Annotated in this window: 86 protein-coding genes and 1 tRNA gene (1 of these 87 cut by a window edge); 48 read left to right on the top strand and 39 right to left on the bottom strand. The window is 59.8% G+C overall.

From position 1 onward, the window contains the following. Positions 1 to 409: 409 nt before the first annotated feature. On the bottom strand, positions 410 to 1,609 hold the full coding sequence (gene tyrS, locus AAEZ09_RS08155) for a tyrosine--tRNA ligase (protein ID WP_045060002.1): 1,200 nt from the start codon (positions 1,607 to 1,609) through the stop codon (positions 410 to 412). 212 nt (positions 1,610 to 1,821) lie between these two features. On the opposite strand from tyrS, the gene AAEZ09_RS08150 reads away from it, so the two are divergent. Beyond that, positions 1,822 to 3,243 (top strand): peptidoglycan DD-metalloendopeptidase family protein, encoded by a 1,422-nt coding sequence (locus tag AAEZ09_RS08150; RefSeq protein ID WP_350598964.1) that lies wholly within the window; start codon positions 1,822 to 1,824, stop codon positions 3,241 to 3,243. 3 nt (positions 3,244 to 3,246) lie between these two features. Beyond that, positions 3,247 to 4,338 carry an anhydro-N-acetylmuramic acid kinase gene (locus AAEZ09_RS08145; RefSeq protein ID WP_205893511.1) on the top strand — a complete coding sequence of 364 codons (1,092 nt, stop codon included), beginning with the start codon at positions 3,247 to 3,249 and terminating at the stop codon, positions 4,336 to 4,338. Between the two features lie 80 nt (positions 4,339 to 4,418). Here AAEZ09_RS08145 and erpA read toward each other — a convergent pair whose 3' ends face one another. Then, positions 4,419 to 4,769 (bottom strand): iron-sulfur cluster insertion protein ErpA, encoded by a 351-nt coding sequence (gene erpA / locus AAEZ09_RS08140; RefSeq protein ID WP_007947969.1) that lies wholly within the window; start codon positions 4,767 to 4,769, stop codon positions 4,419 to 4,421. 168 nt (positions 4,770 to 4,937) lie between these two features. Beyond that, positions 4,938 to 5,972, bottom strand: coding sequence for an N-acetyl-gamma-glutamyl-phosphate reductase (gene argC / locus AAEZ09_RS08135; protein ID WP_205893512.1), 1,035 nt, complete (start codon positions 5,970 to 5,972; stop codon positions 4,938 to 4,940). Positions 5,973 to 6,106: 134 nt separating this feature from the next. Between argC and hemJ the strand changes: the two genes are divergently transcribed. The 6 genes from hemJ to coq7 all read left to right on the top strand — a co-directional run bounded on the left by hemJ (position 6,107) and on the right by coq7 (position 10,707). Continuing rightward, positions 6,107 to 6,535 (top strand): protoporphyrinogen oxidase HemJ, encoded by a 429-nt coding sequence (gene hemJ, locus AAEZ09_RS08130; protein WP_045059998.1) that lies wholly within the window; start codon positions 6,107 to 6,109, stop codon positions 6,533 to 6,535. A 33-nt stretch (positions 6,536 to 6,568) separates the two neighbouring features. Continuing rightward, positions 6,569 to 7,537, top strand: coding sequence for an NAD(P)H-dependent flavin oxidoreductase (locus AAEZ09_RS08125; RefSeq protein WP_045059997.1), 969 nt, complete (start codon positions 6,569 to 6,571; stop codon positions 7,535 to 7,537). 48 nt (positions 7,538 to 7,585) lie between these two features. Then, complete coding sequence (locus AAEZ09_RS08120; protein ID WP_350598960.1) at positions 7,586 to 8,557, top strand: DUF805 domain-containing protein; 972 nt, start codon at positions 7,586 to 7,588, stop codon at positions 8,555 to 8,557. A gap of 62 nt (positions 8,558 to 8,619) precedes the next feature. Beyond that, on the top strand, positions 8,620 to 9,408 hold the full coding sequence (locus AAEZ09_RS08115) for an SDR family NAD(P)-dependent oxidoreductase (RefSeq protein WP_045059995.1): 789 nt from the start codon (positions 8,620 to 8,622) through the stop codon (positions 9,406 to 9,408). Between the two features lie 80 nt (positions 9,409 to 9,488). Further along, entirely contained in the window at positions 9,489 to 9,827 is a 339-nt protein-coding gene (locus AAEZ09_RS08110; protein ID WP_045059994.1) for a histidine triad nucleotide-binding protein, read from the top strand. Positions 9,828 to 10,059: 232 nt separating this feature from the next. Then, the gene (gene coq7, locus AAEZ09_RS08105; RefSeq protein ID WP_045059993.1) at positions 10,060 to 10,707 is read left to right on the top strand and encodes a 2-polyprenyl-3-methyl-6-methoxy-1,4-benzoquinone monooxygenase; all 648 of its coding nucleotides are present in this window, start codon (positions 10,060 to 10,062) and stop codon (positions 10,705 to 10,707) included. Positions 10,708 to 10,872: 165 nt separating this feature from the next. On the opposite strand, the gene speD is transcribed toward coq7, so the two are convergent. Then, positions 10,873 to 11,667, bottom strand: coding sequence for an adenosylmethionine decarboxylase (gene speD, locus AAEZ09_RS08100; protein WP_045059992.1), 795 nt, complete (start codon positions 11,665 to 11,667; stop codon positions 10,873 to 10,875). Positions 11,668 to 11,906: 239 nt separating this feature from the next. After that, on the bottom strand, positions 11,907 to 12,329 hold the full coding sequence (locus AAEZ09_RS08095; protein ID WP_045059991.1) for an OsmC family protein: 423 nt from the start codon (positions 12,327 to 12,329) through the stop codon (positions 11,907 to 11,909). Positions 12,330 to 12,589: 260 nt separating this feature from the next. On the opposite strand from AAEZ09_RS08095, the gene crp reads away from it, so the two are divergent. Continuing rightward, on the top strand, positions 12,590 to 13,234 hold the full coding sequence (crp, locus tag AAEZ09_RS08090; RefSeq protein WP_045059990.1) for a cAMP-activated global transcriptional regulator CRP: 645 nt from the start codon (positions 12,590 to 12,592) through the stop codon (positions 13,232 to 13,234). Here crp and AAEZ09_RS08085 read toward each other — a convergent pair. The 4 genes from AAEZ09_RS08085 to AAEZ09_RS08070 form a co-directional block, all read right to left on the bottom strand. Further along, complete coding sequence (locus tag AAEZ09_RS08085; RefSeq protein ID WP_350598957.1) at positions 13,231 to 13,932, bottom strand: lipoate--protein ligase family protein; 702 nt, start codon at positions 13,930 to 13,932, stop codon at positions 13,231 to 13,233. The two genes, crp and AAEZ09_RS08085, sit on opposite strands and share 4 nt — an antisense overlap. A 97-nt stretch (positions 13,933 to 14,029) precedes the next feature. Beyond that, positions 14,030 to 14,866: an indole-3-glycerol phosphate synthase TrpC gene (gene trpC / locus AAEZ09_RS08080; RefSeq protein WP_045059988.1), complete on the bottom strand. Its 837-nt coding sequence runs from the start codon at positions 14,864 to 14,866 to the stop codon at positions 14,030 to 14,032. After that, positions 14,863 to 15,912: an anthranilate phosphoribosyltransferase gene (gene trpD / locus AAEZ09_RS08075; RefSeq protein ID WP_350598954.1), complete on the bottom strand. Its 1,050-nt coding sequence runs from the start codon at positions 15,910 to 15,912 to the stop codon at positions 14,863 to 14,865. The genes trpC and trpD overlap by 4 nt, the downstream gene beginning before the upstream one ends. 9 nt (positions 15,913 to 15,921) lie before the next feature. Then, positions 15,922 to 16,515: an aminodeoxychorismate/anthranilate synthase component II gene (locus tag AAEZ09_RS08070; protein ID WP_007980194.1), complete on the bottom strand. Its 594-nt coding sequence runs from the start codon at positions 16,513 to 16,515 to the stop codon at positions 15,922 to 15,924. Positions 16,516 to 16,922: 407 nt separating this feature from the next. On the opposite strand from AAEZ09_RS08070, the gene estP reads away from it, so the two are divergent. Further along, positions 16,923 to 18,830, top strand: coding sequence for an esterase EstP (gene estP, locus AAEZ09_RS08065; protein ID WP_350598953.1), 1,908 nt, complete (start codon positions 16,923 to 16,925; stop codon positions 18,828 to 18,830). A gap of 78 nt (positions 18,831 to 18,908) precedes the next feature. Here estP and trpE read toward each other — a convergent pair whose 3' ends face one another. The 10 genes from trpE to AAEZ09_RS08015 all read right to left on the bottom strand — a co-directional run bounded on the left by trpE (position 18,909) and on the right by AAEZ09_RS08015 (position 31,366). Continuing rightward, positions 18,909 to 20,390 (bottom strand): anthranilate synthase component I, encoded by a 1,482-nt coding sequence (trpE, locus tag AAEZ09_RS08060; RefSeq protein ID WP_350598951.1) that lies wholly within the window; start codon positions 20,388 to 20,390, stop codon positions 18,909 to 18,911. Positions 20,391 to 20,461: 71 nt separating this feature from the next. Continuing rightward, positions 20,462 to 21,280, bottom strand: coding sequence for a phosphoglycolate phosphatase (locus AAEZ09_RS08055; protein ID WP_045059984.1), 819 nt, complete (start codon positions 21,278 to 21,280; stop codon positions 20,462 to 20,464). Continuing rightward, positions 21,277 to 21,951, bottom strand: a complete 675-nt coding sequence (rpe, locus tag AAEZ09_RS08050; RefSeq protein WP_350598949.1) for a ribulose-phosphate 3-epimerase — start codon at positions 21,949 to 21,951, stop codon at positions 21,277 to 21,279. The genes AAEZ09_RS08055 and rpe overlap by 4 nt, the downstream gene beginning before the upstream one ends. 80 nt (positions 21,952 to 22,031) lie before the next feature. Then, positions 22,032 to 23,180 carry an iron-containing alcohol dehydrogenase gene (locus AAEZ09_RS08045; protein ID WP_122841264.1) on the bottom strand — a complete coding sequence of 383 codons (1,149 nt, stop codon included), beginning with the start codon at positions 23,178 to 23,180 and terminating at the stop codon, positions 22,032 to 22,034. A gap of 203 nt (positions 23,181 to 23,383) precedes the next feature. After that, positions 23,384 to 24,208, bottom strand: a complete 825-nt coding sequence (locus AAEZ09_RS08040; protein ID WP_045059981.1) for an ABC transporter permease — start codon at positions 24,206 to 24,208, stop codon at positions 23,384 to 23,386. Between the two features lie 12 nt (positions 24,209 to 24,220). Continuing rightward, positions 24,221 to 25,468, bottom strand: coding sequence for an ABC transporter permease (locus tag AAEZ09_RS08035; protein WP_045059980.1), 1,248 nt, complete (start codon positions 25,466 to 25,468; stop codon positions 24,221 to 24,223). A gap of 169 nt (positions 25,469 to 25,637) precedes the next feature. Next, entirely contained in the window at positions 25,638 to 26,681 is a 1,044-nt protein-coding gene (locus tag AAEZ09_RS08030) for an ABC transporter substrate-binding protein (RefSeq protein WP_045059979.1), read from the bottom strand. Between the two features lie 43 nt (positions 26,682 to 26,724). Then, positions 26,725 to 27,849 (bottom strand): ABC transporter ATP-binding protein, encoded by a 1,125-nt coding sequence (locus tag AAEZ09_RS08025; RefSeq protein ID WP_045059978.1) that lies wholly within the window; start codon positions 27,847 to 27,849, stop codon positions 26,725 to 26,727. 335 nt (positions 27,850 to 28,184) lie between these two features. Further along, positions 28,185 to 28,826, bottom strand: a complete 642-nt coding sequence (locus AAEZ09_RS08020) for a response regulator (protein ID WP_350598946.1) — start codon at positions 28,824 to 28,826, stop codon at positions 28,185 to 28,187. 143 nt (positions 28,827 to 28,969) lie between these two features. Next, positions 28,970 to 31,366, bottom strand: coding sequence for a PAS domain-containing sensor histidine kinase (locus AAEZ09_RS08015; protein ID WP_045059977.1), 2,397 nt, complete (start codon positions 31,364 to 31,366; stop codon positions 28,970 to 28,972). Positions 31,367 to 31,439: 73 nt separating this feature from the next. Between AAEZ09_RS08015 and AAEZ09_RS08010 the strand changes: the two genes are divergently transcribed. Further along, the gene (locus AAEZ09_RS08010; RefSeq protein ID WP_350598944.1) at positions 31,440 to 32,426 is read left to right on the top strand and encodes an alpha/beta hydrolase family protein; all 987 of its coding nucleotides are present in this window, start codon (positions 31,440 to 31,442) and stop codon (positions 32,424 to 32,426) included. A 5-nt stretch (positions 32,427 to 32,431) separates the two neighbouring features. Here AAEZ09_RS08010 and AAEZ09_RS08005 read toward each other — a convergent pair whose 3' ends face one another. The 3 genes from AAEZ09_RS08005 to AAEZ09_RS07995 are packed head-to-tail and all read right to left on the bottom strand — an operon-like array spanning position 32,432 to position 34,888. Beyond that, positions 32,432 to 33,199, bottom strand: coding sequence for a DnaJ domain-containing protein (locus tag AAEZ09_RS08005; RefSeq protein ID WP_045059975.1), 768 nt, complete (start codon positions 33,197 to 33,199; stop codon positions 32,432 to 32,434). A gap of 1 nt (position 33,200) precedes the next feature. Continuing rightward, a complete protein-coding gene (murU, locus tag AAEZ09_RS08000) occupies positions 33,201 to 33,872 on the bottom strand; it encodes an N-acetylmuramate alpha-1-phosphate uridylyltransferase MurU (RefSeq protein ID WP_205893518.1) in 672 nt (223 codons plus the stop codon). Beyond that, the gene (locus AAEZ09_RS07995) at positions 33,869 to 34,888 is read right to left on the bottom strand and encodes an aminoglycoside phosphotransferase family protein (RefSeq protein ID WP_350598941.1); all 1,020 of its coding nucleotides are present in this window, start codon (positions 34,886 to 34,888) and stop codon (positions 33,869 to 33,871) included. Before AAEZ09_RS07995 ends, murU begins: the two co-directional genes overlap by 4 nt. Before the next feature lie 130 nt (positions 34,889 to 35,018). Here AAEZ09_RS07995 and AAEZ09_RS07990 point away from each other — a divergent pair, with 130 nt between their 5' ends. The 11 genes from AAEZ09_RS07990 to AAEZ09_RS07940 all read left to right on the top strand — a co-directional run bounded on the left by AAEZ09_RS07990 (position 35,019) and on the right by AAEZ09_RS07940 (position 49,135). Continuing rightward, positions 35,019 to 37,817: an LPS-assembly protein LptD gene (locus AAEZ09_RS07990; RefSeq protein WP_045059972.1), complete on the top strand. Its 2,799-nt coding sequence runs from the start codon at positions 35,019 to 35,021 to the stop codon at positions 37,815 to 37,817. Next, a complete protein-coding gene (gene surA, locus AAEZ09_RS07985; protein WP_045059971.1) occupies positions 37,798 to 39,114 on the top strand; it encodes a peptidylprolyl isomerase SurA in 1,317 nt (438 codons plus the stop codon). The genes AAEZ09_RS07990 and surA overlap by 20 nt, the downstream gene beginning before the upstream one ends. Continuing rightward, complete coding sequence (gene pdxA / locus AAEZ09_RS07980; RefSeq protein ID WP_045059970.1) at positions 39,111 to 40,100, top strand: 4-hydroxythreonine-4-phosphate dehydrogenase PdxA; 990 nt, start codon at positions 39,111 to 39,113, stop codon at positions 40,098 to 40,100. Before surA ends, pdxA begins: the two co-directional genes overlap by 4 nt. Beyond that, a complete protein-coding gene (rsmA, locus tag AAEZ09_RS07975; protein ID WP_122841255.1) occupies positions 40,097 to 40,915 on the top strand; it encodes a 16S rRNA (adenine(1518)-N(6)/adenine(1519)-N(6))-dimethyltransferase RsmA in 819 nt (272 codons plus the stop codon). Before pdxA ends, rsmA begins: the two co-directional genes overlap by 4 nt. Positions 40,916 to 41,029: 114 nt before the next feature. Further along, positions 41,030 to 41,410 carry a Co2+/Mg2+ efflux facilitator ApaG/CorD gene (apaG, locus tag AAEZ09_RS07970; RefSeq protein ID WP_045059968.1) on the top strand — a complete coding sequence of 127 codons (381 nt, stop codon included), beginning with the start codon at positions 41,030 to 41,032 and terminating at the stop codon, positions 41,408 to 41,410. Continuing rightward, positions 41,410 to 42,294 carry a symmetrical bis(5'-nucleosyl)-tetraphosphatase gene (locus AAEZ09_RS07965; protein WP_045059967.1) on the top strand — a complete coding sequence of 295 codons (885 nt, stop codon included), beginning with the start codon at positions 41,410 to 41,412 and terminating at the stop codon, positions 42,292 to 42,294. Before apaG ends, AAEZ09_RS07965 begins: the two co-directional genes overlap by 1 nt. Before the next feature lie 33 nt (positions 42,295 to 42,327). Continuing rightward, positions 42,328 to 42,657, top strand: a complete 330-nt coding sequence (glpE, locus tag AAEZ09_RS07960) for a thiosulfate sulfurtransferase GlpE (protein ID WP_045059966.1) — start codon at positions 42,328 to 42,330, stop codon at positions 42,655 to 42,657. Positions 42,658 to 42,953: 296 nt separating this feature from the next. Then, positions 42,954 to 44,876, top strand: a complete 1,923-nt coding sequence (locus AAEZ09_RS07955; RefSeq protein ID WP_045059965.1) for a PrkA family serine protein kinase — start codon at positions 42,954 to 42,956, stop codon at positions 44,874 to 44,876. A gap of 141 nt (positions 44,877 to 45,017) precedes the next feature. Beyond that, positions 45,018 to 46,289 (top strand): YeaH/YhbH family protein, encoded by a 1,272-nt coding sequence (locus AAEZ09_RS07950; RefSeq protein ID WP_045059964.1) that lies wholly within the window; start codon positions 45,018 to 45,020, stop codon positions 46,287 to 46,289. Next, positions 46,286 to 47,848, top strand: coding sequence for a SpoVR family protein (locus AAEZ09_RS07945; protein ID WP_225570214.1), 1,563 nt, complete (start codon positions 46,286 to 46,288; stop codon positions 47,846 to 47,848). Before AAEZ09_RS07950 ends, AAEZ09_RS07945 begins: the two co-directional genes overlap by 4 nt. Before the next feature lie 63 nt (positions 47,849 to 47,911). Further along, positions 47,912 to 49,135, top strand: a complete 1,224-nt coding sequence (locus AAEZ09_RS07940) for a multifunctional CCA addition/repair protein (RefSeq protein WP_350598936.1) — start codon at positions 47,912 to 47,914, stop codon at positions 49,133 to 49,135. A gap of 89 nt (positions 49,136 to 49,224) precedes the next feature. On the opposite strand, the gene folK is transcribed toward AAEZ09_RS07940, so the two are convergent. Continuing rightward, positions 49,225 to 49,743, bottom strand: coding sequence for a 2-amino-4-hydroxy-6-hydroxymethyldihydropteridine diphosphokinase (folK, locus tag AAEZ09_RS07935; RefSeq protein WP_045059961.1), 519 nt, complete (start codon positions 49,741 to 49,743; stop codon positions 49,225 to 49,227). Continuing rightward, on the bottom strand, positions 49,734 to 50,090 hold the full coding sequence (gene folB / locus AAEZ09_RS07930) for a dihydroneopterin aldolase (protein ID WP_045059960.1): 357 nt from the start codon (positions 50,088 to 50,090) through the stop codon (positions 49,734 to 49,736). The genes folK and folB overlap by 10 nt, the downstream gene beginning before the upstream one ends. Positions 50,091 to 50,164: 74 nt before the next feature. Here folB and plsY point away from each other — a divergent pair, with 74 nt between their 5' ends. Next, positions 50,165 to 50,734, top strand: a complete 570-nt coding sequence (plsY, locus tag AAEZ09_RS07925; protein ID WP_045059959.1) for a glycerol-3-phosphate 1-O-acyltransferase PlsY — start codon at positions 50,165 to 50,167, stop codon at positions 50,732 to 50,734. A gap of 34 nt (positions 50,735 to 50,768) precedes the next feature. On the opposite strand, the gene tsaD is transcribed toward plsY, so the two are convergent. Next, positions 50,769 to 51,794, bottom strand: coding sequence for a tRNA (adenosine(37)-N6)-threonylcarbamoyltransferase complex transferase subunit TsaD (gene tsaD, locus AAEZ09_RS07920; protein WP_045059958.1), 1,026 nt, complete (start codon positions 51,792 to 51,794; stop codon positions 50,769 to 50,771). A gap of 199 nt (positions 51,795 to 51,993) precedes the next feature. Between tsaD and rpsU the strand changes: the two genes are divergently transcribed. The 8 genes from rpsU to AAEZ09_RS07880 all read left to right on the top strand — a co-directional run bounded on the left by rpsU (position 51,994) and on the right by AAEZ09_RS07880 (position 62,690). Further along, positions 51,994 to 52,209, top strand: coding sequence for a 30S ribosomal protein S21 (gene rpsU / locus AAEZ09_RS07915; protein ID WP_002551877.1), 216 nt, complete (start codon positions 51,994 to 51,996; stop codon positions 52,207 to 52,209). Between the two features lie 480 nt (positions 52,210 to 52,689). Then, the gene (dnaG, locus tag AAEZ09_RS07910; protein WP_205893523.1) at positions 52,690 to 54,669 is read left to right on the top strand and encodes a DNA primase; all 1,980 of its coding nucleotides are present in this window, start codon (positions 52,690 to 52,692) and stop codon (positions 54,667 to 54,669) included. 67 nt (positions 54,670 to 54,736) lie between these two features. Beyond that, entirely contained in the window at positions 54,737 to 56,584 is a 1,848-nt protein-coding gene (gene rpoD, locus AAEZ09_RS07905) for an RNA polymerase sigma factor RpoD (RefSeq protein WP_045059956.1), read from the top strand. A 122-nt stretch (positions 56,585 to 56,706) separates the two neighbouring features. Further along, the gene (locus tag AAEZ09_RS07900) at positions 56,707 to 60,453 is read left to right on the top strand and encodes an EAL domain-containing protein (RefSeq protein ID WP_350598933.1); all 3,747 of its coding nucleotides are present in this window, start codon (positions 56,707 to 56,709) and stop codon (positions 60,451 to 60,453) included. A gap of 15 nt (positions 60,454 to 60,468) precedes the next feature. Then, a tRNA-Ile gene (locus AAEZ09_RS07895) sits at positions 60,469 to 60,545 on the top strand. Between the two features lie 248 nt (positions 60,546 to 60,793). Then, positions 60,794 to 61,210 (top strand): hypothetical protein, encoded by a 417-nt coding sequence (locus AAEZ09_RS07890; protein WP_350598931.1) that lies wholly within the window; start codon positions 60,794 to 60,796, stop codon positions 61,208 to 61,210. A gap of 9 nt (positions 61,211 to 61,219) precedes the next feature. Continuing rightward, positions 61,220 to 61,738 carry a GNAT family N-acetyltransferase gene (locus AAEZ09_RS07885; protein WP_350598928.1) on the top strand — a complete coding sequence of 173 codons (519 nt, stop codon included), beginning with the start codon at positions 61,220 to 61,222 and terminating at the stop codon, positions 61,736 to 61,738. A 643-nt stretch (positions 61,739 to 62,381) separates the two neighbouring features. Beyond that, positions 62,382 to 62,690 (top strand): DUF3077 domain-containing protein, encoded by a 309-nt coding sequence (locus AAEZ09_RS07880; protein WP_350598927.1) that lies wholly within the window; start codon positions 62,382 to 62,384, stop codon positions 62,688 to 62,690. 53 nt (positions 62,691 to 62,743) lie between these two features. Here AAEZ09_RS07880 and AAEZ09_RS07875 read toward each other — a convergent pair whose 3' ends face one another. After that, a complete protein-coding gene (locus AAEZ09_RS07875; RefSeq protein ID WP_350598974.1) occupies positions 62,744 to 63,397 on the bottom strand; it encodes a peptidase M41 in 654 nt (217 codons plus the stop codon). 259 nt (positions 63,398 to 63,656) lie between these two features. Between AAEZ09_RS07875 and AAEZ09_RS07870 the strand changes: the two genes are divergently transcribed. The 10 genes from AAEZ09_RS07870 (at position 63,657) to AAEZ09_RS07825 (ending at position 74,598) form a co-directional block, all read left to right on the top strand. Continuing rightward, on the top strand, positions 63,657 to 64,118 hold the full coding sequence (locus tag AAEZ09_RS07870; protein WP_045059954.1) for an Lrp/AsnC family transcriptional regulator: 462 nt from the start codon (positions 63,657 to 63,659) through the stop codon (positions 64,116 to 64,118). A gap of 214 nt (positions 64,119 to 64,332) precedes the next feature. Then, positions 64,333 to 66,030 (top strand): flavin monoamine oxidase family protein, encoded by a 1,698-nt coding sequence (locus AAEZ09_RS07865; protein WP_350598924.1) that lies wholly within the window; start codon positions 64,333 to 64,335, stop codon positions 66,028 to 66,030. A gap of 11 nt (positions 66,031 to 66,041) precedes the next feature. Next, positions 66,042 to 66,836: a carbon-nitrogen hydrolase family protein gene (locus tag AAEZ09_RS07860; RefSeq protein WP_045059952.1), complete on the top strand. Its 795-nt coding sequence runs from the start codon at positions 66,042 to 66,044 to the stop codon at positions 66,834 to 66,836. Between the two features lie 48 nt (positions 66,837 to 66,884). Beyond that, positions 66,885 to 69,311, top strand: coding sequence for a pyrroloquinoline quinone biosynthesis protein PqqF (pqqF, locus tag AAEZ09_RS07855; RefSeq protein ID WP_350598922.1), 2,427 nt, complete (start codon positions 66,885 to 66,887; stop codon positions 69,309 to 69,311). Between the two features lie 156 nt (positions 69,312 to 69,467). Continuing rightward, complete coding sequence (gene pqqA, locus AAEZ09_RS07850; RefSeq protein ID WP_009045898.1) at positions 69,468 to 69,542, top strand: pyrroloquinoline quinone precursor peptide PqqA; 75 nt, start codon at positions 69,468 to 69,470, stop codon at positions 69,540 to 69,542. Positions 69,543 to 69,618: 76 nt separating this feature from the next. Continuing rightward, complete coding sequence (gene pqqB / locus AAEZ09_RS07845) at positions 69,619 to 70,530, top strand: pyrroloquinoline quinone biosynthesis protein PqqB (protein WP_045059950.1); 912 nt, start codon at positions 69,619 to 69,621, stop codon at positions 70,528 to 70,530. Positions 70,531 to 70,631: 101 nt separating this feature from the next. After that, positions 70,632 to 71,384, top strand: a complete 753-nt coding sequence (pqqC, locus tag AAEZ09_RS07840) for a pyrroloquinoline-quinone synthase PqqC (protein WP_045059949.1) — start codon at positions 70,632 to 70,634, stop codon at positions 71,382 to 71,384. Next, positions 71,381 to 71,656 carry a pyrroloquinoline quinone biosynthesis peptide chaperone PqqD gene (gene pqqD / locus AAEZ09_RS07835; RefSeq protein ID WP_045059948.1) on the top strand — a complete coding sequence of 92 codons (276 nt, stop codon included), beginning with the start codon at positions 71,381 to 71,383 and terminating at the stop codon, positions 71,654 to 71,656. Before pqqC ends, pqqD begins: the two co-directional genes overlap by 4 nt. A 4-nt stretch (positions 71,657 to 71,660) precedes the next feature. Further along, positions 71,661 to 72,803 carry a pyrroloquinoline quinone biosynthesis protein PqqE gene (gene pqqE, locus AAEZ09_RS07830; protein ID WP_163019526.1) on the top strand — a complete coding sequence of 381 codons (1,143 nt, stop codon included), beginning with the start codon at positions 71,661 to 71,663 and terminating at the stop codon, positions 72,801 to 72,803. After that, positions 72,769 to 74,598, top strand: a complete 1,830-nt coding sequence (locus AAEZ09_RS07825; protein ID WP_350598920.1) for a S9 family peptidase — start codon at positions 72,769 to 72,771, stop codon at positions 74,596 to 74,598. Before pqqE ends, AAEZ09_RS07825 begins: the two co-directional genes overlap by 35 nt. 90 nt (positions 74,599 to 74,688) lie before the next feature. Here AAEZ09_RS07825 and AAEZ09_RS07820 read toward each other — a convergent pair whose 3' ends face one another. Then, entirely contained in the window at positions 74,689 to 74,847 is a 159-nt protein-coding gene (locus tag AAEZ09_RS07820; RefSeq protein ID WP_033050408.1) for a YqaE/Pmp3 family membrane protein, read from the bottom strand. Positions 74,848 to 75,041: 194 nt separating this feature from the next. Further along, positions 75,042 to 76,325, bottom strand: a complete 1,284-nt coding sequence (locus AAEZ09_RS07815; protein ID WP_045059945.1) for an aspartate aminotransferase family protein — start codon at positions 76,323 to 76,325, stop codon at positions 75,042 to 75,044. A 169-nt stretch (positions 76,326 to 76,494) separates the two neighbouring features. Here AAEZ09_RS07815 and AAEZ09_RS07810 point away from each other — a divergent pair, with 169 nt between their 5' ends. Further along, complete coding sequence (locus AAEZ09_RS07810; protein ID WP_045059944.1) at positions 76,495 to 77,391, top strand: LysR family transcriptional regulator; 897 nt, start codon at positions 76,495 to 76,497, stop codon at positions 77,389 to 77,391. A 238-nt stretch (positions 77,392 to 77,629) separates the two neighbouring features. Here AAEZ09_RS07810 and AAEZ09_RS07805 read toward each other — a convergent pair whose 3' ends face one another. The 10 genes from AAEZ09_RS07805 to bioB all read right to left on the bottom strand — a co-directional run bounded on the left by AAEZ09_RS07805 (position 77,630) and on the right by bioB (position 90,100). Then, positions 77,630 to 79,408 (bottom strand): acyl-CoA dehydrogenase C-terminal domain-containing protein, encoded by a 1,779-nt coding sequence (locus tag AAEZ09_RS07805; protein ID WP_350598917.1) that lies wholly within the window; start codon positions 79,406 to 79,408, stop codon positions 77,630 to 77,632. A 188-nt stretch (positions 79,409 to 79,596) separates the two neighbouring features. Continuing rightward, a complete protein-coding gene (locus tag AAEZ09_RS07800; RefSeq protein ID WP_350598915.1) occupies positions 79,597 to 81,393 on the bottom strand; it encodes an acyl-CoA dehydrogenase C-terminal domain-containing protein in 1,797 nt (598 codons plus the stop codon). Positions 81,394 to 81,483: 90 nt separating this feature from the next. Then, a complete protein-coding gene (locus AAEZ09_RS07795; protein WP_350598912.1) occupies positions 81,484 to 82,773 on the bottom strand; it encodes a GGDEF domain-containing protein in 1,290 nt (429 codons plus the stop codon). A 231-nt stretch (positions 82,774 to 83,004) separates the two neighbouring features. Beyond that, positions 83,005 to 84,810 (bottom strand): phenylacyl-CoA dehydrogenase, encoded by a 1,806-nt coding sequence (locus AAEZ09_RS07790; protein WP_350598910.1) that lies wholly within the window; start codon positions 84,808 to 84,810, stop codon positions 83,005 to 83,007. Positions 84,811 to 85,086: 276 nt separating this feature from the next. Continuing rightward, entirely contained in the window at positions 85,087 to 85,383 is a 297-nt protein-coding gene (locus AAEZ09_RS07785) for a hypothetical protein (protein ID WP_045059939.1), read from the bottom strand. A gap of 107 nt (positions 85,384 to 85,490) precedes the next feature. Then, complete coding sequence (gene bioD, locus AAEZ09_RS07780) at positions 85,491 to 86,171, bottom strand: dethiobiotin synthase (RefSeq protein WP_045059938.1); 681 nt, start codon at positions 86,169 to 86,171, stop codon at positions 85,491 to 85,493. Continuing rightward, entirely contained in the window at positions 86,168 to 86,980 is an 813-nt protein-coding gene (bioC, locus tag AAEZ09_RS07775) for a malonyl-ACP O-methyltransferase BioC (protein ID WP_045059937.1), read from the bottom strand. Before bioC ends, bioD begins: the two co-directional genes overlap by 4 nt. Continuing rightward, positions 86,973 to 87,704 (bottom strand): alpha/beta fold hydrolase, encoded by a 732-nt coding sequence (locus AAEZ09_RS07770; protein WP_350598908.1) that lies wholly within the window; start codon positions 87,702 to 87,704, stop codon positions 86,973 to 86,975. Before AAEZ09_RS07770 ends, bioC begins: the two co-directional genes overlap by 8 nt. Continuing rightward, positions 87,697 to 88,875 carry an 8-amino-7-oxononanoate synthase gene (gene bioF, locus AAEZ09_RS07765; protein ID WP_350598905.1) on the bottom strand — a complete coding sequence of 393 codons (1,179 nt, stop codon included), beginning with the start codon at positions 88,873 to 88,875 and terminating at the stop codon, positions 87,697 to 87,699. The genes AAEZ09_RS07770 and bioF overlap by 8 nt, the downstream gene beginning before the upstream one ends. Before the next feature lie 169 nt (positions 88,876 to 89,044). Further along, positions 89,045 to 90,100, bottom strand: a complete 1,056-nt coding sequence (bioB, locus tag AAEZ09_RS07760; RefSeq protein WP_045059934.1) for a biotin synthase BioB — start codon at positions 90,098 to 90,100, stop codon at positions 89,045 to 89,047. Between the two features lie 89 nt (positions 90,101 to 90,189). Between bioB and AAEZ09_RS07755 the strand changes: the two genes are divergently transcribed. The 5 genes from AAEZ09_RS07755 to rarD all read left to right on the top strand — a co-directional run bounded on the left by AAEZ09_RS07755 (position 90,190) and on the right by rarD (position 96,002). Continuing rightward, positions 90,190 to 90,933 (top strand): ComF family protein, encoded by a 744-nt coding sequence (locus AAEZ09_RS07755; RefSeq protein ID WP_045059933.1) that lies wholly within the window; start codon positions 90,190 to 90,192, stop codon positions 90,931 to 90,933. 136 nt (positions 90,934 to 91,069) lie between these two features. Then, positions 91,070 to 91,834: a TOBE domain-containing protein gene (locus tag AAEZ09_RS07750; protein ID WP_045059932.1), complete on the top strand. Its 765-nt coding sequence runs from the start codon at positions 91,070 to 91,072 to the stop codon at positions 91,832 to 91,834. 58 nt (positions 91,835 to 91,892) lie between these two features. Continuing rightward, a complete protein-coding gene (locus AAEZ09_RS07745; protein ID WP_205892091.1) occupies positions 91,893 to 93,794 on the top strand; it encodes an alkaline phosphatase PhoX in 1,902 nt (633 codons plus the stop codon). Between the two features lie 213 nt (positions 93,795 to 94,007). Beyond that, positions 94,008 to 94,982: a serine/threonine protein kinase gene (locus AAEZ09_RS07740; protein WP_045059930.1), complete on the top strand. Its 975-nt coding sequence runs from the start codon at positions 94,008 to 94,010 to the stop codon at positions 94,980 to 94,982. Between the two features lie 132 nt (positions 94,983 to 95,114). After that, positions 95,115 to 96,002 carry an EamA family transporter RarD gene (rarD, locus tag AAEZ09_RS07735; RefSeq protein WP_045059929.1) on the top strand — a complete coding sequence of 296 codons (888 nt, stop codon included), beginning with the start codon at positions 95,115 to 95,117 and terminating at the stop codon, positions 96,000 to 96,002. A gap of 215 nt (positions 96,003 to 96,217) precedes the next feature. Here the strand turns inward: rarD and AAEZ09_RS07730 are convergent, their stop codons facing one another. Then, positions 96,218 to 96,736: a glycine cleavage system transcriptional repressor gene (locus tag AAEZ09_RS07730; protein ID WP_045059928.1), complete on the bottom strand. Its 519-nt coding sequence runs from the start codon at positions 96,734 to 96,736 to the stop codon at positions 96,218 to 96,220. 531 nt (positions 96,737 to 97,267) lie between these two features. On the opposite strand from AAEZ09_RS07730, the gene AAEZ09_RS07725 reads away from it, so the two are divergent. Next, positions 97,268 to 97,553: the 5' end (the start) of a malate synthase G gene (locus tag AAEZ09_RS07725; protein ID WP_045059927.1), read on the top strand. 1,892 nt of this gene lie beyond the right edge of the window; 286 of the gene's 2,178 nt are visible here — the first part of the coding sequence; its start codon is at positions 97,268 to 97,270; its stop codon lies off the right edge, out of view.

Here is a 97,553-nt window from a genome sequence, read left to right as displayed (position 1 = left end):
TGCTGATAATCTTGTTGACTATCAGTCTGACTCCACAAGCACCCACACGAATTGCTTGATTCAGTTGTTAAAGAGCGATTGGTTAAGATCTTTCGTCTCAACCGAGGCGCGCATTCTACAGCAGCCTCATTTGCTGTCAAGTGATTATTTTCAGAAGTTTTCCAAGTTTCCTTAGTAACTTCAACCACTTGCGCTTTCGATCTCTCGTTAGCGGGAGGCGAATTCTACAGCGTTACACGCTGCTGTCAACACCTCTTTTTCAACTTCTTTTGCGCTTCGATGACCTGAAGCAGCTGACCGTCAAAACTGCGTAACTCATTGTTTACCAAGGAGTTTTCCGTTTCGACTGCGCCGGAAGTGGGGCGAATTATAGACCGTTACAATTCGCCGTCAAGCGCTTATTTCAGCTTTACTCGGATTTGAGCGTAATGCGCGCAAATGCCTTCTTGCCAGCCTGGCAAACGTGGGTTGCGCCCAGTACGTATATAAAGGTGCGATCAACCACTTCACCATCTATACGCACACCACCAGAATTGAGCAGGTCACGCGCCACTGCCGAATTCTTCACCAGGCCTGCCTTATTAAGGACGGCTGCGATCGGCATGTCTTCAGCTGCGGTCAATTCGATTTCAGGCAGGTCATCGGGCAACTCGCCCTCTTTCATCCGGTTGCCTGCAGCACGATGGGCATTGGCCGCCGCTTCTTCGCCGTGGAAACGCGCAACGATCTCCTCGGCCAGCTTGATCTTGATGTCACGCGGATTAGCGCCCGCTTCGACGTCGGCACGCAAGGCATTGATCTCATCCATCGAGCGGAAGCTGAGCAATTCGAAGTAGCGCCACATCAGCGCATCAGGAATCGAAACCAGCTTGCTGTACATCACACCCGGTGCTTCCTGGATACCCACGTAGTTGCCCAACGACTTGGACATCTTCTTCACGCCATCCAGACCTTCCAACAGCGGCATGGTCAGGATGCACTGAGGCTCCTGCCCATAACCCCGCTGCAGCTCACGCCCCATCAGCAGGTTGAACTTCTGATCGGTGCCGCCCAACTCCACGTCTGCGCGCAAGGCAACGGAGTCATAGCCCTGGACCAGCGGGTACAGGAACTCATGGATAGCGATTGGCTGGTTGGTGGTATAGCGCTTGTCGAAGTCATCGCGCTCAAGCATGCGAGCGACAGTGTATTGCGACGTCAGGCGAATGAAGTCCGCCGGCCCCATCTGATCCATCCAGGTGGAGTTGAACGCCACTTCGGTCTTGGCCGGATCGAGGATCTTGAACACCTGGGTCTTGTAGGTCTCGGCGTTGTCGAGAACCTGCTCGCGCGTCAGCGGCGGACGCGTGGCGCTCTTGCCGCTCGGATCGCCGATCATCCCGGTGAAGTCACCTATAAGGAAGATCACCTGATGCCCCAGCTCCTGGAACTGGCGCAGCTTGTTGATAAGCACCGTGTGACCCAGGTGCAAATCCGGCGCCGTCGGATCGAAGCCGGCCTTAATACGTAGCGGTTGGCCACGCTTGAGCTTTTCGATCAGCTCGGACTCGACCAACAGTTCTTCCGCACCACGTTTGATCAGCGCTAGCTGCTCTTCAACCGACTTCATAACAGACCCGCAAGGCTCGAATTCAAAGGGAACCAACCATACAAGATCACGGGTCAAATACAAAGTTTGGCCGGCGCAATGACGCCAATCCGCCGGCAGAGTGACCGCGGACTTGCTTCAAGGATGATTTGGTTATATTTTATACAGTTATTTCATCTTCATCATGTCATTCATCTTTTCCAATTCATCTTTTTCAAAGTCAAAAATTACCCATGACCAAAGAATCGTCTAAAGCGCCACCGCTTTACCCGAAGACCCATCTGCTCGCTGCAAGCGGTATCGCCGCCCTGCTGAGCCTGGCACTTCTGGTATTCCCTTCCAGTGATGTAGAAGCCAAAAAGACAACCCTGAGCCTTGAACTGGAAAGCCCTGCTGAACAACTGACACAAGATCAAGACGCCGCAGAAGCCGTTCAAGCCACAAATGAAACCGCCGCTTCGCCTTTCGCACAGATCGACAACAGCGCTGAACAGCCCCAGGAAACCGCTCAGGCCGAGCCAGCGCCTACGCCAGTGGCTGAAGAAAAGAAAGCCCCAACCCATCGGGAAGTGATAGTTGCCAAAGGGGACACGCTGTCCACCCTGTTCGAGAAAGTCGGCCTGCCCGCCACTTCCGTGCACGATGTACTGGCCAGCGACAAACAAGCCAAGCAGTTCAGCCAGCTCAAGCGCGGCCAGAAACTCGAATTCGAACTGAACCCGGACGGCCAGCTGGCCACGCTGCACAGCAAGGTCAGCGATCTCGAAACCATCACCCTGACCAGGAACGACAAGGGCTATGCCTTCAACCGCGTAACCGCCAAGCCGAGTGTGCGCTCTGCCTACGCCCACGGCGTGATCAACAGCTCGCTGTCGCAGTCTGCCGCTCGCGCCGGCCTGTCCCACAGCCTGACCATGGACATGGCCAGCGTATTTGGCTACGACGTCGACTTCGCCCAGGATATTCGCCAGGGCGACGAGTTCGATGTGATCTACGAACAGAAAGTCGTCAACGGCAAGGCCGTGGGCAATGGCCCTATCCTCTCTGCGCGCTTCACCAACCGTGGCAAGACCTATACCGCTGTTCGCTACACCAACAAGCAAGGCAACAGCAGCTATTACACGGCTGACGGCAACAGCATGCGCAAGGCATTCATCCGTACACCGGTAGATTTCGCCCGCATCAGCTCCAAGTTTTCCATGGGCCGCAAGCACCCGATCCTGAACAAGATCCGTGCGCACAAGGGTGTCGACTACGCCGCCCCTCGCGGCACGCCGATCAAGGCCGCCGGTGACGGCAAGGTGTTGCTGGCCGGTCGTCGAGGCGGCTACGGCAACACGGTGATCATCCAGCACGGCAACACTTACCGTACGCTGTATGGCCACATGCAAGGCTTCGCCAAGGGCGTGAAGACCGGCGGTTCCGTCAAACAGGGCCAGGTCATCGGCTACATCGGCACCACCGGCCTCTCCACTGGCCCGCATTTGCACTACGAATTCCAGGTCAATGGCGTGCACGTCGATCCCCTGGGCCAGAAAGTCGCGATGGCAGACCCGATCTCCAAGGCCGAACGCGCACGCTTCCTGGCCCAGAGCCAGCCGCTGATGGCCCGCATGGACCAGGAAAAATCCACCATGCTGGCTTCGAAGCGCTAAGCCATGACGCTCTACATAGGCGTGATGTCTGGAACCAGCCTGGATGGCCTGGACATCGCGCTGGTGGAGCTGGACCCGGCGATCAATTTGATCGCCACCCACTACATCCCCATGCCCGACTCCTTGCGCTGTGAGCTGCTGGCATTGTGCGCCAGTGGCCCCGACGAAATAGCCCGCTCGGCAATTGCCCAGCAAAACTGGGTCAAGCTTGCGGCGCAGGGCATCGCCACCCTCCTCGCTGAACAGAACCTGCAGCCCGCAGATATCCGCGCGATCGGCAGTCACGGCCAGACCATTCGGCACGAACCGGCGCGGGGTTTCACGGTACAAATCGGCAACCCTGCCCTGCTCACCGAGCTGACCAACATCACCGTAGTCAGTGATTTCCGCAGCCGTGACGTAGCGGCTGGAGGTCAAGGTGCGCCGCTGGTTCCCGCTTTCCACGAAGCGCTGTTTGAAGAACAGCCTGGCAACCGCGCAGTCTTGAATGTCGGCGGCTTTAGTAATCTGAGCCTGATCGAACCCGGCAAAGCGGTATCGGGTTTCGATTGTGGCCCGGGAAATGTGCTGCTGGATGCCTGGATTCACCAGCAACGCGGCGATAATTACGATCGCGATGGCCAGTGGGCGGCCAGCGGCAAGGTTGAACCAGCGTTATTGCGGGCCTTGCTGAGCGATCCATTCTTCGTGACCCAAGGCCCGAAAAGTACCGGGCGCGAGGTGTTCAACCTGCCATGGCTGACACAGCATCTGTCCCGGCTGACGGCATTCGCTGCACAAGACGTGCAGGCAACGCTGCTGGAGCTCACGGCATTGACCATCGTCGAGTCGCTGCAACAGGCACAATCGGCGACTCGGGAACTACTGGTCTGCGGAGGAGGCGCGCATAACCTCGCGTTGATGGCACGCCTGGCCAGCCTGCTGCCCGACGCAACAGTCAGTAGCACCGGCGCCTATGGCGTAGATCCTGACTGGGTCGAGGCCATGGCCTTCGCCTGGCTGGCTCACTGCTGCCTTGAAGGTATCGCAGCCAATCGCCCTAGCGTCACCGGCGCTCGCGGCTTGCGCGTGCTTGGCGCCATCTATCCCGCCTGAACATCCACCGAATCCCGCACAGCAAAACGCCGCACAACCCAATGGGAGTGTGCGGCGCTTGATTTGGAATAGACGTGCGATCAGATCGAGAACGAAGAACCGCAACCACAGGTGGTCGAAGCGTTCGGATTCTTGATCACGAAGCGCGACCCTTCCAGCCCTTCCTGATAGTCGACCTCGGCACCCGCCAGGTACTGGAAACTCATAGGGTCCACAACCAGGCTGACACCTTCGCGCTCGACGATGGTGTCGTCATCGGCCACTTCTTCATCGAAGGTGAAGCCGTACTGAAAACCTGAACAACCGCCGCCCGTAACAAATACGCGCAGCTTCAAGCGATCATTCCCCTCTTCATCGACCAGGCTCTTCACCTTGTGCGCAGCACCGTGGGTAAATTGCAAAGCCGTGGGGGTGAAGGATTCGACGCTCATGCTAACTATCTCCCGGCGTTACGCCGCCATAATGCGTGATGACGGGCATTATCCGCTTCTCCTAGAAAATTGGTCAACTATTGTTACGGTATATCAATCACACCTATTGTCAGACCAGAATGCAAAAAGGCCCGCTTAACGGGCCTTTTTGCCGATCAAGGTAAGGCGTTACGGCAGCATGCCTGCGTGGGACAGCCCCAGGCGCTCATCGAGGCCGAACAGGATATTGAGGTTCTGCACGGCCTGACCGGAGGCGCCCTTCACCAGATTGTCGATGACCGACAACACCACGACCAGATCACCATCCTGCGGACGATGCACCGCGATACGGCAGACATTTGCGCCGCGCACGCTGCGGGTTTCCGGGTGGCTGCCAGCGGGCATTACATCGACGAACGGTTCGTTGGCGTAGCGCTTTTCGAACAATGTCTGCAGGTCGACGGAGCGATCGACAACCGTTGCGTACAGCGTCGAGTGAATACCGCGAATCATTGGCGTGAGGTGCGGAACGAAGGTCAGACCGACATCCTTGCCCGAGGCACGACGCAGGCCCTGGCGAATTTCCGGCAAATGACGGTGACCTTTGACGGCGTAAGCCTTCATGCTTTCCGACGTCTCGGAGTACAGCGAACCGACTGCAGCCCCACGACCGGCTCCGCTGACGCCGGACTTGCAGTCGGCGATCAGGCGAGAGGTGTCGGCCAGACCGGCTTCGAGCAGCGGCAGGAAACCCAATTGCGTAGCGGTTGGATAGCAACCCGGCACCGCAATCAGGCGCGCCTGCTTGATTTGCTCACGGTTAACTTCAGGCAGACCGTATACCGCCTCCTCAAGCAATTGCGGGGCACCGTGAGGCTGGCCGTACCACTTGGCCCACTCATCTGCGTCCTGCAAGCGGAAGTCTGCCGACAGGTCAATGACCTTGGTGCCCGCCGCCAGCAACTCGCCAGCAAGGGCGTGCGCGACACCGTGGGGCGTGGCAAAAAACACCACGTCGCAGGCGCCCAGGGTCTTGATGTCCGGAACGCTGAAGGCCAGGCCGTCGTAATGACCGCGCAGGTTGGGATACATATCAGCCACGGCCAGACCGGCCTCGGATCGGGAAGTGATCACTGCCACTTCAGCTTGCGGATGCTGTGCCAACAGACGCAGCAGTTCGACACCGGTGTAACCCGTGCCGCCGACGATACCGACCTTGACCATAAACCTGCCCTCAACGAACCCACTGGAAAGCCGACGATAATAGGGCCCGTATCGTTCTGCGACAACCGGCAAGGTGACGTGCGGGCGCTCAAGCCTCTACTATTCGGGCTACCGTGAACCTGGGAATAACTAAAATGCTTTATCTGTGGCTCAAAGCGCTTCATATCGTCAGCATGGTCTGCTGGTTTGCCGGCCTTTTCTACTTGCCGCGCCTGTTCGTGTATCACGCGCAAAGCGAGGACACCGTCAGCAAGGAACGCTTCAGCCTGATGGAACGCAAGCTGTACCGCGGCATCATGGGCCCGGCGATGATCGCCACGCTGGTCTTCGGTGTCGCCCTGATCTACCTCAACCCCAGCATCTTCACCCAGGGCGCCTGGATTCACGCCAAGCTAACGCTGGTCGTGTTGCTGATTGGCTACCACCACATGTGCGGCGCCCAAGTGAAACGTTTTGCCCGTGGCGAAAACACCCGCAGCCATGTCTTCTTTCGCTGGTTCAATGAAGTGCCGGTTCTGTTATTGCTGGCTATCGTAATTCTGGTCGTGGTTCGGCCGTTCTAAACTCAACAGACACAACTCACCGGGGTACTTCCAATGTCGCTGCCCGCTTTGCTCGAACAACGTCTGCGCCTGCCTGTAGTGGCGGCGCCGATGTTCCTGATCTCCAACCCGCAACTGGTGCTGGCCTGCTGCAGAAATGGCGTGGTTGGCAGTTTTCCAGCACTGAACCAGCGCGAAAGCAGCGGCTTCAAGGCGTGGCTGGAAGAGATCGAAGCGGGTCTGGCGGTTCTGGACAACCCGGCGCCTTACGCAGTAAATCTCATCGTCCACAACAGCAACCCCAGACTGCAGGCGGATCTGCACATTTGCGTCGAGCATAAAGTGCCGATCGTGATTACCAGCCTGGGCGCAGTCAAGGAGTTGGTAGACGCGGTTCACAGCTATGGCGGCCTGGTGTTTCACGACGTGACGACTCGTCGCCATGCCGAGAAAGCTGCCGAGGCTGGAGTGGATGGCCTGATCGCGGTAGCGGCCGGCGCCGGGGGCCATGCCGGAACATGGAGCCCGTTCTCGCTCATTGCCGAGATCCGTCAATTCTTCGACAAGACGCTGCTACTGGCTGGCTGCCTGAACCACGGCCACGAGATCCTCGCCGCGCAACTGCTGGGGGCTGATCTCGCCTATTTCGGTACACGGTTTATCGGTACGACCGAAAGCCATGCGCCTGAAGCCTATAAACAAATGCTGCTGGACTCCCGGGCGGCGGATATCGTCCATACTCCAGCCGTGTCGGGTGTGCCGGCCAGTTTCATGCGCCAGAGCCTGGAAGCCGCCGGGTTCGACACAGCCGCCTTGCAAGGCAAAGGGGAAGTGAATTTCGGCGCCAAGCTCAAGCCGATCAGTGATGAAGCCAAGGCGTGGAAGACGGTGTGGTCCGCGGGCCAGGGCGTTGGTGAAATCGACGACCTGCCAAGCGTGGATGAACTGGTGGCACGCCTTGATGCCGAATACCGCAAGGCGCTGGAACTGGCCTCGACGCTGCCCAAACGCTGGCCGCGATGAGCCCCTACCCGCCTCCTCAATGACCACTCGCGACAAGGATGCCTCGCAATGAGCGAAAACCGTTTCAAGATCATGTTCGACGGCGCTCTGCTGCCAGGCGTTGACATCACCACCGCCAAGCTCAACCTTGCCGAGCTGTTCAAGAGCGATGTGGCTGCCATCGAACGGCTATTCAGCGGCCGGCCGGTTGCGCTCAAACGCGACCTGTCGCACTCCGATGCCCAGACCTATCTTCAGGCACTGGCAAAAACCGGCATTGATGCACGGATCGAAAGTGAACCTTCGATCGAGCTGAACCTGTCTGACGTCCATGAACCCGCCCCTGTGCCAGCCTTCGTCCAGGATCCGCAATCGCCTTACGCGCCCCCGCACGCAGCAGTCGGTGAAACGGTGACGGGGTTCGCCCCACTCAAACCGTTCAGCTTCCAGGGTCGTATCGGTCGCTTGCGCTTTCTCGCCTGGACGATGGTCCTGACGTTGGTGACACTTGGCCTGGGCAGCGTATTGGCGCTCATGGGCCTGGCCGTCTTGAGTTCGGACTCGAGCGGCGGCCTGATTCTCGCCGGTCTGCTGGCTTTCATCCTGATCGCCGCGCTCGGGTTCGTCAGCATTCAGTTCAGCGTCCAGCGCCTGCATGACATTGGTTGGTCGGGCTGGCTATGGCTGCTGAACCTGGTGCCTTTTGTTGGCAGCTTCTTTCCCTTTGTCATGATGATCATGCCGGGCAACAGTGTCGCCAACCGCTATGGTGCTCCGCCTCCGCCCAACAGCAATGCCGTCAAAGTCCTGTCTTGCTTGTGGGTGGTATTTATTGCCCTGGTTTTCATTGGCGGCCTGGCCGGTGGTCTCTCGGCCATTCAGGATGAGTACCAGAGCGCGACCCAAAGCGCTTATGAAAGTGACTCCATCAGCCCTTCCGAAATCGAAGATCAAACCGGGGTGGAAACAGAGCCGGTGCCGAATTCAGCTGACGATGCAGCCGAAGGAGCCCAGCCACCTGTAGACTCTGCGAAAGAATGAACAGCACTCCCCGCCGGTGACACCTGCGTCGCGGGCGCGGAGCTGTTGCGATGGAGAACTGCATGACCCGTTACGCTCTGATCACTGGTGCCTCCAGCGGTATCGGCCTGGCGATGGCCGAAGCGCTGGCCCGGCGCGGCCGTAGCCTGCTCCTGGTGGCCCGACAGCGTGATCAGCTGGAAAGCATTGCCATTGAACTGACTCAACGTTTTGGCGTGGAGGTGCTTTTTCGCGCCTGCGACCTGGGCGAACCCTTGCGGCTGTCCGGTTTCCTGCTGGAGCTTGAAGAAGGCGACCGGCAGATCGACCTGCTGGTGAACTGCGCCGGTATTGGCACCTGCGGCCCGTTCCTCGCACAGGACTGGATGACCGAGCAGGACCTGATCGAAGTGAACATCCTGGCGATGACTCGCCTGTGTCATGCCATCGGCAATAGCATGGCGCTGCACGGTGGCGGGCAAATCCTCAACGTGGCATCGGTCGCAGCCTTCCACCCGGGTCCCTGGATGAGCACCTATTACGCCAGCAAAGCCTACGTACTGAATTTCTCCGAAGGGTTGCGCGTAGAACTGAAGAAGTGTGCGATCAAGGTTTCGGTGCTTTGCCCTGGCCCTACCCGTACCGGATTTTTCCGCACGGCCCAACTGAACACCGACAAGCTGAACAACACCCGGCTGACAATGAGCCCCGAAGAAGTCGCGCTCTATACCGTTCGCGCCCTGGAAAAAAATCGCGCGATCATCATCCCGGGGCGACGCAATCGCTGGCGGGCGTTCCTGCCGCGCCTGGGTTCACGCTGGCTCAACCGGACAATCGCGGGCATGGTCAACAAGGCCTATTGTCCGCGCTGATACCCTGCAAGGTAAAACCCTGGGCCCGGGCTAGCTCCGTGGGTACACTCAGGCCAGACCAAACAACGGAGAAAACAGCTGTGGATACTCTGTTCACCAAGATCATCAACCGGGAGATCCCGGCCAGGATCATTTACGAAGACGACCAGGTTCTGGCCTTCCACGACATCGCGCCACAGGCACCGGTGCATTTCCTGGTGATCCCGAAGAAGCCGGTGCGCACCCTCAACGACCTCACCGAGGAAGACAAAACGCTGGCCGGGCACATCCTCTTTACCGCCCAGCGCCTGGCACTGGAACTGGGTTGCGAGAAGGGTTTTCGTGTCGTGATGAACTGCAATGAAGATGGCGGGCAGACCGTCTATCACATCCATATGCACGTACTGGGTCAACGGCAGATGACCTGGCCACCGGGCTAAGACATACCGCGACCTGTGTGTAGGAGCTGCCGAAGGCTCGGGCCGCGTTCGGACGATCTTTTGATCTTCTAGGTATCGAAAACAAGATCAAAAGATCGTCCGAACGCGGCCCGAGCCTTCGGCAGCTCCTACATAAGCGTATAAAACATCACCGCGTGGCAAATGACCCAACGCAAACCTTCCCCGGCCGATTCGGTTAAACTGGTAGCCGAGATTCTTCCCGGAGGTCAGCATGACTACCCAACGTCACTACTCGCCCATTGACCGTCTACTGCTGCAAGCCGATGCTGCCATGCGTACCCTGCTGCCCTTCAGTGGCCAGCCGTACCGCCCATCGCCCGCTATCGTGCAACCGGATGTGCAGATGAGCGACGAAGACACCCGGCATGTCGCCGGCCTGATGCGCATCAACCATACCGGCGAAGTCTGCGCCCAGGCGCTGTACCAGGGCCAGGCCCTGACCGCCAAGCTGCCGCACGTGCGCGCTGCCATGGAACATGCTGCAGAAGAAGAGATCGATCACCTGGTCTGGTGCGAACAACGCATCCACCAGTTGGGGAGCCACACCAGCATTCTCAACCCGCTGTTCTACGGCATGTCGTTCGGTATTGGCGCAGTGGCCGGTTTGATCAGCGACAAGGTTAGCCTGGGCTTCGTTGCCGCCACCGAACACCAGGTGTGCAAACACCTGAACGAACACCTTGAGCAGTTGCCGGCCGAGGACGAAAAGTCCCGGGCGATATTGCAGCAGATGCGCACTGATGAAGAACACCACGCGGAAAGCGCGCTGGATGCGGGCGGGTTTCGTTTTCCGGCGCCGGTGAAGTTCGGGATGAGCTTGTTGGCCAAGGTGATGACCAAGAGCACCTACCGGATCTGATCTGATCTGATCTGTGGGAGCAAGGCTTGCCCGCGATGGCATTCTCCGGATCGCCATCGCGGGCAAGCCTTGCTCCCACAAGAGCGCTGCATCAGCCAGAGGTGTGCGGAAACCATAAAAAAGGCGACTACCGTGAGGAAGTTGCCTTTTTTGTACCCGTAAATCTTAGGTCGGCATGTTGCGCGCGTAGAAGATTTCCAGCATTTCGTGCTTCACACGGTCGGTCACCCGGGCGCGTTGCTCAGAGGACAGGCTGTTGGTGGCATCGCCGAACAGGTAGTTATCCAGTTCGAAGTTCTTCAACAGCATTTTGGTGTGGAACAGGTTTTCCTGGTACACGTTCACGTCGGTCATCTGGTAACTGGCGCGGGTGTCTTCGGAGAGGTAGTTCTGGATCGAGTTGATCTCGTGGTCGATGAAGTGCTTCTTGCCCTCAACGTCACGGGTGAAACCGCGCACACGATAATCCACGGTCACGATGTCCGAATCGAACTGGTGAATCAGGAAATTGAGCGCTTTAAGCGGTGAAATGACGCCACAGGTCGATACGTCAATGTCTACACGGAACGTTGCAATACCGTCATCCGGATGGATTTCCGGGTAGGTGTGCACCGTGATGTGGCTCTTGTCGAGGTGGGCCAGGATAATTTCAGGCAACGGCCCCGGAGACTCTTCGATCTGGCTGTCGGTCGGGGTGACCGGCTCTTCCGAGATCAGAATCGTGACGCTGGCACCCTGGGGTTCATAGTCCTGACTGGCAATGTTCAGGATGTTGGCACCAATGATATCGACAACTTCAGTGAGGATCTGCGTCAGGCGCTTGGCGTTGTACTCTTTATTGATGTACTCGACGTAAGCCTGTTGGTCTTGCGGGGTTTCCGCGTAGCAGATGTCATAGATGTTGAAGCTCAAGGTCTTTGTCAGGTTATTGAACCCGTGGAGCTTGAGTTTGCTTTTCACCGTTAAAAACTCTCTATGTATTGCGGCCCGGGCCGCGTGATCAAGCATGCCCGTCAGATGCGAACAACGCAGCTGCGTAGGACGGTTAACACCTCTTCGCGATGGCGATTTTGGTTGTCTGTTCGGGTGAGTGGCCTGTCGGCAGACGGTCCACGACCCTGAAAAAAGTGGCGCATTATGCAGACGTCAGCTTGGGATCGCCAGAGTCTGCACTGCATTTATGATAGTTGAATGTCGATTCAACCGAGTTCGATGATTTCGTAGTCGTGGGTGATGGCCACGCCCGCCGCCCCAAGCATGATCGAAGCCGAGCAATATTTCTCCGCTGACAGCTCGATGGCACGCTTGACCTGAGCCTCTTTGAGCCCGCGGCCCTTGACCACGAAATGCATGTGGATCTTGGTGAATACCTTTGGATCTTCATTCGCGCGCTCGGCCTCGAGGAAGGCTTCGCAGCTTTCGACAGCCTGGCGCGACTTCTTGAGAATGCTGACGACGTCGAAATTGCTGCAACCGCCGACGCCCAGAAGGAGCATTTCCATCGGCCGGACACCCAGATTACGGCCGCCGGCATCGGGAGGACCGTCCATGACCACGACATGACCGCTGCCGGATTCGCCGAGGAACATGGCTTCGCCAGCCCATTGGATGCGTGCCTTCATCGCCCAGACTCCACTACATAAAAAAGGGTCGCCAGCTTAGCACAGGGCCCGTGGTTGACAGCGTTCACCTGTGCAGGACATAACCACTCGCCCCAGGCAAAATCTCGAAAACTGCAGAAAGTGTCTGTTATGCTGGCGCCAAATCGCTGGCGCCTTGCAAGACCTGAAGCGAACAACAAGATCGTCCGATCGCGGCCTGAACTGTCGTCAGCTCGTGCAAATAAATCCAACTTACTGCGCAGTCTTTTCGGGATACAACCATGGTTGCTATTGCCCCCACCCCCAAGATCAAGAACCTCGACAAGCTGCTCATGCATTGCCAGCGCCGTCGGTATCAGGCCAAGAGCAACATCATTTGTGCCGGCGACCGCTCCGATACCCTGTTCTTCATCATCAAGGGCTCGGTCACGATCCTGATTGAAGACGATGATGGCCGCGAGATGATCATCGCGTACCTTAACTCCGGGGACTTTTTCGGTGAGCTGGGCCTGTTCGAACAGGCCGGCCAGGAGCAGCAACGCAGCGCCTGGGTGCGGGCGAAGATTGAATGCGAAGTCGCGGAGATCAGCTATGCGAAATTTCGCGAATTATCCCTGCAGGACCCAGACATTCTTTACGTGCTCAGCGGACAGATCGCCCAGCGCCTGCGCAATACCACCCGCAAAGTCGGTGACCTGGCCTTCTTCGACGTGACGGGCCGCGTCGCGCGCTGCCTGCTGGAACTGTGCAAGCAACCCGACGCCATGACTCATCCCGACGGGATGCAGATCAAGGTGACCCGCCAGGAAATCGGGCGGATTGTCGGGTGTTCCCGTGAGATGGTCGGTCGCGTGCTCAAGGACCTGGAAGAGCGCAACCTGGTAAACGTCAAAGGCAAGACCATGGTGATCTTCGGCACGCGTTAACCGCCGAACATCTGCTTGAGCATTTGCCGGTAGAGTTGGTCCAGTCGCATCAACGCTTGCGGTGCGGCGAATTTCTCATGCAACGCAATGTGGCTTTCGGCGCGTACTCGCTGCTCCAGGCCACAGGCTTGATTAAAACGATTGACCGCAGCCACCATGGATTCGCGCTGGTTATCGAGCAGCAAGGCCCCATGCACCAGGCCGACCGGCCGCGTACCATCCTTGCTTTGCCGCCAGCGTTGAGCGGTGCCAACCATTTTCCGACCGTCCAGGTTGACGTTGAAGCGACCATCACAGAATGCACCTTCCACTTCACCGATGGACGACGCCCCGCCCAACTCATCCAGCAGCTGACAGATAGGATCGCAGAGGCGGCGATAGGCTGTTTCGATACGATTCTGGTCACCCTCGCTGCGCGGTGGAGCATAAACCAACGCAATGTTGATCGTGGCAGCGGACTGCGGCACGGGCTCGCCGCCGGTTTCACGCAACAAGACTGGCCAACCGGCTGCCGCTGAAACTTCGCAGGCGGATTCGAACTGAGGCAGGCGATTGAGACGACGCGGCATGACCAGCGCCTGATCATTGGGCTGCCAGAACAGCAGGCCGAATTCCGATTCACCGGTGCAGACCTGCGCAAGCAGTTCCTGTTCGGCGAGCAAGCCGGCTTCTACAGAATGAGAGATTGGCTGGGGCATGGATGACTCAGCAAGACATGACGTCTGTGGGGTTCTTGATGGCCTCTTCGCGGGCAAGCCCGCTCCCACAGGGATTGGGTTGCCTACGAAAATGCACTCAGTCGAGGGTAGAACCGCTGACTGCAGTACCACGCTCGGGGAAAAACAGACGCTGCAGTTCAGTACCCGGGCTTTCCGCGCGCATGAACGCTTCACCCACGAGGAACGCGTAGACGTCGCTGATTTCCATCAGCTCCACATCGGCACGGTTGAGAATGCCGCTTTCGGTGATCACCAAACGATCCCGCGGAATTCGCGGCAACAGATCCAGGGTAATCTCCAGGCTCACGTCGAAGGTATGCAGGTTGCGGTTGTTGATGCCCACCAGCGGAGTGTCGAGGGTTTTCAAGGCCCGCTCCAGCTCGTCTCCATCGTGAACTTCCACCAGCACGTCCAGGCCGACACCTTTGGCGACAGACGCCAGCTCGGCCATTTTCACGTCGTCCAGGGCGGAAACGATCAACAGCACACAGTCGGCGCCCAATGCCCGGGCTTCGACGATCTGGTAAGGATCGATCATGAAGTCCTTGCGGATCACCGGCAGTTTGCACGCCGCTCGCGCCTGCTGCAGGTAAGCATCGGCACCCTGGAAGTAATCGATATCAGTGAGTACCGACAGGCAGGTGGCGCCGCCCTTTTCGTAACTTCTGGCGATATCGGCCGGTACGAAGTGCTCGCGGATCACACCTTTGCTGGGTGAGGCTTTCTTGATTTCAGCGATGACGGCAGGCTGCTTCGACTTGGCCTGGGCAATCAATGCGTTGGCAAAACCACGGGGGGCATCGGCCGCCTTGGCCAGGCTTTCCAGCTCGGCCAGACTCACACGAGCACTGCGCTCGGCGACTTCCTGGACTTTACGCGCCAGAATGTTTTCCAGAACCGTCGGTACACTCATCCTTCATTCTCCACTCTGAATACCGCGGTAAATGCACCCAGTTCCTCAAGCTTTTCCCGAGCAAGACCTGTGTGCAGCGCATCGTGCGCCAGGGCAACGCCCTCTTTCAAACTGGTGGCATGGTCGGCGGCGTACAACGCCGCACCGGCGTTGAGCACAATCATCTCGGCCGCTTTCTGACCGTTCTCGGTCTTGCGCTTGCCCAGGGCATCGCGAATCAGCTCCAGCGATGCCGCCGGACTCTCGACAGCCAGGCCGTGCAGGCTCTGACTCTTCATGCCCAGGTCTTCAGGCTCTACCCAATACTCTGTGATCTGGTCGTTCTTCAATTCCGCAACGAAAGTCGGCGCGGCAAGACTGAATTCATCCAGGCCATCCTTGGAATGCACCACCAGCACGTGCTTGCTGCCAAGCCGCTGCAAGACTTCGGCCAAGGGACGGCACAACGCCTGGCTGAACACACCCACTATCTGATGTTTGACACCGGCCGGATTCGTAAGCGGGCCGAGCATGTTGAACATCGTGCGCAAGCCCAGCTCGCGGCGCGGGCCGGCGGCGTGCTTCATGGCACTGTGGTGGGTCTGGGCAAACATGAAGCCGATGCCGACGTTGTCGATGCAGCGCGCCACCTGGACCGGCGTCAGGTTCAAGTAGATGCCAGCAGCCTCCAGCAGGTCCGCGCTGCCGCTTTTGCCAGACACCGCACGGTTACCGTGCTTGGCGACGGTGCAGCCGGCGGCCGCGACTACAAACGAAGACGCGGTCGACACGTTAAAGATGTTGGCACCGTCACCGCCGGTACCCACCACGTCGACCACACCGTCAAGGGTCTTGAGTTCGACCTTGTCCGCAAGCTCGCGCATGGCCGACACCGCGCCGACGATCTCGTCGATGCTCTCACTTTTCATGCGCATGGCCATCATGAATGCGCCGATCTGCGCATCCGTGCATTGTCCGGTCATGATTTCGCGCATCACATCGCGCATCTCGTCCGTGCTCAGGTCGAGTTGGCCGACGATACGACTCAGGGCTGTCTTGATATCCATGGAAAGTCCTTAGCGTGTGCCGCCGGTTTGTTTTAGGAAGTTGGCGAACAGTTCGTGGCCCTGCTCGGTGAGGATCGACTCGGGGTGAAACTGCACCCCCTCGATGTTCAGCGTCTTGTGGCGCAAGCCCATGATTTCGTCGACCGAGCCATCTTCCAGCTGAGTCCAGGCCGTCAGCTCCAGACAGTCAGGGAGGGTTTCGCGCTTGACGATCAGCGAGTGATAACGAGTGACCGTCAGCGGTCGATTCAGGCCGGCGAATACGCCCTTGTCCTCGTGGAATACCGGGCTAGTCTTACCGTGCATGACCTGGCGCGCGCGAACCACGTCACCACCAAAGGCCTGGCCGATGGATTGATGCCCGAGGCACACGCCCAGGATCGGCAGCTTGCCGGCGAAATGCTTGATGGCTTCGATGGAAATGCCGGCTTCGGTCGGTGTGCAAGGACCGGGGGACACCACGATGCGCTCAGGGTTGAGGGCTTCGATTTCGGCAATGGTGAGCTCATCGTTGCGCACGACTTTGACCTGGGAGCCGAGCTCACCAAGGTACTGCACAACGTTGTAGGTAAAGGAGTCGTAGTTATCGATCATCAGCAACATGGCGCTGGGAACCTCTTGAATTCACTGATTTTTGAACATGACCTTCAGATGATTACCCGCAGGGCGCTGCGCTTTGTCGGGTGCTGGAGTGGCGCCAGCAAAGCGGCAGGTGAAACGGGCAACGAAGGTAAATCGGTACAGGTCCGGCGAGGCCGGCAAAGAATTCAGGCGCGCCAACGCCAGCGGGCGTGTGCCTTGATGACTTGATCCAGGAGTTTGCTGATGATCAACACGGGGAAGGTCTCATTCATACGTCTTGGCACAGTAACTTAGCTGGGCGGAGCGTGCAATATCGCGGTGACGCCCGCAGGCGAATCATTAGAAGGGATCGCGACGGATGGCGAAAGGCCGGTTTTTTTTGGTACTGTCGTTTCGTTCACTACAACAATAAATAAACGGACTTGCTCATGATCAAACAGACGCTGTTTGTACCGCTCGCCGGATGCTTGCTCGCAATGGCTTGCACCCAAGCGATCGCCGCTCCAAACCCATACTCCAATTTTGTCGTGTTCGGCGACAGCCTCAACGATGCCGGGACCTTTACCGATTCAGGCGGGCCGGCAGGTGCGACCCAGCGCTACACCAACCGGACGGGGCCGGTTTATCAGGATGGCAGCGGCGAGTCGCGCTCGCTCAACTCTACCCAATTGCTGGGTGGCCGACTCGGGTTCTCTGCCGACGAAACCGCAGCGTCGACTTCGGCCGTGCGGGCCAACCAGGGTTTGGCGGATGGTAACAACTGGGCGGTCGGCGGCTACCGCACCGACCAGATCCTTGACTCGATCACCACCCAGTCCGCTACAGGGGAGCGCACCCGGGTCGGTTATCTGCCGTCGAACAATTTCCAGGCCGACCCAAACGCGCTGTACTACCTCTCGGGAGGTGGTAACGACTTCCTTCAGGGGCGTATCCTCAGCCCCGCCCAGGCGAACGCCGCCGCAGACCGCCTGGCCGACAGCGTGCAAGTGCTGCAGACCGCCGGCGCGAAATACGTGATGGTCTGGTTGCTGCCGGACATCGGCCTGACGCCGGCCATCAATGGCACCGGCCTGCAAACGGCCGCCACCCAGCTCAGCAATCAGTTCAACCTGCAGCTGGTGCAGCGCCTGCAGGGCATCAACGCCGAAATCATCCCGCTGAACATTCCCCTGCTGCTGCAGGAGAGCTTTGCGGATCCGGGACGTTTCGGCCTGGCGACTGACCAGAACCTGACGGCAACCTGCTTCAGTGGCAATGGATGCACGGAAAACGCTACCTATGGCATCAACAGTGCCACGCCAGACCCGACCAAGCTGATCTACAACGATGGGGTCCATCCGACCGAAGCCGGGCAAAAGCTGATCGCCGATTACGCCTATTCCCTGCTCGCCGCGCCATGGGAGCTGACGCTGCTGCCGGAAATGGCCCACGCCACCTTGCGCGCGCATCAGGACGAACTGCGCAGCCAATGGCAATCGGACTGGGAAGACTGGCAAGCGGTCGGGCAATGGCGAGCCATTGTTGCCGGGGGCGGCCAGCATCTTGACCTCGACAGCCAGAGCAGCGGCGCCAGCGCCGACGGCAGCGGTTACAACCTGAATGTGGGCGGCAGCTACCGGCTCAACGACGCCTGGCGCGTAGGTGTCGCCGCAGGTTTCTACCGGCAGAACCTGGATGCCGGCAATAACGACTCGGACTACAAGCTCAATAGCTACCTGGCTACAGCATTTGCCCAGTTCCAGCAGAACCGCTGGTGGGCGGATGCTGCGCTGACAGGTGGAAAGCTGGACTACGACAATCTCAAGCGCAAGTTCGACCTGGGCGCCAGCGAAGGTGCCGAGAAAGGCGATACTGACGGGCATTTGTGGGCATTCAGCACGCGCATTGGCTACGACATTGCCCAACCAGGCAGCGAGTGGCACCTGTCACCGTTTGTCAGCGCCGATTACGCCAAGGTGGAAGTCGACGGGTACTCGGAGAATAGCAATCGCGCAACCGCGTTGAGTTTTGATGACCAGACCCGTAACTCGAAACGCCTGGGCGTTGGCCTGCAGGGCAAGTACCAGATCACCTCGCAAACCCGGGTGTTTGGTGAGTATGCCTACGAGCGCGAGTACGAGGACGATGTGCAGAAGATCAACATCGCCCTCAATAGCTTGCCGGCCAATGATTTCACCCTGCAAGGCTATACCCCGCAGAGTCATTTGAACCGGGTGAACCTGGGGGTGAGTCACAACCTCACCAAAGACCTCGCACTGCGCGCGAGCTACATCATTCGCAATGATGACGACTTTACCCAACAAGGCGTAAACCTGGGTGTGGCGCTGGATTTCTGATCGGCTGATCGACAGGTGAAAAAAAACGGCGCCCTCACAGGCGCCGCTTTTTTTGGGGGTGCCCCCCTTTGTGTCAACTCATGCGTCCGGGGTTTGCTCGGCCAGCGCCACCGCGCGGAACATGGCGCGTCGCTTGTTCAATGTTTCTTCCCATTCCAGGGCCGGCACCGAGTCGGCAACGATCCCGCCACCGGCCTGCACGTGGAGCTCGCCATTCTTGATCACCGCCGTGCGGATCGCGATGGCGGTGTCCATGTTACCGTTCCAGGCAAAATAACCCACCGCTCCACCGTAGACTCCGCGTTTGACCGGCTCCAGCTCGTCGATGATTTCCATCGCACGAATCTTCGGTGCACCCGACAAGGTGCCAGCCGGCAGAATTGCCCGCAGCGCGTCCATCGCGGTCAGCCCGGCTTTCAATTGCCCGGTGACGTTGGAAACGATATGCATCACGTTGGAATAACGCTCGATGACCATCTTCTCGGTGAGTTTCACCGAGCCGATTTCCGATACGCGACCGGTGTCATTACGTCCCAGGTCGATGAGCATCAAGTGCTCGGCGATTTCCTTGTCGTCGGACAGCAGGTCTTGCTCCAGCGCCAGGTCCGCTTCTTCGTTGGCGCCCCGTGGACGGGTGCCGGCGATCGGGCGCACGGTGATCAGGTTGTCTTCGACCCGCACCAACACTTCCGGCGAACTGCCAACGACGTGGAAATCACCGAAGTTGAAGAAGTACATGTAGGGCGTCGGGTTGAAGCAGCGCAGTGCCCGGTACAGATCAATCGGTGCCGCCTTGAAGTCGATCGACATGCGCTGGGAAGGTACGACCTGCATGCAATCACCAGCGAGGATGTATTCCTTGATGGTGTCGACGGCTTTTTCGTAATCGTCCTGGGTGAAGCTGGAGCGGAACACCGGGTCCGCCGCTTGCTGCTTGCTGAAGTCCAGGCCACGGCGCGGAGTGATTGGCTGGCGCAGTTGCTCCAGCAACTCCTGCAGCCGTGCCTGTCCCTGCTCGAATGCACCTTCCTGAGCTGGATCAGCCAGGACAATGGCGTGCATCTTGCCGGCCAGGTTGTCGAAAACCACCACCGCATCCGAGACCATCAGCAGGATATCCGGCACGCCCAGCGGGTCCGGGTTCGGGCACTTGCCCAGGCGTTTCTCGACATAGCGCACGCAGTCATAACCGAAGTAACCCACCAGGCCGCCATTGAAGCGTGGCAAACCAGCAATGGTCGGCACGTTATAGCGCGCCTTGAATTCTTCGACGAAGGCCAGCGGGTCTTCCGTCTCGTGGGTTTCGATTTCGACTCCGTCGTGGGTCACGCTGACGTGGTGATCATGCACCCGCAACACCGTGCGGCACGGCAGGCCGATGATCGAATAACGGCCCCACTTTTCCCCGCCCTGTACCGATTCGAGCAAGTAGGAGTTCGGCTGGTCGGCCAGTTTGAGATAGATCGACAGCGGCGTATCGAAGTCGGCCAGGGTTTCGCAGGCCAGGGGAATGCGGTTATAGCCGGCAGCGGCCAAACGCAGGAATTCTTCGCGGAACATGGGGTAGCCTCGTGGCTTGAGGTGCTAACAGTCAGGTATGCAAACGCGCCGGAACGCCGGCCAGAATCGAGTCAGGCGCGCCAACGCCAGCGGGCCAGGGCCTTGATGACTTTCATCCAGAGTTTGCGGGTGACCACCACGATGGCGTTTCCATTAGGGGATTGAACAGCGTCGGGCAACGTTATCCCAGAGGCCGTATCCAGGCAACCGGGAATTAGCTTGCGCAGGTCGTCAATCACCAGTGCCGGCGATTCTTCGGCAATCGGCCGGCCGTGGTTATAGCCGTAGCTCAGCGCGACGCACTTGACCCCTGCCGCTTTCGCCGCCAGCACGTCGCTGCGCGAATCACCGACGAACAACGACTGCGAAGCCGGAATGTTGGCCATTTTCATCACAAAGAACAGCGCGGCCGGGTCGGGTTTTTTTTGCGGCAGGGTATCGCCGCCGATGATCCATTTGAAATAGCGACCGATCTTCATCTGGTCCAGCAGCGGCGCGACGAAACGCTCCGGCTTGTTGGTGATCAGCGCCATTTCCACGCCCTGCTTGTGCAACCATTTGAGCGTGTCGCGAACACCAGGGTAGACCACCGTGAGCTCATGACTCTCGCTGTAGGCTTGCATGAAGATATCCAGCGCGCCTTCGGCTTCACCGTCATCAACCGTTGAGTGATCGATGCCACCGGCCAACGCACGTCGTACCAGCACCGGCGCGCCGTTGCCGACCCACTTGCGTACCGACTCGAGGCCCGCAGGCTGGCGGCCGAGCTTGAGCAGCATGTTGTCCACGGCGACAGCCAGGTCGGGGACCGAATCGATCAGCGTGCCATCCAGATCGAACATCACCAGGCGCGGCAACGCCCCCGGGAACAGCTGCTCAAAGCCACTCATGGACGGGTCAACGCCAGTTCGAAGCGCATCTTCTCGATCACTTCCTGGTAGTTCGGCGCGTTGAAGATGGCCGAGCCGGCGACAAAGGTGTCAGCCCCCGCCGCCGCAATTTCACGAATGTTGTTCACGTTAACGCCGCCGTCGATTTCCAGGCGGATGTCGCGACCGCTGGCATCGATCAGTGCCCGCGCTTCGCGCAGCTTGTCGAGGGTGCCCGGAATGAACTTCTGCCCGCCGAAGCCGGGGTTGACGCTCATCAGCAGAATCATGTCGACCTTGTCCATCACGTACTTGAGTACGTCGAGCGGAGTCGCCGGGTTGAACACCAGGCCAGACTTGCAGCCTCCCTCGCGGATCAGTTGCAGGGAGCGGTCGACATGCTGCGTCGCTTCCGGGTGGAAGGTGATGTAGGTCGCGCCGGCTTCGATGAAGTCGCCGACTATACGGTCTACCGGGCTGACCATCAGGTGCGCGTCGATCGGCGCGGTCACGCCGTATTTACGCAGCGCCGCGCAGACCATCGGACCGATGGTCAGGTTCGGCACGTAATGGTTGTCCATGACGTCGAAGTGGACGAAGTCGGCGCCAGCGGCCAGGACGTTGTCCACTTCCTCGCCCAAGCGGGCGAAGTCGGCGGAGAGAATCGACGGAGCAATTACGAAGGGCTGCATGACGCACCTTTTCTGAGCAAAATCACGATGGCGCGCATTGTATACCTCATGCTTTGACGCGCGCGACGTGACTGCGATGATCAGTAAGCCGCCCGGTAGATCTTCTCGATATCGACGGCGCTCAATTGACGAGGATTGTTGCGCATCAGACGTTCGATCCCCGCGGCTTCCACGGCCATGGCCGGGATCGCATCCTCGGGAACGCCGAAACTGCGCAGGCCCTGGGGAATTTCAACCGCAGCGCACAATGCCGCCATCGCCTCGACGGCTTTGTGCGCGGCCTCATTGGCACTCAGATGAGCAGTACGGACCCCCATGGCCTCGGCAATATCCTGCATTCGCTCAACGCAGGCCATTTTGTTCCACGTCATGACATGGGGCAGCAACAACGCATTGCTGACGCCATGGGCGATATTGAAGCGCCCGCCCAACGGATACGCCAGTGCATGCACCGCACCGACCCCGGCATTCCCGAACGCCATGCCGGCCATCAGGCTGGCAGTGGCCATGTCTTCGCGGGCCTGCAGATTGGAGGGGTTGGCGTAGGCCTTGGGCAGCGCCCCGGAAATCAGCTTGATCGCGCCGATGGCCAAGGCATCGGTAATGGGCGAAGCATTGACCGAAAGGTAGGACTCGATGGCATGCACCAGCGCATCGACGCCGCTCGCTGCCGTGACGCCGCGCGGACAGGTCAGGGTCATCTGCGGGCTGACCAGCGCCACGTCCGGCAACAGGTAGTCGCTGACAATTCCTTTTTTGAGTTGCGCGACCTTGTCGGACAGGATCGCCACATTGGTCACTTCCGAGCCGGTACCGGCAGTAGTCGGTATGGCGATCAACGGCGGGCCTTTGCGGGGCACCTGGTCGACACCGAACAAATCCTCAAGCGCACCGTGATAACCGGCATAGGCTGCGACACTCTTGGCGATGTCGATCGCACTGCCACCGCCCAGGCCGATGAGCCCGTCGTGCCCGCCTTCGCGATAGACCTGCATGCAATCTTCAACGATGGCGATTTCCGGATCCGGCAACACCCGGTCAAAGATCTCATAAGTGCGACCGCCCAATTGCGCCAGCGCGAGCTCGACTGTGCCGGATTTAACCAGCGCAGCATCGGTGACGATCAGGGGGTGGTCGATGTCCAGCCGGGTGAGCTCAGCGGCCAGCTGCTCGATGGCACCTGCACCGGTGATCAGTTTGTGGGCGATTTTGAAAGAGGAAAGACTCATGTGCGCAGCCTCTTATAGGTAGGAGCTGGGCAACAATAGTAGCTGGGGATTGGAGGTTGTCTGGTATTCAGGGTGTGAATGACCTGGAACACTCAATCCCGCACAAACCCTCTGTAGGAGCTGCCGAAGGCTGCGATCTTTTGACCTTGATTCCTAAGATCAAAAGATCGCAGCCTTCGGCAGCTCCTACAGGAAGGGACGTGTCAGACCTGTGCGGTCCGCAGTTTTTCGCTGCGCCCGCGCAGCCATTCCAGGGTCAGCAGCAGGATCACCGAGAAGGCGATCAACAGCGTCGCAGCTGCGGCGATCGTCGGGCTGAGGTTTTCGCGAATTCCGCTGAACATCTGCCGTGGCAAGGTCGCTTGTTCAGGACCGGCCAGGAACAGCGTCACGACCACTTCATCGAACGAAGTCGCAAAAGCAAACAGCGCCCCGGAAATCACCCCCGGTGCAATCAACGGCAAGGTCACACGACGGAACGCAGTCAGCGGCGAAGCCCCCAGACTTGCTGCGGCGCGCACCAGATTCTGGTTGAACCCCTGCAACGTCGCCGACACGGTGATAATCACAAAGGGCACACCCAACACCGCGTGCACCACGATCAGCGAGAAGAAACTGTTGCCCAGCCCCAGTGGTGCGAAGAACAGATAACTCGCCACACCGATGATTACCACCGGCACCACCATCGGCGAAATCACCAGGGCCATCACCAGCGCCTTGCCCGGGAAATCGCCCCGGGTCAGGCCGATCGCTGCCAGTGTGCCAAAGATCATCGCCAGCACCGTGGCCGCCGGGGCCACGATGATGCTGTTCTTCAGGGCGCGCATCCATTCCGCCGAGGCGAAGAAGTCCTGATACCAGTGCAGCGAAAAGCCTTGCAGCGGGTACACCAGGAAACTGCCCGAGTTGAACGACAGCGGAATGATCACCAGCACCGGCAGAATCAGGAACAACAAAATCAAGCCGCAGAGAATCCGCAAGCTGTAGAACCACACCCGTTCGATGGGCGACATGTAAGGACTCAGCATTCCGTTCTCCCCTTAGCTCAGGCGCAGGCGACTGGCGCCTACCAGCCAGCTGTAAATCAGATAAAGCACGACGGTCGCCAACAGCAGCAGCCCACCCAGTGCGGTCGCCATGCCCCAGTTGATACTGGTATTGGTGTAGAAGGCGACGAAGTAGCTGACCATCTGGTCGTTCGGGCTACCCAACAACGCGGGCGTGATGTAGTAGCCGATGGCGAGGATGAACACCAACAGGCAACCGGCACCTACACCGGCATAGGTCTGCGGGAAGTATACCCGCCAGAAACTGGCGAACGGATGGCAGCCCAGGGAAATCGCCGCGCGCATATAGGTAGGCGAGATGCCTTTCATCACGCTGTAGATCGGCAGGATCATGAACGGCAGCAGGATGTGCACCATCGAGATGTAGACCCCGGTACGGTTGAACACCAGTTCCAGCGGCTTGTCGATGATGCCCATGGCCATTAGCCCGCTATTGATCAGGCCGCCCGATTGCAGCAACACGATCCAGGCTGCGACTCGCACCAGAATCGAGGTCCAGAAAGGCAACAGCACCAGAATCATCAACAGGTTGCTTTGCCGTGAAGGCAGGTTGGCCAGCAGGTAAGCCAGTGGATACGCCAGCACCAGGCAGATCGCCGTGATGACCAGACCCATCCAGAAAGTACGGGCGAAGATGTCGAGGTAGATCGCCTGGTCGGGAGTGGCCGGGGCCACTTCGCCGAGGTCGTCGATGCGGTGATCGACAGCAGCCAGCAGGTAATAAGGCGTGATGTTGCTGGTATTGCGGCGCACGGCTTGCCAATAAGCTGGGTCGCCCCAACGCTCGTCGAGGCTTTCCAGCGCTTCTTTATAAGAGGCTGGTTCAGTGGCGAACGGCAAGGCACGCGCAGTCTTGGTCAACAGGCTGCGGTAGCCGGCCAATTCCATGTTCAGGCGCTTGGACAGGTCTCCCAGGGTCTGATTCTTGCGAGCTTCGGCAAGGTCTTCGCTGGCGGCTTTATAGACCGGTTCAGCGGGCAGGCCTCGACCATCCCAACTGGCGATGGCAGCCACGGTGCGCGGCATACCGCCGACCACCTCCGGGTTGCCAACACTTTTATAGAGCAGCGCCACAATCGGCACCAGGAACACCAGCAGCAGGAACAGCACCAGCGGCGCGATCAAGGCTTGCGCTTTCCAGCGGTTGATCCGCTCGGCGTGCTTGAGCCGCTGCTTCAAGGTGGGGTCAGTGCCCGCGTTCAGGGGAATGGCGGTGGCCATGGCGTACTCCGGAAATCTTTGGATGGGCGGCATTACCGAAGTAATGCCGCATTACATCAACATTCATGAAACACGCCGCCCCCTGTAGGAGCTGGCGCAGCCTGCGATCTTTTGGCGGCCTTGAGATCGCTGGAGATCAAGATCAAAAGATCGCAGCCTTCGGCAGCTCCTACTTGGCCGCCCAGGAATTGAAACGCTGCTCCAGTTGCTCACCGTTGTCAGCCCAGAAGCTGACGTCGATCTGCACCTGGTTGGCGATGTTTTCCGGGGTGGTCGGCATGTCCTTCAGGACATCCTTGGCCAGCAACGGTACGGCCTGGGTATTGGCCGGGCCGTAGGCGATGTTTTCCGAGTAGGTCTTCTGCTGCTGTGGCTGCACCGAGAACGCGATGAATTTCTTCGCCGCTTCAGCACGCGCCTTGTCCAGACCTTTAGGAATGGCCCAGGCATCGAAGTCGTAGATGCCACCGTTCCACACGACCTTCAGGTTGCTTTCCTTCTGCACGGCGGCGATGCGGCCGTTGTACGCCGAGCTCATGACCACATCACCCGAAGCGAGGTACTGCGGCGGTTGTGCGCCCGCTTCCCACCACTGGATGCTTGGCTTGAGCTCGTCGAGCTTCTTGAACGCGCGGTCCTGACCGTCTTTACCCGCCAGCACTTTGTAGACGTCCTTGGGCGCTACGCCGTCGGCCATCAAGGCGAATTCCAGGGTGTACTTGGCGCCTTTACGCAGGCCACGCTTGCCCGGGAACTGCTTGGTGTCCCAGAAATCCACCCAACTGGTCGGCGCGGTTTTAAGCTTGTCGGCGTTGTAGGCCAGCACGGTCGACCACACAAAGAAGCCTACGCCGCACGGCTGGATGGCGCCCTTGACGTAGTCTTCGGTCTTGCCGAACAGTGCCGGGTCGAGTTGCTCGAACATGTCTTCGTCGCAGCCGCGGGACAGTTCTGGCGATTCAACTTCCACCAGGTCCCAGGACACGCTCTTGGTGTCGACCATGGCCTTGACCTTGGCCATCTCGCCATTGTATTCGCCCGCCACGATCTTGCCGTTGCCCGCCGCTTCCCAAGGTGCGTAGAAGGCTTTGACCTGCGCCGCCTTGTTCGCCCCGCCAAAGGACACGACAGTCAGGTCGGGACCTGCCGCCATTGCGTGTGCCGCACCGATCATGCCCATGACCAGGGCGGTGAATTTCAGGGATTTCAACATTTATATTGTTCTCCACGTGCAGGGTTGGTGTTGCAGGGGGCGATTAATTCGCCTCTAGAAGTGGGTCGAGCGCGCGAACGTGTTCGACTTGCCAGCCAAGCGGTACTACGTCACCAACGGCCAGCGCGGGATCGAGCTCGGCTATCGGCTGTTTAACAAAGAAATCGGTCTTGCCGCAGACTTCCAGGCGTACCCGGACGTGGTCGCCCAGGTAGATGAATTCCGCCACCCGTCCTGAGAAGCGGTTGACGCAGGATTCGCTCGAACCGTTGAGGCTTATGCGCTCCGGGCGAATTGACAGCGTGACTGGCTCGCCGGTCTTGCCGACGTTCACTGCCAGGGCTTCAACCTTCTCGCCACGGCCCAACTCGACCACGCAGCGGTCACCGGTGTGGCTGTGCAGGCGGCCATTGAGGCGATTGTTCTCACCGATAAAGTTGGCGACGAAGGTGTTCTTCGGCTCTTCGTAGAGGCTGCGCGGCGGGGCGATCTGCTGGATTTCGCCTTGGTGGAACACGGCCACGCGGTCCGACATGGTCAACGCTTCTCCCTGGTCGTGGGTCACGTAGACCACGGTCACGCCCAGGCGCTGGTGCAGATGCTTGATCTCCATCTGCATGTGTTCGCGCAGTTGTTTGTCCAGTGCGCCCAGCGGTTCGTCCATCAGCACCAGTTGCGGCTCGAACACCAGCGCCCGGGCCAGGGCCACGCGCTGCTGCTGGCCACCAGACAGCTGCGCCGGATAGCGTTGGGCGAAGGCGTCGAGCTGAACCATGCTCAGGACTTTTTTCACCTTGTCGCTGACATCACTTTTGTTCAGGCCGCGCACGCTCAGCGGGAACGCAAGGTTCTCGGCAACGGTCATGTGCGGGAACAACGCGTAGTTCTGGAACACCATGCCGATGTCACGCTTGTGCGGCGGCACGTTGTTGATGGAGCGCCCGGCCAGCAGGATTTCGCCAGCGGTCGGGGTCTCAAAACCGGCGAGCATCATCAGGCTGGTGGTCTTGCCGGAGCCGGACGGCCCGAGCAACGTGAGGAATTCGCCTTTGCGAATATCCAGGTTGAGGTCTTTGACGATCAGGTTCTCGCCGTCGTAGCTCTTTTGCACTCCACGAAAGCTGACCAGAATGTCGCTGGCCCCTGCGCTTGAATCGACCTGGCTCATACCCACACCTTTGTTGTTGATGACTGCTGTGGACTAAGCCTAGTGGACGCTGGGGACCACGCAAATCGGGGGGCAGGAGAGAATCGCCTCAGCCGGCTGGAAGGTTGGGGGTAGGGATTGCCCTACAAGGATGGCGCGTTTGGGCAAATGCACCGGCACCTTGCCAGCTACAGGCTTGAGGCACAGGCAAAAGCGGCTTGAAGGGATGTCGCAGATAGATATGTCGCCACATATCCCCGTAGGAGCTGCCGAAGGCTGCGATCTTTTGATTGTGGCTCCTAAAGGAAAGATCAAAAGATCGCAGCCTTCGGCAGCTCCTACGGGGTTTAGCGCAATTAGAGGAGTTTGTGTTCCATCGCATATTTCACCAGCTCCGCCAGGGAGGTGATGTTGAGCTTCTGCATCAACCGCGCCTTGTGGGTGCTGATGGTTTTGCTGCTCAGCGCCAGTTGCTGGGCAATGTCGTTGACGTTGGCGCCCTGGGCCAGGCGCTCGAACACCGAGAATTCACGCTCTGACAGCAGCGAATGCAGCGGCCGCGAATCGGTCAGCCCCACCTCGAAGACCATTCGGTCAGCCAGGTCGGGGTCAATGTAGCGCCCACCCGCTGCGACCTTGCGGATGGCCGTCAGCAGCAGCGCCGGGGCACTGTCCTTGGTCGCGTAGCCTGCCGCGCCTACTTTTAAAGCGCGGGCAGCCATTTGCGCCTCGTCATGCATCGATAGCACCAGGATGGCCGGGGGATTGTTCAGCGCGCGAATCCGCGGAATGGCTTCCAGCCCATTGACCCCGGGCATGGAGATATCAAGCAGCACCACTTCGCAGGGAACATGACGCAGGGTCTCGAGCAACTGCTCGCCATTGCTCGCCTCCCCTACCACCAGCAAGTCCTTGGCCAGGCCGATTAACTGCTTGATGCCTTCGCGGACAATGGTGTGGTCTTCGGCTACCAGTACACGGATCACATTGTTCTCCATTCTTCTTGTTTCAGATCCAGGATCATTCGCGAGCAAAACCCCTTCCACAGGGAGACCGGGTCGAGGCACAGATCTCTATTACACTCCAACTGCTGTGGGAGCGGGCTTGCTCGCGAAGGCTTCATCATTGACAACACAAACCTTCAGGCCCCATCCAGCGGCACTCGCACCATCAGCGTCGTACCCTCACCCGGCTCACTCTCAAGCGACAACTCGCCGCCCATGATCAACACCCGTTCGCGCATGCCCACCACGCCAAAGGAAGTAGGCCGACCGGTTGAGGCGACAAATCCTGCGCCATCATCGCTGACCGTCATGAGCAACTCGTTGCCCTCGCGAACCAGCGTCAGTTCGACAGTATGCGCCTGGGCATGACGCATGACATTGGTCAACGCTTCCTGAAGGATCCGGAACAGTCCAATGGCCATAGCGTCGCTGAGCACTGGCAGGTTGTCCGGCACCTGCACCAGGCAGGGAATATGGGTGCGCGCTTCGAAGCGCCGGGCCTGCCATTCAATCGCCGAAGCGATCCCGGCGTCGAGAATTGGCGGGCGCAACGCTGTCGCCACGTCCCGAACCAGCTGGAACAACTGTGCAATCAGGCGCTTCATACTGTTCAAGCGATCCTGCAGGCCAGGATCAAGCTGCGCGTAGGACAGTTCGCACATCGAGGTCTCCAGCTTCAGCACGGTGAGCATTTGCCCCAGCTCGTCGTGGACCTCCCGGGCAATTCGCGCTTTCTCCTCTTCCCGCACGCTTTCCAGGTGCGCGGACAACTCCCGTAGCTGCTCGCGCGAGCTGGCCAGCTCCAGTTCGATGCGCTTGCTTTCGCTGATGTCCCAGACGATGCCATCCCAGACGTAGGCGCCGTCTTCCAGTCGACGGGTAATCGCCTTGATCTCGGCCCAGCGCTGTTCGCCCTGGCGGGTAAGAATTCGTCCTTGCCATGACCAGTCGCTGTCGGTGTCCAGCGCCAGGTCCTGGGTCCTGTGGTAGCTGGCTTTGTCATCCGGATGCACCAGGCTGCGCAGGCCCTTGTCGCGATGGGCGAGAGTCGCCGGGGAGTAACCGACCAGGGTTTCGCTGCCTTCACTGATGTAGGCAAAGTCGATCTGCCCTGTCACCGGCGCCCGCTCCAGGCGAAAGACCAATCCCGGGACGTTGGCGGCGATCCCCTGCAGCCGCGCTTCACTTTCCTGCAGTGCGGCCAGGGCACGGCGACGTTCAGTGACGTCGTTGAGGTAAACCACCAGGTACTCGCCTTCGCGAAATCGCAGGAAGCTCAACGACACGTCCGTTGGCAAGATACTGCCGTCCGCCCGCACGCAGTTGGTTTCGAAACTTTGCGGCCCCTCCTCGCTGGCACGGGCTCGCTTCCACAGGTTCAGCCAGCGATCCATGTGCAGGCCGGGTTCGAAATCGATCAATGGCCGGTCAATGATTCCGCCGGCGGCATAGCCCAGCATGGTCTCGGCTGCACGGTTGGCATAGCGCACATGGCTGTCCCAATTCACCCACAGAATGCCGACCGTACTTTGATCGATGGAAAACTGCGTGAGCCGCAGCGCTTCTTCGCTGGCCGCACGCAAGGCAATGTCTTCACGCGCCGCGACCAGCCGCTGCTCCAGGCTGTGCTGTTGGCGCCGTTGCCAGAAGACGATGGCCATGCTGCTGAACATCAGCACCGCAAACAACAGACACAGGTTTTGCCAGAAGCCTGGCGACTCGGCCAGCCGAGGGTATTTGGGCTGCAGCCACTGGTTGTGCAACTGTTCGAGGTCCTTGGCCGGTATCGCCCGCAACGCCGCCTCGACGATGCCTGCCAGTTCAGGCCAGTCACGGCGGGTCGCAACCCGCAGCAACTGCGGCAAGCCAATGTCACCCACCACCACCAGTCCGGCAAACTCCGGTTCGGCGGACAATCGACCGAGCTGCGCCTCATCGACTACTGCGTAGCTGGCCTGCTGGCTCAGCAGCAGTTGCAAGGCCTGGCGCTCGATCGGCACACCCTGCAAATTCAGATGCGGGTAATTGCCGCGCAGGTAGTCAGCAGTCGCACCTGGCATGCGCACCGCCACCCGGGTCTGGCTATCGAGTTTTTCCAGCTCTACCACGCCAGCGCTCTTCTGATCACTGACCACCAGCTGGGGCACCCGCATATAAGGGTCGGAAAACTGCCATAGCCGCAGACCTCCCGGGGTTTGCGTCAGCCCAGGGGCAATGTCGATTTCGTCTTCTCGGGCCGCCGCCTCCAGTTGCGCCAGGTCGGGGAAATTGCGCCAGCTCAATTCGACCTTGAGGGATTTGGCCACCCACTTCATAAGCTCGACATTGACCCCGGACAGCCGCTGCAAGCGCCGATCGTATTGGGCATAAGGCGTTTGCAGCACCACCCCGACGCGCAACTCGCCATGACTGGCCAACCACTGGCGCTGCGCCGGCGACAGTTGCGCAAGATGCTCGGAAGGCGCGGAGGCCGCCCAACCCGCCAGGGAAAAGCACAGACAGGCAATCATTAACAGGCAGCGCACAACCATCATTAAAGCCCCACACACTGACAAATACTGACTAACCCATTAGGCTGCCGGAATCACTTCTGGCCTGGAATATCCGATGCCCATTGTCTACCACCTGGCACTGCCAGCATTGTGCCTGTCGCTGATCCTGCCTTGCGCGTTTTCCGTCAACGCGGCTGACCCGGCCCCTGCTGCTGATTCCCCTGCTGCATCTGCGCCAACGCAACGCCAACCGCTGCTTGAGCGTAGTCAGGAAGACGCGGCCGCACTCGAACGCACCTTGCCCGCTCAGGAACAGCAACAGCTGCAAGCGGGCAGCGAGACCTTCCTGGCGCTGTGGAAACCGGCGAATACTGCAGAGCCCAAAGGTGCGGTGATTATCGTCCCGGGCGTCGGCGAGACAGCTGACTCACCGCAAGCGATCGGCCCATTGCGTCGTAAATTACCGGATGCCGGCTGGAGCACCCTGAGTATCACCTTGCCAGACCTGCAAAGCGACGCCATTGCCCCTCGCGTCCTCGAAGTGCCCCCGGCGATCAAGGCCCCTGACACAGGGACCAAGGATTCGACCACTTCCACGCCCATCGAACAGGCCGCCGGCGGCGAGGCCGATGTGGCAGACAAGGCTGTGGTCGAAAGCGTCGACGAACAGCGAAGGGTCGATGCCGAACGGATTTTCGCGCGAATAGACGCGGCAGTGGCCTACGCCGAAGGGCAAAGCGCTCGCAGCATCGTCGTGCTGGGACATGGCACCGGCGGCTACTGGGCAGCCCGATACCTGAGCGAGAAGCAGCCACCGCAGGTCGAGAAGCTGGTAATGGTCGCGGTCAAGACGCCGGCATCCACCAAGCCCGAGCTGGTCGAGCTGACCTCGACGGTCAAACTGCCCACCGCAGATATTTTCTACATGGACAAGCCGCTGGACCGCGATGAAGCGCTCAAGCGATTGCAGGCGAGCAAGCGGCTGAAGACGGCAGCGTTCAGCCAGGTTTCGTTGAAAGCCTTGCCAGGAAATGCCAAGGATCAACAAGAGCAGCTGGTCCGCCGGGTGCGGGGTTGGTTGAGCCCTCAGCCGGCGGGATGAAAACGCTAGCGAAAATCCCGACGCTGACGGATTACCGTGTAGGCGTTATGCAACTCGCGGGTTTTGTCCGTCGCCTCGCGCACCTGCAACGTGGTTGCCCCACTGCCGGCGATCTTGTCCGGATGATGCCGACTCAGCAGACGACGGTAGGCGCGCTTGATCTGCGCCGGCTCACTGGTAGCCGACACCCCCAGCAGCCGCATCGCGTCCTGATAGGTCAGCGCGCTGCTGATCGCAGGTCGTTTCTGCGGTTCATATTCGCTCGCCAGGGCCTGCACCTGCTGTGGCGTCCAGCCCAGCCAACGACCCCATTGGGCAATCAGCTCCAGCTCACTGCGACCGGCACGCCCATCCGCCCAGATCATGCGCCAACAGGCGCGCAACACGCCTTCGGCAGCGAAAGGTTGGGCGCTCAGGCGTTGCAGGTATCCGCGCAGCCGGTCATGTCCTGATTTGCCGCGATTGAATGCGACAATCGCCCGGCGTTGCGCGGACTCGGTCATTTCCAGCGATCGCATCTCCTCTCGGGCCTGCTGAATGTGACCTGCCACCACCTGTCCATCGCATTTGGCCAACCGCCCGAGCAGGATGAACAGCAGTTCATCGTTGCGCAGGACTGGCCGGCCGCCGAGCTTTTCCCGCAAGTGTCCCCAGCTCTGCAGCTGTAGACGCCGGTCCAGCGCCTGCCCCAATAGCGCGCCGAGCATGGCCCCCGGAATGCTGGCGATGGCAAAGCCCGCCCCGGCTCCAATCAGAGTCCCTGGCCACAGCATCTCAGCGACTCGCTTCTATCAAGGTTTCCACTTCTGCCAGGCGCTCGTGGGTGCCGACATCTACCCAGCGTCCATCGAGGCGTTCACCAGTCACCTGCCCCTGCGTCATGGCCGCGCGCAGCAACGGCGCCAGCTTGAACGCACCCGCTGAGCAATTTTTGAACAACTGCGGGTGCAGCACCGCAATCCCGCTGTAGGTCAGCGTCGCATCATCTGCTTGCCCGTCGCGCACCAGCCCGTCGCGCAGGCTGAAATCCCCGGCAGGGTGATGCGCGGGGTTGTCCGCCAGCACCAGGTGCGCCAGCCCGTCGATGGGGTGTTTCAACACGCTGAAGTCATAGTCGGTCCAGATATCGCCGTTGACCACCAGGAAAGCGTCGTCACCCAACAATGGCAGCGCTCGGAAGATGCCGCCGCCGGTCTCCAGCGGTTCGCCTTCAGGCGAGTAGTGAATCCGCACGCCGTATTGCGATCCGTCACCCAGGTAGTTCTCGATCTGCTGGCCGAGCCAGGCATGGTTGATCACAATCTCGGTAAAACCGGCAATCGCCAGCGCCTTGAGATGATATTCGATCAACGGTATGCCGCCGGCACGCACCAGCGGTTTGGGAGTGGTCAGCGTCAGCGGGCGCATCCGTTCGCCCTTGCCTGCCGCGAGAATCATCGCCTTCATGCTTGAACTCCGGCACGCAAGCTATCAAGCAATGCACCCAGATCCGCCAGTTCCGGCTGGCGAGCGACCACAGCATCTATATAAGCAAAGAAGCGCGGCACGTCGGCCAGGTAGCGGGGTTTGCCATCACGGTGACAGATGCGGGCGAAGATGCCGATGACCTTCAGATGACGCTGCACGCCCATGAGGTCGCTGGCGCGCAGGAAGCTTTCGAAGTCCGATTGCACCGCAATGCCCAGGGCACCGGCCTGCTGCCAGTAATCTTCGAGCCAGCCGCGTACGCGTTCTTCGGGCCAGCTGAGAAAAGCGTCTTTGAACAGGCAAGTGACGTCATAAGTGACGGGGCCGTAGACCGCATCCTGGAAATCCAGCACGCCGGGATTCGGTTCGCTGAGCATCAGGTTGCGCGGCATATAGTCGCGATGCACCAGGACTTTTGGCTGCGCCAGCGCACTGTCGATCAACAGGTCGCTGGCCTGCTGCCACAGTGCCTGCTGGGTGGAGTCGAATTCGACGCCCAGTTCGTGCTTCACATACCAGTCCGGGAACAACTCCAGCTCACGGCGCAGCAAGGCCACGTCATAACTTGGCAGCGGCGCCACCATTGGCAGTTGCTGAAAGGCCAGCAAGGCTTGCAAGGCATCCTTGAACAAATCGTCGGCATTTTCGCTGTCGATCACGTCCAGGTAGGTCTTGTTGCCCAGGTCATTGAGCAAAAGAAAACCGCGTTCCAGGTCTTCGGCGTAAATTTTCGGCACATTGATGCCGGATTTCGCCAGCAAAAAAGCGATGTCAACGAAGGGTTTGCAGTTTTCCTGGGGCGGCGGCGCATCCATCACGATAAAGCTGCGGCCCGCGCCCTCCCAGCGGAAATAGCGCCGAAAACTCGCATCGCTACTGGCCGCAGTCAACGTGGCTGGGGGTACGGCTCCCCAGCCCTGCTCTGCAAAGAGGGTGGCCAACTGTTCTTCGAGCCAAACTTTCAGGTGTTGCAAACGTACATCTTGGTCAGGCATTGCAAGGGTCTCCGACGGCGCTAGCCGTCAAGCGGGTCATGCTTTATTATCCAGCATCTTTTTCAGACCATCGAGAGGCGTGCGGCCCACACCGCGGGCAGATGGCACGCAGGAAGCCCGGACTAATAAGATGGCATTGAAATCCCCCGCGTTTCGTAAAAAATTTCCGTTGTTGGTTACCGGCAGTCTGCTGGCCCTTCAACCTCTAGCCACTTCGTTCGTGGTCGCCGCGGAACAGTATGACTGCTCAGTCTCTGCTTCGGGTGCCTGGGACTGTGCGCCAAAATCCCCAGCCGCTGCTTTGCCACCTCGCCCCGTCCATGACGGCAGCGCGGTAAGTGCAAGCGGCGAGACGCCTGCCGACAGCGGTACGAGCGACGACACCGGCGCCAAACCGGCACTGGTGACCGAAGCCAAGGGCCGCGGCCTGAAGTCTCGCAGTGCAGACTACAGTCACCTCGACTGGGTTCCGCGCGAGAACCTCACCGCAGCGCAATTGGCTGAAACCGGCCCTTACTGCTCGGGTTCCTATATCGAACCCACTCGTCCTGGCATGAATGACAAGACGAATAAAAGTGACGCCCCGACCTTTATCGGCGCCAAGGCCTCTCGCTATAAGCAGGAAGAACAGGTTGCAGCACTGGCCGGTGACGTCGTCATGCGCCAGGGCAGCATGCAGGTCGAAGCCGACGAAGCCAACCTGTACCAGGCCGAGAGCCGCGGTGAGCTGAGCGGCAACGTGCGCATTCGCGACAATGGTGCCCTGATCGTTGGCGATCACGCCGATGTACAATTGGACACCGGTGAAGCCAAGGTCGACAACGCCGAATACGTTCTGCACAAATCCCGTATCCGCGGTAGCGCCCTGTACGCCAAGCGTGCCGAAAACGCGATCATCCGCCTCAAGGACGGTACGTACACCACGTGCGAACCGAACAGCAATGCCTGGCAGCTCAAGGGTAATAACATCACCCTGAACCCGGCCACCGGCTTCGGTACCGCGACCAACGTGACCTTGCGGGTCAAGGACATTCCGGTCCTGTACACGCCGTACATCTATTTCCCGATCGACGACCGTCGCCAGTCCGGCTTCCTGCCGCCGACCATCGGCACGGGCACCGATACCGGCTTCATGCTGGTAACTCCGTACTACTTCAACCTGGCACCGAACTACGACGCCACGTTGTACCCACGCTACATGAGCAAGCGCGGCCTGTTGATGGAAGGCGAGTTCCGCTACCTGACGCCGTCCAGCGAAGGACAGTTCGGCGCCGCGTACCTGAACGACGACGACACCGAGCGCAGCAAACAGACCGACTACGAAAAAACCCGCTACATGTACAACTGGCAGCACAAGGGCGGCCTCGACTCGCGTGTTCTCACGCAGGTCGATTACACCAAGATCAGCGATCCTTATTACTTCCAGGATCTGCAGACTGACCAGATTGGCGTGAAAAGCGCGGATTATGTGAATCAGCAGGGGTCGGTGACGTACCGCGGTGATAGCTATACCGCTCGCGTGAACGCTCAGGCTTATCAACTTGCTACTGTGTCGGACATCACTCCGTACGACCGTTTGCCGCAGATCACCTTCAACGGTGCGCTGCCCTATACTCCAGGCGGCCTGAATTTCACCTATGACACTGAACTCGTGCGATTCGACCGTGATTTGAAAAACGGCGATTTCTCGGACGAAGATGGCGTTGTGACTCCCCGTCTGGACAATAATGTTACCGGCCTCGCCCGCGCTACCGGCGATCGTTTAAATTTGGCGCCTGCCGTCAGCTTGCCACTGGATTGGTCATACGGTTTCCTGAAGCCAACGCTGAAGTATCAGTACACCCAGTATCAACTTGACTTGGACAGTATCGGCAAATCTCAAATTGCCACCCAGAATGCGGAACAGGACAAGCTCAACGGCACCTTCGACACCAATCAGAACCGTGGCGTGCCGATTGCTAGTATTGACAGCGGCCTTTATTTCGATCGCAAAACCACGTGGTTTGGCAAGAACTACAACCAGACTCTTGAACCGCGATTGTTCTATCTATATGTGCCTGAGACGGATCAGGAAGATATTCCTGTCTTCGACACCAGCGAATATACCTTCAACTATTCGTCGCTGTTCCGTGACAACCGCTTCTCCGGCTCCGACCGGGTCGGCGACGAAAACAAACTGTCCCTGGGCGTCACCAGCCGCTGGATCGAAGAAAACGGCTTTGAACGTCAGCGTATCAGCGTCGGCCAGGCGCTCTACTTCAAGGACCGTGAAGTCCAGTTGCCGGGTATCGATGCCAAGACCCGTGATGACGCGAGATCCAATGTTTCGCCCTACGCACTGGAATACGAATACCGCTGGAACCGTGACTGGCGCACCACTGCCGATTACAACTGGGACCCGGACAGCCGCAGCCCTCGCTCGGGTAGCGCGATGTTCCATTACCAGCCTGAAGACAACCCGAACAAGGTCATCAACGCCGGTTATCGTTATCGCAATGACCAGGTTCGTTACGACCAAACCTCCGGTAAATGGCAGGTTGGTGGCGGTGACTACGGAACCCCTGGCACGCCGGGCTACGTGAAGGACTACTACAAGATCCAGCAGCACGACTTCTCGGTTATCTGGCCGATCGTGCCGCAATGGAACGCTATCAGCCGCTGGCAGTATGACTACAACCGCAACCGTACCCTGGAAGCCTTTGGTGGCTTTGAGTACGACAACTGCTGCTGGAAACTGCGCGTGATCAACCGTTACTGGGTTGACTACGACGAAACCAGTCAAGACGCTCCGCAAAACGAAAAAGGCGACCATGGCGTCTTCCTCCAAATTGTTCTGAAGGGACTCGGCGGCCTCACCGGCGCCAAAGTAGAGAGCTTCCTCGACAAAGGCATCCAAGGTTATCGTGAACGTGAAGACCAAGCTTTCTGATTGTCTGCGCCCGCTCATGCTGGGCGCGCTGTTCCTGGGTACCGCGGCCAACGCCGCGGTGCAGTCCATCGATAGAGTGGTGGCCATCGTCGATAACGACGTGGTCATGCAGAGCCAGCTGGATCAACGGGTTCATGAAGTTCAGCAAACCATCGCCAAGCGTGGCGCCGCCGCGCCGCCGCCTGGTGTGCTGGACCAGCAGGTTCTTGAGCGCCTGATCGTCGAAAACCTGCAGTTGCAGATCGGCGAACGCTCCGGCATCCGCATTACCGATGAAGAACTGAACCAGGCTGTCGGCACCATCGCACAGCGCAACAACATGTCGGTGGATCAGTTCCGCGCCGCCCTGACACGTGACGGCCTGTCCTACGACGACGCACGTGAGCAGATTCGTCGCGAAATGATCATCAGCCGCGTGCGTCAGCGCCGTGTGGCGGAGCGCATCCAGGTGTCCGAGCAGGAAGTGAAGAACTTCCTCGCTTCCGACCTGGGCAAGATGCAGCTGTCCGAAGAGTTCCGCCTGGCCAACATCCTGATTCCTACACCGGAAAGCGCCAACTCTGAAGCGATTCAGAATGCTGCCAAGCAGGCAGACTCGGTTTACCAGCAGCTCAAGCAAGGCGCTGACTTTGGTCAATTGGCCATCGCCAAATCCGCCAGCGAAACCGCACTGGAAGGCGGCGACATGGGCTGGCGTAAAGCTGCTCAATTGCCACCACCGTTCGACCGCATGCTGAGCACCATGGCCGTGGGCGACGTGACCCAGCCGATGCGCACACCAGGGGGCTTCATCATCCTGAAGATCCTCGACAAGCGTGGCGGTGAAGCTCAGGTGCGTGATGAAGTGCATGTACGCCACATCCTGGTCAAGCCAAGTCCGATCCGTGACGAAGCGAAGACCAAGGCGCTGGTCGAGTCGCTCTACACCCGTATCGAGTCGGGCGAAGACTTCGCCGAGCTGGCAAAAAGCTATTCGGAAGATCCGGGTTCTGCCCTCAACGGCGGCGACCTCAACTGGATCGACCCGAACGCCCTGGTGCCAGAGTTCCGCGAAGTGATGGCCAATACTCCACAAGGCAAGCTGTCCAAGCCGTTCCAGACTCAATATGGCTGGCACGTCCTGGAAGTCCTGGGCCGCCGCGCTACCGACAGCACCAACCAGGCGCGCGAACAGCAAGCCATGACCGTACTGCGTAACCGCAAATACGACGAAGAGCTGCAAACCTGGTTGCGTCAGATCCGTGACGAAGCGTACGTCGAGATCAAACTCCCTGGTGCAGACCAGGCAGCGCAGTGAACCCCAAACGTTTCGCGCTGACACCCGGCGAGCCGGCGGGCATAGGTCCTGACCTGTGCCTGCTACTCGCCTCGCAAGCCCAGCCACACCCCCTGATTGCCATCACCAGCCGCGACTTGCTCATTGAGCGGGCCGCGCAACTGGGTGTGGCCGTTAATCTGCTGGCAGTGACACCGGACAGTTGGCCAGACGCCCCGGCGCCAGCCAACAGCCTGTATGTGTGGGACACCCCGCTCAATGCCAAGGTCACTGCCGGGCAACTGGACAAGGCCAATGCCGCTTTCGTCCTGGAAACCCTGACCCGCGCTGGCCAAGGCTGCCTGGACGGGGATTTCGCCGGCATGATCACCGCCCCGGTACACAAGGGCGTCATCAACGAGTCGGGCATCGCCTTTTCCGGGCACACGGAATTTCTCGCTGACCTGACCCACACGGCACAAGTGGTAATGATGCTCGCGACCCGTGGCCTGCGCGTGGCGCTGGTCACCACTCACCTGCCGCTGCGCGAGATTGCCGACGCAATCACGCCTGAGCGCCTGGAGCGCGTGACACGTATCCTGCACACCGACCTGAAAGAGAAATTCGGCATCGCCCAGCCACGCATCCTGGTTTGCGGGCTCAACCCGCACGCCGGTGAAGGCGGTCACCTGGGCCATGAAGAAATCGACATCATCGAACCTACATTAGAGCGCTTGCGCGGTGAGGGTATGGACCTTCGCGGTCCCCTTCCCGCCGACACTCTGTTTACCCCCAAATATCTGGAGCACTGCGACGCAGTGCTGGCGATGTACCACGACCAGGGCCTGCCGGTGCTCAAGTACAAAGGCTTCGGCGCGGCAGTCAATGTGACCCTCGGCTTGCCGATCATCCGCACGTCGGTCGACCACGGCACTGCCCTGGACCTGGCCGGCAGCGGCAAAATCGACACCGGCAGCCTGCAAGTCGCCCTGGAAACCGCCTACCAGATGGCCGAGACCCGTATATGACCGAGCATTACCAACACAAGGCGCGCAAACGCTTTGGCCAGAACTTCCTGCACGATGCCGGCGTCATCGACCGCATCCTGCGCTCCATCCATGCCAAGGCTGAAGATCGCCTGCTGGAAATCGGCCCCGGCCAGGGAGCGCTGACCCAAGGCCTGCTCAGCAGCGGCGGCCAGCTCGACGTGGTGGAACTGGACAAGGACCTGATCCCGATCCTCAACCAGCAGTTTGCCGGCAAGAGCAATTTCAACCTGCACCAGGGCGATGCACTGAAGTTCGACTTCAACAGCCTGAACGCAGCGCCTGCCAGTCTGCGTGTGGTCGGCAACCTGCCCTACAACATCTCTACCCCGCTGATCTTCCACCTGCTACACAACGCCCACCTGATCCGCGACATGCACTTCATGCTGCAAAAAGAAGTGGTCGAGCGCATGGCGGCAGGCCCGGGGGGCGGAGACTGGGGCCGTTTGTCGATCATGGTTCAGTATCACTGCCGGGTCGAGCATCTGTTCAATGTCGGCCCTGGCGCGTTCAATCCGCCGCCCAAGGTTGATTCGGCGATCGTGCGTCTGGTGCCTCACGCGGTGCTCCCGCATCCGGCAAAAGACCACAAGCTGCTGGAGCGCGTGGTTCGCGAAGCCTTCAACCAGCGTCGCAAGACCCTGCGCAACACCCTCAAGCTGCTGCTGAGCAATGACGAAATCGAAGCCGCCGGCGTTGATGGCAGCCTGCGTCCGGAGCAACTCGACCTGGCCGCCTTCGTGCGCCTGGCCGACAAGCTCAGCGAGCAGGTACCCCAGGCACCTGCTGCCGACTGACCAGCGATGAGCGCTATCGGGTAGGACGCCAGTCTGGTTTACTACCCGGTACTTGGCCTAGACTGACTCCCTCAGCTACGCCCCGCGTCCCGCTTCGTTTTTAAGGCCTCTTGCATGTCCGATCCTCGCTATCAGGTCGACGTCAGCGTCGTCACCCGCTATCTGGCAGAACAATCGCAACCCGAGCACGAACGCTTTGCCTTCGCCTACACCATCACCGTGCAGAACAATGGCCAGCTACCGGCCAAGCTGTTGTCGCGGCACTGGGTGATCACCGATGGCGACGGGCATGTCGAGGAGGTTCGCGGTGCGGGCGTCGTCGGCCAGCAACCGCTGATCGATCCAGGCAAGAGCCACACCTACAGCAGCGGCACGGTCATGACCTCCAAGGTCGGCACCATGCAGGGCACCTACGAAATGATTGCCGACGACGGCAAGCACTTCGACGCCGTCATTGCGCCGTTCCGCCTGGCGGTGCCCGGAGCCCTGCACTGATGGCAACGTACGCCGTCGGAGACCTCCAAGGCTGCCTTGACGCACTGCAATGCCTGCTCAAAAAAGTTGTCTTCGACCCGACTCATGACCGGCTATGGCTGGTCGGCGATCTGGTCAACCGTGGCCCGCAGTCGCTGGAAACCCTGCGCTTCCTCTACGGCATGCGCGAGTCGCTGGTATGCGTACTGGGCAACCACGACCTGCATTTGCTGGCAGCCGGGAGGAACATCGAGCGCCTGAAAAAAGGCGACACCCTGCGTGAGATCATCGATGCGCCCGATTGCGCAGACCTGCTGGACTGGTTACGCCAGCAAAAGCTCATGCATTACGACGAACAGCGCAACATGGCGCTGGTGCATGCGGGTATCCCGCCACAATGGTCGCTGCGCAAAGCCTTGAAATGTGCCGCCGAAGTCGAGACAGCCTTGCGCGACGACAACCTGTTGCCACCCTTTCTCGACGGCATGTACGGCAATGAACCAGCGAAATGGGATAGCGAACTCAAAGGCATCACGCGCCTTCGAGTAATCACCAACTATTTCACCCGCATGCGTTTCTGCACGGCCGAAGGCAAGCTCGACCTCAAGAGCAAGGAAGGCCTGGACTCGGCACCACCGGGCTACAAGCCCTGGTTCCAGCACAAAGAACGCAAGACCAAAGGCTTGAAGATCATCTTCGGCCATTGGGCAGCGCTGGAGGGCAACGTTGTGGAGCCGGGCATCTCGGCCCTCGACACCGGCTGCGTCTGGGGCGGCGCCCTGACCCTGATGAACGTCGACACCGGCGAACGCCTGTCTTGCAAATGCGACGCGCACGGCCATGTCGCCGCTGAGCCCATCGCCCCCACACTCACCGCATCATCGTCAGCCAGCATTCAGCGCTAGGCTACGCTTTCAGCCGAGCCACAGGAGCCCGCCATGAGCGAATTCAAACGTATCCCCCCAGAGCAGGCACAAACCCTGCGCGAACAAGGCGCTGTAGTGGTCGACGTCCGCGACCCCGCTACTTTTGCCGCGCTGCACATCGCAGGTTCCAGGCACCTGGATAACCACTCCCTGCACGCGTTCATCCAGGGCGCCGACCTTGATGCACCGACGGTCGTTGTGTGTTACCACGGCAATTCCAGCCAAGGCGCGGCCGCTTATCTGATCAGCCAGGGCTTCTCCGATGTCTACAGCATGGATGGCGGTTTTGAGCTGTGGCGTACGACTTATCCTGCGCAAACCGCGCAAGGCACCTCGGAATAATATTTTTGTAACGCGTAAGCCCCAGCCACTGTGGGCTAGCGCCGTGGCAGACGAACGGTCTGCCACAACTAATTGCGTATCTCGCCTTTACCTCCCGAATTCCCAACTATCCTTAAGCCCAGGCCATCCAAAACAGGGGAGAGCCGGTACACCGGCGCGCGGGTCATCGGGAGTAGCTTTCGGAGTCGTCAGCTCTGAAAGAGTTCTGGGGGGTAAACAGCGACCGCCTGTTCGGTTGCTGCCAGCATCGACTGAGTGATCCGGCGTCGGCTCCACGTATCGAGCGAGGTGACGTCATGAGTATCTTTAGCCACTTCCAACAACGCTTCGAGTCCACACGCCAGGAAGAACTCTCGCTGCAAGAGTATCTTGAGCTGTGCAAACAGGACCGCAGTGCCTACGTTTCTGCCGCCGAGCGTCTTTTGCTGGCCATCGGAGAACCGGAACTGCTGGACACCTCGACCAACTCGAGGCTGTCGCGAATCTTTTCCAACAAGGTGATCCGTCGCTATCCGGCCTTTGAAGACTTCCACGGGATGGAAGAATGCATCGACCAGATCGTGTCGTATTTCCGCCATGCCGCTCAGGGCCTGGAAGAGAAGAAACAGATTCTTTACTTGCTCGGCCCCGTCGGTGGCGGTAAATCGTCCCTGGCCGAGAAGCTCAAACAGCTGATCGAAAAAGTGCCCTTCTACGCGATCAAGGGCTCGCCGGTCTTCGAGTCACCCCTGGGTCTGTTCAACGCCACAGAAGATGGCGCGATCCTCGAGGAAGACTTTGGTATTCCCCGGCGCTACCTCAATACCATCATGTCGCCATGGGCCACCAAGCGCCTGGCTGAGTTTGGTGGCGACATCAGCCAGTTCCGTGTAGTGAAACTCTATCCGTCGATCCTCAACCAGATCGCCGTGGCCAAGACCGAACCTGGGGACGAGAACAACCAGGACATCTCGGCGCTGGTGGGCAAGGTCGATATCCGTAAACTGGAAGAATTCCCGCAGAACGACGCCGACGCCTACAGCTACTCGGGGGCCCTGTGCCGGGCCAACCAGGGCCTGATGGAATTCGTCGAAATGTTCAAGGCGCCGATCAAGGTGCTGCACCCATTGCTGACCGCTACCCAGGAAGGTAACTACAACAGCACCGAAGGCCTGGGCGCGATCCCGTTTACCGGGATCCTGCTCGCCCACTCCAACGAATCGGAATGGCACACCTTCCGAAACAACAAGAACAACGAAGCCTTCATCGACCGGATCTACATCGTCAAGGTGCCTTACTGCCTGCGCGTCAGCGACGAAGTGAAAATCTACGACAAGCTGCTGTTCAACAGCTCGCTGGCCAAAGCCCACTGCGCACCTGACACCCTGAAAATGCTCGCCCAGTTCACCGTGCTCTCGCGCCTCAAAGAGCCGGAAAACTCGAACATCTACTCGAAGATGCGGGTGTACGACGGCGAAAACCTCAAGGACACCGATCCGAAGGCCAAGTCGATCCAGGAATACCGTGACAATGCAGGCGTCGATGAAGGGATGAACGGCCTCTCGACCCGCTTCGCGTTCAAGATCCTGTCCAAGGTCTTCAACTTCGACCCGCACGAGATCGCCGCCAACCCGGTGCATCTGCTCTATGTGCTGGAACAACAGATCGAGCAGGAGCAGTTCCAGGCCGAAACACGCGAACGTTATCTGCGGTTCCTCAAGGAATACCTGGCCCCGCGTTACATCGAATTCATCGGCAAGGAGATCCAGACCGCCTACCTCGAGTCCTACAGCGAGTATGGGCAGAACATCTTCGATCGTTATGTGCTGTATGCGGATTTCTGGATCCAGGATCAGGAGTATCGCGACCCGGAAACCGGCGAGATCCTCAACCGTGTAGCGCTGAACGAAGAGTTGGAGAAAATCGAAAAACCGGCAGGCATCAGCAATCCGAAGGATTTCCGCAACGAAATCGTCAACTTCGTACTGCGTGCCCGTGCCAATAACAACGGCAAGAATCCGACCTGGCTCAGCTACGAAAAACTGCGGGTGGTCATCGAGAAGAAAATGTTCTCCAACACCGAAGACCTGCTGCCAGTCATCAGTTTTAATGCCAAGGCCAGCAAAGAGGACCAGCAGAAACACAACGACTTCGTTACACGAATGGTCGAGCGTGGATATACCGACAAACAGGTACGGCTGCTATCCGAGTGGTATCTGCGGGTGAGAAAGTCCCAGTAAGGGAGCTGCAGGCGGCAAACAACGAACCCTCCACAGATACGCGGTGTTTGCGTATTTGTGGCCATATGTCGCGCGCCGCTTGTTTCTGAAGCTTCTGTCTTGCAGCTTGAAGCTTATGACTCGAAGCTCCCCGGAGGGCCTATGAGCTATGTGATCGACCGACGTCTCAATGGCAAGAACAAGAGCACGGTAAACCGCCAGCGGTTTTTACGGCGCTACCGTGACCACATCAAGAAAGCCGTCGAAGAGGCGGTGAGCCGGCGCTCCATTACCGATATGGAACACGGCGAGCAGATCAGCATCCCTGGTCGCGATATCGATGAGCCAGTGCTTCACCACGGCCGTGGTGGCAAGCAGACCGTCGTGCACCCGGGCAACAAGGAGTTCACCAGCGGCGAGCACATTGCCCGTCCACCGGGCGGTGGCGGCGGCAGAGGGCCCGGCAAGGCCGGCAACTCCGGTGAGGGCATGGACGAATTCGTCTTCCAGATCACCCAGGAAGAATTCCTCGAATTCATGTTCGAGGATCTTGAACTGCCCAACCTGGTCAAGCGCAACCTGACCGGTACCGACACCTTCAAGACCGTCCGCGCGGGCATCAGCAACGAAGGCAATCCGTCGCGGATCAACATCATCCGCACCCTGCGCTCAGCCCATGCACGGCGTATTGCCCTGTCTGGCAGCAGCCGGGCAAAATTGCGCGAAGCCAAGGAGGAGTTGCTGAGACTGAAGCGGGATGAACCGGACAACTTCGGCGATATCCAGGAAATAGAGGCAGAAATCGAAAAACTCAGTGCGCGCATCCATCGCGTGCCTTTCCTGGACACTTTCGACCTCAAGTACAACTTGCTGATCAAGCAACCCAACCCCAGTTCGAAGGCGGTCATGTTCTGCCTGATGGATGTCTCAGGCTCCATGACCCAGGCGACCAAGGACATCGCCAAGCGCTTTTTCATCTTGCTGTACCTGTTCCTGAAACGTAACTACGACAAGATCGACGTGGTGTTCATTCGCCACCACACCAGCGCACGAGAAGTGGACGAGGAAGAGTTTTTCTATTCTCGCGAAACCGGCGGCACCATCGTTTCCAGCGCCCTGAAGCTCATGCAGGAGATCATGCAGGAGCGGTATCCAAGCAATGAGTGGAACATCTATGCGGCACAGGCCTCCGACGGGGACAACTGGAACGACGATTCACCGATTTGCCGCGACATCCTGATCAATCAGATCATGCCGTTCGTGCAGTACTACACTTATGTCGAGATTACCCCTCGGGAGCACCAGGCTCTGTGGTTCGAGTACGAACGCATTGCCGAAGCCTTCTCTGACACTTTTGCCCAGCAGCAACTGGTCTCGGCCGGGGATATCTATCCGGTCTTCCGTGAACTCTTCCAGCGCAGGTTAGTGACATGACCGCCAAAGAGCAGAAGCGCCAACCCATTTCCACCGGCTCCGAGTGGACGTTCGAGCTGATCCAGGCCTATGACCGCGAAATCAGTCGTATCGCCGCTCGCTACGCACTCGATACCTATCCCAACCAGATAGAAGTGATCACCGCCGAACAGATGATGGATGCGTATGCATCAGTAGGCATGCCGCTGGGCTATCACCATTGGTCCTACGGCAAGCACTTCCTCAGCACCGAAAAATCCTACAGCCGCGGCCAGATGGGGCTGGCTTACGAGATCGTGATCAACTCCGACCCGTGCATTGCGTACCTGATGGAAGAGAACACCATCTGCATGCAGGCACTCGTGGTAGCGCATGCCTGCTATGGCCACAACAGCTTCTTCAAAGGTAACTACCTGTTCCGCACGTGGACCGACGCCAGTTCGATCATCGATTACCTGGTGTTTGCCAAGCAGTACATCATGCAGTGCGAAGAGCGGCATGGCATCGACGCGGTGGAGGACCTGCTGGATTCCTGCCATGCGCTGATGAACTACGGGGTCGACCGCTACAAGCGCCCCTACCCTATTTCAGCCGAAGAAGAACGCCGCCGTCAGAAGGATCGCGAAGAGCATCTGCAGAAGCAGATCAACGACCTGTGGCGCACCATTCCCAAGGGCGCGGACAAGTACAGCGAGAAGGACAATGCGCGCTTCCCCGCCGAACCTCAGGAAAACATCCTGTACTTCATCGAAAAACATGCACCGTTGCTGGAGCCCTGGCAGCGCGAGATCGTGCGCATCGTGCGCAAGATCGCCCAGTATTTTTACCCGCAACGCCAGACCCAGGTCATGAACGAAGGCTGGGCCACGTTCTGGCATTACACGCTGATGAACGACCTTTACGATGAAGGCCTCGTCACCGATGGTTTCATGATGGAGTTCCTGACTTCTCACACCAGCGTGGTCATGCAACCGGGCTTCGACAGCCCGTACTACAGTGGCATCAACCCTTATGCCCTGGGCTTTGCGATGTACCGCGACATCCGCCGCATGTGCGAAAGCCCTACCGAGGAGGATTACCGCTGGTTTCCAGACATTGCCGGTACGGACTGGCTTTCGAGCATCAAATTCGCCATGAGCAGCTTCAAGGACGAGAGTTTCATCCTGCAGTACCTGTCACCCAAAGTGATACGTGACCTGAAGCTGTTCAGCATTCTCGACGATGATCAAAAGGACGATCTGCTGGTTCCGGCCATTCACGACGAAGGCGGTTACCGCACCATCCGGGAGACCCTGGCGGCGCAGTACAACCTCGGAAATCGTGAACCCAACGTGCAGATCTACAGCATCGATCGGCGCGGCGACCGCTCCCTGACCCTGCGCCATCAGCAGCACGATCGCAAACCGCTGGGCGAGTCGACCGACGAGGTTCTCAAACATCTTCACAGGCTGTGGGGCTTCGATATTCATCTGGAAACCCTGCAAGGGGACCAGGTGATGAAAACCCAACATGTGCCTCCCAAAGGCGAACACGCTGAAGGTGATTACGGCCGGCTGGACCTGGCTGTCATTCATCTTTGAATCCGTTTGTGCCTCCGGTGGTTCGACGCAAAGGTTATTCTGTCGAGCTAACGGAGGTTTTTTATGCAGATTTATAAAGTCGGCGGTGCAGTGCGCGATCGCCTGCTGGGTATTCCGGTCACCGATATCGATTGGGTAGTGGTAGGCGCCACCACCGAAGAAATGCTCGCCAAGGGTTTCCGGCCCGTGGGCGCAGACTTTCCGGTGTTCCTGCATCCCAAAAGCGGGGAAGAATATGCCCTCGCCCGCACCGAGCGCAAAAGCGGGCGCGGCTACGGTGGCTTCACCTTCCATGCCAGCCCTGAAGTCACCCTTGAAGAAGACCTGATCCGCCGCGACCTGACGATCAACGCCATGGCCGAGGACGATCAGCAGAATCTGACCGATCCCTACCACGGCCAGCAGGACCTGAAGGATCGCCTTCTGCGCCATGTTTCACCTGCGTTCGCCGAAGATCCGCTCAGAGTACTGCGCGTTGCCCGCTTTGCAGCTCGCTACGCCGGGCTCGGATTTACGGTGGCTCCGCAAACGCTGGAATTGATGCGCCAGCTCGCCGATTCCGGTGAATTGCAGGCGTTGACGGCTGAGCGCAGCTGGAAGGAAATCTCCCGCGCACTGATGGAAGACCAACCGCAAATATTTATCGAGGTGTTGCGCGAATGTGGCGCGCTCAAGGTGTTGATGCCTGAAGTCGACGCCCTGTTCGGGGTACCGCAACCGGAAGCCCATCACCCGGAAATCGACACCGGGGTGCATACCCTGAGCGTGTTGCAGCAGTCTGCCCTGCACAAGCTCCCCCTGACCGTGCGCTGGGCCTGCCTGCTGCACGATCTGGGCAAGGGGCTGACCCCCACGGAGGAATGGCCACGCCATATCGCCCACGAGCACACCGGGCTGAAGCTGATCAAGGCGGTCAACGAACGCTTCAAGGTACCGAAGGACTGTCAGGAACTGGCGTTGCTGGTGGGGCAATACCACACCCATGGCCACCGCGCCCTGGAGCTGAAGCCCTCGACCTTGCTGGAACTGTTGCAGAGTTTCGATGTGTACCGCCGGCCACAGCGTTTTGAGGAGTTTATTGCGGCCTGCGAGATGGATGCGCGCGGGCGCAAGGGGCTGGAGCAGCGAAGTTATCCGCAGGCGGACTACCTGCGCGGGGCGGCAGCGGCAGCCCGCGGTGTGGCGGTTCAGCCGCTGCTGGAGCAGGGATTCAAAGGGCCTGAACTGGGAGAAGCGATCAAGCGCGAAAGGCTCAAAGCAATCAAAGCCTATAAGGAGCACGCGTAGAGCAGATCAAAAGATCGCAGCCTTCGGCAGCTCCTACATGGATTGACGCAAATTCTGTAGGAGCTGCCGAAGGCTGCGATCTTTTGCTATTACAGCAGCTCAGCAGGCGTCAGTTGCTCACCGCGCCACTCGAACGCCACCGGGGCCAACACCTGATCAATCTGAGCTTCACTCCACAAGGTCGCAAAGCTTTTTCGTACACCCGGATGCACACGGTCCGGGGCAATCAGCGACAACGGCCACAACACAAAGGCATTTTTAAGGATTTCTGCCCTCGGCAGTACCAGGCCATCGAAGTTGCCCACCAGGTCACCGAACAGCAACACGTCGATATCCAGAGGCAAACCTCGGCGATCTGGCGCATAACGACCGTTATCCGCCTCGATAAACTTGAGCCGACGGTCCAGCTCGATTAACGGCAGATCAGTCCAGGCCGATACCACGAAATTGAAAAACGGCCCACTCTTGATGCCCACCGGCTGGCTTTCGAACACCGCCGAGCAGCGTATATCCACCAGAAAACCCGCAAGGGCTTCCAGGCCCGCCTGCAGATGGGCTTCGCGCTCGATATTGCTACCGAGCCCGAGATAAACCTGGGTCAGCGACATCCGCGCTCGATCTCCACACCCACACCCCCAGTCGCCGCGGGGACAGCCCCTGGCTTGGTCAGTTTGAGCCGAACCCAGGTGATCTCGAATTCGCTCATCAGGACTTCCACCAGACGCTCGGCAAAAGTCTCGACCAGTTGGTACTGCGCCTGCTCGGCAAAAGCCTGGATGCGCGCTGAAACGCTGGCGTAATCGAGTGCCAGGGTCAGGTCGTCTCCCGCCGCAGCCGGGCGGTTATCCCAGGCAAAACTCAGATCCAGACGCAAGCACTGCCGGATGCCTCGCTCCCAGTCGTAGGCACCAATGACGGTGTCGACTTCCAGGCCCTCGATAAACACTCTGTCCAAGCACTTTTCTCCGCTGCACGACAAGGGCGCAATGCGCCGTTAGAATCAGGGCGTCCTCGCCCGGAATAGTTAGCATGTTTTGGTTACTGGCGACTCTCGCCTACCTGCTCGGCTCGCTGTCCTTTGCCATCTTGCTCAGCCGCCTGACCGGTAATCCCGATCCGCGAATGAGTGGCTCGGGCAATGCCGGCGCCACCAACATGTTGCGTCTGGCCGGCAAGAAACTGGCGGTCCTGACCTTGATCGGAGACCTCTGCAAAGGCCTTGTGCCCGTATTGATCGCGGGTGTTGCCGGACTTTCACTGCAGGAGCAAGCCTGGATCGGCGTCTGCGCCGTGATCGGCCATCTGTTCCCGTTATACTTCCGATTTCGCGGCGGCAAGGGTGTCGCCACCGCTGCCGGGATGCTGCTGGGGCTTTACCCCCCAGCGGCATTACTGGCCGTTTGCGCCTGGCTGCTGACGTTCTACCTGACCCGCACCAGCTCGCTCGCCGCGTTGATTGCCACCCCTCTGACCCTGCCACTGCTGGCGTGGCAAGAGCCCGCTGCCCTGCTACCGATGAGCGCGCTTACCGGCCTGATTGTCTGGCGTCACCGTGGCAATCTACGCGACCTGTTTGCCGGGCGCGAACGGCATTTCTAATTCAGCGCTGTGAGCGCCGTGCATCGCAGGCGGCTCAAAGCGCCGACAACTGTTCCATCGGCCAGCGGGCCTGCACACTGATTGCCAGGCTCTCATGCTGGCCAGCCTGCAAACGCTGACAACCGGCAAACGCGATCATCGCACCGTTGTCAGTGCAGAATTCCGGACGCGCATAAAACACATCGCCTTGCATTTCGCCGAGCATTTTTTCCAGCGAGGTGCGCAGTGCCTTGTTGGCGCTGACACCCCCAGCGATCACCAGGCGCTTCATGCCGGCCTGTTTCAGGGCGCGCTTGCACTTGATGGTCAAAGTCTCTACCACGGCCTGCTGGAACGCCAGCGAGATGTCGCAACGGGCTTGATCACCGTCGTCCCCGGCGCTCACGCACTGCTGCCAGGTGTTCAGCGCGAAGGTTTTCAAGCCGCTGAAGCTGAAGGCCAGGCCCGGGCGGTCGCACATTGGCCGCGGAAAGGTGAAACGTCCGGCGACGCCCTGCTCAGCCAGGCGCGAAATTTCAGGGCCACCCGGATAATTGAGCCCCATCATCTTCGCGGTCTTGTCGAAAGCTTCACCGGCAGCATCGTCGAGCGTCTCGCCCAAGAGGGTGTATTGGCCGATCCCGTCGACCTGAACCAACTGCGTATGACCGCCTGACACCAACAAAGCGACGAACGGGAATTGCGGCGGTTGCGACTCCAGCATGGGCGCCAGCAAGTGGCCTTCCATGTGATGCACGCCGAGGGCCGGAATGCCCCAGGCAAAGGCCAGCGCCTGGGCACAAGACGCCCCCACCAGCAATGCACCGACAAGCCCGGGACCTGCGGTGTAGGCGATCGCGTCGATCTCGGTAGGCACGCAGTCGGCCTCGGCCAACACCTGACGAATCAAGGGCAGCATGCGCTTGACATGGTCACGCGAGGCCAGCTCCGGGACCACCCCGCCATAGGCGCGATGCAGGTCTATCTGGCTGAACAGCGCGTCGGCGAGCAGACCGCGCTCACTGTCGTATAATGCGACACCAGTTTCGTCGCAAGAAGTCTCTAATCCCAGTACTAGCATGGGTTTGCGCCTTGTTTAGGCTGAATTCGAAGGCGCGCATAATAGTCGCCACGCGATGCCCCGACCAGCGGTTTTCGATCAGAGGCTTTGCATTCCGAGCGATGAGGGGTTAACATCCGCAACCCTTAAAAACCGACGTCTTCAAGTGCTCTTTTGCCACGAGGATGTTGACCCCGGTAATGAATGAAGGTAGCTCTGGATGCCAGCCGTCAAAGTAAAAGAGAACGAACCCTTCGACGTAGCTCTGCGTCGTTTCAAGCGCTCCTGCGAAAAAGCCGGTGTACTGGCTGAAGTTCGTAGCCGCGAATTCTACGAGAAGCCTACTTCTGAGCGTAAACGTAAAGCAGCAGCCGCTGTTAAGCGTCACGCCAAGAAAGTACAGCGCGAACAGCGCCGCGCCGTTCGTCTGTACTAATACACAGACGTTCGTAGCAAGCTTCTGCCAAGCCCGGCCCTCAGCCGGGCTTATGGCATTTGCGGAAAACGCTTGATGCTTCACCGTCAAAGCCGCAGACGCGACCTAGACAAAATCCGCTTCACAGCGTCAGACCTGGCTCTTTTGCCAGCGGTGCACGTCTTTTCTGACGAGCCTTCCAAGGCTACTGACGAGCACACCCACTGATTCCTCTCACGACGATCAGCCCAAGGCACCCTCTTGCGTGCCCGCTTATGAGCTATCCGAGGCCACCGACTGGCGGTAGCGGATTTCAGCGCAATATTTTCAAATGGTCGAATACTGATGGGTACTAACGTCAGTTGATTTTCGACAGATACACTTCCCTACGGCGATTACGCAAACGACAGGTTCGAGCCGCCTTAACACGCGCCTCAAGCAACGGACCGCGCTCGCTCGCCGCAGGTTTTGGATCCATTCAGCGCAGATGACGAGAACGCCATGGCCGGGCTAATTCCCCAGAGCTTCATTGACGACCTTCTGAACCGCACCGACATCGTCGATGTGGTGAGCTCGCGCCTGCAAATGAAAAAAGCCGGCAAGAACTACACTGCCTGCTGCCCGTTCCACAAAGAAAAAACCCCGTCTTTCAGTGTCAGCCCCGACAAGCAGTTCTACTATTGCTTCGGCTGCGGTGCTGGCGGTAACGCCCTCGGCTTCATGATGGACCACGACAACCTGGATTTCGTCCAGGCCGTCGAAGAGCTTGCCAAAGCCGCAGGCATGGAAATCCCCAGGGAAGAAAGTGGCCGGCCGCACAAACCACGACAGCCCACCGACTCCCCGTTATATCCCCTGCTGACTGCCGCCGCCGAATTTTATCGCCAGGCGCTCAAGAGCCATCCGTCGCGCAAGGCTGCCGTGGATTACCTGAAGGGGCGCGGCCTGACCGGCGAAATAGCCCGGGACTTTGGCCTTGGTTTCGCTCCGCCTGGCTGGGACAACCTGTTCAAGCACTTGAGCAGCGACACCTTGCAGCAGAAAGCCATGGTCGATGCCGGCCTGCTGATCGAGAACGCCGAAACCGGCAAACGCTATGACCGCTTCCGCGATCGCGTGATGTTCCCGATCCGCGACAGCCGCGGCCGCATTATTGCCTTTGGCGGCAGGGTGCTGGGCGACGACAAGCCCAAATACCTGAACTCGCCGGAAACCCCGGTGTTTCATAAAGGCCAGGAACTCTACGGCCTCTACGAAGCACGCAAGAACAACCGCAATCTCGATGAAATCATCGTGGTTGAGGGCTACATGGATGTCATCGCCCTGGCGCAGCAAGGCCTGCGCAACGCCGTGGCAACGCTGGGCACAGCCACCAGCGAAGAACACTTGAAGCGACTGTTTCGCGTCGTGCCCAACGTGCTGTTCTGCTTTGACGGCGATCAGGCCGGCCGCAATGCCGCCTGGCGGGCGCTCGAAGCGACGCTGCCGTGCCTGCAGGACGGGCGGCGTGCGCGGTTCCTGTTCCTGCCCGAAGGCGAGGACCCGGATACCCTGGTCCGCTCGGAGGGCACCGATGCCTTCCGCGCAAGGATCAACCAGCACGCACAACCGCTGGCCGACTATTTTTTCCAGCAGTTGACTGAAGAATCGGACCCGCGCTCGCTCGAAGGCAAGGCCCATATGGCCACGCTGGCCGCACCGCTGATCGACAAGGTGCCCGGCGCCAACCTGCGTATCCTGATGCGCCAGCGCCTGAGTGAAATCACCGGCCTGAGTGGCGAAGCCGTCAGCCAGTTGGTGCAAAGCGCTCCGCAAGATGCGCCGCCGGCCTACGATCCAGGCATCGACTATGACGCCATGCCCGACTACAGCGACTATCATCAGCCGCAATCACCCGACATGTACACGCCGCAGCAGGAGTGGACGCCGAAGAAGCCTGGCGCCGGCGGCAAGAAGTGGGACAAGAAGCCCTGGGACAAGAACGGCAAGCGTGGCGGTGATCGCGATCAGCAGAGCGCACCACGCACGCCGATCGCTGTCGAAGCCCCTACACTGATTGCACTGCGCACGCTGATTCATCATCCGCAACTGGCCGGCAAGGTGGAAACCGCCGACCATTTCGCCAATGAAAGCAATACCTACGCACAACTGCTGGTCGCCCTTATCGAGGCGGTGCAGAAAAATCCTAAGCTAAACTCTATCCAGTTGATGGCCCGCTGGCACGGCACCGAACAGGGTCGCCTGCTCAAGGCTTTGGCGGAAAAGGAGTGGCTGATTGACGGCGACAACCTTGAACAACAGTTTTTAGACACCATTACTAGGTTATCAGCAGGTCAACACACAGACAGCCTGGAAGTTCTGATCAGGAAAGCAAGGCAGCCAGGATTGACTGCCGAGGAAGCAAATCAGATCGCAAATCAGATGCGCGACCTATTAAAACGTAATGTGGCTGTATCAAACCCGACCTCAACTGGCGCGTGAGGTCATAGCTCAGGTATAATCCTCGGCTTGTTTTTTGCCCGCCAAGACCTTCAGTGGATAGGGTGTTATGTCCGGAAAAGCGCAACAGCAGTCTCGTATCAAAGAGTTGATCACACTTGGTCGTGAGCAGGGCTACCTGACTTACGCGGAGGTCAACGACCACCTGCCGGAGGATATTTCAGATCCGGAACAGGTGGAAGACATCATCCGCATGATCAACGACATGGGGATCAACGTATTCGAGGTTGCGCCAGATAAGGATTCCCTTATGCTGGCCGACGCCGATACCGACGAAGCTGCGGCCGAAGAGGCAGCAGCAGCGTTGGCAGCGGTCGAGACCGACATTGGTCGCACCACCGACCCAGTGCGCATGTACATGCGTGAAATGGGTACGGTAGAGCTCCTCACTCGTGAAGGCGAAATTGAAATCGCCAAGCGTATTGAAGAGGGTATCCGCGAAGTGATGGGCGCAATCGCGCACTTCCCTGGCACGGTTGACCATATTCTCTCCGAGTACACTCGCGTCACCACCGAAGGTGGCCGCCTGTCCGACGTCCTGAGCGGTTATATCGACCCGGACGACGGTATTGCGCCGCCTGCTGCAGAAGTGCCGCCGCCAGTCGATCCGAAAGCCGTGAAAGCGGATGACGACACCGATGACGACGACGCCGAAGCAACTGACGACGAAGAAGAAGCCGAAAGCGGTCCGGATCCGGTCATCGCAGCACAGCGTTTTGGCGCTGTCTCCGACCAGATGGAAGTCACCCGCAAGGCCCTGAAAAAGCACGGTCGTGGCAACAAGCTGGCGATTGCCGAGCTGGTGCTTCTGGCTGAGCTGTTCATGCCGATCAAACTGGTGCCGAAGCAATTCGAAGGCCTGGTCGAGCGTGTTCGCAGTGCCCTGGATCGTCTGCGTCAGCAAGAGCGAGCGATCATGCAACTGTGCGTTCGTGATGCCCGCATGCCGCGTGCCGACTTCCTGCGCCAGTTCCCAGGCAATGAAGTTGACGAAAGCTGGACCGATGCACTGGCCAAAGGCAAAAGCAAATACGCTGAAGCCATTGGTCGCCTGCAGCCGGACATCATTCGTTGCCAGCAGAAGCTGATCGCGCTGCAAACCGAAACCGGTTTGACGATTGCCGAAATCAAGGACATCAACCGTCGCATGTCGATCGGTGAGGCCAAGGCCCGCCGCGCGAAGAAAGAGATGGTTGAAGCGAACTTGCGTCTGGTGATCTCCATCGCCAAGAAGTACACCAACCGTGGCCTGCAATTCCTTGATCTGATCCAGGAAGGCAACATCGGCTTGATGAAAGCGGTGGACAAGTTCGAATACCGTCGCGGCTACAAATTCTCGACTTATGCCACCTGGTGGATCCGTCAGGCGATCACTCGCTCGATCGCCGACCAGGCCCGCACCATCCGTATTCCGGTGCACATGATCGAGACGATCAACAAGCTCAACCGTATTTCCCGGCAGATGTTGCAGGAAATGGGTCGCGAACCGACCCCGGAAGAGCTGGGCGAACGCATGGAAATGCCTGAGGACAAGATCCGCAAGGTATTGAAGATCGCTAAAGAGCCGATCTCCATGGAAACCCCGATCGGTGATGACGAAGACTCCCACCTGGGTGACTTCATCGAAGACTCGACCATGCAGTCGCCAATCGATGTAGCTACCGTTGAGAGCCTTAAAGAAGCGACTCGCGAAGTACTATCCGGCCTCACTGCCCGTGAAGCCAAGGTACTGCGCATGCGCTTCGGTATCGACATGAATACCGACCACACCCTCGAGGAGGTTGGTAAGCAGTTCGACGTAACCCGTGAACGGATTCGTCAGATCGAAGCCAAGGCGCTGCGCAAGCTGCGCCACCCGACGAGAAGCGAGCATCTGCGCTCCTTCCTCGACGAGTGATCACAAAACCCCCGGCCCAGGCCGGGGGTTTTGCTTTATGTAGATTAAATCCCCCGCACTTCCCTCCCGCCGAATTGCCCGTCTACACTCGAAACATTCCCCCGAGCCATAACGAGAGCGTTATGCCCAGACTGCCGACCGTGCTTTTTTTACTGTCGCTGATCACCTGGACCACAACGGCTGGCGCTCTGACTCTAACCGACGAAGAACGTAGCTGGCTGGACGCCCATCCGCACCTGCGCCTGGGTGTCGATGCGTCCTGGCCACCTTTCGAGTTTCGGGACGATCAGGGCCGCTACCAGGGTCTTGCCGCAGACTACATCGACGTGATTCGGCAACGCCTGTCGGTCGACCTCAAACCGGTCGAGCCCGTCAGCTGGACGGTGGTCCTGGAACAGGTCAGGCAAGGCAAGCTGGATCTGTTGCCGGGCATCATGTCGACCCCGGAACGCCAGTCTTATTTATCCTTCACGCGCCCTTACCTGGACTTTCCGATCGTCATCCTCGCCCACGTGGGGGGCGCCCAGCCGCGCAAAATCGCGGACTTATACGGGCTGAAAATCGCCGTGGTGGACAACTACGCCCCCCATGAACTGCTACGCACCCATCATCCCGACCTGAACCTGGTGGCCATGCCCAACGTCAGCTCGGCACTGCAGGCGCTGGCGACGGATGAAGTAGACGCCGTGGTCGGCGATCTCGCCTCCAGCGTCTGGAGCCTGCGCCAGTTGAAGCTCGACGGCCTGTATGTGAGCGGCGAGACGCCCTACCGCTATCAACTGGCCATGGCCGTGCCCAAGGACAACAAAATACTGGTTGGCATCCTGGACAAGGTCCTGGCGGACATGAGCCCGGCTGAAATCAGCGCCATTCAGGAGCATTGGGTCGGCAACGTGCTGGATCACCGTACATTCTGGTCCGACCTGCTGGTTTACGGCCTGCCGGGATTATTGCTGCTGATCACCGTGCTGGCGGTCGTCATCAGGATCAATCGCCGACTGAGCTCGGAAATTTCCCGCCGGGTCGATCTCGAACAGGAATTGCGCAGCAGCGAGTATCACTACCGCGGCCTGGTCGAGAGCCTTTCGGCCATTGCCTGGGAAGCGCGTATCAGCGACTTCACCTACAGCTACGTGTCGCCGCATGCCGAAGAACTGCTCGGCTACCCGCTCTCCCATTGGCTGATCCCGGGGTTCTGGCGCAACATCATTCACCCTGCAGACCTGACCCGAGCCCAAACCTTCTGCGACCACGAAGTCCTGGCCGGGCGTGATCACACGGTCGATTACCGCGTGATCACCGCCGACGGTCGGTGCCTGTGGGTACGCGACATCGTCAGCCTGATCGAGCATGGGCACGAGCCGGTGCTGCGCGGCCTGATGATCGACATCAGCGACGCCAAACGCACGGAAGAAGCGCTACGCCTGTCCGAGCAGAAGTTCGCCTCGGTCTTCCAGCAGTGCCCTGACATTCTGGTGATTGCGCGGTTGTCCGATGGCTGCCTGCTGGAGGTCAACGAAGCGTTTGAGGAGCAGATCGGCCTCGGCGCCGAGGAAGTCATCGGCCAAACCGCCACTGACCTGAACATCTGGGGCATCCCCGGCGTCGGCCCGGGCCTGCTGCAGCGCTTGCAGGCAGGCAGCATCCGCAACCTCGAGATGCCCTTTCGCCGCAACAACGGCCAAGTGTTCACCGGCCTGATCTCCGCCGAACCCTTCGACCTGGATGCCACCCCGGCGCTGGTCGTTGTCGTTCGTGACATCAGCCAGCTCAAGGAGACCCAACAGCAGCTGCAAATCTCCGAGGAGAAATTCGCCAAGGCGTTCCACGCTTCCCCGGACGGCTTGTTGCTGTCGCGCCAAAGCGATGGCCTGTTGATGGAGGTCAACGATGGCTTCAGCCGCATCACCGGTTTCAACAGCGCGATGTCGGTCGACCGCTCCTCCCTGGAACTGGGCATCTGGGTCAACCTCAACGAGCGCAAGCAGATGCTCGACCTGCTCAATCGCGATGGTTTTGTTCGCGACTTCAGTTGCCACATCCGCCGCAGCGATGGGCAGATTCGCCTTTGCGAAGTGTCCAGCCGGCCGCTGCCGATCGGCAATGAAGATTGCATGTTGACCATCGCCCGGGACATTACCGAACGCCACCTGATGCAGGAGAAGCTGCAACAGGCCGCTACCGTGTTCGAGAGCACCGCCGAGGGCGTGTTGATCACCGACACCCAGCAGCACATCAGCGCGGTTAATCGCGCGTTCACCGAAATCACCGGTTACAGCGAAAGCGAAGCACTGGGTCACACCCCTCGCCTGCTCGCATCAGGTCTGCATGACAGCGCGTTTTATGCCGCCATGTGGCATCAACTGACCGCCGAAGGCCATTGGCAAGGGGAGATTTCCAACCGCCGTAAAAATGGAGAGCTGTACCCCAGCTGGCTGACCATCAGCGCAGTGCGCAACCGCGATCGATTCATTACCCATTTTGTTGCCGTGTTCGCTGACATTTCCAGCCTCAAGCACGCCCAGGCCAAGCTCGACTACCAGGCGCACCACGATCCACTGACCGGCTTGCCAAACCGCACATTGTTCGAAAACCGGCTGCTGACTGCGCTGAACAACCAGCAGGAAAACGGCGGCCAGGGCGCAGTACTGTTTCTCGACCTGGACCGCTTTAAACACATCAACGACAGCCTCGGCCATCCGGTCGGCGACCTGCTGCTCAAGGGCATTGCCGTGCGCCTCAAAGAGCAGCTGCGGGACATCGACACCGTGGCACGACTCGGCGGCGATGAATTCATCATTTTGCTTCCAGGCCTTCAACAACCCAGCGATGCCGACTACATCGCCAACAAGTTGCTCAATTGCTTCTCGGCGCCGTTCCAGGCCGGTGAACATGAGTTCTTCATCAGCGCCAGCATTGGCACCAGCCTCTATCCCCGTGACGGCGGTGACGTGGCCACACTGGTCAAGAATGCCGACGCCGCGATGTACCGCTCCAAGGCCAAGGGGCGCAACCGCGTCGAAAGCTACACCCGCGACCTGACCGCCCAGGCCAGTGAGCGGGTAGCGCTGGAACACGAGTTGCGCCGCGCCATCGAGCGCAATGAACTACACCTGCACTACCAGCCGAAGATCAGCCTCGACGACCATCGCCTGGTCGGCGCCGAAGCACTGATCCGCTGGCGCCACCCGACTTTCGGTGATGTGCCACCAGAGAACTTCATTGCCCTGGCCGAAGAAAACGGCATGATCCTGCAAATCGGCGACTGGGTACTGGAAACCGCCTGCCGCCAGATGCTGGAGTGGAATCGGCTCTATCAAAGCATGGGCCCGCTGTCGGTAAACCTGGCAGGCGCCCAGCTGCGCCAGCCCAACCTGCTCGGGCGCATCGAACAACTGCTCAAGGACAACCGTCTCAGACCGGATCTACTGCAACTGGAAATTACCGAAAACTTCATCATGAGCCAGGCGGAAGAAGCGCTGGCAGTGCTGCACCAGCTCAAAAACCTGGGCGTGCAACTGGCAATCGATGACTTCGGTACAGGCTATTCATCCCTGAGCTACCTCAAGCGGCTCCCGCTGGACATCCTCAAAATCGACCAGTCTTTCGTCCGCGGCCTGCCGGACGACCCGCACGACGTGGCCATCGTTCGCGCAATCATCGCCCTGGGCCGCAGCATGCAATTCACCGTGATCGCCGAAGGCGTCGAGACCCAGGCCCAGCAACAATTCCTCGCTGCCGAAGGCTGCGACCAGATCCAGGGTTACATCGTCAGCCTGCCGCTGCCACCCGACGAATTCGCCGCGACATTTCTTCGTACAACAGTTTCGAGCTTTTCGGATAGCACAGCCGAGAAACCATCGTTATAATCCGCGACCTACTGAGGGCCTATAGCTCAGTTGGTTAGAGCAGAGGACTCATAATCCTTTGGTCCACGGTTCAAGTCCGTGTGGGCCCACCAAACAAATCAAAGGCTTACGTCGTTCAGACGTAGGCCTTTTTTGTTGGATGCGGGTTTTCGTACCTGTATGAAGTCTGTAAAGGCGGGCCTGCCGCCTGTCGGTGCGCAGATTCCCAGACGCCTAGCCGTTAAAACGCGCACAGCACCGTCCAAACGACGAAGGTCGGCGCTACTGGTCGGCGGTTCCTTCGAAAACCTTGGGTGTCAAGCAGCTTGTGATATTCTTGTTATTCAACAGGAGCAGCACCGTGACCAAGCAAGCAGAAAACAAACCACTGCCACCGACGGTAACCAAGAAGTCGCCATTCGCCGTTCGACTGGATGACAGTCGCACTGTGGCTGTGTCTGCGCTCGCAAATGACATTGTTGAGCGGCACGCCGCAAAAGCGCTTGCTGGCACTGTGCGCAGTCAATCAGGTGCTTTTAAAGTCACTCGCGCTCCTAGAGTTCCGCATCTCATTGGCATGGAGCGGGATATCCTCGAGCTGAAAAAAGCAGTTGAGGCACTCTCCCTCCTCTGCGTTGTTCACGATCAGTCAGCCCAGCTTTCCGACACGGTGGATTTCGAAGGCATGACTGTGCTCGATGCTGATACTGCGTTCCAGATGCTCGATAACCCCCCTGAGCCCAATCAGGCACTGCGCAACCTGCTTGCCTTGCACTAAGGGCTTTCAATGGATTTCATCACCGTCAACTTCGATAAGTCGATTGATCGCGCTGGGTTCGATTGTGAACGGCATCCTGCTCTCAATACATACATTGCCCAACAGGCTGGTCAAGACGAGAAGCGGAATATCTCCAAAACGTTCATGTATCTGCAGGACGGTGTTTTGCGGGGCTATTACACGCTGGCAAACGCTTCCGTAGCGCTGGCTGAACTCAGCGATGAGCAAAAAAAGAAGATGCCTAGGTACCCGATGCCGGCAGTGTTGTTGAGCCGACTGGCCGTCGACAAGAGCATGCAGAAGAAGGGGCTTGGTCAGCGGTTGATGGCTGATTTCTTTCGCCGCGTGTACGCGGTATCGAAACACTCAGGCGTGGCATTCATTGTCGTCGACGCAAAAGATGAGGCTGCTGCAGCCTACTACCAGGGCCTGCAGTTCGTGCCTTCAAAGGACAATCAGCTTCGCCTGGTCTTGTCCACATCCACGATCATCACGGGGATGCGCGAGCAGGAAGCCAAGCAAATCTAAGTCAGCCCCCACCCGCAACAGTGTCCGCCACAGAGTCTTCAGCACAGAGCGCTTATGCCGCTTCCAGTTGCGCTCCCGCCTAATGCCCACCTTCTCGATATCGCTGCGTGTTGGCGGAATAGCATCGGGAACACACCGTGTTGTTTCCGGCGCTTGAAAACGACCCCGACCGGCACCCGCAGATAAAAGTACGCCACCTGAAACCCTTCCGAGAGCCTCGCGACAGCGCTGTGCCGAAGGAAAGCTCCTTGATCGATACAGCGCAACCTGCTGTATGCCAGACGCGTCTGTAAATCATGCAGGACGGACAGTACTGAAAAGTGGGGTTTCGTTTACTTCAGGCGTAGGAATATCGGATGACTCCTACATAGTTTGTAGGCAAAATCCGAATATTGTGTCTGGGCACTTTAATGCCTTGTTGTGCTTTTCTTTGACGGGATATTCTCCGGCCATCGCTGACCTATCAGCGATCGGGCTTGGAAACCCGTCGAACCGCAACGTAACAGTTCTCCGCCATGGCGGCTGTGCGTGGGACGCCATCGTGCGTGCCGGTTCCTCGGTTCCCGGTTTTCCAACCTGCGTACAGCTGCCACCCCTTCGCTTGGAAACGAACGCGGCAGCTCCTCGAACCAGGAGCAAAAACATGACCCACAAAACCCAGTCCGAACCCTCGGAGCTGAAAACCGTCGGCTTCACCCCCTTCATCTACTGTTCAAACCAGGCCCTGTTCCATGTCAGCCGCGGCGTGCCGCTCGGCGATGCGCTGGCCATGGCGTCCGATTTTCTGTTTCTGGCCAAAGAGCTCACACAAGAAGCAGCCTACGGCAGGGACACTCAACGCCACGCGCGGGCTGCTTACTATCTGACCACCATGAGCAAGGCCGTGATCGATGACGTAACGAAGGTGCTGACGCGGGAAACAGCCCAAAGCACGACGAGCTTCAAGGCATAGATATCAATACTTAAGCGGAACCAGCCCCGTTTTTCGGGGCATCACCGCACACTTCAATGTGGTGGTGCGGCCAGAACCAATGGAATACTCCGCACCAATCCCAAGCGCTCCAGCGTCGCCGCAGTCAACACCACCTCATACGTATCCGCCGGGCGGCCCCACTGCTCCACGATAGCCATGCCATCCACCAGCACGCTTGCTAACCCGGAAATGGTTTCGGCCCGTTCTTCGACGATCTTCTGAGTCCGGACCCACAAGTCGTCTGTTATCACCTTGAGCTGCGCCGCTACCTGGTCGGATGACACTGGATGGGTGTCAGGGCAGGCTATATTGCGCAGCAGATGCTGAAGCTCTTTGACTTTTGCGTAGTCCTGCTCAGCGCCCTGCGCGCCCTTGAGAATGCCTACGGCTTGCGCCTTGTCGACCCGCCTGGCAGTCGAATGAGTTGAAGACAAGGTCTGCCCCATGGCCCCAGCCAGAAGGACCATCAGCCTGGCCTCCAGATGCGTTTTCATCGCCTCCATGGAGGCAATCGGGCGCGACAGGGTGATCGAAGCACCGCCTTGGTGGCGCAAGTCCATGGTCACGGACAAGGTCACTCCACCGGTTGCAAACCCCAACGCTCGGGCCACCACGTAGTGCCCCATTTCGTGATGCGCAATCTGCAGTGCGCGTTCCCGGATGACCGGGGGCAACTTGCTGGTCATTTTTATCGCCTCGCATCCATGGACAGTGCATTCGACTACGAGCGACAGCAGCTGTCCATCCAGCAGGCCGGATTGGGTGGCCAGGGAGGCGCCCAGAGTGGGCACGCCGAGCGGGATCGGCAGTTGCATGCGAATGACCAGCGGGCCGGTGTGCTGCACCGTCTTCATCGGAACAGTGTTGAGCCTGGATCAAACATCCGCGATGTGTGGCGGGCCTGTAACATGCAGCCCCAATGATCCATGCCGCTGGAGACGCCCCTTGCCCGACATTCGCCCGCCTGTCCTTGACGAAATCGACCGCCAATTGATCGCCGCGCTGCAGATCAACGCCCGCGAAAGCGTGGCCATGCTCGCCAGGCAACTGGGCATTGCCCGCACTACAGTGACTTCAAGGCTGGCACGGCTGGAGAAGGCCAAGGTCATCACCGGCTATGGCGTGCGTCTGGGCCAGCGATTGGTTGACGGCGGGCTTCAGGCGTATGTGGGGATCACCGTGCAACCGCGTTCGGGCAAGGAAGTGCTGCGCCGTCTCAGTGCGATGGCGCAGGTCCAGCAACTGTGTGCGGTCAGTGGTGAATTTGATTATGTCGCCTGGTTGCGGACGGATTCGCCGGAGCAGCTGGATCAGTTGCTGGATCAGATCGGCAGTGTGGATGGGGTGGAGAAAACCACGACTTCAATCATTTTGAGCAGCAAGATTGATCGCGGGCAGCCGGTATGAGTTTCGGACAGGGGTGATCCTGCTGGCCTCATCGCCGGCAATCTTTGCCGCACCGATGGTCGATATGCCTATTTAATTCGTCATTCTGATCGGTAAACCAGCAAAACGACGACACATTGCGTCTTATTAACGTATTCGACGCGCTCTAGAATGGCCGGCATCTTTTCCTATACTCAGATGCGCATTCCGCGTCGGGTCGCCAGCAAGGTCAGCCATGAACAAGAACAATCGCCATCCTGCAGACGGTAAGAAACCAGTCACCATCTTTGGCCCGGACTTCCCGTTTGCCTTTGACGACTGGATCGAACATCCGGCCGGCCTGGGCAGTATTCCTGAAGACAATCACGGTGCCGAGGTAGCGATCGTCGGTGCGGGCATCGCCGGCCTGGTGGCGGCCTATGAGCTGATGAAGCTGGGCCTCAAGCCCGTTGTCTATGAAGCCTCGAAAATGGGCGGGCGTTTGCGCTCCCAGGCTTTCAACGGCGCTGACGGCATCGTGGCCGAGCTGGGCGGCATGCGTTTTCCCGTGTCGTCCACGGCGTTCTACCACTATGTCGACAAGCTCGGCCTGCAGACCAAACCGTTCCCGAACCCGCTGACCCCGGCGTCAGGCAGCACGGTGATCGATCTGGAAGGCAAAACTCATTACGCGCAGAAACTCGCGGACCTTCCTGCACTGTTCCAGGAAGTGGCTGACGCCTGGGCGGATGCGCTGGAAGCCGGCTCGCAGTTTTCAGATATCCAGCAAGCCATCCGCGACCGCGACGTACCGCGCCTCAAGGAGCTGTGGAACACCCTGGTGCCGCTGTGGGATGACCGGACCTTCTACGACTTCGTCGCCACTTCCAAGGCATTCGCCAAACTGTCGTTCCACCACCGGGAAGTGTTTGGCCAGGTCGGCTTCGGGACAGGCGGCTGGGATTCGGACTTCCCCAACTCGATGCTGGAAATCTTCCGCGTGGTCATGACCAACTGCGACGACCACCAGCACCTGGTGGTCGGCGGCGTGGAACAGGTACCGCTGGGCATCTGGCGCCATGTGCCGGAACGCTGCGTGCACTGGCCCCAGGGCACCAGCCTCAGTTCACTGCACAGCGGCGCTCCGCGTTCGGGGGTGAAGAAGATTGCCCACGCGCCGAACGGGCGCTTCACCGTCACCGACAACTATGGCGACTCCCGCGAGTACGCAGCGGTGCTGACCACCTGCCAGAGCTGGCTGCTGACCACCCAGATCGAGTGCGACGAAAGCCTGTTCTCGCAGAAAATGTGGATGGCCCTGGACCGCACCCGCTACATGCAATCCTCGAAAACCTTTGTGATGGTCGACCGGCCATTCTGGAAGGACAAGGACCCGCAGACCGGTCGCGACCTGATGAGCATGACGCTCACCGACCGCCTGACCCGCGGCACCTACCTGTTCGACAACGGCCAGTATGAAAATGGCGTCGACAAGCCTGGGGTGATTTGCCTCTCGTACTCATGGATGAGCGATGCCCTGAAGATGCTCCCGCACCCGGTGGAGAAGCGCGTGAAGCTGGCGCTGGACTCCCTGAAGAAGATCTACCCGAAAGTCGACATTGCCGCGCGCATCATTGGCGACCCGATTACCGTGTCCTGGGAAGCCGACCCGCATTTCCTCGGCGCATTCAAAGGCGCCCTGCCCGGTCACTACCGCTACAACCAGCGCATGTATGCCCACTTCATGCAGGATGACATGCCCGCTGAGCAGCGCGGAATCTTCATCGCCGGCGATGACGTGTCGTGGACGCCGGCGTGGGTCGAAGGGGCTGTGCAGACCTCGCTCAATGCGGTGTGGGGCATCATGAAACACTTCGGCGGTGAAACTCACGCCGAGAACCCGGGTCCAGGAGATGTGTTCAACGAGATCGGTCCGATCGCCCTGCCCGAGTAAAAGGAGTTCAAATGCGCGTAGCTCTATACCAATGCCCGCCACTACCACTGGATGTCGCCGGCAACCTGCAGCGTCTGCATCAACTGGCACTGGAGGCCAAGGGTGCAGATTTGCTGGTATTGCCGGAGATGTTCCTGACCGGCTACAACATTGGCATCGATGCCGTCAGCGTACTGGCCGAAGTGCACAACGGTGAATCGGCGCAGCAAATCGCGCGCATCGCTAAAACCGCCGGCATTGCCATCCTGTATGGCTATCCCGAGCGCACCGAGGACGGGCAGATCTACAACTCGGTGCAATTGATCGACGCCCACGGTGAGCGCCTGTGCAACTACCGCAAGACGCACCTGTTCGGCGACCTCGATCACTCTATGTTCAATGCCGGCGGCAACGACTTCCCGGTGGTGGAGCTCAACGGCTGGAAGCTCGGCTTTCTGATCTGCTACGACCTGGAGTTCCCGGAAAATGCTCGACGCCTGGCCCTGGCAGGTGCCGAGTTGATCCTGGTACCGACGGCGAACATGATTCCTTACGACTTCATCGCCGACGTCACGGTCCGCTCCCGGGCCTACGAGAACCAGTGCTACGTGGCCTATGCCAATTACTGCGGGGCAGAAGGCGACATTCACTACTGCGGCCAGAGCAGCATTGCCGCACCGGATGGTAGCCGCGTGGCCCAGGCCGGTCTGGATGAAGCCTTGATCGTCGGCGAGCTGGATCGCCAGTTGATGCTCCAATCCCGGGCGGCCAATCGTTACCTGATCGATCGTCGTCCCGAGCTTTATGGCGACCTGAACAAGCGCTGATCCACCGTTATCCGCTAGCATTAGCGCTTCTCTGTACTGGAAGTGCTCATGCCTGCGTCGAATCCCTCCCGTCCCCACACTGAAACCCTGGCCAACGGCCTGCGGGTGACGCTGCGCCACGCGCCGCATCTCAAGCGCTGCGCCGCTGTGCTGCGGGTGAATGCGGGCAGTCACGACGTGCCTCTGGCGTGGCCTGGGCTGGCGCATTTTCTCGAACACCTGCTTTTTCTGGGCACCGAGCGTTTTCCCGCAGGCCAGGGCTTGATGGCCTACGTGCAAGGGCATGGCGGCCAGGTCAATGCGCGCACCAACGAACGTACCACCGACTTTTTCGTCGAACTGCCGCCAGCACTTTTCAGCGGTGGGCTGGAGCGCCTGTCGGACATGATCGCTCACCCGCGTATGAACCTGGACGAACAGTTGCGCGAACGCGAAGTGCTGCACGCGGAATATGTCGCCTGGTCCCAGGACGCGACGGCGCAACAACAACATGCGCTGTTCGAAGGACTGTCGGCCACTCACCCGTTGCGGGGATTCCATGCGGGCAATCGCGACAGCCTGGCGGTCGAGCGGCCTGAGTTTCAGCGCGCGCTGCAGGACTTCCATCAGCATTTCTATCAAGCCGGGCAAATGACATTGAGCCTGGCGGGGCCGCAAAGTCTCGAGGATTTGAAGGCGTTGGCCGAGGTGTTCGCCCAACCTGTTGCCAAAGGTGAAAAAGCCCCGCAAACAGCGCCTGCCGCCCTGATGCAATCAGCAAGCAACTGTTATCAACAGGCCGGTGAAGGACGTGTGGATCTGCTGTTCGCGTTCGAGGCACTGCCTGGTTCGTCCCGCGAAGCGCTGGCGTTCCTGTGTCACTGGTTAAACGCGGTCAAACCCGCAGGGTTCCTCGCAGAGTTGCGCAAGGCTGGGCTGGCGGAACAATTGACCGCCAGGCCGCTGTATCAATTCGCCGGACAAGCGTTGCTGCACCTGGGCTTCACGACCACTCAACCGCACCAGGTGCTCGTGCTTCGCGAGCAACTGCAGAACTGGCTGGGCTTTTTTGCCGCCCAGCAGCATCAGCCGCAATGGCGCGACGAATTCAGCGCCCTGCTGCAACGCCAGCAGCGAATCAGCAGCGCCCTGCGCCTGGCGCAACTGGACAGCGAACAGGCCGGGACAAGCGACCACGAAGCGCTCGCGCTTGAGCAAATCCTCGCTCAAATCGGCGCTGTGGATAAGTTCGGCGGGCCATGGCAACTGCCACTTCCCAACCCGTTCCTGCAAACAGAAACTGCAGCGCCCAGCGCCGGACTGATTCGTGGGCAGACCAGCAAGCATCGCGGCCTGCGTACCTTTGCCCAGGATCGCTTGCGCAGTCGCCGCGAACAATCGCCCATGCAGTTCAGCCAGGCGTTGCCGGACAATACGGATGAAGGCGCGATCCATCTGCGCTGGCGGCTCGCAGCCAGCCCTCGGCCTGAGCTTCAGGCAAACCTGGAACAGCGTCTTCTGACCTTGCGTGAAGACGCGCGCCAGGCGGGTGTGGATTGCTCCTTCAGTGCCTGCGGCAATCAATGGCTACTGAAAATGACCGGCCTGCAGGACCCCATGCCGATCATCCTCGAGCATGCGCTGAAAGACCTGACAAAGGCCGAGACCGATGTTCCACGGGAACTGCCCAAGCGCCTGGCGCTGATGCCTATTCGACAGTTGCTCGAGGCGTTGCCCGGGCAATGCCTGGAGCCAGTCGAGGAATCGGCAGACCTGCAGCACCTCTGGGCGGGAGCGCGCTGGGACGGGCTGGCCACCGGTCTTTCCAGCCAGACCCAGGCGGCAATGGGCCTGCCCTTGAGTCGCGTGCCAGGCGTGGCGGACACCCAATTGACCGCACCCGCTTCGATCAATACCCAGCACCTGTGGACGAAGATCGATACAGACTCCAGTGAACACGCTCTGCTGCTGTTCTGTCCGGTCGCTACCCGGCAGATCGCTGACGAGGCGGCCTGGCGCCTGCTCGCGCACCTGTGCCAGACGCCCTTCTACCAGCGCCTTCGCGTGGAACAGCAGCTGGGTTATGCGGTGTTCAGTGCGCTGCGGCAGCTGCATGGCCAGGTGGGCATCGTCTTCGGGGTGCAATCGCCGAGCGTCGTTGCGCATGAGCTGCTCAAGCACATCGAGGCCTTCATCAGCGACCTGCCGGCGATGCTTGAGGGCATCGACGAGGCAGTCATCGACACCCAGCGCCAGGCCTTGGCGGCTCAGTTCGACATCACTGCACTGGAGCAGTCCCAGGCCAGCGAACTGTTGTGGCAGGGCAAACTGGGCGGCCGCTCGTCGGATTACCTGGAGCAGTTGCAGCGGGCACTTTTAACGACAGACTCACAGGCCCTGCTAGATGCAGCCCGCAGTGTTGATGAGGCCACCGGCGGGTGGCGCTGCCTGGCCAGCGCTGTGTCTCCCGGCCTGCCCTGGCAAGTGGCAAAATGATCATTACCGAGGCTGCAAAGAGCTTTCTCAAAGTTTCACGGGCAAGAGTTCTGTAATTTTGAGTAACATAGCCACCTAACTATCTGAACATCTCCAGCTGGAGGTGGACTATATGTATAGATCTCAACTGTCCCAACCACCTGAAGGAGCACTCCCATGTCCTGGTCCAAACCTGCTTACACCGACCTGCGTATCGGCTTTGAAGTCACCATGTACTTCGCCAGCCGCTAATAAGTTGTTCTCGCGGTTCAGCGCCTCGGTTCACCGGGGCGTTTTTATTTTTCGGATTTGAAATGTTGGAGCGGCCATGTTTGTCCAGATTCTAGGTTCCGCCGCTGGCGGTGGTTTCCCCCAGTGGAACTGCAACTGCGCGAACTGCGCAGGCTTTCGCGACGGCAGCCTGAAGGCCACCGCGCGTACCCAGTCGTCCATCGCGATATCCGATGACGGCGTCAATTGGGTGCTGTGCAATGCCTCGCCGGACATCCGCGCCCAGCTCCAGAGCTTCGCCCCGATGCAACCGGGCCGCGCACTGCGCGATACGGGCATCAGCGCGATCATCCTGATGGACAGCCAGATCGACCACACCACCGGCCTGCTCAGCCTGCGCGAAGGTTGCCCGCACCAGGTGTGGTGTACGGACATGGTTCATGAGGACCTGAGCACAGGTTTTCCGTTGTTCACCATGCTGACCCACTGGAACGGCGGGTTGAGCTGGAACCGCATCGAGCTCGACCACAGCTTCAGTATCCCCTCCAGCCCGAACCTGCGCTTCACTCCGCTGCCTTTGCGCAGTGCGGCACCGCCTTACTCGCCACACCGCTTCGACCCGCATCCGGGTGACAACATCGGCCTTATCGTCGAAGACCTGAACACCGGCGGCAAGCTGTTCTATGCACCAGGCCTGGGCAAGGTCGATGCGCCGTTGCTGGAGATCATGGCCTCCAGCGACTGCGTGCTGGTCGATGGCACGATGTGGGATGACGACGAGATGCAGCGTCGCGGCGTTGGTACTCGCACCGGTCGGGAAATGGGCCATCTGGCGCAAAACGGCCCGGGGGGCATGCTCGAAGTGCTGGAACAGCTGCCTGATCAGCGCAAGGTGCTTATTCACATCAACAACACCAACCCGATTCTCGATGAAGATTCGCCGCAGCGTGCCGAGCTGGTTCGGCGCAAGGTTGAAGTGGCCTATGACGGCATGAGTATTGTGCTGTAGCTGACGGCCCCATCGCGGGCAAGCCTTGCTCCCAAAGTGGATGAGCAAGGCTTGCCCGCGATGAGGCCAGCCCGGACACCACCGAACACCGGAGAACCGAAATGCCCGACACCCCGATGTCCCCCACCGAATTCGAAGCCGCCCTGCGCGCCAAGGGCGCCTACTACCACATCTACCACCCCTACCACGTGGCGATGTACGAAGGTCGCGCCAGCCGCGAGCAGATTCAGGGCTGGGTCGCCAACCGCTTCTACTATCAGGTGAACATCCCCCTCAAAGATGCGGCGATCCTCGCCAACTGCCCGGACCGCGAAATCCGCCGCGAGTGGATACAACGCCTGCTCGACCACGACGGCGCCCCCGGTGAAGACGGCGGGATCGAAGCCTGGTTGCGCCTGGGCCAGGCCGTTGGCCTCGATCCGGACCAGCTGCGCTCCCAGGAACTGGTGTTGCCCGGCGTGCGCTTCGCCGTGGACGCTTACGTCAATTTCGCCCGCCGAGCCAGTTGGCAGGAAGCCGCCAGCAGTTCCTTGACTGAACTGTTCGCACCGCAGATCCACCAGTCGCGCCTCGACAGCTGGCCGCAGCACTACCCGTGGATCGACCCTGCCGGCTACGAATATTTCCGTACCCGCCTGGGCCAGGCACGCCGCGATGTCGAGCACGGGATGGCGATTACCCTGCAGCACTACACGACGCGGGAAGGCCAGGAGCGCATGCTGGAAATTCTCCAGTTCAAACTGGACATTCTTTGGAGCATGCTCGATGCCATGAGCATGGCCTACGAACTGAACCGCCCGCCGTATCACAGCGTGACCGCACAACGGGTCTGGCATAAAGGAATCATCTTATGAGTTTTGATCGCAGCAAAACCCCCACCTGGCGCCCGGGCTACCGTTTCCAATATGAACCAGCGCAGAAAGGCCACGTGCTGCTTTACCCCGAAGGCATGATCAAACTCAACGACAGCGCCGCCCTGATTGGCGGCCTGATCGACGGCGAGCGCGACGTGGCAACGATCATCGCCGAGCTGGACGCACAGTTCCCGGGTGTGCCCGAGCTTAGTGAAGACATTGAGCAATTCATGGAGGTCGCCCGTGCTCAGCACTGGATCGAACTTGCCTGACGGCGTGTCGGACAAGTTACCGCCCAAGCCTGAAATCGGCTTGCCTCTCTGGCTCCTGGCCGAGCTGACCTATCGCTGCCCCCTGCAATGCCCCTACTGCTCCAATCCCCTGGATTTCGCCGAGCAGGGCAAAGAGCTGAGCACCGAACAGTGGATCAAGGTATTCCGCGAGGCGCGGGAAATGGGCGCCGCGCAGCTGGGCTTTTCCGGGGGTGAACCCCTGGTGCGCCAGGACCTCGCCGAACTGATCGCCGAAGCGCGCAAACTGGGCTTCTACACCAACCTGATTACCTCAGGCATCGGGCTTACCGAGCAGAAAATCAGCGACTTCAAGAAGGCTGGACTGGACCACATTCAGATCAGTTTCCAAGCCAGCGACGAGCAAGTGAACAACTTGCTGGCCGGCTCGAAAAAGGCCTTCGCGCAGAAGCTGGAAATGGCCCGGGCAGTGAAAGCCCATGGCTACCCGATGGTGCTGAACTTCGTGACCCATCGGCACAACATCGACAAGATCGACCGCATCATCGAGCTGTGCATCGCCCTCGAGGCCGATTTCGTCGAGCTCGCAACGTGCCAGTTCTACGGCTGGGCGCAGCTCAATCGGGTCGGCCTGTTGCCAACCAGGGAACAACTGGTGCGTGCCGAGCGCATCACCAACGAATACCGGGCCAAACTGGAGGCCGAAGGGCATCCGTGCAAGCTGATCTTCGTCACGCCGGACTACTACGAAGAACGTCCGAAAGCCTGCATGAACGGCTGGGGCAGTATCTTCCTGACGGTCACCCCGGACGGCACCGCCCTGCCCTGTCACGGCGCGCGACAAATGCCTGTACAGTTCCCCAACGTGCGCGATCACAGCATGCAGCACATCTGGTACGACTCGTTCGGCTTCAACCGTTTTCGCGGTTACGACTGGATGCCTGAACCGTGCCGCTCGTGCGACGAGAAAGAAAAGGACTTCGGCGGCTGCCGCTGCCAGGCCTTCATGCTCACCGGAGACGCGAGCAATGCCGACCCGGTTTGCAGCAAGTCGCAACACCACGGCGTGATTCTCAAGGCCCGCGAAGAAGCCGAGCACGCGACCCAAACCATTGAACAACTGGCCTTTCGCAATGAACGAAACTCACGCCTCATCGCCAAAAGCTGAGCCTTTCAGCGCCGCCAGGGCCGTCGCCGCCGGTGTCGACTTTGCGGAGCTGCAGCTCGGCTCCCAGGGTTTGTTCTGGAACGAGTACCGTCCTGAGGATGGCGCGTGTCGCATTTGGCATTGGCGCAATAGTCAGGCCCGCTGCCTGACGCCTGCCGGGTTCAGCGTGCGCAGTCGTGTCTACGAATATGGCGGCGGCGCGTTCTGCCTGACCGATGACGGGATTGTTTTCGTCAACGAGGCTGACCAGCAACTGTATCGACAGTCGCTGGCCGGTGAAACCCCGGTTGGGCTGACTTCAGGTGAATGCCGTTACGGTGACCTGCAGTTCGCCGATGGCCAGGTCCTGGCCGTCGAGGAGCACCGGGACCGCCATCGACTGGTCGCCATCGATATTGCCAACGGCAGCCGTCACCTGCTGGCAGAAGGTGCCGACTTCTACGCCGCGCCAACTCTGAGCAAAGGCGCCCGGCGCCTGGCGTGGATCGAATGGAGCCGACCGCATCAACCCTGGACCGCTACCCGATTGATGGTCGCCGAGCGCGACAGTGATGGCGGTTTCAACAGCCCGCGCTGCGTGGCTGGTCAGCGCAACGACGAATCACTCCAGCAACCGCGCTTCGATACCCGTGGTCGCCTGTCCTGCCTGACCGATCGCGCCGGCTACTGGCAGCCCTGGGTCGAGGCCGAAGACGGGCTTCACCCACTTCCCGCAGCCGCTGCCGATCACGCCCCCGCGCCGTGGCAGCTCGGTGGCTGTACATGGCTGCCCCTGGCCGACGACAGCTACCTGGCAAGCTGGACCGAAGAAGGTTTTGGCAAACTGGGCCTGGCAGGCAATCAAGATAAAGATTTCACGGGCGGCTACAGTCGCTTTCGGCATCTCGCCCTTGATGAGCAATTCATCTATTGCATCGCGGCTTCGCCGGTCAGCCCATCAGCCGTGATTGCCATCGATCGCGCCACCGGCGAGTTCAACGTGCTGGCCGGTGGCATCGCGCCACTGCCTGCCGATCAGATCAGCACTGCGCAAACCCTGCGTTACCCCAGCGGAACGGGTGAAGCCCATGGCTTCTTCTATCCGGCGATGAGCGCTGAGGCGAAGCCGCCGCTGGTAGTGTTCATCCACGGTGGCCCAACCTCCGCCTGCTATCCGATGCTCGATCCGCGAATCCAGTATTGGACGCAACGCGGCTTCGCCGTGGCCGATCTGAATTATCGTGGCAGCAGCGGTTATGGACGAGCCTATCGTCAGGCGCTGCATTTGAGTTGGGGCGAAGTGGACGTCGAAGACGCCTGTGCCGTCGTTTCCCATCTGGCCGACAGCGGGTTGATTGACGGTGACCAGGCATTCATCCGCGGCGGCAGCGCCGGTGGCTACACCACCCTGTGTGCGCTGGCTTTTCACCACGTCTTCCGCGCAGGCGCCAGTCTTTACGGCGTGAGCGACCCGGTGGCCCTTGGCCGCGCCACTCACAAGTTCGAAGGTGACTACCTGGATTGGCTGATTGGCGACCCGGTGCAGGATGCCGAACGCTACGCCGCACGAACCCCTTTGCTGCATGCGAGCAACATTGGTGTGCCGATGATTTTTTTCCAGGGTGAACTGGATGCCGTGGTGGTACCGCAGCAGACCCGTGACATGGTCAAGGCGTTGCAGGACAACGGCATTGTGGTGGAAGCGCATTACTACGCGGACGAGCGCCACGGCTTTCGCAAGGCGAGCAACCAGGCGCACGCGCTGGAGCAGGAGTGGTTGTTCTATCGGCGGGTGCTGGGGCTGGACAAGTGCTGACACCGCAGTGCCAGCATCGCCAGCCAGCTAGCGCCTACACCTGTAGGCGCTAGCTGACTGGCGATTGCAATATAACTGACGCAACACATCTCAACGCTTGGCGATGATATAAACCGCATGCACGATCCCTGGAATATACCCGCACAGCGTCAGCAGAATGTTCAGCCAGAATGCCCCGCCAAAACCCACCTGCAGGAACACACCCAGTGGCGGCAACAGAATGGCGATGATGATTCGAATGATATCCATGGGTCAGCTCCTGATTGAAGTAGGCTCCGGTGAGCCGCACACCTAATCGACCCGCGCCGTTCGTCAGGGTTCACTGCTTCCCACGCTTAGCGCATCCATACAGGCAAAAAAAACGCCCCACGCCAAAAAAATCAGGCCTGGGGCGATGCGTTATACCGCGAGACGGTTCGGAAATTCCTGCAGGAAGGGTCTGGTCAGACGGCAATCCCTTTGCGGCACTGCAGTTGCGCGGTGCGAACGCGAGAGAACGCACGGGCCAGGCGCAGGAGCATCTCGTCAACGTTGGCTTTGCTCACCGTGAGTGCCGGGGTGAAGCGCAGGCAAGCCGGTTGCGGGGCGTCGATCAGCAAGCCTTCGTACAGCGCGGCTTTGACCACTGCCTCGGCCGAGTCGTCGGACAGATCCAACCCCCAAAGCAGCCCTTGCCCGCGCAGTTCGCCGTGGCCGTAACGGTGCGCCAGACGCGCCAGGCCTTCGCGCAAGTGCTGGCCGACCGTGACGACATGCTCGAGAAATCCACGTTCCTGCAGCGCATCCATTACTGCCAGGCCCGCAGCGCTCATCAGCGCATTACCATGATGGGTCCCCGTCAGCTCACCCCGGTCGAAACAACAGGCAGTACCTCGGGCGAGTAAAGCGGCCAGCGGTACTCCCCCGCCCAAGCCTTTGCCCAGCACGACGATATCGGCACGGACATCACAGGATTGTTCCACGAGTAGCTGGCCGCATCGGCCTAGACCGGTCTGCACTTCATCGAAGATCAGCAAAATACCCAGCTCGCGGCACAAACGCTCGACGCCCTTGAGGTAATTCGCGGTGGCCGGGATGACGCCTGCTTCGCTCTGGATCGGCTCAAGCATAACCGCCACCGTTCTGGCGTCGACAGCCGCATGCAGAGCCGCGAGGTCGTTGAACGGAACGTGACTGAAGCCTGGAAGTTGCGGTTCGAACCGATTGGTCAGCGTCGAGCTGTCCGACGCCGAAATAGTCGCGAGACTGCGGCCATGGCAAGCATTGCTGGCCACGATGATGCGCGAGGCTCCGGCACGGTGCCGCTGCCCCCATTTACGCGCCAGCTTGATTGCCGCTTCGCAGGCTTCGGTGCCGGTGTTGAGCAAGTACGCCTGGTCGCTACCGGTGAGCTGGCACAGTCGTGCGGCGAGGCTGAGCATGCCGCGGTTGTGCAAAGCAAAGCCGGGGTTGATCAGCGCCTGCGCCTGCTCGGCAATCGCACTCACAAGCGCTGAAGGGCTATGCCCCAAGCTGTTGGCACCTCGTCCCTGGGTGAAATCCAGATACGCCCGGTCGGCGCTGTCCCACAGCCAGGAGCCCTGGCCGCGCACGAATACTTGCTGAGGGCGCTCGACGCTGGGCATCAGGTACTCGCGGGAGGGGTTAACCGTTGTAGATGGCGCAATCGCGTCCAGGGCGAGGTCGTCAAGGTCCGGGAGACCACGACGCATTTTGAACAGATTCATCAGATTTCACCTCGGTGGAGGTTTTTTGCATTGCCTATGTAAATGACTTCAATGTAATCGGTGTTCATCGTCCGCGTTGGCCCTGTAAGCCCTCTCATTGCGGTTAGACTAGGCGGATGGGCGACATTCGACCATTTCGATTTAGCAGTACTTTCGATAAGAGTTACTTATGGATTTCAAGCAACTGCGCTATTTCGTCGCGGTCTACGAAGAAGGTCATGTGGGCCGGGCGGCGGAGCGACTGGCCATCTCCCAACCCGCCCTGTCGCAGCAGATCCGTCACCTTGAGGAAAACCTCGACGTCAGCCTCTTCGAACGCAGCAGCAAGCGCCTGCTGCCGACCCTGGCCGCTCATACCTTGTACAACCACGCTTTGCCCTTGCTCGATGGCTTGCAGCGCGCGCGCGAAGCGTTGGGCAACTTCAAGGGCCAGGCCCTGCGTACCCTGGCCATCGGCGTATTGCAGACCGTCCACACCAGCCTCGTGCCGCAGATGCTCGAACGGGTGCGCAAGGCCCAACCGCACCTGGTGGTGCAGATCTATGAATTGACCGGCCTGGAAATAGAACGACGGTTGCTCAATGGATCGCTGGATATCGGCATCAGCTACCTGCCGCCCCGCCAGCCTGGTTTGCACGGGGTATTGCTGTACGAAGATGAACTGACGCTGGTCATCCCGGCGGATCACCCGTTGCGTGAATTCAAGAAAGTCTCGATGAGCCAGGCCGCCGAACTGCCAATGTTGTTGCTGGGGGAGGAGTTTCAGGTGCGGCAGATCTGGCAGACACAGCTAGCCAATCTCGGGCGGCGTCCGCAAGTGCAGGCGGAACTGAATAATATGGCGGGGATTCTCGACAGTCTGCCGCACACCCGCCTGGCCACGGTACTTCCGGGACGCTCACAGAAGGCCCTGGGCAACGACGAACTGCTATGGAAACCGTTGACCGAGCCGCGGGTGCCGTTGAAAGTAGGCTTGGTGTGTCGCGATGTGCAGCGTCAACAAGCCTCGCTGGCCTTGTTGCGTACACTGCTGGAAGAGGTCATCAATGGTCCGGCCGAGCGTTAGGCGCGCAGGCCGGCATTTTCTTGCGGACAAAGAAAACCCCGCCGAAGCGGGGCTTTGCAGACTGTTTCCCTGACATCCATTTCGCTCCGCCGTCCTGGCAGAATCCTACGTGTCCGTGTTGTTGCTTTGCGCTTCCTGCGCGACGTCCATGTGAAGTAGATTAGCTCTGGATCCAATTTTCGCATAGGGCAGATCGGCAGCACGTCGTGTAAGCAAATGCTTACATGACGTTACATCTTTAAAATTGTGCTGCATCCAGCAGGAACAGCGACTCGCTGCCCGCCTGCACCGAAGCGCTCAACGAATGAATACGCGGCAGCAGACGTGCGAAGTAGAAACGCGCAGTGCCCAGTTTGCTCGCGTAGAAATCATCCTGGTTTTCCTTGCCGAACGCGGCCTTGGCCATCAGCGCCCACATATAGGCGTAGGCCACATAACCAAATGCCTGCAGGTACTCGACCGAGGCGGCGCCAATTTCATTCGGGTTGCTTTTGGCACGATCCAGCAGCCAGGCAGTCAGCTCGTCGAGCGTTGTCACAGCATCGTTGAGCGGCTTGGTGAACTCCGAAAGGTCGGCGCTTGCCGTCGCGGTGAAGTGACGGATCTCGTCAGCGAACAGGTTATAAAACGCCCCGCCGCTGCCGACGATCTTGCGGCCGACCAGATCCAGTGCCTGGATGCCGTTAGTGCCTTCGTAGATCTGCGTGATGCGCACGTCGCGCACCAGTTGCTCCTGGCCCCATTCGCGAATGTAGCCATGGCCACCAAAGACCTGCTGGCCGTGCACAGTAGTCTCCAGCCCCAGGTCGGTCAGGAACGCCTTGGCGACCGGGGTCAGCAGCGCCACCAGGTCTTCTGCGCGCTTGCGGGTGACCGCCTCCTCGCTGAACTTGGCGGTGTCGAGCTGCATGGCCACATAGGTGGAGAACGCACGGCCGCCTTCGTTCGAGGCTTTCATGGTCAGCAGCATGCGCCGCACGTCCGGGTGGACGATGATCGGGTCAGCCACCTTGTCCTTGTTTTGCGCACCTGTCGGCGAGCGGCTCTGCAGGCGGTCGCGAGCGTATTCAACGGCGTTCTGGTAAGAGCGTTCGCCAGTGGCCAGCCCTTGAATGCCGACGCCCAGGCGCTCGTAGTTCATCATGGTAAACATCGCAGCCAGGCCTTTGTTCGGCTCCCCGACCAGATAACCCACGGCTTCGTCGAAGTTCATCACGCAGGTCGCGGAGGCCTGGATACCCATCTTGTGTTCGATCGACCCACAATTGGCCGGGTTGCGCGCGCCCAGGCTGCCATCGGCATTGACCATGAACTTGGGCACCAGGAACAGGGAAATACCCTTGGGCCCCGCAGGTGCGTCTGGCAGTTTGGCCAGCACCAGGTGGATGATGTTCTCGGTCAGGTCGTGTTCGCCGCCGGTGATGAAGATCTTGGTGCCGCTGACCTTGTATGAACCGTCGGCCTGAGGCTCTGCCTTGGTGCGGATGATCCCCAGGTCGGTACCGGCGTGCGGTTCGGTCAGGCACATCGAGCCTGCCCAGACACCGGAGTACATGTTCGGCAGGTAGGCGGCCTTGAGCTCTTCGCTGGCATGGGCATTGATCGACAGGCAGGCGCCGGCGGTCAGCATCGGGTACAGGCCGAAAGACAGGCTGGCAGAGTTGACCATCTCTTCGACCTGAGCAGACACCGCCTTGGGCATGCCCATGCCACCGTAGGCCGGATCACCGCCTACACCGACCCAACCGCCTTCTGCGTAAGTCTGATAAGCCTGGGGGAAACCTGCCGGCGTGGTGACAGCACCGTCCGCCCAATGGCAACCTTCTTCATCGGCCGCACGACTGAGCGGTGCGATACTTTTGCTGGTGACCTTGCCGGCTTCCTCGAGAATGGCCTCTACGGTTTGCGCGTCGACGGTGTCGGCCAGCGCAGGCAACTCGGCCCAGAGTTTGGCGACCTCGAACACTTCATTGAGAACGAAGCGCATATCGCGCAGGGGCGCTTTGTAGTCAGCCATGGCAAACCTCGCAGGATCTTTACAGTTGATTCACGGAAAGTATTTCGGTTGAATCGAGTGTACCCCAACAACTTTTACGACACATAGCGTCAGCTTGTGACTATTTTGTAATTTTTGGTCACCGAAAACCACGTCGCAGCCACCACCCGGCCCCCGCAGGAGCTACCGAAGACTGCGATCTTTACGACTTATAGCGCAAACAATTGCGCCGGCAATTTCATCAGGCAGTCGCTACCCGCCTCGATAGCCGCCCGGTGAGCCATTGTTCGTGGCAGCAGGCGCTTGAAGTAGAACTCGCTGGTGGCCAGTTTAGCCCGGCAGTAATCGGCATCGCCGCCGCCCTCGTCCAGCTGCGCCTGCGCGACCAGCGCCATGCGCAACCACAGATAGCCAAGGATGATGTAGCCGCTGTACATCAGGTAATCCACAGAGGCGGCGCCGACTTCGTCGGGGTTTTTCATGGCGGCCATGCCCACCTGGGTGGTCACCTCGCCCCATTGCCGGTTCAAATCGTTCAACTGCGCCACGTAGCTGGACAACTGAGGATGCGCGGCGTTGGCGACGCAGAACTTGTGCACGACCTTGGTGAAGCCCCGCAGCAACTTGCCCTGGCTGCCGAGCACTTTGCGCCCCAGCAGGTCCAGCGCCTGGATGCCGTTGGTGCCTTCATAGATCGGCGCAATGCGGCAGTCCCGCACCAACTGCTCCATTCCCCACTCGCGGATAAACCCGTGGCCGCCGTACACCTGCATGCCGAGGTTAGTAACCTCCAGGCCGGTATCGGTCATGAAGGCTTTGCAGATGGGTGTCAGGAACGCCAGCAAGTCCTCGGCGTCCTGTCGCGCCGTTGCGTCCGCGCTCAAGTGCGCGGCGTCCAGCAACTGCGCGGTGAAATAGGTGAGTGCCCGATTGCCTTCGTTGAAGGCTTTCATGGTCAGCAGCATGCGGCGCACATCGGGGTGCACGATAATCGGATCGGCGGGCTTGTCCGGTGCTTTCGGTCCGGTCAGCGAGCGCATCTGCAGGCGATCGTTGGCGTACTTGATGGCGCCCTGAAAACTCGCTTCTCCCAGGCATAACCCCTGCATGCCAGTGCCTAGACGGGCGTGGTTCATCATGGTGAACATGCAGTTGAGGCCCTTGTTCGGCTCGCCGATCAGGTAACCCGTGGCGCCATCGAAGTTCAGCACGCAGGTGGCCGAGGCCTTGATGCCCATCTTGTGCTCGATAGAACCGCAGGTGACGCCGTTGCGCTCGCCGGCTTCACCTTGGCTATCGGGGAGGAACTTGGGCACGATGAACAGCGAGATCCCTTTGGTGCCGGCGGGTGCATCCGGCAGCTTCGCCAGTACCAGGTGAATGATGTTGTCACTCAGGTCATGCTCGCCGGCCGAAATGAAGATCTTGCTGCCAGAGACTGCATAGCTGCCATCCTCTGCAGGCACGGCGCGGGTCTTGATGATGCCCAGGTCCGTGCCGCAGTGGGCTTCGGTCAGGCACATGGTGCCGGTCCACTGGCCTGCGGTGAGTTTGCTCAGGTAGGTCTGTTTCTGCTCTTGAGTGCCGTGGGCGTGAATCGCCGACATGGCGCCGTGCGTCAGCCCCGGGTACATGCCCCAGGACGTATTGCTGGAACCGACCATCTCGCTGATCACCAGCCCCAGGGAGCTGGGCAAACCCTGGCCACCATACGCCGGATCCGCCGCCAGGCCGTGCCAGCCACCTTCAACGTATTGCGCGAAGGCTTGCTTGAAGCCTGCCGGCGTAGTCACCACACCCTTGTCGAAATGACAGCCTTCTTCGTCACCGCTGCGGTTGAGCGGTGCGAGCACGTTCTCGCAGAATTTCGCGCCCTCTTCGAGGATCGCACTGACCATGTCCGGGCTGGCGTCAGTGGCACCGAGGGCCGCGTAGTTGCTGTGAAAGTCGAAGACGTGGTCGATCAGAAAGCGCATGTCGCGCAGGGGAGCTTTGTACTCGGGCATGGTCATTTCTCCGGCAGCAGATCATTGCAACCTACTGCCGCCGAACCCGCCGGACAATCACAGTCCAGACGCTGAATGCGCCATCATCACTCAATCCGTAGCGGCTTCCATGCGCACCGCGCCCCGGCGGTTCTGCCCAAAGACCACGACGCAGTTTCGTCCCGCGCCCTTGGCGCTGTAAAGCGCCTCGTCCGCCGACTTGAGCACGCGATCTGGCGTGCGCTGCTCCAGCCGTTCGGCCACGCCGATGCTGACCGTCACCGACACACTCGACGCGCTCGCCCCCGCACGCCGCTGGCGTCCTTGTTGATCATCCTGGGGGCGGCTGTCCTGGTTACGCAGATGGATATTGTAGGTGGCGATGGATTCGCGGATGAACTCCAGATGCGGCAAACATTCCTCCAGGGTTTTCCCGGCGAACACCACGGCAAATTCCTCTCCACCATAACGATACGCCCGCCCGCCACCGCCGACCCTCGACAGCTTGCTGGCCACCAGCCGCAGCACCTGATCGCCGACATCGTGGCCATGGGTATCGTTGAATTTCTTGAAGTGATCGACGTCGCTCATCGCCAGCACATAATTGCGCCCCAGGCGTTGCATGCGTTCGTTCAGGGCGCGCCGACCCGGCAGGCCGGTGAGCTCGTCGCGAAAGGCCATTTGATAGGCTTCATGGGCCACCGCCGTCGCGATCATCAGCATCACCTGGCTGCACATGATGTTCAGGGTGAACGGCAGGATGAACGTCTCCGGTAACATCCAGAACAGGCCAAGCAGGCCGACTAATTGCGCGGCATGCAGAGGCCTGGGGTGACGCCAGTATTGCCACGCCAGCAGCAGGAAAGCCGCGATAAACACCGGATAGGCCAACTGGATCAGGCTCATCCAGGCGCCGTGCACGGCGGGCCAGCGAATTTCCGCCAGCCACATTAGCAGGGCCTGGGGATAACTTTGCTCCAGCGCCAGCGCGACACTGCCAACGGCCAGTAAAACCGCGAAGCGCGCCAGCATGTCCTGGAATAGATGAGTGCGCTCCTGCCAGGCGGCGAAGATTGCGAACAGCAGCGGCAGTAACAGGCAGCACAGATGAAACACCACCGCCGCATCATCGCGGACTTTGCCGTTGTCGCGGTAGTAGTCGGTCTGGGTGTCGAGCAGATAGTAGGCGATGTACACCGTCAACATCAGGAACAATTCGCGCTGGCGCCGATAGACCGCGCAATAGGCGCCGCCGAGCAGCAATACCAGGGTTGGCAACACATTGAACAGCGAAGTGAAAAAGACGTTGAGATCCTTGACGTAAGCAGTCGAGAGCCCCGCAATCAAGAGCAGCAATGAAGGCAGGAAATGGCTGAGACGTACAGCGGATGGACGCGGCAAGGGTAAGTTCCAGCCTGTTAAGGTTGATGGCAGTGCGCGTGAATGATTGCAGTAAAACACAGCGCCGAAAGGGATGTCATATGGCCATCTTCTATAACGGCTCCAAAGGTGCATTTCTTGATGGATCGGGGCAAATATTTATGCGTCGCCTGGCTGCTCCCGGCAAATGACAGGCACAAAAAAAACCGCTGCTCCCGAGGAAGCAGCGGTTTTTTCGGACCCGCCCGAGGCTTAGTAGCCCAGTGCGAAGTTCTCTTCTTTCATGTCCATCAGGTTGCCAGCACCCGACAGCATGGTTGCCACGTGCGTACGAGTACGCGGCAGGATGCGCTGGAAGTAGAAGCGCGCGGTCTGCAGCTTGGCGGTGTAAAACGCCTCGTCGGAAGTGCCGGCAGCCAGTTTTTCGGCAGCCAGGCGCGCCATGTCAGCCCAGAAATAGGCCAGGCAGGCGTAACCGGAGTACATCAGGTAATCCACCGAAGCGGCGCCGACTTCTTCGCGGTCCTTCATGGCGGCCATGCCGACCTTCATGGTCAACTCGCCCCACTCTTTGTTCAGCGCAGCCAACGGGGTGACAAACTCCTGGACGGCTTCGTTGCCTTCGTTGGTCTGGCAGAACTTGTGGACAATCTTGGTGAAACTTTTGAGGGCTTCGCCTTGGGTCATCAGCACTTTACGGCCCAGCAGGTCGAGGGCCTGGATACCGGTGGTGCCTTCGTACAGCATCGAAATGCGGCTGTCGCGAACGTTCTGCTCCATGCCCCACTCGGCGATGAAGCCGTGGCCGCCATAGATCTGTACGCCGTGGTTGGCCGATTCAAAACCGACTTCAGTCATGAAGGCCTTGGCAATCGGGGTCATGAACGCCAGCAGTGCGTCGGCTTTCTTCTTCTCTTCTTCGTCTACGCCGTATTTGACGATGTCGACCTGTTTGGCAGTGAAGTAAACCATTGCACGGTTACCTTCAGCGAAGGCCTTCATGGTCAACAGCATGCGACGCACGTCAGGGTGCACGATGATCGGGTCCGCAGCTTTTTCCGGTGCTTTCGGGCCAGTCAGCGAGCGCATTTGCAAGCGATCGCGAGCGTATTTCAGGCCGCCCTGGAAGCCGATCTCGGCATGTGCCAGACCTTGCAGCGCGGTACCCAGGCGTGCGGTGTTCATAAAGGTGAACATGCAGTTCAGGCCTTTGTTCGCCGGGCCGATCAGGAAGCCGGTGGCCGCGTCGAAGTTCATCACGCAGGTGGCGTTACCGTGGATGCCCATCTTGTGTTCCAGGGAACCACAGGTCACAGCGTTGCGTTCGCCGATCGAACCGTCAGCGTTCGGCATGAACTTGGGAACGATGAACAGCGAAATGCCCTTGGTGCCAGCCGGTGCATCCGGCAGGCGTGCCAACACGATGTGGACGATGTTGTCGGCCATGTCGTGTTCGCCGGCCGAGATGAAGATCTTGGTGCCGGAGACTTTGTAGGAACCGTCGGCCTGAGGTTCGGCCTTGGTGCGCAGCATGCCCAGGTCGGTACCGCAGTGTGGTTCGGTAAGGCACATGGTACCGGTCCACTCGCCAGACACCAGCTTGGTCAGGTAAGCCTCTTGCTGCTCAGGCGTGCCGTGCTCGGAAATGGTGTTCATCGCGCCATGGGACAGGCCCGGGTACATGCCCCACGACCAGTTCGCTTCACCGACCATTTCGCTGACTGCCAGGCCCAGTGACTCCGGCAAGCCTTGGCCGCCGTGCGCCACGTCGTGAGCCAGGCTCGGCCAGCCGCCTTCGACGAATTGCTTGTAAGCCTCTTTGAAGCCAGTCGGGGTCTTAACGCCGGACTCGCTCCAGGTGCAGCCTTCGGTGTCACCCACGCGGTTCAGCGGAGCCAATACCTGCTCACAAAACTTGGCGCCCTCTTCGAGAATGGCGTCAACCATGTCCGGAGTCGCGTCTGCGCAAGCCGGAAGGCTCGAATAGTGCGCTTCGTAGCCGAGCAGCTCGTCACGAACGAAGCGAATATCACGCAAGGGGGCCTTGTAGTCAGGCATAGCGATAAACCTCTGCTGATGTAACCGGGGATGAACGACCGCGTTGATTTCTTGTGGCGGTCAAACAGTTGTTTGAAACATACGTTTACGACCAAAACTTGTCAAGCGCCGATCTTTTGCCGTTCGTCATCATGGCTACGACATTTTCAACACGCAGCCGAATCCGGCCGCTGGCGCATGCAGCGGGGTACATGAAAGATTAGTTGAGGGAGAAGGACTTACGCACAAAAACGCCGCACGGAGGCGCGGCGTCAGGCTTGTAGCAGGAGAGGCGATTCAGGCATAAGTATCGATCAACGTTCCGAGCATTTCATCGGAAGCCTTGGCCACCTTCACACCCAGTTCAGCTTGAAGCCTGCCCTGGGACATTTCGATCAGGTTGCTGGCCACATCCGACTGCTGACTGCTATCGACCGAACGCAGGCGCCCGGCCTGGAGTTCGGAAGACTGACTGAGCGCCGACCGCTCGAGGCTGGTGTTGGCAATTTGCCCGGCAGCCTGGTCGATGCGGTTCTGCCCGGCTTGAACCGTACCCAGCCCGGCATAAAAAGCGCTGTTACCTGAGATTTCCATCGCAGAATCCGTCCTTGTGAAGGATCAACAACCCTCATTGAAGCAGACCTGCCGGCAAAAGACCCGACAAAAACACTAATGGCACAGTGCCTTGTCATAGGCAAAACCTAGTCCAGCAGATCCAGCTGCAGATGCTCGGCCACGGCTTCAGCGCTCACCAGCTTGAGTTTTGGGACCCGGCCGAGGCAAGGCGCAGGGATTCGCTCGGCCAGTGTCGCGAGATTTTCCTCCAGGCGCGAAGTCTTCGGATCGATGATATTGGCCACCCAGCCCGCCAGCTGCAGGCCGTCGCGGGCGATCGCTTCGGCTGTCAAAAGCGCGTGATTGATGCAGCCCAGGCGCACACCCACCACCAGGATCACCGGCAGGTTCAGCGCCTTCGCCAGGTCCGACAGATTATCCTGGTCCGCCAGCGGCACCCGCCAGCCGCCGGCGCCTTCGATCAAGGTGAAGTCCGCCTGCATGTCCAGAATCTGCTGCATGGGAATGAACAGCGATTGCACGGTCAACGCCACGCCCGCTTCGCGGGCGGCCAGGTGGGGGGCAATGGCGGGCTCGAACGCGACCGGATTGACCTGCACATAGGTCAACGGCAAGGAACATTCTGCCAGCAATGCCAGGGCATCGGCATTGCGCAACCCCTTGGGTGTCACATCACAGCCGGAGGCCACCGGCTTGCCCGCTGCCGTGCTCATGCCCGCCGACCGCGCGGCATGCAGCAAGCCTGCGGCTACGGTGGTCTTGCCCACATCGGTGTCCGTACCGGTAATGAAATAGGCTGCACTCATAAGGGTTTCTCCAGCACCGCGTAGACCACTTGATAAGTCGCCGGCAGACCTTCGGCCTGACGAAACTGCTCATAAGCCTCGATCAAGCCGAGGATCCGCGCCCGACCGGTCAGACCACCGGGCCGACCCGGATTGATATTGTGTGCACCCAACGCCTTGAGCTCATGGGTCAAGCTGCGCACATCCGGGTAATGCAGCACATGCGCACGGGTTTGCAAGCTCGCGACACGCAATCCACTGTCGGCGCACAAATGCTGATAGATGCCCAGTTCGCGGAAGCGATTGACGTGCACCATGCCGTCCACCCGGCGCCAGCTGTCGCGCAACTCGAACAACGTGCCCACACACAGACTAGCAAACGCGAAAACGCCCCCCGGTTTGAGCACCCGCCGCGCTTCACTGAGCACCGAGGCGAAGTCTGCGCACCACTGCACCGCCAGGCTGGAGAAGATCAGGTCACAGCTCGCATCCTGCAGCGGCAGGCACTCTGCGTCCCCGGCGATGAAATGCGTTGCACCACCCAGAGGCCGAGCGTGCGCGAGCATGCCCTCGGCGATGTCCAGCGCCACACCCTGCGCGCCGGTAAAGCGTTCGCCCAGTGCACGACTGAAGTAGCCAGTGCCACAGCCCAGGTCCAGCCAGCGACCCGCAGAAAAATCTTCCGGCAAGCGACGCAATAACTCGCTGCCAACATCGCGCTGCAATTCGGCCACGCTGTCGTAGGTGCCCGCGGCCCTGGAAAAGGAGGCCGCCACCTGGCGCTTGTCCGGCAAACCGCCAGACAGGTTGGGAAGGGACAAATCAGTCATCGCCGCTCTCATGCAAAAAGGCCTGGATCGCCCCGGCCACTCCGTGCGGGTCCTCCAGAAGAAAAGCGTGACCGGCCTGTTCAATCAGACCGATTTCGACATCCGGCAGCAGCGCCAGCATGTCGCCTGCCGCTTCAGCGGGTACCAGCCCGTCCAGGCCGGCGAACAGGTGCAACTGCGGACCGCGAAAAGCTTGCAATGCCTGGCGGGTATCCAGTTGCGCCAGCAACTCCAGGCCGCTCATCAACACTGCTGGCGAGCTGTGCGGAGCACCGCCCAGCAAAAGCCGTGACAGACCGCGCGAGTCCTCGGCGCCCTGGGCGCACAGCAGCGAAAAACGCTTGAGGGTCGTTCGCGGATCGTCGCGGCAACCGGCCAAAAAAGCATCAAAAGTCTCACCGGGCATCGCACCGGGCCATTGTTCATGGGCAACGAACGAAGGATTGCTTGCCAGCGTCAGCAGGCCGCAACAGCGATCACCGCGCCTGGCGGCCAACTCGGCCGCCAGCATGCCGCCCAGCGACCAGCCGCCCAGCCAGGCGTCTTGAGGTACGGTGGAGTCGAGTTCATCCAGCCAGTCGTCGAGATCACTCGACTCCAGCTCCGGCAGCGGCTCGATCTCGACATTCAGGTGTTCATCCAGCCCGTGCAACGCCGCAGCCAACGGTTCCAGGGGCGAAATTCCGAGGCCCCAGCCTGGCAGCAGAATCAGTCGATTACGCATGGCTTGGCTCAGCTCCCAATTGTTGAAAACAATCTGCCAGTGCGTTTAACAATAGCTGCACCTGCGCTTCGCTGTGCGCAGCGGTCAGGGTCACGCGCAACCGGGCGCTGCCGGCAGGCACAGTGGGTGGGCGAATTGCAGTCACCATCAGGCCGCGCTCGCGCAGCATCTGTGACAGGCGAACCGCACGCCCGGCGTCACCGATCATGATCGGCTGGATCGGCGTGAAGCTGTCCATCAACTCCAGGCCGATCTGCTGCGCCCCCTGGCGGAACTGGCCGATCAACGTCTTCAAGTGCGCCCGCCGCCAGTGTTCGCTGCGCAGCAGCTCGAGGCTTTTGAGGGTGGCGGATGCCAGGGCGGGAGGCTGACTGGTGGTGTAAATATAGGGGCGCGCGAACTGGATCAGGCTTTCGATGAGCTCTTCGCTGCCGGCAACAAAGGCTCCCGCTGTGCCGAAGGCCTTGCCCAGCGTGCCGACGAGCACCGGAACATCCTCCTGGCTCAGGCCGAAATGCTCGACGATCCCACCGCCGTTGGCACCCATCGCCCCAAAACCGTGGGCATCGTCGACCATCAACCACGCGCCCTTGGCCCGGGCTTCACGCGCCAGGGCGGGCAGGTCGGCGATATCGCCGTCCATGCTGAACACGCCGTCGGTAACCACCAGGGTATTGCCGGTGGCTTTTTCGAGCCGCTTGGCCAGGCTTGTCGGGTCGTTATGCAGGTAACGATTGAAGCGCGCGCCGGACAGCAGGCCGGCGTCCAGCAATGACGCATGATTGAGGCGGTCTTGCAGCACTGTATCGCCCTGCCCCACCAACGCGGTCACTGCGCCCAGGTTGGCCATGTAACCGGTGGTGAACAACAAGGCGCGGGGGCGACCAGTCAGGTCAGCCAAGGCTTCTTCGAGTGCGTGGTGCGGCCCGCTATGACCGATCACCAGATGCGAGGCCCCACCCCCCACGCCCCACTTGGACGCGCCAGCACGCCAGGCTTCAATCACTTGGGGGTGATTGGCCAGGCCAAGGTAGTCGTTGTTGCAGAAGGCGAGCAACGGCTGACCATCGACCACCACTTGCGGGCCCTGGGGACTTTCGAGCAGCGGGCGGTGGCGGTAGAGGTTTTCGGCACGACGGGCTGCCAGGCGTGCGGCGAGATCAAAAGACATGCAGGCCTCGGAGGTCAAATCACATAAAACAATGTGAGCACACCCCCTGTGGGAGCGAGCCTGCTCGCGATGAGGCCAGAACACTCAATATCGATGCCGACTGGTCTAACGTATCGCGAGCAGGCTCACTCCCACAGGGTTTGTATTCCAATCAGCGGCAGCGGGATCTTCAAACGGCCGCGTTATAGAACTGCTCGCTACTTTTCTGCTCCACCAGCGCCTGCTCGATCGCCGCCTGATGCACCTCATCGGCATGTTCTTCACGTGCTTCCGGCAGTATCCCCAGGCGCGAGAACAACTGCATGTCCTTGTCAGCCTGCGGGTTGGCAGTGGTCAGCAGCTTGTCGCCGTAGAAAATCGAGTTGGCGCCGGCGAAAAATGCCAGGGCCTGCATCTGCTCGTTCATCGCCTCACGGCCCGCAGACAGGCGCACGTGGGATTGCGGCATGAGGATGCGCGCGACCGCCAGCATGCGGATGAAGTCAAAGGGGTCGATGTCCTCGGCATTTTCCAGCGGCGTGCCGGCAACTTTCACCAGCATGTTGATCGGCACCGACTCCGGATGCTCCGGCAGGTTGGCCAGCTGGATCAGCAGGTTGGCGCGGTCATCGAGGGACTCGCCCATGCCCAGGATTCCGCCGGAACAGATCTTCATCCCCGAATCACGCACATAGGCCAGGGTTTGCAGGCGCTCGCCATAGGTGCGGGTGGTGATGATGCTGCCGTAGAACTCCGGCGACGTGTCGAGGTTGTGGTTGTAATAGTCCAGGCCAGCCTGGGCCAGCGCCTCGGTCTGGTCCTGATCGAGACGTCCCAGGGTCATGCAGGTTTCCAGGCCCATGGCTTTCACACCTTTGACCATCTCCAGCACATAGGGCATGTCCTTGGCCGACGGATGCTTCCAGGCCGCGCCCATGCAGAACCGCGTCGACCCGATGGCCTTGGCGCGAGCGGCCTCTTCGAGGACCTTCTGCACTTCCATCAGCTTTTCTTTTTCCAGCCCGGTGTTGTAGTGACCCGACTGCGGACAATATTTGCAATCTTCCGGGCAGGCACCCGTCTTGATCGACAGCAGCGTGGAAACCTGGACGCGATTGGCGTCGAAATGCGCGCGGTGCACCGTCTGCGCCTGGAATAGCAGGTCATTGAATGGCTGCACGAAGAGCGCTTTGACTTCGGCCAAAGACCAATCATGACGCAGGTTTGCAGTGGTGCTGGCGCTCATGGGCGTTTCCTTGTTTTATGCTTGGCAGGCGCCGGTTATGGAATAACCACAGGCGCGACACGGATGTTCGGCATATTTAAGGAAGAGCGATGCGCTGTCAACCACGTTACGATGGACCGGTTTACATCTGGTTAAAAAACAAACAGTCTTGTTTACTGTGCCAGGAAGATGCCGAAGAGACCGCCCCGATCTGCATGGCCTGTGAAACCGAGCTGCCATGGCTGGGCGATCAATGCCAGACCTGCGCACTGCCCTTGTTCGCGCCAGGCATGACCTGCGGGCAGTGCATGAAGCAACCGCCAGCTTTTAAACAGGTCGCTGTGCCCTGGCTTTACGACTTCCCGGTGGACAGCCTGATCACCCGCTTCAAACACAGCGCAAAATGGCCATATGGGCGCCTGCTCGGCGAACTTCTCGCACAATACCTGCAGCATCGCTTTGACGAAGGCATGCAGCGCCCGGACGCGCTGGTGCCGGTTCCCATGGCTACCCGGCGCTTGCGCCAGCGGGGCTTCAATCAGGCGGCGATGCTGGCTCGCTGGCTGGGTGAACTACTGCAAATTCCCTGCGACGAGAAGCTGGTGCTGCGGGTTCAGGACACCAGCGCGCAGCAGGACCTGAAGGCTGATGCCCGGAAAAAGAACTTGCGTGAGGCTTTCGCCCTGACCCTCGATGCCTCAATCAAGGGCCGCCACCTGGCACTGGTCGACGACGTGCTGACCACCGGCGCTACCGCCCAGGCCGTCGCGCGCCTGTTGATGGAAGCCGGCGCTACCCAGGTAGACGTCTACTGCCTGGCGCGCACCCCAAAACCCTCTGAGAGCAAGGCTTGACCGCCACCCAACCTTTGGGGCGAATCCTGTGGGAGCAAGGCTTGCCCGCGATGGACGATCACGCAGTCCACAGGCTTGACTACCAGGCGCCCAGGCGCCAACGTCCTGCAAGTCGCCACAACCAAAGCGCCCTGCCATGTCACTGCCAACGTTATTATCCCAGCACATCGTTCGACGCCCGCAGCGCATCGCCTTGCTGCAGCACATCGCCGAACAGGGCTCGATCACCCGCGCGGCGAAAAGCGCCGGGCTCAGTTACAAGGCTGCCTGGGACGCCATCGATGAGCTGAACAACCTGGCGCAAAAACCCCTGGTGGAACGCAGCGTCGGCGGCAAGGGCGGTGGCGGTGCCAGGCTTTCCAGTGAAGGTGAGCGGGTGTTGCGCCTGTATCAGAAGCTCCAGGTTGTGCAGGCCCAGGTGCTGGAAACGGCTGAGGAAGCCAGCGACCTGAACCTGCTCGGTCGCTTGATGCTCAGGACCAGCGCACGCAATCAACTGCACGGCAAAGTCGTTGCGATCACCGCCCAGGGGCGCAATGACCGGATCCGCCTGGAGTTGGCCGCAGGGCTGGTCATCGACACGCAGATCACTCACGACAGCACCCTGCGCCTGGAACTGCAGACCGGTACCGAGGTGGTGGCGCTGATCAAGGCCGGCTGGCTTGAGTTGCTGGGCATGGATCAACAGTCGACACCCGGCACCAACTGCCTGCAGGGCAGGATCGAAGCAATAATCGACGCCGAGGACGGCCCGAGTGAAGTGCGCATCAGCCTGCCCAACGGCCAGACCCTCTGCGCGCTGGCCGAGCCGCTACACCTGCGAACACTGGTCCTGGACGTCGGCAAACCGGTACAGGTGCAATTTGCTCCCTCCAACGTACTGTTGGGTACACCGCTCTGAAACATTAGCGTCATTAATGCGCTTTAAGGTGGCTGCAAAATCCTGCAGGGAGCCTGATGTGAACCTACTAGAAGAAAACCAGTCCACTGACCTCGAAAAAATGGTCGGCCTCAGTCGCCGCGGCTTTATCAGCGCCGGAGCGCTCTGCGGCGCGGCCATGTTCATGGGCGGTAGCCTGCTGAGCCGCAGCGTCCTGGCCGCCAGCGTCAGCGCCGGCACCAGCCAGCTTCTGGGTTTCGAGAGCATCCCTGCCGCGACCAACGACGCCATCAGCCTGCCTCCGGGCTACCGGTCTTCGGTGCTGATCAGTTGGGGACAGCCGCTGCACAAGGATGGCCCGGCCTTCGATCCAAGCGGCAACGGCACCGCCGAGCAACAGGAATTGCAGTTCGGCGACAACAACGACGGCATGAGCCTCTTCGAGTTTCCCGGAGAAAAAGACCGCGCGCTGATGGCGATCAACAACGAATACACCAACTACCGCTATCTCTACCCCCACGGTGGCATGCCGCAATCGGCGGCCGACGTGCACAAAGCCCTGGCCTGCGAAGGCGTGTCGGTGATCGAAGTGCAGCGCAAGGGCGACCAATGGCACTTCGTCCAGGGCTCGCGCTACAACCGGCGCATCCATGGCAACGCGCCCATCGACCTGAGCGGTCCTGCAGCCGGGCATGCGCTGGTGAAAACCAGCGCAGACCCACAGGGCAAACATGTCCTCGGTACTTTCCAGAACTGCGCCAACGGCAAGACGCCATGGGGCACTTACCTGACGTGCGAAGAAAACTTCACTGACTGCTTTGGCAGCAGCGACGCCGGACAGCCGTTCGATGCCGCGCAAAAACGCTATGGCGTGGTCGCCGCCAGCAAGGAAATCAACTGGCACCCCCACGACCCGCGCTTCGACATGGCGAAGAATCCCAACGAGCTCAACCGTCACGGCTGGGTGGTGGAGATCGACCCGTTCGACCCCCAATCGACGCCGAAGAAGCGCACTGCCCTGGGCCGCTTCAAGCATGAAAACGCTGCGCTGGCAGAAACTGCCGACGGTCACGCCGTGGTCTACATGGGCGATGACGAGCGCGGCGAGTTCATCTACAAGTTCGTCAGCCGCGACAAGATCAATCATGCAGATGCCAAGGCCAACCGCGACTTGCTGGATCACGGCACCTTGTACGTCGCACGGTTCGACGCTGGCGACAGCCATGCAGATCATCCAAAAGGTCATGGCGAGTGGATCGAGTTGACCCATGGCAAGAACGGGATCGATGCCAGTAGCGGTTTTGCCGACCAGGCGCACGTGCTGATCCATGCACGCCTGGCTGCCAGCGTGGTCCATGCCACCCGCATGGACCGCCCGGAATGGATCGTCGTCAGCCCCAAGGACGGCCAGGTCTACTGCACTCTGACCAACAATGCCAAGCGTGGCGAAGAGGGCCAGCCGGTGGGCGGCCCTAACCCGCGGGAGAAGAATGTCTACGGGCAGATCCTGCGCTGGCGCACCGATCGCGATGATCACGGCGCCAACAGTTTTGCCTGGGACCTGTTCGTCGTTGCCGGCAATCCGGGCGTTCATGCCGGTACGCCAAAGGGTGGCTCGTCGAACATCACGCCGCAGAACATGTTCAACAGCCCGGACGGCCTGGGATTCGACGATGCCGGCCGGTTGTGGATTCTCACCGATGGCGACTCAAGCAATGCCGGCGACTTCGCGGGCATGGGCAACAACCAGATGCTCTGCGCCGACCCGGTGACGGGCGAAATCCGCCGGTTCATGGTGGGCCCGGTCGGCTGCGAAGTCACCGGGATCAGCTTCTCGCCAGACCATAAAACCCTGTTTGTCGGCATCCAGCATCCGGGGGAGAACGGCGGTTCGACCTTTCCCGAGCATCTGCCGAACGGTAAGCCACGGTCTTCGGTAATGGCTATCAGCCGTGAAGATGGCGGCGTGGTCGGCGCCTGATAAAACTTCATCGCGGGCAAGCCTTGCTCACACAGCTCCATGCGCCACTTTAGAGTCGGCGCCAACCCTGTGGGAGCGGCGGTGCGACGATTCGACTTGCCCGCGAAGGCGTCCGCCCGGACGACACACATCTCAACCCCACCCCCTAAACAAGCCCCGTCTGCGCTACCATGCTTGGCCGGACGCGGCAGCCTGCTGCGCGCAGGAGTCAGCATGGCCCACCCGTTTGCAACCCTCACCCCAGATCTTGTGCTCGATGCCGTCGAAAGCATCGGTTTTCTCAGCGACGCCCGCATCCTGGCCCTCAACAGCTACGAAAACCGTGTCTATCAAGTCGGCATCGAAGACGGTGAACCGCTGATCGCCAAGTTCTACCGCCCACAGCGCTGGACCAACGAAGCGATTCTTGAAGAGCACCAGTTCACCTTCGAGCTCGCCGAATGCGATGTGCCCGTGGTGGCGCCAATGATTCATAACGGTGCCAGCCTGCACGAGCACAACGGTTTTCGTTTCACCCTGTTCCCGCGCCGTGGGGGCCGCGCGCCGGAGCCAGGCAACCTCGACCAGCTGTACCGCCTGGGTCAATTGCTCGGGCGTCTGCACGCCGTGGGCGCGACCAAACCGTTCGAACATCGCGAAGCATTGGGCGTGCAGAACTTCGGCCATGCCTCGCTGGCGACGTTGCTTGAAGGTAATTTCATTCCCAAGAGCCTGCTGCCCGCCTATGAGTCAGTGGCCAGGGACCTGCTCAAGCGCGTTGAAGAGGTCTATAAGGCCACTCCACACCAGAACATCCGCATGCACGGCGATTGCCACCCCGGCAACATGATGTGTCGAGACGAGATGTTTCACATCGTCGACCTCGATGATTGCCGCATGGGCCCTGCAGTGCAGGACATCTGGATGATGCTTGCCGGCGATCGCCAGGAATGCCTCGGCCAGTTGTCAGAACTGATGGACGGCTATAACGAGTTCCACGACTTCGATCCACGGGAACTGGCGCTGATCGAACCGTTGCGCGCGCTACGCCTGATGCACTACAGCGCCTGGCTGGCCAGGCGCTGGGATGACCCGGCGTTCCCCCACAGCTTCCCGTGGTTCGGCACTGAGCGGTATTGGGGCGATCAGGTGTTGGCACTGCGTGAACAACTGTCGGCGCTCAACGAAGAACCGCTGAAGCTTTTTTGAGATTAAAAGATCGCAGCCTCTGGCAGCTGTAGGAGCTGCCGAAGGCTGCGATCTTTTTGTTTTCCGACAGGACACATCTATACAACCGCCCTACAATCCCCTCTTTGTTAGCTGCCTAAGCAAGGATTCTGCATGCAAGCCGCCAACCCGCGTCGCGGGTACATCCTGGGCCTGAGTGCCTACATCATCTGGGGACTTTTCCCGCTCTACTTCAAAGCCATCGCCAGCGTCCCCGCCGTGGAGATCATCATCCACCGCGTGCTCTGGTCGGCGCTATTCGGCGCCTTGCTGCTGATGGTCTGGAAGCACCCAGGCTGGTGGCGCGAATTGCGTGACAACCCTAAACGGCTGGCGATACTGGCCTTGAGCGGTACGCTCATTGCGGCCAACTGGCTGACCTACGTGTGGTCGGTAAACAATGGGCGCATGCTCGAAGCCAGCCTGGGTTACTACATCAACCCGCTGGTAAACGTGCTGTTGGGCATGCTGATCCTCGGCGAGCGCCTGCGACGCATGCAGTGGCTGGCGGTGGGCCTCGCGGCGGCTGGCGTGGCACAACAGGTATGGCAAGTCGGCAGCCTGCCCTGGGTGTCGCTGGTACTGGCATTGACCTTCGGTTTCTACGGCTTGATTCGCAAGCAGGCGCCGGTCAAGGCCCTGCCCGGCCTGGTGGTGGAAACCTGGATGCTGGTGCCAATCGCCGTTGCATGGCTGCTGTTCAACCCCGCGGCGAGCAGTGCGCAAGCACAGTTCTGGACCACGTCCGAAGCCTGGTGGCTGGTGGCTGCCGGGCCGGTGACGCTGATACCGCTGGTATGCTTCAACGCCGCCGCACGCCACTTGCCCTACACAACCCTGGGATTTCTCCAGTACCTGGCGCCAACGCTGGTGCTACTGCAGGCGGTACTGTTGTTTGATGAGCACCTGTCTTCCAGCACCCTGGTGGCCTTCATCTTTATCTGGGCAGGCCTGGCGGTTTACAGCGTCGATGCCGTGATAAATTTGCGCCGGCGCAGCTGATCAAAAAACACTCAAACCTCTGCAGGCCACGACGCTCGTGGCCTGCAACCAACTGCCCCAAGGTTATCCACAGCGTGATCCCCTGCGATTGTGCGCAAGTGATTGAAACTGCTGGTTTTTTGATCAACTCTTGAAGAGGCCCGGCCCGCCTGGGCTGGCGGGCTGTCTCTACAGGTTATCCACAGGCAGGTGCACGTTTAACTTGGATAACCTTCTCAAGCCTCACTGCGCAGCACCAGTTCCACCATCAGATCATCGGCCAACGTTTCCAGGCGCGACTGCAATACATCAAGCGAAAGCGTCAGCGGCACCGCCAGAATCGCTTCGGCGTGGAACAGCGGTTCGCTGCTCATGGGTGCAGGACGTACCTCGGTAACCAGCCGCTCGAGATTCACGCCCTGCTCGCTGAGCAGGCGAGTGATGTCGCGCACGATCCCCGGACGATCATTGCCCACCAACTCCATGGCGATCGGCTTCCAGGTGCAGGACTGTTCAATGCCACTTTCGGCGATCAGCACACGGATCCCGTGGGCGGACAAGGCTTGCAGCGCATCGACCAATTCGTCATAGGCTTCGGCCGGCACCCCCACCCGCAGGATCCCGGCGAACTGCCCGGCCATCCGCGACATTCGGCTTTCCAGCCAGTTACCGCCGTGCTCGGCAATGCACTGGGCGATGCGCTCGACCTGCCCAGGCTTGTCCGGAGCGAAAACTGTGAGTACGAGGTGGTCCATGGCGCAGCCCTCTTTTGTTATAGAAAAGGAAGTATAGGCAAGGGGAGATTCTGTGTTGAATCGTCTGCCGTCATCGCGAGCAGGCTCACTCCCACACGGATTGCGTCCTGTGAGAGCGAGCCTGCTGGCGATTGGGTGACCCACGAAAAACCTGCAAACCACAAATCGTGTACAACTTTTTATATTTAGCTGGAACAATCCATCACTTTTTTGAGAACATCCCGTTCCCCGTCGCGACCGCAATGCGTCATGGGGTCGCAGAACGACGCAATTAGTCTAATTTTCACAACCGCAATTCATCATGTAGTATGCCGCAGCGCGCACTACATAACGTTGGATCGATGTCTGCCAAGGCGCAGTCGCAACCCCTGAAAGCCCCATCAGCAAGGCTTCAAGCCGTTGATTGGACCAACCCCAGCCGCCCGCAAGGGCATGTACTGGCGCCAGGGTTTGTGGTTTAAATGGCCAGAGGCTTCATTGTCATAATTGAAGAGCTGAAAAGCGAAATAGCTGAGCAGAGTGAGGCAAGCAATGACTGAACACGTTCAAGTCGGTGGCCTGCAGGTCGCCAAAGTCCTGTTCGACTTCGTGAACAACGAAGCCATTCCCGGTACCGGCCTCACCGCCGATAAGTTCTGGGCCGGTGCCGACAAGGTCATTCATGACCTGGCGCCGAAGAACAAAGCCCTACTCGCCAAACGCGATGATTTCCAGGCTCGTATCGATGGCTGGCACCAAGCGCGTGCCGGCCATGCACATGACGCCGTGGCCTACAAAGCCTTCTTGCAAGACATCGGTTATCTGCTGCCAGAAGCGG

The sequence above is a fragment of the Pseudomonas sp. 65/3-MNA-CIBAN-0223 genome (assembly GCF_040310425.1).
Classification (GTDB): domain Bacteria; phylum Pseudomonadota; class Gammaproteobacteria; order Pseudomonadales; family Pseudomonadaceae; genus Aquipseudomonas; species Aquipseudomonas gregormendelii.
The sequence above is the reverse complement of the archived record's forward strand: the minus strand, read 5'-3'. Positions and strand labels throughout refer to the sequence as shown.

What these genes read in the sequence shown, in the direction of transcription:
- tyrS (WP_045060002.1), bottom strand. Translation starts at nt 1,609, where the DNA reads ATGAAGTCGGTTGAAGAGCAGCTAGCGCTGATCAAACGTGGTGCGGAA.
- AAEZ09_RS08150 (WP_350598964.1), top strand. Translation starts at nt 1,822, where the DNA reads ATGACCAAAGAATCGTCTAAAGCGCCACCGCTTTACCCGAAGACCCAT.
- AAEZ09_RS08145 (WP_205893511.1), top strand. Translation starts at nt 3,247, where the DNA reads ATGACGCTCTACATAGGCGTGATGTCTGGAACCAGCCTGGATGGCCTG.
- erpA (WP_007947969.1), bottom strand. Translation starts at nt 4,769, where the DNA reads ATGAGCGTCGAATCCTTCACCCCCACGGCTTTGCAATTTACCCACGGT.
- argC (WP_205893512.1), bottom strand. Translation starts at nt 5,972, where the DNA reads ATGGTCAAGGTCGGTATCGTCGGCGGCACGGGTTACACCGGTGTCGAA.
- hemJ (WP_045059998.1), top strand. Translation starts at nt 6,107, where the DNA reads ATGCTTTATCTGTGGCTCAAAGCGCTTCATATCGTCAGCATGGTCTGC.
- AAEZ09_RS08125 (WP_045059997.1), top strand. Translation starts at nt 6,569, where the DNA reads ATGTCGCTGCCCGCTTTGCTCGAACAACGTCTGCGCCTGCCTGTAGTG.
- AAEZ09_RS08120 (WP_350598960.1), top strand. Translation starts at nt 7,586, where the DNA reads ATGAGCGAAAACCGTTTCAAGATCATGTTCGACGGCGCTCTGCTGCCA.
- AAEZ09_RS08115 (WP_045059995.1), top strand. Translation starts at nt 8,620, where the DNA reads ATGACCCGTTACGCTCTGATCACTGGTGCCTCCAGCGGTATCGGCCTG.
- coq7 (WP_045059993.1), top strand. Translation starts at nt 10,060, where the DNA reads ATGACTACCCAACGTCACTACTCGCCCATTGACCGTCTACTGCTGCAA.
- AAEZ09_RS08095 (WP_045059991.1), bottom strand. Translation starts at nt 12,329, where the DNA reads ATGAAGGCACGCATCCAATGGGCTGGCGAAGCCATGTTCCTCGGCGAA.
- crp (WP_045059990.1), top strand. Translation starts at nt 12,590, where the DNA reads ATGGTTGCTATTGCCCCCACCCCCAAGATCAAGAACCTCGACAAGCTG.
- AAEZ09_RS08085 (WP_350598957.1), bottom strand. Translation starts at nt 13,932, where the DNA reads ATGCCCCAGCCAATCTCTCATTCTGTAGAAGCCGGCTTGCTCGCCGAA.
- trpC (WP_045059988.1), bottom strand. Translation starts at nt 14,866, where the DNA reads ATGAGTGTACCGACGGTTCTGGAAAACATTCTGGCGCGTAAAGTCCAG.
- trpD (WP_350598954.1), bottom strand. Translation starts at nt 15,912, where the DNA reads ATGGATATCAAGACAGCCCTGAGTCGTATCGTCGGCCAACTCGACCTG.
- AAEZ09_RS08070 (WP_007980194.1), bottom strand. Translation starts at nt 16,515, where the DNA reads ATGTTGCTGATGATCGATAACTACGACTCCTTTACCTACAACGTTGTG.
- estP (WP_350598953.1), top strand. Translation starts at nt 16,923, where the DNA reads ATGATCAAACAGACGCTGTTTGTACCGCTCGCCGGATGCTTGCTCGCA.
- trpE (WP_350598951.1), bottom strand. Translation starts at nt 20,390, where the DNA reads ATGTTCCGCGAAGAATTCCTGCGTTTGGCCGCTGCCGGCTATAACCGC.
- AAEZ09_RS08055 (WP_045059984.1), bottom strand. Translation starts at nt 21,280, where the DNA reads ATGAGTGGCTTTGAGCAGCTGTTCCCGGGGGCGTTGCCGCGCCTGGTG.
- rpe (WP_350598949.1), bottom strand. Translation starts at nt 21,951, where the DNA reads ATGCAGCCCTTCGTAATTGCTCCGTCGATTCTCTCCGCCGACTTCGCC.
- AAEZ09_RS08045 (WP_122841264.1), bottom strand. Translation starts at nt 23,180, where the DNA reads ATGAGTCTTTCCTCTTTCAAAATCGCCCACAAACTGATCACCGGTGCA.
- AAEZ09_RS08040 (WP_045059981.1), bottom strand. Translation starts at nt 24,208, where the DNA reads ATGCTGAGTCCTTACATGTCGCCCATCGAACGGGTGTGGTTCTACAGC.
- AAEZ09_RS08035 (WP_045059980.1), bottom strand. Translation starts at nt 25,468, where the DNA reads ATGGCCACCGCCATTCCCCTGAACGCGGGCACTGACCCCACCTTGAAG.
- AAEZ09_RS08030 (WP_045059979.1), bottom strand. Translation starts at nt 26,681, where the DNA reads ATGTTGAAATCCCTGAAATTCACCGCCCTGGTCATGGGCATGATCGGT.
- AAEZ09_RS08025 (WP_045059978.1), bottom strand. Translation starts at nt 27,849, where the DNA reads ATGAGCCAGGTCGATTCAAGCGCAGGGGCCAGCGACATTCTGGTCAGC.
- AAEZ09_RS08020 (WP_350598946.1), bottom strand. Translation starts at nt 28,826, where the DNA reads ATGGAGAACAATGTGATCCGTGTACTGGTAGCCGAAGACCACACCATT.
- AAEZ09_RS08015 (WP_045059977.1), bottom strand. Translation starts at nt 31,366, where the DNA reads ATGATGGTTGTGCGCTGCCTGTTAATGATTGCCTGTCTGTGCTTTTCC.
- AAEZ09_RS08010 (WP_350598944.1), top strand. Translation starts at nt 31,440, where the DNA reads ATGCCCATTGTCTACCACCTGGCACTGCCAGCATTGTGCCTGTCGCTG.
- AAEZ09_RS08005 (WP_045059975.1), bottom strand. Translation starts at nt 33,199, where the DNA reads ATGCTGTGGCCAGGGACTCTGATTGGAGCCGGGGCGGGCTTTGCCATC.
- murU (WP_205893518.1), bottom strand. Translation starts at nt 33,872, where the DNA reads ATGAAGGCGATGATTCTCGCGGCAGGCAAGGGCGAACGGATGCGCCCG.
- AAEZ09_RS07995 (WP_350598941.1), bottom strand. Translation starts at nt 34,888, where the DNA reads ATGCCTGACCAAGATGTACGTTTGCAACACCTGAAAGTTTGGCTCGAA.
- AAEZ09_RS07990 (WP_045059972.1), top strand. Translation starts at nt 35,019, where the DNA reads ATGGCATTGAAATCCCCCGCGTTTCGTAAAAAATTTCCGTTGTTGGTT.
- rsmA (WP_122841255.1), top strand. Translation starts at nt 40,097, where the DNA reads ATGACCGAGCATTACCAACACAAGGCGCGCAAACGCTTTGGCCAGAAC.
- apaG (WP_045059968.1), top strand. Translation starts at nt 41,030, where the DNA reads ATGTCCGATCCTCGCTATCAGGTCGACGTCAGCGTCGTCACCCGCTAT.
- AAEZ09_RS07965 (WP_045059967.1), top strand. Translation starts at nt 41,410, where the DNA reads ATGGCAACGTACGCCGTCGGAGACCTCCAAGGCTGCCTTGACGCACTG.
- glpE (WP_045059966.1), top strand. Translation starts at nt 42,328, where the DNA reads ATGAGCGAATTCAAACGTATCCCCCCAGAGCAGGCACAAACCCTGCGC.
- AAEZ09_RS07955 (WP_045059965.1), top strand. Translation starts at nt 42,954, where the DNA reads ATGAGTATCTTTAGCCACTTCCAACAACGCTTCGAGTCCACACGCCAG.
- AAEZ09_RS07950 (WP_045059964.1), top strand. Translation starts at nt 45,018, where the DNA reads ATGAGCTATGTGATCGACCGACGTCTCAATGGCAAGAACAAGAGCACG.
- AAEZ09_RS07945 (WP_225570214.1), top strand. Translation starts at nt 46,286, where the DNA reads ATGACCGCCAAAGAGCAGAAGCGCCAACCCATTTCCACCGGCTCCGAG.
- AAEZ09_RS07940 (WP_350598936.1), top strand. Translation starts at nt 47,912, where the DNA reads ATGCAGATTTATAAAGTCGGCGGTGCAGTGCGCGATCGCCTGCTGGGT.
- folK (WP_045059961.1), bottom strand. Translation starts at nt 49,743, where the DNA reads ATGTCGCTGACCCAGGTTTATCTCGGGCTCGGTAGCAATATCGAGCGC.
- plsY (WP_045059959.1), top strand. Translation starts at nt 50,165, where the DNA reads ATGTTTTGGTTACTGGCGACTCTCGCCTACCTGCTCGGCTCGCTGTCC.
- tsaD (WP_045059958.1), bottom strand. Translation starts at nt 51,794, where the DNA reads ATGCTAGTACTGGGATTAGAGACTTCTTGCGACGAAACTGGTGTCGCA.
- rpsU (WP_002551877.1), top strand. Translation starts at nt 51,994, where the DNA reads ATGCCAGCCGTCAAAGTAAAAGAGAACGAACCCTTCGACGTAGCTCTG.
- dnaG (WP_205893523.1), top strand. Translation starts at nt 52,690, where the DNA reads ATGGCCGGGCTAATTCCCCAGAGCTTCATTGACGACCTTCTGAACCGC.
- rpoD (WP_045059956.1), top strand. Translation starts at nt 54,737, where the DNA reads ATGTCCGGAAAAGCGCAACAGCAGTCTCGTATCAAAGAGTTGATCACA.
- AAEZ09_RS07900 (WP_350598933.1), top strand. Translation starts at nt 56,707, where the DNA reads ATGCCCAGACTGCCGACCGTGCTTTTTTTACTGTCGCTGATCACCTGG.
- AAEZ09_RS07885 (WP_350598928.1), top strand. Translation starts at nt 61,220, where the DNA reads ATGGATTTCATCACCGTCAACTTCGATAAGTCGATTGATCGCGCTGGG.
- AAEZ09_RS07880 (WP_350598927.1), top strand. Translation starts at nt 62,382, where the DNA reads ATGACCCACAAAACCCAGTCCGAACCCTCGGAGCTGAAAACCGTCGGC.
- AAEZ09_RS07875 (WP_350598974.1), bottom strand. Translation starts at nt 63,397, where the DNA reads ATGACCAGCAAGTTGCCCCCGGTCATCCGGGAACGCGCACTGCAGATT.
- AAEZ09_RS07865 (WP_350598924.1), top strand. Translation starts at nt 64,333, where the DNA reads ATGAACAAGAACAATCGCCATCCTGCAGACGGTAAGAAACCAGTCACC.
- AAEZ09_RS07860 (WP_045059952.1), top strand. Translation starts at nt 66,042, where the DNA reads ATGCGCGTAGCTCTATACCAATGCCCGCCACTACCACTGGATGTCGCC.
- pqqF (WP_350598922.1), top strand. Translation starts at nt 66,885, where the DNA reads ATGCCTGCGTCGAATCCCTCCCGTCCCCACACTGAAACCCTGGCCAAC.
- pqqB (WP_045059950.1), top strand. Translation starts at nt 69,619, where the DNA reads ATGTTTGTCCAGATTCTAGGTTCCGCCGCTGGCGGTGGTTTCCCCCAG.
- pqqC (WP_045059949.1), top strand. Translation starts at nt 70,632, where the DNA reads ATGCCCGACACCCCGATGTCCCCCACCGAATTCGAAGCCGCCCTGCGC.
- pqqD (WP_045059948.1), top strand. Translation starts at nt 71,381, where the DNA reads ATGAGTTTTGATCGCAGCAAAACCCCCACCTGGCGCCCGGGCTACCGT.
- AAEZ09_RS07825 (WP_350598920.1), top strand. Translation starts at nt 72,769, where the DNA reads ATGAACGAAACTCACGCCTCATCGCCAAAAGCTGAGCCTTTCAGCGCC.
- AAEZ09_RS07820 (WP_033050408.1), bottom strand. Translation starts at nt 74,847, where the DNA reads ATGGATATCATTCGAATCATCATCGCCATTCTGTTGCCGCCACTGGGT.
- AAEZ09_RS07815 (WP_045059945.1), bottom strand. Translation starts at nt 76,325, where the DNA reads ATGAATCTGTTCAAAATGCGTCGTGGTCTCCCGGACCTTGACGACCTC.
- AAEZ09_RS07810 (WP_045059944.1), top strand. Translation starts at nt 76,495, where the DNA reads ATGGATTTCAAGCAACTGCGCTATTTCGTCGCGGTCTACGAAGAAGGT.
- AAEZ09_RS07805 (WP_350598917.1), bottom strand. Translation starts at nt 79,408, where the DNA reads ATGGCTGACTACAAAGCGCCCCTGCGCGATATGCGCTTCGTTCTCAAT.
- AAEZ09_RS07800 (WP_350598915.1), bottom strand. Translation starts at nt 81,393, where the DNA reads ATGCCCGAGTACAAAGCTCCCCTGCGCGACATGCGCTTTCTGATCGAC.
- AAEZ09_RS07790 (WP_350598910.1), bottom strand. Translation starts at nt 84,810, where the DNA reads ATGCCTGACTACAAGGCCCCCTTGCGTGATATTCGCTTCGTTCGTGAC.
- AAEZ09_RS07785 (WP_045059939.1), bottom strand. Translation starts at nt 85,383, where the DNA reads ATGGAAATCTCAGGTAACAGCGCTTTTTATGCCGGGCTGGGTACGGTT.
- bioD (WP_045059938.1), bottom strand. Translation starts at nt 86,171, where the DNA reads ATGAGTGCAGCCTATTTCATTACCGGTACGGACACCGATGTGGGCAAG.
- bioC (WP_045059937.1), bottom strand. Translation starts at nt 86,980, where the DNA reads ATGACTGATTTGTCCCTTCCCAACCTGTCTGGCGGTTTGCCGGACAAG.
- AAEZ09_RS07770 (WP_350598908.1), bottom strand. Translation starts at nt 87,704, where the DNA reads ATGCGTAATCGACTGATTCTGCTGCCAGGCTGGGGCCTCGGAATTTCG.
- bioF (WP_350598905.1), bottom strand. Translation starts at nt 88,875, where the DNA reads ATGTCTTTTGATCTCGCCGCACGCCTGGCAGCCCGTCGTGCCGAAAAC.
- bioB (WP_045059934.1), bottom strand. Translation starts at nt 90,100, where the DNA reads ATGAGCGCCAGCACCACTGCAAACCTGCGTCATGATTGGTCTTTGGCC.
- AAEZ09_RS07755 (WP_045059933.1), top strand. Translation starts at nt 90,190, where the DNA reads ATGCGCTGTCAACCACGTTACGATGGACCGGTTTACATCTGGTTAAAA.
- AAEZ09_RS07750 (WP_045059932.1), top strand. Translation starts at nt 91,070, where the DNA reads ATGTCACTGCCAACGTTATTATCCCAGCACATCGTTCGACGCCCGCAG.
- AAEZ09_RS07740 (WP_045059930.1), top strand. Translation starts at nt 94,008, where the DNA reads ATGGCCCACCCGTTTGCAACCCTCACCCCAGATCTTGTGCTCGATGCC.
- rarD (WP_045059929.1), top strand. Translation starts at nt 95,115, where the DNA reads ATGCAAGCCGCCAACCCGCGTCGCGGGTACATCCTGGGCCTGAGTGCC.
- AAEZ09_RS07730 (WP_045059928.1), bottom strand. Translation starts at nt 96,736, where the DNA reads ATGGACCACCTCGTACTCACAGTTTTCGCTCCGGACAAGCCTGGGCAG.